110 protein-coding genes (1 of these 110 running past the window's edge) are annotated in these 115343 nt (G+C 40.4%); 34 read left to right on the top strand and 76 right to left on the bottom strand.

Annotation, left to right across the window (positions count from 1 at the left end; translation table 11 throughout):
- The 4 genes in view from IMPJCBKJ_RS15715 to IMPJCBKJ_RS15700 are tightly spaced (at most 39 nt apart) and all read left to right on the top strand, a layout consistent with a single transcriptional unit that may run on beyond the window.
- Nucleotides 1–61 carry the final stretch of a DUF4331 domain-containing protein gene (locus IMPJCBKJ_RS15715; protein ID WP_054552181.1) on the top strand. 1532 nt of this gene lie to the left of the window's left edge, so the window shows 61 of its 1593 coding nt (coding positions 1533–1593); its start codon lies off the left edge, out of view; its stop codon occupies nucleotides 59–61.
- 14 nt (nucleotides 62–75) lie between these two features.
- Nucleotides 76–588 (top strand): Ig-like domain-containing protein, encoded by a 513-nt coding sequence (locus tag IMPJCBKJ_RS15710; protein WP_138617319.1) that lies wholly within the window; start codon nucleotides 76–78, stop codon nucleotides 586–588.
- A 39-nt stretch (nucleotides 589–627) separates the two neighbouring features.
- On the top strand, nucleotides 628–1620 hold the full coding sequence (locus tag IMPJCBKJ_RS15705; protein ID WP_166340961.1) for a tetratricopeptide repeat protein: 993 nt from the start codon (nucleotides 628–630) through the stop codon (nucleotides 1618–1620).
- A 9-nt stretch (nucleotides 1621–1629) separates the two neighbouring features.
- Nucleotides 1630–2139 carry a hypothetical protein gene (locus IMPJCBKJ_RS15700; protein ID WP_166340959.1) on the top strand — a complete coding sequence of 170 codons (510 nt, stop codon included), beginning with the start codon at nucleotides 1630–1632 and terminating at the stop codon, nucleotides 2137–2139.
- Between the two features lie 126 nt (nucleotides 2140–2265).
- Here the strand turns inward: IMPJCBKJ_RS15700 and IMPJCBKJ_RS15695 are convergent, their stop codons facing one another.
- From IMPJCBKJ_RS15695 to IMPJCBKJ_RS15665, 7 genes are all read right to left on the bottom strand, one after another.
- A complete protein-coding gene (locus IMPJCBKJ_RS15695; protein ID WP_166340957.1) occupies nucleotides 2266–2883 on the bottom strand; it encodes a TetR/AcrR family transcriptional regulator in 618 nt (205 codons plus the stop codon).
- Nucleotides 2884–3011: 128 nt separating this feature from the next.
- Nucleotides 3012–4415 (bottom strand): efflux transporter outer membrane subunit, encoded by a 1404-nt coding sequence (locus tag IMPJCBKJ_RS15690; RefSeq protein ID WP_166340955.1) that lies wholly within the window; start codon nucleotides 4413–4415, stop codon nucleotides 3012–3014.
- Entirely contained in the window at nucleotides 4415–7546 is a 3132-nt protein-coding gene (locus tag IMPJCBKJ_RS15685; protein ID WP_166340953.1) for an efflux RND transporter permease subunit, read from the bottom strand. Before IMPJCBKJ_RS15685 ends, IMPJCBKJ_RS15690 begins: the two co-directional genes overlap by 1 nt.
- Nucleotides 7547–7558: 12 nt before the next feature.
- Nucleotides 7559–8722, bottom strand: a complete 1164-nt coding sequence (locus IMPJCBKJ_RS15680; protein ID WP_062565506.1) for an efflux RND transporter periplasmic adaptor subunit — start codon at nucleotides 8720–8722, stop codon at nucleotides 7559–7561.
- A gap of 213 nt (nucleotides 8723–8935) precedes the next feature.
- On the bottom strand, nucleotides 8936–10024 hold the full coding sequence (locus IMPJCBKJ_RS15675; protein WP_166340951.1) for an ATP-dependent 6-phosphofructokinase: 1089 nt from the start codon (nucleotides 10022–10024) through the stop codon (nucleotides 8936–8938).
- Between the two features lie 71 nt (nucleotides 10025–10095).
- Nucleotides 10096–10509 carry a hypothetical protein gene (locus IMPJCBKJ_RS15670; RefSeq protein ID WP_166340949.1) on the bottom strand — a complete coding sequence of 138 codons (414 nt, stop codon included), beginning with the start codon at nucleotides 10507–10509 and terminating at the stop codon, nucleotides 10096–10098.
- Nucleotides 10510–10596: 87 nt separating this feature from the next.
- A complete protein-coding gene (locus IMPJCBKJ_RS15665) occupies nucleotides 10597–12291 on the bottom strand; it encodes a cyanophycinase (protein ID WP_166340947.1) in 1695 nt (564 codons plus the stop codon).
- 343 nt (nucleotides 12292–12634) lie between these two features.
- Here IMPJCBKJ_RS15665 and IMPJCBKJ_RS15660 point away from each other — a divergent pair, with 343 nt between their 5' ends.
- The 3 genes from IMPJCBKJ_RS15660 (at nucleotide 12635) to iadA (ending at nucleotide 18292) form a co-directional block, all read left to right on the top strand.
- Entirely contained in the window at nucleotides 12635–15562 is a 2928-nt protein-coding gene (locus IMPJCBKJ_RS15660) for a TonB-dependent receptor (protein ID WP_166340945.1), read from the top strand.
- 142 nt (nucleotides 15563–15704) lie between these two features.
- Nucleotides 15705–17114 carry a putative basic amino acid antiporter YfcC gene (gene yfcC, locus IMPJCBKJ_RS15655; RefSeq protein ID WP_166340943.1) on the top strand — a complete coding sequence of 470 codons (1410 nt, stop codon included), beginning with the start codon at nucleotides 15705–15707 and terminating at the stop codon, nucleotides 17112–17114.
- A gap of 11 nt (nucleotides 17115–17125) precedes the next feature.
- Nucleotides 17126–18292, top strand: coding sequence for a beta-aspartyl-peptidase (gene iadA / locus IMPJCBKJ_RS15650; protein WP_166340941.1), 1167 nt, complete (start codon nucleotides 17126–17128; stop codon nucleotides 18290–18292).
- A 15-nt stretch (nucleotides 18293–18307) separates the two neighbouring features.
- Here iadA and IMPJCBKJ_RS15645 read toward each other — a convergent pair whose 3' ends face one another.
- The 4 genes from IMPJCBKJ_RS15645 to IMPJCBKJ_RS15630 all read right to left on the bottom strand — a co-directional run bounded on the left by IMPJCBKJ_RS15645 (nucleotide 18308) and on the right by IMPJCBKJ_RS15630 (nucleotide 22729).
- A complete protein-coding gene (locus IMPJCBKJ_RS15645) occupies nucleotides 18308–19594 on the bottom strand; it encodes a hemolysin family protein (protein ID WP_054552168.1) in 1287 nt (428 codons plus the stop codon).
- A 138-nt stretch (nucleotides 19595–19732) separates the two neighbouring features.
- On the bottom strand, nucleotides 19733–20425 hold the full coding sequence (locus IMPJCBKJ_RS15640; RefSeq protein WP_166340939.1) for a transporter substrate-binding domain-containing protein: 693 nt from the start codon (nucleotides 20423–20425) through the stop codon (nucleotides 19733–19735).
- A 125-nt stretch (nucleotides 20426–20550) separates the two neighbouring features.
- Nucleotides 20551–21660: an arginase family protein gene (locus tag IMPJCBKJ_RS15635; RefSeq protein WP_138617340.1), complete on the bottom strand. Its 1110-nt coding sequence runs from the start codon at nucleotides 21658–21660 to the stop codon at nucleotides 20551–20553.
- Between the two features lie 289 nt (nucleotides 21661–21949).
- On the bottom strand, nucleotides 21950–22729 hold the full coding sequence (locus IMPJCBKJ_RS15630; protein WP_054552165.1) for a DUF2189 domain-containing protein: 780 nt from the start codon (nucleotides 22727–22729) through the stop codon (nucleotides 21950–21952).
- Nucleotides 22730–22874: 145 nt separating this feature from the next.
- Between IMPJCBKJ_RS15630 and udp the strand changes: the two genes are divergently transcribed.
- Nucleotides 22875–23630 (top strand): uridine phosphorylase, encoded by a 756-nt coding sequence (udp, locus tag IMPJCBKJ_RS15625; protein ID WP_054552164.1) that lies wholly within the window; start codon nucleotides 22875–22877, stop codon nucleotides 23628–23630.
- Here udp and cdd read toward each other — a convergent pair.
- Together cdd and IMPJCBKJ_RS15615 are read right to left on the bottom strand one after the other, a co-directional pair.
- The gene (gene cdd, locus IMPJCBKJ_RS15620; RefSeq protein WP_166340938.1) at nucleotides 23627–24559 is read right to left on the bottom strand and encodes a cytidine deaminase; all 933 of its coding nucleotides are present in this window, start codon (nucleotides 24557–24559) and stop codon (nucleotides 23627–23629) included. The two genes, udp and cdd, sit on opposite strands and share 4 nt — an antisense overlap.
- A gap of 165 nt (nucleotides 24560–24724) precedes the next feature.
- Nucleotides 24725–25093 (bottom strand): hypothetical protein, encoded by a 369-nt coding sequence (locus tag IMPJCBKJ_RS15615; RefSeq protein ID WP_054552162.1) that lies wholly within the window; start codon nucleotides 25091–25093, stop codon nucleotides 24725–24727.
- A 343-nt stretch (nucleotides 25094–25436) separates the two neighbouring features.
- On the opposite strand from IMPJCBKJ_RS15615, the gene IMPJCBKJ_RS15610 reads away from it, so the two are divergent.
- Nucleotides 25437–27467, top strand: coding sequence for an ATP-binding protein (locus IMPJCBKJ_RS15610; RefSeq protein WP_166340937.1), 2031 nt, complete (start codon nucleotides 25437–25439; stop codon nucleotides 27465–27467).
- Here IMPJCBKJ_RS15610 and ppc read toward each other — a convergent pair.
- Nucleotides 27464–30109: a phosphoenolpyruvate carboxylase gene (gene ppc / locus IMPJCBKJ_RS15605; RefSeq protein WP_166340936.1), complete on the bottom strand. Its 2646-nt coding sequence runs from the start codon at nucleotides 30107–30109 to the stop codon at nucleotides 27464–27466. The genes IMPJCBKJ_RS15610 and ppc overlap by 4 nt on opposite strands.
- 424 nt (nucleotides 30110–30533) lie before the next feature.
- On the opposite strand from ppc, the gene IMPJCBKJ_RS15600 reads away from it, so the two are divergent.
- Together IMPJCBKJ_RS15600 and IMPJCBKJ_RS15595 are read left to right on the top strand one after the other, a co-directional pair.
- Nucleotides 30534–31280: an SDR family NAD(P)-dependent oxidoreductase gene (locus IMPJCBKJ_RS15600; protein ID WP_166340935.1), complete on the top strand. Its 747-nt coding sequence runs from the start codon at nucleotides 30534–30536 to the stop codon at nucleotides 31278–31280.
- Nucleotides 31281–31290: 10 nt separating this feature from the next.
- Complete coding sequence (locus tag IMPJCBKJ_RS15595) at nucleotides 31291–31899, top strand: flavin reductase (RefSeq protein ID WP_166340934.1); 609 nt, start codon at nucleotides 31291–31293, stop codon at nucleotides 31897–31899.
- A gap of 14 nt (nucleotides 31900–31913) precedes the next feature.
- Here IMPJCBKJ_RS15595 and IMPJCBKJ_RS15590 read toward each other — a convergent pair whose 3' ends face one another.
- Nucleotides 31914–32993, bottom strand: a complete 1080-nt coding sequence (locus IMPJCBKJ_RS15590) for a Xaa-Pro peptidase family protein (RefSeq protein ID WP_166340933.1) — start codon at nucleotides 32991–32993, stop codon at nucleotides 31914–31916.
- Between the two features lie 129 nt (nucleotides 32994–33122).
- Here IMPJCBKJ_RS15590 and IMPJCBKJ_RS15585 point away from each other — a divergent pair, with 129 nt between their 5' ends.
- Both IMPJCBKJ_RS15585 and IMPJCBKJ_RS15580 read left to right on the top strand, forming a co-directional pair.
- Nucleotides 33123–34343 (top strand): Xaa-Pro peptidase family protein, encoded by a 1221-nt coding sequence (locus IMPJCBKJ_RS15585; RefSeq protein ID WP_166340932.1) that lies wholly within the window; start codon nucleotides 33123–33125, stop codon nucleotides 34341–34343.
- A gap of 152 nt (nucleotides 34344–34495) precedes the next feature.
- Complete coding sequence (locus IMPJCBKJ_RS15580; RefSeq protein WP_166340931.1) at nucleotides 34496–35902, top strand: TIGR00366 family protein; 1407 nt, start codon at nucleotides 34496–34498, stop codon at nucleotides 35900–35902.
- A gap of 222 nt (nucleotides 35903–36124) precedes the next feature.
- Here IMPJCBKJ_RS15580 and IMPJCBKJ_RS15575 read toward each other — a convergent pair whose 3' ends face one another.
- Complete coding sequence (locus IMPJCBKJ_RS15575) at nucleotides 36125–36454, bottom strand: HigA family addiction module antitoxin (RefSeq protein WP_166340930.1); 330 nt, start codon at nucleotides 36452–36454, stop codon at nucleotides 36125–36127.
- Nucleotides 36455–36464: 10 nt separating this feature from the next.
- The gene (locus IMPJCBKJ_RS20730) at nucleotides 36465–36644 is read right to left on the bottom strand and encodes a type II toxin-antitoxin system RelE/ParE family toxin (protein WP_346774167.1); all 180 of its coding nucleotides are present in this window, start codon (nucleotides 36642–36644) and stop codon (nucleotides 36465–36467) included.
- 638 nt (nucleotides 36645–37282) lie between these two features.
- On the opposite strand from IMPJCBKJ_RS20730, the gene IMPJCBKJ_RS15565 reads away from it, so the two are divergent.
- The 3 genes from IMPJCBKJ_RS15565 (at nucleotide 37283) to IMPJCBKJ_RS15555 (ending at nucleotide 39616) form a co-directional block, all read left to right on the top strand.
- Nucleotides 37283–37696, top strand: coding sequence for a hypothetical protein (locus IMPJCBKJ_RS15565; RefSeq protein ID WP_166340929.1), 414 nt, complete (start codon nucleotides 37283–37285; stop codon nucleotides 37694–37696).
- 111 nt (nucleotides 37697–37807) lie between these two features.
- Nucleotides 37808–38362 carry a hypothetical protein gene (locus IMPJCBKJ_RS15560; protein ID WP_166340928.1) on the top strand — a complete coding sequence of 185 codons (555 nt, stop codon included), beginning with the start codon at nucleotides 37808–37810 and terminating at the stop codon, nucleotides 38360–38362.
- 90 nt (nucleotides 38363–38452) lie between these two features.
- The gene (locus IMPJCBKJ_RS15555; protein ID WP_166340927.1) at nucleotides 38453–39616 is read left to right on the top strand and encodes a Shedu immune nuclease family protein; all 1164 of its coding nucleotides are present in this window, start codon (nucleotides 38453–38455) and stop codon (nucleotides 39614–39616) included.
- Between the two features lie 209 nt (nucleotides 39617–39825).
- Here the strand turns inward: IMPJCBKJ_RS15555 and ppiC are convergent, their stop codons facing one another.
- From ppiC to IMPJCBKJ_RS15520, 7 genes are all read right to left on the bottom strand, one after another.
- On the bottom strand, nucleotides 39826–40104 hold the full coding sequence (gene ppiC, locus IMPJCBKJ_RS15550; protein ID WP_054552145.1) for a peptidylprolyl isomerase PpiC: 279 nt from the start codon (nucleotides 40102–40104) through the stop codon (nucleotides 39826–39828).
- Nucleotides 40105–40170: 66 nt separating this feature from the next.
- Nucleotides 40171–40800, bottom strand: coding sequence for a lysoplasmalogenase (locus IMPJCBKJ_RS15545; protein ID WP_166340926.1), 630 nt, complete (start codon nucleotides 40798–40800; stop codon nucleotides 40171–40173).
- Nucleotides 40801–40858: 58 nt separating this feature from the next.
- Nucleotides 40859–41257, bottom strand: coding sequence for a DCC1-like thiol-disulfide oxidoreductase family protein (locus IMPJCBKJ_RS15540; RefSeq protein WP_240921038.1), 399 nt, complete (start codon nucleotides 41255–41257; stop codon nucleotides 40859–40861).
- 2 nt (nucleotides 41258–41259) lie between these two features.
- Nucleotides 41260–42282: a zinc-binding dehydrogenase gene (locus IMPJCBKJ_RS15535; protein WP_166340924.1), complete on the bottom strand. Its 1023-nt coding sequence runs from the start codon at nucleotides 42280–42282 to the stop codon at nucleotides 41260–41262.
- Nucleotides 42283–42295: 13 nt separating this feature from the next.
- Nucleotides 42296–43702 carry a TolC family protein gene (locus IMPJCBKJ_RS15530; protein WP_166341046.1) on the bottom strand — a complete coding sequence of 469 codons (1407 nt, stop codon included), beginning with the start codon at nucleotides 43700–43702 and terminating at the stop codon, nucleotides 42296–42298.
- Nucleotides 43695–46841, bottom strand: a complete 3147-nt coding sequence (locus IMPJCBKJ_RS15525; protein WP_054552138.1) for a multidrug efflux RND transporter permease subunit — start codon at nucleotides 46839–46841, stop codon at nucleotides 43695–43697. The genes IMPJCBKJ_RS15530 and IMPJCBKJ_RS15525 overlap by 8 nt, the downstream gene beginning before the upstream one ends.
- A gap of 6 nt (nucleotides 46842–46847) precedes the next feature.
- On the bottom strand, nucleotides 46848–48014 hold the full coding sequence (locus IMPJCBKJ_RS15520; RefSeq protein ID WP_054552137.1) for an efflux RND transporter periplasmic adaptor subunit: 1167 nt from the start codon (nucleotides 48012–48014) through the stop codon (nucleotides 46848–46850).
- A gap of 118 nt (nucleotides 48015–48132) precedes the next feature.
- On the opposite strand from IMPJCBKJ_RS15520, the gene IMPJCBKJ_RS15515 reads away from it, so the two are divergent.
- On the top strand, nucleotides 48133–49077 hold the full coding sequence (locus tag IMPJCBKJ_RS15515; protein WP_054552136.1) for a LysR family transcriptional regulator: 945 nt from the start codon (nucleotides 48133–48135) through the stop codon (nucleotides 49075–49077).
- An 11-nt stretch (nucleotides 49078–49088) separates the two neighbouring features.
- Here IMPJCBKJ_RS15515 and IMPJCBKJ_RS15510 read toward each other — a convergent pair whose 3' ends face one another.
- Complete coding sequence (locus IMPJCBKJ_RS15510) at nucleotides 49089–50132, bottom strand: GGDEF domain-containing protein (protein WP_166340923.1); 1044 nt, start codon at nucleotides 50130–50132, stop codon at nucleotides 49089–49091.
- Nucleotides 50133–50331: 199 nt separating this feature from the next.
- Nucleotides 50332–51180, bottom strand: a complete 849-nt coding sequence (locus IMPJCBKJ_RS15505; RefSeq protein WP_166340922.1) for a DUF6279 family lipoprotein — start codon at nucleotides 51178–51180, stop codon at nucleotides 50332–50334.
- Between the two features lie 545 nt (nucleotides 51181–51725).
- Between IMPJCBKJ_RS15505 and IMPJCBKJ_RS15500 the strand changes: the two genes are divergently transcribed.
- Complete coding sequence (locus IMPJCBKJ_RS15500; RefSeq protein ID WP_054552133.1) at nucleotides 51726–52448, top strand: tetratricopeptide repeat protein; 723 nt, start codon at nucleotides 51726–51728, stop codon at nucleotides 52446–52448.
- A gap of 19 nt (nucleotides 52449–52467) precedes the next feature.
- On the opposite strand, the gene IMPJCBKJ_RS15495 is transcribed toward IMPJCBKJ_RS15500, so the two are convergent.
- From IMPJCBKJ_RS15495 to IMPJCBKJ_RS15435, 13 genes are all read right to left on the bottom strand, one after another.
- The gene (locus IMPJCBKJ_RS15495; protein WP_166340921.1) at nucleotides 52468–53880 is read right to left on the bottom strand and encodes a coniferyl aldehyde dehydrogenase; all 1413 of its coding nucleotides are present in this window, start codon (nucleotides 53878–53880) and stop codon (nucleotides 52468–52470) included.
- Between the two features lie 139 nt (nucleotides 53881–54019).
- Nucleotides 54020–55450 carry an SLC13 family permease gene (locus IMPJCBKJ_RS15490; protein WP_054552237.1) on the bottom strand — a complete coding sequence of 477 codons (1431 nt, stop codon included), beginning with the start codon at nucleotides 55448–55450 and terminating at the stop codon, nucleotides 54020–54022.
- Between the two features lie 57 nt (nucleotides 55451–55507).
- Nucleotides 55508–56467: a porin gene (locus IMPJCBKJ_RS15485; RefSeq protein ID WP_166340920.1), complete on the bottom strand. Its 960-nt coding sequence runs from the start codon at nucleotides 56465–56467 to the stop codon at nucleotides 55508–55510.
- Between the two features lie 213 nt (nucleotides 56468–56680).
- Complete coding sequence (locus IMPJCBKJ_RS15480; RefSeq protein ID WP_054552130.1) at nucleotides 56681–58051, bottom strand: sigma-54 dependent transcriptional regulator; 1371 nt, start codon at nucleotides 58049–58051, stop codon at nucleotides 56681–56683.
- Nucleotides 58048–59787, bottom strand: coding sequence for an ATP-binding protein (locus IMPJCBKJ_RS15475; protein ID WP_138617388.1), 1740 nt, complete (start codon nucleotides 59785–59787; stop codon nucleotides 58048–58050). Before IMPJCBKJ_RS15475 ends, IMPJCBKJ_RS15480 begins: the two co-directional genes overlap by 4 nt.
- 22 nt (nucleotides 59788–59809) lie before the next feature.
- Nucleotides 59810–61792, bottom strand: coding sequence for a TonB-dependent receptor (locus tag IMPJCBKJ_RS15470; RefSeq protein WP_166340919.1), 1983 nt, complete (start codon nucleotides 61790–61792; stop codon nucleotides 59810–59812).
- A gap of 194 nt (nucleotides 61793–61986) precedes the next feature.
- Nucleotides 61987–62256, bottom strand: coding sequence for a hypothetical protein (locus tag IMPJCBKJ_RS15465; protein WP_054552127.1), 270 nt, complete (start codon nucleotides 62254–62256; stop codon nucleotides 61987–61989).
- A 147-nt stretch (nucleotides 62257–62403) separates the two neighbouring features.
- The gene (locus IMPJCBKJ_RS15460; protein ID WP_166340918.1) at nucleotides 62404–62655 is read right to left on the bottom strand and encodes a hypothetical protein; all 252 of its coding nucleotides are present in this window, start codon (nucleotides 62653–62655) and stop codon (nucleotides 62404–62406) included.
- A gap of 38 nt (nucleotides 62656–62693) precedes the next feature.
- The gene (locus tag IMPJCBKJ_RS15455; protein ID WP_054552125.1) at nucleotides 62694–63098 is read right to left on the bottom strand and encodes a DUF1761 domain-containing protein; all 405 of its coding nucleotides are present in this window, start codon (nucleotides 63096–63098) and stop codon (nucleotides 62694–62696) included.
- Between the two features lie 152 nt (nucleotides 63099–63250).
- Complete coding sequence (locus IMPJCBKJ_RS15450; RefSeq protein WP_054552124.1) at nucleotides 63251–63784, bottom strand: response regulator transcription factor; 534 nt, start codon at nucleotides 63782–63784, stop codon at nucleotides 63251–63253.
- On the bottom strand, nucleotides 63781–64992 hold the full coding sequence (locus IMPJCBKJ_RS15445) for an ATP-binding protein (RefSeq protein WP_166340917.1): 1212 nt from the start codon (nucleotides 64990–64992) through the stop codon (nucleotides 63781–63783). Before IMPJCBKJ_RS15445 ends, IMPJCBKJ_RS15450 begins: the two co-directional genes overlap by 4 nt.
- Before the next feature lie 17 nt (nucleotides 64993–65009).
- Entirely contained in the window at nucleotides 65010–65414 is a 405-nt protein-coding gene (locus IMPJCBKJ_RS15440; RefSeq protein WP_054552122.1) for a DUF4440 domain-containing protein, read from the bottom strand.
- A gap of 8 nt (nucleotides 65415–65422) precedes the next feature.
- Nucleotides 65423–66724 (bottom strand): amidohydrolase family protein, encoded by a 1302-nt coding sequence (locus IMPJCBKJ_RS15435; protein WP_346774166.1) that lies wholly within the window; start codon nucleotides 66722–66724, stop codon nucleotides 65423–65425.
- Between the two features lie 160 nt (nucleotides 66725–66884).
- On the opposite strand from IMPJCBKJ_RS15435, the gene IMPJCBKJ_RS15430 reads away from it, so the two are divergent.
- Nucleotides 66885–67958 carry a ketoacyl-ACP synthase III gene (locus tag IMPJCBKJ_RS15430; protein WP_166340915.1) on the top strand — a complete coding sequence of 358 codons (1074 nt, stop codon included), beginning with the start codon at nucleotides 66885–66887 and terminating at the stop codon, nucleotides 67956–67958.
- 68 nt (nucleotides 67959–68026) lie between these two features.
- On the top strand, nucleotides 68027–68413 hold the full coding sequence (locus tag IMPJCBKJ_RS15425) for a VOC family protein (protein ID WP_138617396.1): 387 nt from the start codon (nucleotides 68027–68029) through the stop codon (nucleotides 68411–68413).
- Between the two features lies 1 nt (nucleotide 68414).
- On the opposite strand, the gene IMPJCBKJ_RS15420 is transcribed toward IMPJCBKJ_RS15425, so the two are convergent.
- Together IMPJCBKJ_RS15420 and IMPJCBKJ_RS15415 are read right to left on the bottom strand one after the other, a co-directional pair.
- The gene (locus IMPJCBKJ_RS15420) at nucleotides 68415–69776 is read right to left on the bottom strand and encodes a leucyl aminopeptidase family protein (RefSeq protein ID WP_138617398.1); all 1362 of its coding nucleotides are present in this window, start codon (nucleotides 69774–69776) and stop codon (nucleotides 68415–68417) included.
- An 86-nt stretch (nucleotides 69777–69862) separates the two neighbouring features.
- Nucleotides 69863–70273, bottom strand: a complete 411-nt coding sequence (locus tag IMPJCBKJ_RS15415) for a hypothetical protein (RefSeq protein WP_054552118.1) — start codon at nucleotides 70271–70273, stop codon at nucleotides 69863–69865.
- A gap of 106 nt (nucleotides 70274–70379) precedes the next feature.
- Here IMPJCBKJ_RS15415 and IMPJCBKJ_RS15410 point away from each other — a divergent pair, with 106 nt between their 5' ends.
- The 3 genes from IMPJCBKJ_RS15410 (at nucleotide 70380) to IMPJCBKJ_RS15400 (ending at nucleotide 75045) form a co-directional block, all read left to right on the top strand.
- Nucleotides 70380–70532, top strand: a complete 153-nt coding sequence (locus IMPJCBKJ_RS15410; protein ID WP_138599851.1) for an oxidoreductase-like domain-containing protein — start codon at nucleotides 70380–70382, stop codon at nucleotides 70530–70532.
- A 297-nt stretch (nucleotides 70533–70829) separates the two neighbouring features.
- Nucleotides 70830–73415, top strand: coding sequence for a TonB-dependent receptor (locus IMPJCBKJ_RS15405; RefSeq protein WP_166340914.1), 2586 nt, complete (start codon nucleotides 70830–70832; stop codon nucleotides 73413–73415).
- Nucleotides 73416–73560: 145 nt separating this feature from the next.
- Entirely contained in the window at nucleotides 73561–75045 is a 1485-nt protein-coding gene (locus IMPJCBKJ_RS15400) for a sulfotransferase (RefSeq protein WP_166340913.1), read from the top strand.
- Here the strand turns inward: IMPJCBKJ_RS15400 and IMPJCBKJ_RS15395 are convergent.
- From IMPJCBKJ_RS15395 to IMPJCBKJ_RS15350, 10 genes are all read right to left on the bottom strand, one after another.
- A complete protein-coding gene (locus IMPJCBKJ_RS15395; RefSeq protein WP_166340912.1) occupies nucleotides 74978–75880 on the bottom strand; it encodes an alpha/beta fold hydrolase in 903 nt (300 codons plus the stop codon). The two genes, IMPJCBKJ_RS15400 and IMPJCBKJ_RS15395, sit on opposite strands and share 68 nt — an antisense overlap.
- A 501-nt stretch (nucleotides 75881–76381) precedes the next feature.
- On the bottom strand, nucleotides 76382–76975 hold the full coding sequence (locus tag IMPJCBKJ_RS15390) for a hypothetical protein (protein ID WP_166340911.1): 594 nt from the start codon (nucleotides 76973–76975) through the stop codon (nucleotides 76382–76384).
- 113 nt (nucleotides 76976–77088) lie between these two features.
- Nucleotides 77089–77703: a hypothetical protein gene (locus IMPJCBKJ_RS15385; RefSeq protein WP_166340910.1), complete on the bottom strand. Its 615-nt coding sequence runs from the start codon at nucleotides 77701–77703 to the stop codon at nucleotides 77089–77091.
- 577 nt (nucleotides 77704–78280) lie between these two features.
- Entirely contained in the window at nucleotides 78281–78463 is a 183-nt protein-coding gene (locus tag IMPJCBKJ_RS15380; RefSeq protein ID WP_166340909.1) for a hypothetical protein, read from the bottom strand.
- A 118-nt stretch (nucleotides 78464–78581) separates the two neighbouring features.
- The gene (locus tag IMPJCBKJ_RS15375; RefSeq protein ID WP_166340908.1) at nucleotides 78582–79025 is read right to left on the bottom strand and encodes a hypothetical protein; all 444 of its coding nucleotides are present in this window, start codon (nucleotides 79023–79025) and stop codon (nucleotides 78582–78584) included.
- A 592-nt stretch (nucleotides 79026–79617) separates the two neighbouring features.
- Nucleotides 79618–80073, bottom strand: coding sequence for a hypothetical protein (locus IMPJCBKJ_RS15370; RefSeq protein WP_166340907.1), 456 nt, complete (start codon nucleotides 80071–80073; stop codon nucleotides 79618–79620).
- 257 nt (nucleotides 80074–80330) lie between these two features.
- Nucleotides 80331–80795: a hypothetical protein gene (locus tag IMPJCBKJ_RS15365; protein ID WP_166340906.1), complete on the bottom strand. Its 465-nt coding sequence runs from the start codon at nucleotides 80793–80795 to the stop codon at nucleotides 80331–80333.
- Between the two features lie 116 nt (nucleotides 80796–80911).
- Nucleotides 80912–81079, bottom strand: coding sequence for a hypothetical protein (locus tag IMPJCBKJ_RS15360; protein ID WP_166340905.1), 168 nt, complete (start codon nucleotides 81077–81079; stop codon nucleotides 80912–80914).
- Between the two features lie 64 nt (nucleotides 81080–81143).
- A complete protein-coding gene (locus IMPJCBKJ_RS15355; protein WP_166340904.1) occupies nucleotides 81144–81602 on the bottom strand; it encodes a hypothetical protein in 459 nt (152 codons plus the stop codon).
- Between the two features lie 276 nt (nucleotides 81603–81878).
- Nucleotides 81879–83078, bottom strand: coding sequence for a DUF642 domain-containing protein (locus tag IMPJCBKJ_RS15350; protein WP_054552110.1), 1200 nt, complete (start codon nucleotides 83076–83078; stop codon nucleotides 81879–81881).
- 230 nt (nucleotides 83079–83308) lie between these two features.
- On the opposite strand from IMPJCBKJ_RS15350, the gene rlmF reads away from it, so the two are divergent.
- Both rlmF and ltaE read left to right on the top strand, forming a co-directional pair.
- Nucleotides 83309–84214 (top strand): 23S rRNA (adenine(1618)-N(6))-methyltransferase RlmF, encoded by a 906-nt coding sequence (gene rlmF / locus IMPJCBKJ_RS15345; protein WP_166340903.1) that lies wholly within the window; start codon nucleotides 83309–83311, stop codon nucleotides 84212–84214.
- A gap of 10 nt (nucleotides 84215–84224) precedes the next feature.
- Nucleotides 84225–85232 carry a low-specificity L-threonine aldolase gene (gene ltaE / locus IMPJCBKJ_RS15340; protein WP_166340902.1) on the top strand — a complete coding sequence of 336 codons (1008 nt, stop codon included), beginning with the start codon at nucleotides 84225–84227 and terminating at the stop codon, nucleotides 85230–85232.
- On the opposite strand, the gene IMPJCBKJ_RS15335 is transcribed toward ltaE, so the two are convergent.
- The 10 genes from IMPJCBKJ_RS15335 to IMPJCBKJ_RS15290 all read right to left on the bottom strand — a co-directional run bounded on the left by IMPJCBKJ_RS15335 (nucleotide 85215) and on the right by IMPJCBKJ_RS15290 (nucleotide 95217).
- Nucleotides 85215–85799: a thymidine kinase gene (locus IMPJCBKJ_RS15335; RefSeq protein ID WP_054552107.1), complete on the bottom strand. Its 585-nt coding sequence runs from the start codon at nucleotides 85797–85799 to the stop codon at nucleotides 85215–85217. The genes ltaE and IMPJCBKJ_RS15335 overlap by 18 nt on opposite strands.
- A 65-nt stretch (nucleotides 85800–85864) precedes the next feature.
- Entirely contained in the window at nucleotides 85865–86602 is a 738-nt protein-coding gene (locus IMPJCBKJ_RS15330; protein ID WP_166340901.1) for a hypothetical protein, read from the bottom strand.
- 159 nt (nucleotides 86603–86761) lie between these two features.
- Nucleotides 86762–87229 carry a methylated-DNA--[protein]-cysteine S-methyltransferase gene (locus IMPJCBKJ_RS15325; protein WP_166341044.1) on the bottom strand — a complete coding sequence of 156 codons (468 nt, stop codon included), beginning with the start codon at nucleotides 87227–87229 and terminating at the stop codon, nucleotides 86762–86764.
- Between the two features lie 2 nt (nucleotides 87230–87231).
- Nucleotides 87232–88581 carry an AlkA N-terminal domain-containing protein gene (locus IMPJCBKJ_RS15320; RefSeq protein ID WP_166340900.1) on the bottom strand — a complete coding sequence of 450 codons (1350 nt, stop codon included), beginning with the start codon at nucleotides 88579–88581 and terminating at the stop codon, nucleotides 87232–87234.
- A gap of 87 nt (nucleotides 88582–88668) precedes the next feature.
- Entirely contained in the window at nucleotides 88669–89280 is a 612-nt protein-coding gene (locus tag IMPJCBKJ_RS15315) for a superoxide dismutase (RefSeq protein ID WP_166340899.1), read from the bottom strand.
- A gap of 15 nt (nucleotides 89281–89295) precedes the next feature.
- Nucleotides 89296–89802: a hypothetical protein gene (locus IMPJCBKJ_RS15310; protein ID WP_166340898.1), complete on the bottom strand. Its 507-nt coding sequence runs from the start codon at nucleotides 89800–89802 to the stop codon at nucleotides 89296–89298.
- A gap of 122 nt (nucleotides 89803–89924) precedes the next feature.
- Nucleotides 89925–90410, bottom strand: a complete 486-nt coding sequence (locus IMPJCBKJ_RS15305; RefSeq protein WP_054552102.1) for a GNAT family N-acetyltransferase — start codon at nucleotides 90408–90410, stop codon at nucleotides 89925–89927.
- Nucleotides 90411–90535: 125 nt separating this feature from the next.
- Nucleotides 90536–93646, bottom strand: coding sequence for a CusA/CzcA family heavy metal efflux RND transporter (locus IMPJCBKJ_RS15300; protein WP_166340897.1), 3111 nt, complete (start codon nucleotides 93644–93646; stop codon nucleotides 90536–90538).
- A gap of 9 nt (nucleotides 93647–93655) precedes the next feature.
- Nucleotides 93656–94783: an efflux RND transporter periplasmic adaptor subunit gene (locus IMPJCBKJ_RS15295; protein ID WP_166340896.1), complete on the bottom strand. Its 1128-nt coding sequence runs from the start codon at nucleotides 94781–94783 to the stop codon at nucleotides 93656–93658.
- 56 nt (nucleotides 94784–94839) lie between these two features.
- On the bottom strand, nucleotides 94840–95217 hold the full coding sequence (locus IMPJCBKJ_RS15290; RefSeq protein WP_166340895.1) for a hypothetical protein: 378 nt from the start codon (nucleotides 95215–95217) through the stop codon (nucleotides 94840–94842).
- Between the two features lie 170 nt (nucleotides 95218–95387).
- Here IMPJCBKJ_RS15290 and IMPJCBKJ_RS15285 point away from each other — a divergent pair, with 170 nt between their 5' ends.
- The 6 genes from IMPJCBKJ_RS15285 to bfr (IMPJCBKJ_RS15260) all read left to right on the top strand — a co-directional run bounded on the left by IMPJCBKJ_RS15285 (nucleotide 95388) and on the right by bfr (IMPJCBKJ_RS15260) (nucleotide 101400).
- On the top strand, nucleotides 95388–96251 hold the full coding sequence (locus tag IMPJCBKJ_RS15285) for a cation diffusion facilitator family transporter (RefSeq protein WP_138599960.1): 864 nt from the start codon (nucleotides 95388–95390) through the stop codon (nucleotides 96249–96251).
- Between the two features lie 64 nt (nucleotides 96252–96315).
- Nucleotides 96316–97386, top strand: a complete 1071-nt coding sequence (locus tag IMPJCBKJ_RS15280) for a PepSY-associated TM helix domain-containing protein (RefSeq protein ID WP_166341042.1) — start codon at nucleotides 96316–96318, stop codon at nucleotides 97384–97386.
- Between the two features lie 28 nt (nucleotides 97387–97414).
- Nucleotides 97415–97750, top strand: coding sequence for a DUF3703 domain-containing protein (locus IMPJCBKJ_RS15275; protein WP_166340894.1), 336 nt, complete (start codon nucleotides 97415–97417; stop codon nucleotides 97748–97750).
- Nucleotides 97751–98104: 354 nt separating this feature from the next.
- Nucleotides 98105–100240, top strand: a complete 2136-nt coding sequence (locus IMPJCBKJ_RS15270; protein ID WP_166340893.1) for a TonB-dependent receptor — start codon at nucleotides 98105–98107, stop codon at nucleotides 100238–100240.
- A gap of 210 nt (nucleotides 100241–100450) precedes the next feature.
- Complete coding sequence (gene bfr / locus IMPJCBKJ_RS15265; protein WP_054552096.1) at nucleotides 100451–100924, top strand: bacterioferritin; 474 nt, start codon at nucleotides 100451–100453, stop codon at nucleotides 100922–100924.
- Nucleotides 100925–100935: 11 nt separating this feature from the next.
- Complete coding sequence (bfr, locus tag IMPJCBKJ_RS15260; RefSeq protein WP_054552095.1) at nucleotides 100936–101400, top strand: bacterioferritin; 465 nt, start codon at nucleotides 100936–100938, stop codon at nucleotides 101398–101400.
- Nucleotides 101401–101457: 57 nt separating this feature from the next.
- On the opposite strand, the gene IMPJCBKJ_RS15255 is transcribed toward bfr (IMPJCBKJ_RS15260), so the two are convergent.
- Nucleotides 101458–101931 (bottom strand): mechanosensitive ion channel domain-containing protein, encoded by a 474-nt coding sequence (locus tag IMPJCBKJ_RS15255; protein WP_166340892.1) that lies wholly within the window; start codon nucleotides 101929–101931, stop codon nucleotides 101458–101460.
- 58 nt (nucleotides 101932–101989) lie between these two features.
- Nucleotides 101990–102445, bottom strand: a complete 456-nt coding sequence (locus IMPJCBKJ_RS15250) for a hypothetical protein (protein WP_166340891.1) — start codon at nucleotides 102443–102445, stop codon at nucleotides 101990–101992.
- A 181-nt stretch (nucleotides 102446–102626) separates the two neighbouring features.
- Here IMPJCBKJ_RS15250 and IMPJCBKJ_RS15245 point away from each other — a divergent pair, with 181 nt between their 5' ends.
- Entirely contained in the window at nucleotides 102627–103058 is a 432-nt protein-coding gene (locus tag IMPJCBKJ_RS15245) for a hypothetical protein (RefSeq protein WP_138599963.1), read from the top strand.
- Between the two features lie 223 nt (nucleotides 103059–103281).
- On the opposite strand, the gene IMPJCBKJ_RS15240 is transcribed toward IMPJCBKJ_RS15245, so the two are convergent.
- From IMPJCBKJ_RS15240 to hutH, 3 genes are all read right to left on the bottom strand, one after another.
- A complete protein-coding gene (locus tag IMPJCBKJ_RS15240; protein ID WP_166340890.1) occupies nucleotides 103282–103668 on the bottom strand; it encodes a hypothetical protein in 387 nt (128 codons plus the stop codon).
- A gap of 333 nt (nucleotides 103669–104001) precedes the next feature.
- On the bottom strand, nucleotides 104002–106002 hold the full coding sequence (locus tag IMPJCBKJ_RS15235; protein ID WP_166340889.1) for a urocanate hydratase: 2001 nt from the start codon (nucleotides 106000–106002) through the stop codon (nucleotides 104002–104004).
- A gap of 11 nt (nucleotides 106003–106013) precedes the next feature.
- The gene (gene hutH, locus IMPJCBKJ_RS15230; RefSeq protein WP_166340888.1) at nucleotides 106014–107507 is read right to left on the bottom strand and encodes a histidine ammonia-lyase; all 1494 of its coding nucleotides are present in this window, start codon (nucleotides 107505–107507) and stop codon (nucleotides 106014–106016) included.
- A 120-nt stretch (nucleotides 107508–107627) separates the two neighbouring features.
- Here hutH and IMPJCBKJ_RS15225 point away from each other — a divergent pair, with 120 nt between their 5' ends.
- Nucleotides 107628–108524 (top strand): LysR family transcriptional regulator, encoded by an 897-nt coding sequence (locus tag IMPJCBKJ_RS15225; protein ID WP_166340887.1) that lies wholly within the window; start codon nucleotides 107628–107630, stop codon nucleotides 108522–108524.
- Here the strand turns inward: IMPJCBKJ_RS15225 and IMPJCBKJ_RS15220 are convergent.
- The 7 genes from IMPJCBKJ_RS15220 to IMPJCBKJ_RS15190 all read right to left on the bottom strand — a co-directional run bounded on the left by IMPJCBKJ_RS15220 (nucleotide 108502) and on the right by IMPJCBKJ_RS15190 (nucleotide 111260).
- Nucleotides 108502–108909: a DoxX-like family protein gene (locus tag IMPJCBKJ_RS15220; RefSeq protein WP_166340886.1), complete on the bottom strand. Its 408-nt coding sequence runs from the start codon at nucleotides 108907–108909 to the stop codon at nucleotides 108502–108504. The two genes, IMPJCBKJ_RS15225 and IMPJCBKJ_RS15220, sit on opposite strands and share 23 nt — an antisense overlap.
- Nucleotides 108910–108958: 49 nt before the next feature.
- The gene (locus IMPJCBKJ_RS15215; RefSeq protein WP_138599969.1) at nucleotides 108959–109375 is read right to left on the bottom strand and encodes a DUF805 domain-containing protein; all 417 of its coding nucleotides are present in this window, start codon (nucleotides 109373–109375) and stop codon (nucleotides 108959–108961) included.
- 186 nt (nucleotides 109376–109561) lie between these two features.
- On the bottom strand, nucleotides 109562–110089 hold the full coding sequence (locus IMPJCBKJ_RS15210) for a DUF4240 domain-containing protein (RefSeq protein WP_054552086.1): 528 nt from the start codon (nucleotides 110087–110089) through the stop codon (nucleotides 109562–109564).
- Nucleotides 110086–110280, bottom strand: coding sequence for a YwbE family protein (locus IMPJCBKJ_RS15205; protein ID WP_036971837.1), 195 nt, complete (start codon nucleotides 110278–110280; stop codon nucleotides 110086–110088). Before IMPJCBKJ_RS15205 ends, IMPJCBKJ_RS15210 begins: the two co-directional genes overlap by 4 nt.
- Before the next feature lie 59 nt (nucleotides 110281–110339).
- Nucleotides 110340–110786 carry a hypothetical protein gene (locus IMPJCBKJ_RS15200; RefSeq protein WP_166340885.1) on the bottom strand — a complete coding sequence of 149 codons (447 nt, stop codon included), beginning with the start codon at nucleotides 110784–110786 and terminating at the stop codon, nucleotides 110340–110342.
- A 2-nt stretch (nucleotides 110787–110788) separates the two neighbouring features.
- Complete coding sequence (locus tag IMPJCBKJ_RS15195; protein ID WP_138599972.1) at nucleotides 110789–111061, bottom strand: hypothetical protein; 273 nt, start codon at nucleotides 111059–111061, stop codon at nucleotides 110789–110791.
- Entirely contained in the window at nucleotides 111054–111260 is a 207-nt protein-coding gene (locus IMPJCBKJ_RS15190; RefSeq protein WP_138599973.1) for a hypothetical protein, read from the bottom strand. Before IMPJCBKJ_RS15190 ends, IMPJCBKJ_RS15195 begins: the two co-directional genes overlap by 8 nt.
- 88 nt (nucleotides 111261–111348) lie before the next feature.
- On the opposite strand from IMPJCBKJ_RS15190, the gene IMPJCBKJ_RS15185 reads away from it, so the two are divergent.
- On the top strand, nucleotides 111349–112155 hold the full coding sequence (locus IMPJCBKJ_RS15185) for an ion transporter (RefSeq protein ID WP_171041553.1): 807 nt from the start codon (nucleotides 111349–111351) through the stop codon (nucleotides 112153–112155).
- A gap of 40 nt (nucleotides 112156–112195) precedes the next feature.
- Here IMPJCBKJ_RS15185 and IMPJCBKJ_RS15180 read toward each other — a convergent pair whose 3' ends face one another.
- From IMPJCBKJ_RS15180 to IMPJCBKJ_RS15170, 3 genes are all read right to left on the bottom strand, one after another.
- Nucleotides 112196–112588, bottom strand: a complete 393-nt coding sequence (locus tag IMPJCBKJ_RS15180; RefSeq protein WP_138599974.1) for a VOC family protein — start codon at nucleotides 112586–112588, stop codon at nucleotides 112196–112198.
- Between the two features lie 148 nt (nucleotides 112589–112736).
- Complete coding sequence (locus IMPJCBKJ_RS15175; protein ID WP_166340884.1) at nucleotides 112737–113171, bottom strand: GNAT family N-acetyltransferase; 435 nt, start codon at nucleotides 113169–113171, stop codon at nucleotides 112737–112739.
- Nucleotides 113172–113293: 122 nt separating this feature from the next.
- Nucleotides 113294–115252 carry a methyl-accepting chemotaxis protein gene (locus IMPJCBKJ_RS15170; RefSeq protein WP_166340883.1) on the bottom strand — a complete coding sequence of 653 codons (1959 nt, stop codon included), beginning with the start codon at nucleotides 115250–115252 and terminating at the stop codon, nucleotides 113294–113296.
- Between the last annotated feature and the right edge of the window lie 91 nt (nucleotides 115253–115343).

Here is a 115343-nt window from a genome sequence, read left to right as displayed (position 1 = left end):
TGCAAGCATGATGGATAGCAGTTTCCCATACCTTGCTACCCCAATTGCTGGTTCTAAATAAACAGGAGAGTCATTATGTGTAAATTACAACTCTCAAGTATCACACTCATTGTATTGTCTAGCTTACTAGTCGCTTGTAACGATAGTGATAGTAAGAAAAATATGGATACTGAAGTCGTTAATTCAGCACCTAGCGCAGAAGATGCAATGGTAACCACTCAGACTGAAACCGTTATTAACGACATGCTCGAAGGCTCAGACCCTGATGGCGATACGTTAACGTTTAGTTTAGTGAGTGAGCCAAGTTTAGGTACTGTAAATGTAAATACGGATGGTAGCTATATTTATACGCCAAACCTAGAGACTGTCGGTTCTGATAGTTTTCAATTTGCAGTCAGTGATGGTGTGAATAGTCAGGTAACAGCAACAGTAAGTATCACGATAGAGACCTTACAAGTTGACTTTGCAACGCTTGGTCGGGCCGCATTTATTCAAGATGTAAATGATGAACCTCTTCGATTGAATGGTCGAGAATTTATTAATACAGGTTCTGAGGCAAATTTTGATGATCTATTAAACGGGAATTAGTTTTTAGCTTGGCCACGGATGGCTATTTCTGGAGCAATCATGAAATATCTTTTATACATAGCTTTCGTTTTTAGCACTTACACTCATGCGGATCCTTATATACCAAATGATAAAGATGTTATAGCCTTATCAAGCAAACCGAAAGAAACTGAATTCACTAAAGAACAACTAACCGCCTTATTTAATAAAAGCCAATTTGTTGGTCAAACAGAAACAAATCAAGGTATGTTAAAAAGCTATTTAGAAAAACAAATTACTCTAACCGAAGATCCCGATATACATTATTTTTATGCTCGCTTACTACAAAGAGAACATGAGTTTGAAGCAGCAATTAATATTCTTTCAGAAGTTATCTCACGCAAACCTGATCATACGAATGCTATTTTATTAAAAGCAAATTTACTGATGGTTAAAGGTCGATTTGAACAAGCACTTGCACAGTGTTTATCATTATTTGGTTTAGTTGGACTGGAAACTATTTCTACCTGCTCTCTCGATGTTAAGAGTCAAACAGGTGAACTTGAGCAAAGTTATCAAGCTTTACAAACCATTGTAAAAGAATCGTCAATGACTAGAAACACGCGTCATGTGCTCGCCGAGATGGCCTATAGGTTAGGCTATCCAGAACAAACGATAACTTACCTCAGTAACCTTGACCTAAAAACAGCCCCTGTCAGTTTAGTTGTTCTATGGGCTGACGCTCAGATGGCAAAGAAAAACCACCAGCTAGTATTATCAACGTTAGCACGTTTAACTGCTGAAAATACTAATTTGGAAGACGCTATATTATTACGCCTAGCGCAAGCTGAAAAAATTGAGAACCAATCAGATAAATGGCAAGAAAAAATGAGAAAGCGAGTGATACTAAGAGAGCGGCGTCAAGACACCTATCATGCCAGTGATTTAGCTTTGTATTACTTAACATTAGATAAAAATAATGTAAAAGCTAAATACTGGGCAGAAATGAACTGGCAACAAGCTAAATTAGACAGTGATAAAAAACTATTAGCACTCACTAACACTAGCAATTAAGGAATTATCATGAAAATCTTAGCAGCGGCTCTTTTATTTTTAATAGCATGTAGCTTTAAAACAAACGCCCATCAATTAAGTACAGCGTATCTTAACTTAACAAAAACCGAAAACGAGCAGTTAGTGTTAAAAGGGCAATGGCAAGTTGCTGTTATTGACTTAGAACATGTTATACCTTTTGACATTAACACAAATGATGTAATTACATGGCAAGAGATCAAGAGCCAAAAAGAGAGTATTTTAAAATACTTAGCTAAACATTTGGTTGTGAATCAGAATGACATAGGCTGTAAGCTGCATAATGAGGGGGATTTAAAAATCGACTCACATTTTAATGAATCATATATTGTCGTGCCTGTTCAAATAACATGCCCTACAACACAAGCATTCACCATAAACTACAGTGCGTTGTTTGAAGTTGATGCTAATCACAAGGCAATTGCTGACATTGCAAACTTTAGTAGAGTGTTCACGTTAAGTGAAAATAATCAATCATTTGATACCAATTTACCTAATTAGTACGTCGATTGATAGGTATGAAAACCCTATGCTACTAAGGCAAAATTTCGTTTTGTAAATCGATTTATTGCCATGAAATTTAGTTCGTAACTATCTAAAGCTTTAGTAAGCGCTAGTAGATGCGCTTTATTCAAAAGGTAGTAACAAGGTTTTCATTGTTGGGCGAAGTGCTTTAAGTAATTCATTAATATCTAGATCTGGGTTCAGCATTTTGCGTAGTAAAAGCCCCCCCATCACAGAAAACATCACTTCAATACGAGCATTCACTTCTTCAAGTGCCGTTCCTTGTAACGGCCCTCTTTCACCCACTAATAATTCGCGCATTGAATCACGGGCGTGGCTATCTGACTCACGCAGTAAGTTAGCGACTTTTTCATTACGTGCTGCCTCGGCAAGCATTTCTAAATCAAGCGCACCTTGATTTAAATCGGTATGGCGTTCAACGCCTCGGTCAAGACCATCTAGCAGAACAGTGACACGATCGCCGGGTTTATCAGCAAACTCCTTAAAGATTGAGAACATTTCTTCCATATCACGTTCAACAATCGATTCTATAATTGCTTCTTTACTGGCGAAGTAATTATAGATATGGCCAGCACTCATACCCGCAGTCTTCGAGATTTCCGCCATTCCCGCGCCATGATAGCCTTTACGTCGAAAACAATCTGCCGCGGCACAAAGCACTTGATTACGTCTTGCCTCGGCAAGCGCAGGGTCATTGTGTCTTTTTGTTTTTTGCGTCATGGTTTCTCCAAGCTTTACTGACTATGGTTAACTTTAATTTAAATAAGGTTTACAGGATCTTAATCTTAGAGGAGAGTCAAAACAACTAAGATCCTGCAAAACCTTAAATAAATTATGCTTTTGCTGATTTATTGCACAGTATTTTGTGCATTCCAGCCGCCGCCCAGTGCTTTATACAAATTAATTTGGCTCGCCAAATACGCTTGCTTACCCAAAATTAACTGTTGTCCTGCACTGTACCAATTTCGTTGTGCATCCAATACTTGCAAGTAGCTGTCTGCGCCTTTTTGAAAACGCGCATCCGATAAAGTAAAAGATAGCTCATTACTTTGGTACAAATCATTCAGGGCATCTAGCTGGTGCATATAACCTTCACGGTCAGCAAGGGCATCAGAGACTTCTTTAAATGCCTGTTGAATGGTTTGCTCGTAACTGGTTATTGCCATTTCTTGCTGTGCTTTTGCAACATCGAGATTAGCTTGATTGCGACCCATATTAAAAATAGGCAAGTTTACTGAAGGTACAAAACTCCAAGTACCTGAACCTGAATCAAAAAGATTACTCAAGTCAGCAGAAGCTGTACCCGCATTCGCGGTTAAACTGATGCTTGGATAGAATGCCGCTTTTGCCACACCAATATTTGCATTGGCTGCCAATAAATCATGCTCTGCAGCTTTGATATCAGGTCGCTGAGTAAGAAGCTCTGACGGTAACCCTACTGGCACATCCGGTAAACTCAGTACATCATCAATATTTTGTGATGGTAATAAATCCGCAGTCACGGTTTTACCCACTAAAAAGTCGAGGGCATTTTTATCGCGCTTTAATAAACGCTGATAGTTTGCGATATCAACTTTCGCGGTTGCTACTGTGCTTTCAAGTTGCGATAGCGTTAACTGAGAGGCAGCACCTAGAGCAAATGTTTTACGGGTTAGCTCTAAAGACTCCTGCTGAGACTTTAAAGTCTCGTTTGCTAAAGCCAATAGCTCTTTGTCAGTCGCATAGTTAAGCCATGCATTCACTAATTCAGAAATCAAACTAATGCGTACACTGGTTAAACTGTATTCTGCAGAATACAGGTTTTGCAAAGCTTGCTCTGATTGGTTGCGGACTTTGCCCCAAAGATCAATCTCATAAGCGGTTAGGCCTACAGTTGCTGAATAGTTTTCAGAGATAGTAGCTTGACCAGTACCAGATAAATCTGCTGGAAGACGCTGACGAGTACCCGATGCATTGAGATCAATGCTTGGGTAAAGTGCAGAATCTTCAATCTGATACATTGCTCTAACCTGCTGCACATTCAGTGCAGCAGTTTTAATATCTTTGTTGTTTTCAAGCGTTAGCGCAATCAACTGTTGAAGTTGCGCATTACTGAAAAATGACTGCCAATTGAGCGCATTTATATCGCCCGCTGTACCTTGGATATCATAGTTTTGAGCAACAGGTAATTCACGTTGCTCCATATCTGGCGCCATATTACAGGCAGATAACATAAGTGCAGCAACAGACACTGAGATAAGTTTAGCTTTCATTATGCCTGCTCCTCATTAGTTGATTTTGTTTTGCCTGGGAATACTCGGCGCACCAGTACAAAGAACAGCGGCACAAAGATTACCACAATGGTCGATGACGCAAGCGTACCGCCAATAACAGCAATACCGAGTGCGTTTTGTGCACCTGAGCCTGCACTTGATGCAATTGCCAGTGGTAGTACACCACACACAAATGCCATTGATGTCATAAAGATTGGACGTAAACGAAGGCGAATAGCTGCTACCGCGGCATCGACAAGTTTCATACCTTCATCCATTTTATGAATAGCAAACTCTACAATTAAGATGGCATTTTTTGATGCCAAACCTATGGTGGTTAATAGACCCACTTGTAGATAAATATCGTTTGATAAATTAAATACAAATGACGCAATCGACGCACCAAATACACCAAGCGGTACAATGAGCATAACCGCTGCAGGAACTGACCAGCTCTCATATAACGCCGCTAAACATAGGAATACAACCAATAATGAAAGTGCATAAAGTAATGGCGCTTGTCCACCACTTAAACGTTCTTCATATGAAATACCTGTCCATTCGAACGATACACCCGGTGGTAACTTCTTAACCATTTTCTCAACTTCAGCCATCGCTTGACCCGTACTGTAACCCGGTGCAGCAGCACCTTGGATTTCCATCGCTGAGAAGCCGTTATAACGCTCAAGACGCGGTGAGCCATAAGTCCAATAAGAATGAGCAAAGGCAGTAAATGGCACCATGTCACCATTATTGTTACGTACATACCACTCATCTAGGTCTTCTGGCACCATGCGTGATTCTGGCGTACCTTGTAAGTACACTTTTTTCACACGACCACGGTCAATAAAGTCATTTACATAGCTACTACCCCAAGCCGTTGATAACGTATTATTGATATCTGCTTGCGTTAGGCCTAATGCTTCGGCTTTTGCTAAATCAATATCAAGCTCAAGCTCTGGCTTATCTTCTTGGCCATTCGGGCGCACACCTGATAACACCGGGTTTTGTGCAGCCATACCTAAAAACATGTTGCGTGCTTCAAGTAGTTTTTCGTGACCTAGACCAACCCTATCTTGTAAGAACAAGGTGAAACCGTTTGCAGTACCAAGCTCAACAACCGCTGGAGGTGGGAAAGCAAATACGAACGCTTCTTTAATCGTTGAGAAGTACCCCATGGCTTTACCTGCAACCGCACCGACGGTTAGATCAGGACGCTGACGCTCATCCCAGTGTTTTAAACCCACAAAGCCGATTGCCGCGTTTTGACCAGAACCTGCAAAGCTAAAGCCTGTTACCGTAAAGATAGATTTAACCGCTTCTGATTGTTCTTCTAAGAAGTGATGTTCCATCTTTTCAACAACTTTTAACGTTTGCTCTGTTGTCGCACCGGCAGGTAAGCTGACTTGGTTAAACAAAATACCTTGGTCTTCATCTGGTAAGAATGCCGATGGTAATTGTGAGAAAATAAACACCATGCCACCCACGATTAAACCATAAATAAGTAAGTAGCGTTTACTGTGCTTGATCATGCGAGACACAAAACCTTGTGTACCCGAGTTCGTTCTGTCAAAACCACGATTAAAGCCAAGGAAGAAACGACCAAATAAAGATTTATCGTTATGTACATGACTTGGTTTTAGCATTGTCGCACACAAAGCGGGCGTTAAAATCAATGCAACCAACACTGATAAACTCATCGCAGTTACCAAAGTAATTGAGAACTGGCGATAAATAACCCCTGTTGAGCCTGGGAAGAACGCCATAGGCACGAATACTGCCGAGAGCACCATCGCAATACCAACAAGGGCACCTTTGATTTCATCCATTGATTTACGTGTAGCCTCAAGAGGAGATAAGTTCTCTTCTGTCATTACACGTTCAACGTTTTCAACGACGACGATTGCATCATCTACCAGTAGACCGATTGCAAGTACCATCGCAAACATGGTTAGGGTATTAATTGAGAAGCCAAACACTTGCAAGATAGCAAACGTACCAAGCAATACAACAGGTACTGCAATAGTCGGAATAAGTGTTGCTCTGAAGTTCTGTAAGAATAAGTACATGACCAAGAACACCAGCACAACAGCTTCGATTAGAGTGCTTACTACTTTCTCAATTGAAAGTGATACGAATGGCGTCGTATCGTAAGGAACAACCGTTGTTAAACTTTCAGGGAAGAAAGGCTCAAGTTCAGCAAGAGCGGCTTTTACGCCATCTGCTGTATCAAGTGCATTAGCACCACTGGCAAGCTTAACACCTAAACCTGATGCCGGTTTGCCGTTAAAACGCGCAACAACACCGTAGTTTTCACCACCTAATTCAACATCAGCAACGTCACTTAAACGAACAACTGAACCATCAGCATTGGTTTTTACAAAAATATTTCTAAATTGCTCAGGCGTTTGTAAGCGGCTTTGTGCAGTCACCGTTGCATTTAATTGCTGGCCACTCACCGCTGGCAATGCACCTAGTTGACCTGCTGAAACCTGCGCATTTTGAGCACTGATTGCAGCACTAATATCAGCAGGAGTTAATGAGTACTTCAGTAATTTAGCTGGGTCTAACCAAATACGCATTGCATATTGAGAACCAAACAGCTGTACTTCACCGACACCGTTTACACGCGAAATAATATCAAGCACGTTTGATGAAACATAATCACCGATATCGATGTTGTTCATACTACCGTCTTCAGATACAAAGCCTACAACCATTAAGAAGTTACGAGCCGATTTTGCAACCGATACACCTTGACGCTGTACTTCTTCTGGTAATAACGGTGTTGCAAGCGACAATTTGTTTTGTACTTGAACCTGTGCGATATCAGGGTCTGTATCTGCACTAAAGGTTAAGGTTAACGTCGCTGAGCCGTTAGACTCAGAGGTTGAAGACATGTAGAGCAAGCCATCTAGCCCTTTCATTTTTTGTTCAATAACCTGTGTAACCGTATCTTCTAGAGTACGGGCCGACGCACCAGGGTATGTGGCTTGAATACTAATTGCAGGTGGTGCAATTGATGGATACTGCGCAACCGGCAAACTTCTAATTGCTAAGATACCTGCCAGCATCACAACGATAGCAAGCACCCATGCAAATATGGGCCGATCAATAAAAAATCGTGACATTAAGTTTCTCCGTTACTGGCTGTTAGCTGCTGATTCTGCAGGCATTGCATTGACTGGTGCACCTGGGCGGATTTTCTGTAAACCTTCAACAATTAACTTATCGCCACTGTTTAGGCCGTCTGTCACTAACCAATTTGAGCCAACAGTACGATCAGTTTTAAGCACACGTGCTTCTACGGTATTGTCTTTACTTACAACCATGGCAGTAGGTTCACCTTTGGTGTTTCTGCTTACGCCACGCTGTGGTGCTAAAATCGCATCACTTTTAACACCTTCAACAATCACTGCACGAACATACATACCAGGCAGCAGTAATTTTTCAGGGTTAGGAAATTCAGCACGTAAGGTTACTGAGCCTGTGCTTGGATCAACAGTCACTTCAGAGAATTGCAATGTACCTTTATGTTGATAAGTACTACCGTCTTCCATCTTTAATTCAACTTTTGAATGTAAAGCGGCATCTTTATCAAGCTCACCCGCAGCAATGGCTTTTTTCAAACGTGTTAGTTCACTGCTTGATTGGGTTAAATCAACATAAATTGGGTCTAATTGAGTAATGGTTGCTAATGCTGTTGCTTGATTAGCACTCACAAGGGCACCGGCAGTAACATCTGATTTACCAATTTGGCCACTAATTGGCGCTAACACTTTGCTGTAGTTTAAATTGATTTCAGCGGTTTTAAGCTGCGCTTGAGCCGTTAGTAAATCAGCTTTTGCACCTTTGTATGCTGCATCAGCTTCGTCGTAATCTTGTTGGCTTACAGCTTTGATACTTAATAGCTCTTTATAGCGTTCTGCTTTTGCCTTGGCATTAGCAATACTGGCTTGAGCTTTAGTAATAGCGGCTTTACTAGTTGCTACTTCAGCTTCAAATGTGGATGGGTCAATCTGATATAAAGCTTGGCCTTTTTCAACCTCAGCACCTTCAACGAACATACGTGATTGAATAATACCGTTAACCTGCGGACGAATTTGCGCAATACGTGAAGCAGCCACACGACCTGGCAATTCTTTAGTTAGCGTAAGTGGTTTGCTTTGCATCTCAATAACGCCAACAGGAACAGCTTGCGCTGCCTGCGTTTGCCCTTGAGCCGATTCTGATTGGCCGCAGCCTGATAATAAAACAGCACCAGCCAAAGCTGACACTGCAAAAAATGGAATGCGAGAGCGCTGCATGTGTAGTTCCTTAGTTTAGAGTGAACGATCATTCTAAACCAAAAAAGGCACAGATCAACCATCTTTAAAGAACTTTACATTAAATAAAATGCTTGCTTTAACGCATGAATTTTGTGCAATACATAAATTGCGCATTGAATTATTACGAACGTAACTGAGAAAGTTGTTTTAAAACTATTAGTTATGCGAATTGAAGTTATATCAATTCGCAGATTATTCGCCTAAACACATGCCCATTGCGCGGGCACTTGTTATTAAAGGATGTTCTAGAGGGATGACACGATATTCAGAAGTTGCTTCTTTTAAACTAATTGGTTTAATTTCACCGTCTTTACTGACAGGAATAAAACCAAACTGGCCTCTCTTAACAAGTTCGAATGCTTGCACCCCAAACTCTGCTGCAAGCACCCTATCAAACGCATTAGGTGTGCCACCACGTTGAATATGCCCTAATACGGTTACTCTTACATCAAGGTCAAGCGCTACACGTATTTGTGAAGCAAGCTGCTCAGCAATACCACCTAGTACAGGGTTTTCGTAACCGAGTTCATTTGATTGTTTACTAACAACACCACCAGCAACAGGTTTAGCTCCTTCTGAAATGACAATATTGGCAAATCCGTGGCCTTTATCAAAACGTGATGTTAGTTTGGCTTTAATCGCTTCAATATCGTAAGGAATTTCTGGAATAAGTGCGACTTCTGCGCCAGCTGCAATGGCTGAATGCAAACAAATCCAGCCTGCATCGCGCCCCATTACTTCTGTTACAATCACCCGATTATGACTTTGCGCTGTTGGTATTAATCGATCAATGGCTGCGGTAGCTGTGTCGACAGCAGTCTGAAAACCAATTGTGTAATCAGTGCCATATAAATCATTATCAATGGTTTTTGGTACGCCTACGATATTTAAGCCATGCTCAAATAAATGCTGAGATACCCTATGCGAACCATCACCACCAATATTTATAACGGCATCAAACCCAAGTTGCTTAATAATACTGATTAACTCATCAGAGCGGTCAATAAACACTTGTTCGCCTGCTATTTCAGCAGGAAAAGCGGTTGGATTCCCTTTATTAACAGTTTCGAGAATTGTTCCACCACGAACATGAATACCCGCCACCACTTCACTAGTTAAGTGTATAATATCATTTGGCTTTTCAAGCACACCACAGTAAGCTCTTCGGCTACCATACACCTGCCAATTGCCATCATGTTCGGCTGCTTTAACCACCGCTCTGATCACCCCATTAAGCCCAGGGCAATCACCCCCACTTGTTAATAGCAGTAATTTTTTCATTGTGTTATCAACTTCGTTCACTGATTAATTACAGATTAGCTTATATGTTGAACTTTCGCGTATGACTTACATCAACTAAAGTTCGGTTTCTTATGAGTAGAAAAAAGCGCAACAAAAAGCACTAGTAATACATACTTAGGCAGACTAGTCAGTAAAGTGGTTTTATCAATATTTGCAGAAAAGCTGTTAACAGCAAAATATAAATGCAGCGCTAAAAATGGTGTCAGCAATATAAAGTATGAATACGCTTTATCTCTAAGGTACAGGGACTTACTAATGAGTAAAAATACTAAAAGTAACGCTAACAAAGGAAGGCCTAAAGTAACGATATCAACCATTGATAAAGCAAAGTTAGGTGACAAGTCATAAAGGGCTGAAAGTACTTCGGTTGGAATCGCAATCGCCGAGCCATAACCTATGACTGGTATAGATAAATAGGCAAATAAACAGCCAAAAATAAATAAAAGTAGTACGTTATATTTCATAACCCCATTCCATGGTTTGTTCATTATTAGTCTTACGCTAACTAATAATGAACAAATAATCCACTACTTTTTCAGTACCTTACACCCTTAAAATGTCTTAACTTTAAAGGCTAGGTTTTCTACCGCACAGCCTGTACTACTGGTGTTTACACGGTAATAATGAGTATTGTCAGTGGCATTTAAATCCAATAAAAACTCATCATGCTGAGCGACTGCTTGTTGCTCTTGTGTTAAGCACATAGCTTGTACAAGCGAACGTAATTTAGCATCTGAAAATATAGTGCCAAAACGCTGCATCGGCAGTGGCGGAATTTTAATACTAGGGAGTGCATTATCAACAGTTCGTTTAGCTAGAGTAAAACCATCCTTTGTTACATCAATAACTGCACCAGCAGGCCAATAACTGATTGCTCCGTTATTTTTAGCGTTAGATTTAACATGCACGACACCGCTTTTACCAATCACCGTCATTAGTGCAGTTTCACCAGCTCGAATTGATACAAGGGCGGTGGTCTCATCAATGCCAAAACCATGCTGTTGCCCGGTATCTGCCAGTAATCTTGCCAAACGCATTGTTCTGTTGCGCTCGCTAAAGTGTGTATCAAGAACACCATAAGTAAAGCTGCCAAGCCCACCTTGTTTTTCATAGGTAAGACTATCAGCCGAAAGCTTATCACCGCATTCATTTTCACAGCGCTCACTTGGCGGTGATACCGCAAACGAGCCTTCTCTCATTGCCGCTAAACTTGTACCATTTGAAATCATCGGCACTGTGCCATAGGCATTTTTACCACCACTTTGCACCGCTGTACCTGCGCTTGTGCCAACAAGTAATGGTCTTTGTAAAATTGCCTGAGTCCAAGGATATTGCTTACCGTTATCATCAAACAGTACTTTTCTGGTTAAACTCTGATCGCCACCGTTAAACATAATACCCGTCGCGTTTTTAATCAGCTTAACTAAATGATCGACCCCTTTATCACAAAGCGCTTTTTCGGCCTTAGTTCTATCAGGGTAAATAGTCTCACGATTAAAAACGCCCATAGACTCTATACGTAAAGATTCCAAACTCTCACATTGCTTACTAGTAATCGCAATTGCTAAGGCGGGTGTTAGAGGTAACCAGCTTGATTCAACACCAGTAAAGTTTAATAACCCTTCATAAAAGTCAGCTGATTCATATGGATCTCTGCTTGATGCAGTAACCGCTAAAATTGTTGGTGATTCGGTGGTTGTTTTTAATGAAGCAGCAACAAAGTCTAAAATATCATTGGCTGCACGTTCGTTATTATCGCTTGTACTTACCAACTCTTTTTGGCGGGTCGAATCTGTATTTGATACAGCCACTTCAAGTGAGTCTATGACAAAGTTGTATTCTGAATCAGTAAGCTCGTTTAGTAACTTGTTATCTAAATCGCGCCAAGCCCATAAAATATCACTTTTGGTGATCACACCTGACTTTTGACGTGCAATCTGTGCTAATACCTTAAGCGTTTGCTGACGATTTTTTTTGTTCTTGGTTGGCCAATTTGTCTTTATTGCAGATAAAGCATCATTATTTAATCGATATTGATTATTCTGTTTACCACTAATCTGTTTATTCGAAAGACAATTTTTAGGGCTCATACTTGAGCAGGTGGTCAAAGATCCGCCAATTAAAACCAACGTTTGCTGTTGATCATTTGCATAGACTTTGCTGCCAAATGATGCGAAAAACAAACTAAATACCAAAGAAAAAGCTGAAGTTTGATATTTAGTCTTTTGCTCCTTAAGGATGTTCATATTGTTACACTCTTGTAAAAAAATATTAGAAAATTGCTTGCGCAGCTTTTTGTTGCTTGCTATAAAAAAAAGGAACATTTAAAAACGCGAGTAAGCTAGCACTGTATCGCTAGCTTTGTCAAAAGACCTTACGGATTGGAATTATGTTGAAAAACGCATTATCGCTGTGCACATATTTCTACTCTCCACACTACCTTTCGGAGTGGTTTGACGAGTAGCCACACCTCACTTCCTGTGAGGGGCTAGTTGTGTCTATAACCCACTGCCCTGTCTAAAAAATTATAACAATTATTCAAAACGTCACGGTTTTGCCGTGTGTTTTTTAAGACAAAGGTAAATCAATATGTTTCGTCAGTTATCAATTGCTGTAGCAATCAGTGCTGTGCTGTGCCCAGTACAAACTGTGTATGCTCAAAACGACCAACAATCAGAAAAAATTGAACGAGTAGAAGTAACAGGATCACGAATTAAAGGGGTTGATTTAGAAGGAACCATCCCGCTTACAGTGCTTGACCAAGATGCAATCAAGCGCTCAGGAGCGAACACTATTCATGAATTATTAAAAGATTTATCGGTTTTTAAAGGCGGTTCCGGTACCTTTTCAACATCTGAAAGTGGTGGTACATCAACCTCAACGCCAGCGGGTCAATCCGCTGCAAGCTTAAGAGGTATGGGTCCCTCAGCCACATTAACACTCATTAATGGCCGCCGTGTTGCACCAAGCTCGTTCGCAGCAGGCACTGAAAACTTTGTTGATGTAAATTCAATTCCGCTTGCTGCAATCGAGCGCATTGATATTTTAGCCACTGGCGCATCAGCAATTTATGGAGCTGATGCAGTAGCCGGTGTTATTAACTATATTCTCAAAGATGACTATCAAGGAGCTGAAGTAAACACTTCTTACACCAATAGCTTTGACAGTCATGACGAAGCTAAGAAGCAACTTAACTTAGTCTACGGAACCAATATCGGTGAAAGTAACTTAACGGTATTTGCTGATATTTACGACCGCAATGCCTTTAAAGCGACCGACAGAAGTTATACCGCAACGCCTAATCTAGTAAATGGTTACTCATATTTACAGAAACTTGAGAACTCACCAAACATTTATTACTTCAGCAGCCGAGATGGCAATGAACTACCAGCTCCAAACTGTAAAACAGAGCTTGTCACGACTGAGCATGGTGAGCAAATTTGTGCTTACTATGCAAACCAAGATGATTACCTAGAAACCCCATTTGAAAGCCTATCAACTGGCTTCATGTTCAACAGCACCTTAGGTGATTTAGATTGGCATACCGATTTCTTCTATAGCCAAACTAAATCAAAAGCCTATTCATCACCTGCACCAATCAATCAAATAAACGACGATGATGGTCCGTTTATCATAGAAGATGCGCTATTCATTTATGATAACGCTGATGGCAGTAACGACTTAATGGACCAGCTTTATATTGATCCATTTACCACTCAAGCGGGTCGAGATGTGTATGGCTTTGCATTTGATGCACGTTTTAATTCACCACGAACTGTTGAAGTTGAAACTAAAAACTTTCGCTTAGTCAGTAGCCTAGCCGGTTACATTGGTGACTGGAGTTGGGAGTCAGGTGTAACATTTTCTCGTTCTAAGTCAGAGCAAGAAGCGATTGATGGTATTTACAACCGCTACCAATTTCATGCTGCAATCACTGGTGAATTATGCTCCGACGGTTCATTAGCTACATTTGATGGAACTCAGCTCAATTGTGCGCAAGGTCAGTTGATGCCATTCTACAACCCTTTTTTACAAGGTGATGCTAATAATGATGCGGTGCTTGAGCTTGCAAAAGCAAACCCTAGTAGAAGTGGTGAAAGTACAGTCTACGGATGGGATTTAAACTTTAATGGCGACTTATTTACATTTAATGAGTTACCCATTTATGCTGCATTTGGTATTGAGGCTCGCCGAGAAGAGTTAAAAGATATTCCGTCTTTAGACTCTCAAGCGCGTGCTGAAAATGGTTATTTAGTTGATGTTTTTGGTTTTGGCTCGAGCTTATCAGAAGCAGACCGTACGCAGTACGCTGCATTTGTAGAGTTGAATATGCCAGTTACTGAGCAGCTAGAACTGCAAGTTGCTGGTCGTTACGATCATTACGATGACTTTGGTGGAACGTTTAACCCTAAAGTGGGTTTAAGCTACCGCCCTTCAGATTCTCTAATTATTAGGAGCTCTTGGTCAACGTCGTTTAGAGCACCTTCATTAACTCAAGCTGGCGTAAAATTACGTACCACACAATCAAGCTTTGATTGCGGCGCAAATCAGGCTGTTGCAGATTTATACTGTATGGGTGATGGTACTGAAGTCAGTGTTAACAGCCTAGAACTTGGTAATCAAGCACTCAAAGCCGAGGAGTCTGAAGCGCTCAGCATTGGCTTTGCATGGAGTCCATCTGTAAATACCAATCTAACCGTCGATTATTGGCATTTTGATCATGAACAAGTCATCGATACCAATATGACTGCCGTGCTTGATAGAGCAATTACGGACGCGTCTCTTCGTCACTGTGGCTTAGTACCACAAGGACAACAAGGTATTTCGTACGAGCAGCAGCTGTGTGAAGTAACCGATAATGCAGGCCTTAATATCGAAAGTGATGGCGCTAATCTTTCAGAGATCCTAACAAACTATATTAGTGAATTTAATCCGCGAGAAGATGAGTTATTCCTGCCGCTATTTAGAGACCATGTTATTCCTCTTGAAAATACCGGCACGCAAACCTTAGCGGGTATCGACTTTAAATTTGATCATCGTTTTCGCTTAGCTGAAGGTGATTTAACGTTTGCCCTTGATGGTACACACTATTTAGAGTTTGAGAGAAATAAACCCGGTTCAGATGCAATCGAAAAGCTAATCGGCACTTATCGCTACCCTGAAAATGTTGGCAGATTCTCTATCGATTGGGATGCCGAGAGTTATTACATAAATCTAGGTGCCAATTATACCAGTAGCTATGAGGATGATATTGAAGGGCTTCGTGGCCGTGAAATAGACGAGCTAGAAGAACTTGGCGAGCTTAATGATGAGTTAAAGCGTGATGTTGATGACTGGCTAGTATGGGATTTATCAGCCGGGTATTTTATCAATGATGCATTATCAATCCGTGCTCGTATCGATAATATCTTTAATAAAGAACCACCTAAACTATATGGTTCAAGTCGAGGTTTTGATTCTATAAACCATAATGCTTATGGCAGTCGCTATACGTTAAGTTTGAGCTATCGCTTTTAGCAAGGTATGGGCGGCTTAATCGTCGCCCACACTTTTGAGCTTACGTTATCTTAAACTGACGACTCTCAGTATTAATCTTTCTTAGCAAGGGCTACAATACCTTGCTTATCTTATAAACGTCGAATGACATTTAAGTGACTTTATGAAAAACAAACAGTTTGCGATGCCAGATGCGAGCATCATTTTGTTGTGCGTCGCAGTTATCGCCTATTTTGCCAGCCTATTTATAACCCCCGGTGTATTTAATGCCGAAAAAGATAGCCATAGTGTTGAATTATCACAATATCAAACAGCCTCAGATCATACCCCGCCAGCATTATTTGCAGAAGGTGGTGAAATTGGCCTAGCTAATGTCTTATTTGAAGGATTAGTGTCAGGTGATAAGTATGGCGCAGCGATTGGTGTGATGGCGTTTATTTTAATCACTGGCGGTGCGTTTGGGATTATCTTAAAAACCGGTGCGGTAAATAACGGCATCATGGCACTGATCAATAAAACACAACATATTGAGTGGGTATTCATTCCTCTCTTGTTCGTGCTTTTCTCTTTAGGTGGTGCGGTTTTCGGCATGGGTGAGGAAGCCATTGCCTTTTGTATTGTGTTATTCCCGATTATGAAACAACTTGGCTATGACGCAAAAGTAACGGTATTAACAACCTATGTTGCTACACAAATTGGCTTTGCCACCTCATGGATGAACCCGTTTAGCATTGCCATAGCTCAGTCTATAGCTGAAATTCCCGTTTTTTCTGGCGCAGGGTTCAGAATGGTTGCTTGGCTTGTTTTTACTTCATTTGGCCTTGTATTCACTATTCGCTATGCCAACTCTATCAGAGCCACTAAGCAACAATCTAACCAACACCAAGACAGTGCAATAAATTTAGATAACGCAGATAAACTAATCTTACTTACTTTTATTGCTGGCATTGTTTGGGTTATTTGGGGCGTGATGGCTAGGCAGTATTATATTCCTGAATTAGCAGCGCAATTCTTTTGCCTAGGGATTGCTTGTGCTGTAATCGCCAGCCTATTTAAAAAACAAACTGCCAATGAAAGCGCAAACGCATTTAAAGAAGGTGCTCAAGAACTGCTACCTGCAGCGCTTTTAGTGGCACTTGCAAAAGGCGTTATTATAATACTTGGCGGTAGTGACTTAACCTCGCCTTCAACTCTAAATACCTTGCTGTACTACAGTGCCACCAGCATTTCAGTTGTACCCGACTATATTGCGGCTTGGGGCATGCTATTATTTCAAAGTGTATTTAACTTCTTTGTTTCGTCAGGCTCTGGACAAGCAGCCATAACGATGCCGCTAATGTCACCGCTCGGTGATTTATTAAATATATCACGTCAAATTGTGGTGTTAGCATTTCAGTTGGGTGATGGTTTAACCAATATTTTTATTCCGACTTCTGCTAGTCTCATTGGCTGTTTAGGTATTGTTAAATTAGATTGGAGTGAATGGGCACGTTTTATTTGGCGCTTCACTTTAGCTTTGTTTGGCCTTGCTAGCTGCTTTATTTTTCTCGCACACTTTATTAACTATCAGTAAAAGATTTAATTATGTTAACACTTATAAAAGGCGCAGACGTTTTCGCCCCCTCACCTTTAGGCACTCAAGATGTTCTTATTGCTGGCGGAAAAATAGTTGATATACAGCCTGAAATCACCATCGATACTTATCAGAGGATTACCACAGTCGATGGCACTCATTGTATTTTAGTCCCAGGGTTTGTAGATTCACTCGTTCATATAACTGGCGGAGGCGGCGAAGCTGGCTTTGCAAGCAGAACTCCAGAAATGAACCTGACTGATGCAACATTGCATGGCACAACAACCGTTATTGCAGCCCTTGGCACTGACTCAAGTAGCCGAACTCATAGTAACCTGATTGCTAAAGCAAAAGAGCTGAAAGAGCTTGGGCTCAACGTGTTTTGTCATTCGGGCTCATATCATTTACCTGCGAAAACACTGACTGGCTCAGTCACCAGCGATTTAATGTACATTGATGAGTTTATTGGTGTGGGTGAAGTTGCTATATCTGATCATCGTAGTAGCCAACCCACGGTGCAACAGCTGGCAGAGCTTGCCGCTGAGGCAAAAGTGGCAGGCATGTTAAGTGGTAAAAAAGGCACAGTCAGCATTCATGTTGGCCCTGTTGATACACATTTATCGTTATTACATGAGGTTGATAAGCTAACCGATATTTCACTGGCACAATTTTACCCAACTCACATGAATCGAAATATCGACTTACTTAATGCTGGGGTAGAGTTTTGTAAAGCTGGTGGCACTATCGATTTTACAACAAGTACAACCGAGTATGACCTTGCTCATGGTGAATACTCTGCCGCACACGCACTCGCTTATTGCCTAGAGAATAAGGTCGACCCTACAAAGCTCACTATGAGCTCTGATGGCCATGCAAGTCTCCCTATTTTTGACAAAAGCTATAATCTGCTTGGCCTTGAAGTAGGTAAAGAGTCTACATTGCATGGTTCGTTTGTAGAAGCAGTGCAAAAATATAATGTTTCGATTGAACACGCTTTAATGGCGATTACATCAAACCCTGCACAGATACTGGGTATCAATAAAGGTGTCATTAAACAAAATGCAGATGCCGATCTTGTACTACTTAATAAAACAACGCTTGCGCCAACAGAATGCTGGTCAAAGGGTGTTCATATGGTAAGCAAAGGTAACGCCCTTGTGAAAGGCGCCTTTGAGTAAGGCCGCATCGGCGGCCTAAACAGTATCCGAAATGCGAGTAACGAGTAGTTGCTCGACTTTCACTCCTTCAACATCGACAACTTCAAACTTATAGCCACCAAAATTGATAAACTCAGCGCGTTTAGGCAGGCGTTTCATGGTGTAGATCAAAAACCCTGCGACTGTTTCGTAATGAGATTGCTCAGGGAACTCTTCAATTTCAAGTACCTTAGCAAGCTCAACCACAGGTGTTAAACCATCGACCAGCCAAGATGAATTATCACGTTGAATAATTAACTCTTCGCCTTGATGGCTAATTAAATCCCCCATAAAGCCTTTCATTAAATCTTTGACAGTGACAATACCTACCATGAGTGCATACTCGTTAACCACAACGGCAAATGGTTCAGCCGCTTTTTTGAATGTGTTTAAAGCTTCAGACAAACTCAATGTTTCTGGAAGATAAAAAATATCTTGGCTTATCAATTCATTATCAATTTCGGCGCTTTGCCCTTTAAGCACTTTGCGCAAAATATCTTTTGATTCAACTGAACCTATTAATTTATCTAAATTACCATCACAGACTAAAAAGTGGTTATGTGGATGTTCGATAATTTTGGTCGCCACTTCTTGAGCATCAGCTTTAACATCAAAATAGACAATTTGATCACGAGGAGTCATTACACTCGATAAAAAACGCGCTTCTAAATCGAATACATTGCCAATTAACTCATATTCTTGTTGCTGTAAGCTACCGTACTCTGCCCCTGCATCCATCATCGCCACAATGTCTTCTGTCGTAACAATGTCTTCTCGTTCAGCGGGTACTTTAAACGCGCGCAAAATCAGGTTGGTAATTCCATTAAAGAAAACGACAAAGGGTGTTAGCGCAAAAGTTACCCAGCGCATTATTGAAACCACATTAACTGCAACGGCTTCCGGCATAATCATCGCTAACCGTTTAGGTAATAAGTCAGCAAATAGAATAAACAAAGAGGTAATACTCAAAAACGAAATCAAAAAGCTGATTTGGCTTAGTAAAGGTCCTTGGTAAATCATACCTAAGATTTGTTCGATATAAGGCGATAATGCTTGCTCACCAACAATACCACCCAAAATGGCAATTGCATTTAGGGCAATTTGTATCATGGCAAAGAAAGCACCAGGTTGCTCTTGCAACGCCAGCACCGCTTGGGCTTTAGAACTCCCCTCGTCCACCATTACTCGTAATTTAATCTTGCGTGATGCTGCTATTGCAATTTCGCTCATAGCAAACAACGCACTGATCAGAATTAAAATAATAATAATGAGTAAGTCACTCATTGTAACTCCTAACATTTAAACGCATTCAGGGTGTTGAATGCAAACAACTTTTTGCTCGTTTTGCTAGCTAGAGTTTGGCGAGAATGGACAAAAAGCAGCTGATTATAGCCGCTTTATTACAATCAACAAGTGCTATTTTTAATCGTAATCAGCAAAGGCTTTACTTAACTTCTCAAGCCATGCAGTGTTCATATTTTTATTACAAGCAAAATATAAGTCAGGATTAACAACAGGAATACTAAACACTGGTTTTAGTGAGTTGAGTGTAGAGTCTTTTTGTAATTCAAAATTAAATTGTTGATCACTTAAAACGACTAAATCTATGCTCGTTCGACGACTTTTTAACACATCATAAATATTGTCAAAACTATCAAGTAATATCAGCTGATTTGTTTCATCAAAGCCATGTTCTTTTAAGAAAATATGAGAGTAATTATCTTTTAGCACCGCAATACGGTATTGCTTAGCTTGTTGTAAATGACTAATTGAAATTTGCTGAAAATTAAACGAATAAAATGAAGCAGAGAAACGTCCAAGTTTTGACAACCAGATAAAATCACGCTCCCTAGCAGGTAATCTAGCTATTGAGAATATACATGTATTTTCATCTCTAAGAGCCGCATTGTAAGAAACAGACCAAGGGTTCACAGAAATTTCATAGTTGATGTTACTTTGCTTGAGCGATGTTAGTACTTTATCAACTACAGTCCCCACTAACTCACCATTCTCATCTTGATACTGTAACTGCGGTAAATTTTCAGTGACCACTGTAATTGCAGAGAATACAGGTAGAGACACTAGTAAACAAAGTAAGATAAAGAGCTTATGCATAATCGCTATACCGGAAATTATAATTATTTTTTATACAAATATAGCGCGAGGTGATGAAATTTGAAATGTAAAATAGAAATAAACAATTAGCGGAAACTAAGTTTCCGCTAATATTGCAAAATGAATTACTTATTCATTGCACCAATCAAAAATGCAGAGATTTTAGCACCTTCTCTGAGTGTCGTTTCAGAACTTGTTTGGCCGATTAGTGAGCTGTCGGTGAATGGCGCGATTTCCATCATATCAGCACCTGTAATTGGGAACTCGTCAGCCAATGCAACAAGAATGTCTAATGCATGCTGAGGTGTTAAGCCACCGGCTTCTGGTGTTCCTGTCGCTGAAGCAAAGCTTTCATCAAGCGCATCAATATCAAAGCTCACATAAAGCTCATCAACATTATCTGCTTTGAGCTGTGCAATCACTTCATCAGCAACTGCTTTAGAGCCACGTTCGATAATTTCGTGGGCCCAATGTTGTTTAACACCAAACGTGTCTTCCCAATGTTGCTTAGGCTTACCACTAGAGCGGATACCAAATTGAATTAGGTTACGTGGCGCTGGTAAGTACTCAAGAATATGTGTACACCAAGAACCAAAGCATAAATCAATACCAAGACGCTCTACTAATAAATCTGTATGAGCATCAAAGTGAATGATTGCAGTGCGTTTGCCAGCATCACGTTTTGCTTTTAAGTAAGCTTTAGTTAGCGGGTAGCTAATTGAGTGGTCGCCACCGATACCAAAAATACCCTTATCAGGGTAGTTCGCATAAAAGCCGTCACAGACATCTTCAGTGATAGACAAAGGTGATACATGGTATTCACTGTTTTCATCAGCATATAACGCTTTTTGGCAGTTTGTGATGGTCGCATCGTTAAGGTATTTATCATGCAGTAAATGTGGGATCACACGCACATCACCTAAATCAAAAGCGCGTGCTTGCGGTTGTTGATCAATCAAGGTAGAGCGTAAAAAAAGAGGTCCCCAGTTAGCACCACGTAATATACCACCGCCGCAGTCAGAGCTAATACCTAAAATAACGGCTTTGTGCTCAGACTCTGCCAATGTTTCAAGTGACTCTTTCCAAAGCACATCAACATTGTCTGTTTGACCGTATAATTTAGTACGCAACGCATCTTTACGCTCTTTTGCTGTATTTACTGTAAATACACCATCGCCAGGAGGACAAAGACACTGACTTAGTTTTTCGTGGAATGCTTTTTGTGTGTTACTCATCTCTACTCCGCTGATTATTATCTGCATATTCATGCGTAATTAAAAAACTTGCGCAATCAGGTTTGTGTATAGTTAAGATTTTTAAGACTCAACAATGAATTGCTCAACCAAACCTATAACTTACTGATATTAAATGATTATATTTTCAATGCAGATGAATTTAAACTGCTCTAGTCAAATTAGAGCGCTGTATTTTGGCAGGTATAACATGCGCGAAAAGAAAGTCAAATTTTGCGGCAACCGAGTCGATTGCCGCTATAGATTTATATTCAAACGAAGTGAATACTCATTATTCGTAGCCTCTTGGCTTCTTGGTTTTGATAACAGCAATGTATGCATGCCAACTGGCGTAGCTTAATAAAGGCATAATCACAATAAACCCAGCAGTGCCTGTAATAAAACCAACAAACACTAAACAGAGTATTATCCCAGCCCAAACAACCATGGCAGCAAAATTGGTTTTAACCGCGTTCATCGAAGAAATTACCGCAGTCATGATATCAACTCGGCGCTCCATCATAATTTGCGGGGTAAACGCAGAGATAGCAAATACAGTGACAAGTAAAATACCACCGACAATACTACCGAGCGTTAAAAACGCCGATAATTGCTCAAAACTCGGGTTAACAACATTCGGATATAGGGCGTGGATGAGCGCAGCTAAACGCATCCAAACAATCATAATCACCATTAGTAACACCGCAAAGCCCCATTCACCTGCTGGGTTTCTAAACATAGATTTAAGGCTATGCATTAGAGTAGGTTTATGGCCTTTTTCAAGCTCCCACGCCACATCATAAAGGCCAGCAGCAAAGGCAGGGCCTATTAATGCAAAGCCAACCACAGCAGGCAAAATAACTAAGTGCGTATCAAACTGATATACAAAATACATAATTGTCGCTGGTATCAAGGTAAATACTAATCCGTAGACAAGACTCAGTATTGGCGCATTAGCGATGTCCTTAAATGCAAGTGCTAACCAATGAAACGGTGCAGATGCAGATATTTGAGAGCTCTCTAAACAACGAGCAAATTCGTGATTTTTGTTCATAGAAGATGATGCTGGCATAATGTATCCTCATTAAAGGTGACATCTTTAGGTTTAGGTTAACTGTGCAATTCTTGCAACATTGTTAAGTTAATCGGACATCTGTCCTGTACTTTAAACACATATGATTAAAGTATTACGCTTTAGACAAAAATAAGGTTTAATAATGGAAAAGGTATTTCACTTAGGGATCACACGTGACGACTTAAAAGGGGCAACTCTTGCTATCGTACCTGGCGATCCTGACCGCTCAGCACGCATTTCTACGCTTCTTGATAACCCTGAATGCTTAGCGAAGACTCGTGAATTTCATGTTTACCGTGGTGAGCTAAACGGCCACAGTGTTGTCGTTTGTTCAACCGGTATTGGCGGCCCATCTACTTCAATTGCTGTTGAAGAGCTTGCCCAACTTGGTATTGATACCTTTTTGCGAATTGGCACGACCGGTGCTATTCAGCCGCACATCAATGAAGGCGACATTTTAATTAGCCAAGCATCTGTTCGATTAGATGGCGCAAGCCAGCATTTTGCACCACTAAGCTACCCTGCTGTGTCTGACTTTTTTGCTACACAAGCAATGGTCAATGCATGTGATAAATTAGGAATTAATTTCCACATTGGTATTACTGCATCAAGTGACACATTCTACCCAGGTCAAGAGCGTTACGATACTTATTCAGGTTATGTTCCGCGCTCATTCCAAGGCAGCTGTGAAGAGTGGCAAAAACTAGGTGTGATGAACTACGAGATGGAATCAGCAACACTATTTACTATGTGTGCTGCCCTTGGCTTACGCGCAGCATGTGTTGCAGGTGTTTTAGTAAATCGTACTAAACAAGAGATTCCGAATGTTGACCACGGCGAGATTGAGAAAAAATCAGTCGCCGTCGTCATTGAAGCTGCAAAACTATTGCTTAATTAAGCGTTACTTAATTTCGCAATATAGTGCTCAAATGCTGGTGGGTTTGCAAAGCTTGCCAGCACAGATTTAGCCACCTCATATTGATTTTCTGCCCCTTGTGTTTCTAACAAGGTTATCGACTTAACTGTTTTATCATCAAAGCTTAAACCCGCAAGATAAAACTGACTCAATGCACTTTGTAATGGCGAAAGGCTTGGACTATAGGCAGCATTTTCGGCATAGCTTCCGTAAAAATCCCCTTCGGTAAATGTACTTAATTTAACAGCACTAAAATTACCTGTGTATGGCACATATGCATTGAGTGCTAATTGAATAAGTTTTGCGTCATCAATGGTAAGGTCGGCAAATTGTTTATCACTTTGCTTATGCGAAAATAAACACGCATCATTACCTAAATCTTTCGGGCCAAATGAATAAGGTAATAACTCATGAAGGTTAAAGTCACGCTCTGGCAATAAAATCTCAAGTGAGTCTGCAGTACTCAATTCATTCATAAATTGACGGCAATAGCCACAAGGAGCGTCACTGATTGCAATTCTTTGTACTGCTTGCGCGCCATTAAGCCATGCATTATTAATCGCTGATTGCTCAGCATGAACGACTAAACTCAAGGCTTGATGAGAAAACTCAACATTAGCGCCAAAATAGAAATTTGTTTCGCCTTGCTCATTTAACCCAACTGCAATAGCGCCCACGTAGAATTTAGAAATAGGCGCCACAGAAAATAAACTTGCAACGGGTACACAGGCTTTTAGTAACTCAATTTGGCTAACTTGAAACTGCTGACAAAGAGAAGAAATATCAGATTGAGATAAGATGCCACGTTGCTGTTTAAGCTGGGCAAAAAGAGAATTTTTTTGTTGTTCATTGAAGCTAAACGGCTCTGAATTTTGAGCTAGTTTGCTTGCATCTATCCTAGTTGCTGTCATAACAAATTATAATTATTAATTGGCTAAACAGTTTAAAAGGTTACGTAATGAATTGCTAGGTTTTGGCGGTAAACATCAAGGTAAATCGCACAATAAAAGCTAAAAATTAGCGGTATTTGTAAGCCCAGATATACACAACAAAATAGCGATGACTAGCTCGACCAATTATTGACGAACCAGCCAATTTTTTGCTTTGTTAAAACATTCAAAGTTTTCAGCTTGTAAGTTATAGCGCTTTGCTTTTTGCATAAATAAGTCGTGCATAAAACCATCAAAACTTACGACAATTGCTACAACAGCTTCTTTCAAAGAGTTTGCCACTGCCGGCATAATTGTGAATAAATCAGCAGGTGCGAAATTGTGCGTCAACTCAGACACGTCAACGAGTATTTTATCTGACCCATATAATACTGAGTATTGTTGGGCGATTTGGTAAAAGTTAATCACATCCTGTGCGCTTGCCGTCCCTCTTAACGTCATCATAACTAACGACGTAGATGCATCATAGGTAATGCAAGTAGACACGTTTGACATAAAAATACTCTTAAACTGCGTGAGTGGTTAGGGGTTAACTCTAGCTCTCAGAGTTGAAAGCCAGCATATTTTATTTATAACCCTAACCTAGTCAATAGCTAGCAATTAAATAGGTATGACCAGCATTAAATATAAGAATTTATAACTAGAAAAATACATTTTTGGCGTTACCTTAAATTAACCTTTAATGCTTTTTTTAAACATGCACGAGAATTCTGCCTTTAATTTAAGCCTTTTCAGATGCCCTTAAAATGAGTGAAAACTTACAATGAACATCATCTTAAAGCAGTAGAGTAAACACGTATTGTCAGATGATACATGTTTGCTTGGATAGGAATAAATCATGAGATTCATGGTTCCAATTATCGCAGGCATGTTTTTGTCAGTTCCTTTGCAAGCAACCGCAATTACAGCAACAGAATTTGAAAAACTACGCAACCAAGTCAGAAACACTTACGCAAACTCAAGACAGCTAGGTTTAGAAGAAGTAAATAAAATACTAGCCAATTCTGAGTTGAATCTTGAACAGAAGATCATTATGACTAACTATAAAGCGTGGGTTTTATCTGGTAATAATAAACTAGATGAAGCGATGATTACGCTTGTAGAGTTCGAGAGTATGGTTGCCAAATCGAAAGATAAGAGTCTGATGTATGGCTACTATAATATTTCGGGAAATATCTATTCCCATTTAGGGTTATATCAAGAAGCACTTAATCATTACAAACAAGCGCTCCCTTTTGCAAAGATGAGGAATAATAACCTTGTAATGCAAACTGAAAACAACATCGCTGTTATCTACTTAAAATTACACCTATATAACAATGCAGCAGAAATATTTAAAAAATTTAGAGAGTACAGCAAAACAAATAACCATACCTTTAATGAGTCGTTTACGAGTAATCTTCTTGCTAAGGCTTTGCTTGGTTTAAAAAAATATGACCAAGCATTAGAACTACTTAGTAACATATATAACTTTCAGAAAAGCAACGACTTTCTTTCACACCAAATAGTTAATCTAACCACTCAGGGAAAAATTTATAACTCTCAAGCACAATATAAAAAAGCAGAAATAATATTGAAAAAAGCACTCAATTTACTAAATGAGAATAATCTTCAAAGCGATAAGCTTGCTGTAATATTAGAACTTGCTAAAACATACAAAGCCCAAAATAAACCTGCATTGGCTCTAGCACAAATTCAGTCAATTGATTTAAAAAATAAAAAAATCTCTGACTATCAATTATTGCTAGCTACACTAGAGCTATCAGCCTCTTTGCATTTACAACAAAAAAACTACCATGCAGCAATTGATGCATACAAACAGCTCTATGAAACTCAAGAAAAAATTCTAAGAAGACAAACCAGTACTAATCTTGCCAAAGCGTTAGCAGAATTAGATATAACGACTAAAGAAGCAGAAATAGAACTTTTAACTAAATCAAATCAAGTTCAGGCTTCAAAAAATAAAGCAAATAAAGTGATCTTTATGGCGATTGCTATTGCCTTATGCTCAATTTTAATCGTATTAACGTTGATGACAGTGAGGACGAAGCAACAAAAGAATGCCCTGTCTAAAACATTAACAAAACTTCATAACACACAAGCACAACTTATTGAAATCGAAAAAATAGCATCGTTAACCGCATTAGTATCTGGTATGGCGCATCAATTAAATACGCCCATTGGCACCATTGTAACCGCTAGCTCTTTAATTGATGATCAACTTACACTTATTTGCCAAAAGTTTAAATCTCAAGAGCTATCTAGCAAGCACCTTCATAGCTTTTTAAACGATACAAACGATGCAAAAGATTTAATACAGGCTAGCATCGCTCGACTTGCCAGTATTGTCGAAGAATTTAAGGCACTCAATGTGTCTATTGATTTAGATAAACCGCTAGTCCAGTTTAACCTAAAAGAAGAAATATCACGCAGAGTTCTGCCTTTCTCAAGTTATTTAGGAAAGTGTATTAAATTCGATATTCAGGGCGATAATGTTGTAATAACTTCTTACCCTGCAATTATTGGTGACATATTAAAAACCTTAATCATTAATTCCTGCGAACATGGTTTTGCAATAAAGCTACACGGCTTAATTGAGATCGAGATTAAAGGTTTTCCTAAGCATGTCGAAATTATTTATCAAGACAACGGGGTCGGTATTAAGGAAGCTATCTTGCATGATATCTTTACTCCTTTTTATACCACTAATATGGGCGATAAACACCTAGGACTTGGGTTAAATGTTGTTTTTAATGCAGTTAAATTTAATTTGAAAGGAGAAATATGCGCCGAGCCTTATGAACACGGCGCACGATTTGTTATTAGCCTGCCAATCGATGCTCGATTGGTTGATGATACTAGCTATTAACCGGTATTACGCATACCTGCGGCAATACCTGTCATAGTGATCATCAAGGCATTATCAATATCGCCTTCAGAGCCCACGTCAGCTTCGCGTGAACGACGCAGTAACTCAACTTGTAATAAGTTAAGTGGATCTGTGTACGGGTTACGCAGCGCGATTGACTCTTTGATCCAAGGTTGGTCTGCAAGTAAGCTCTTTTGTGGGCTCAGCGATTGCACAAGCTCAATAGCCTCACTCAATTCTTGACGAAGCTTCACGCCTAATGGCTTATATTGCTCAGTTACTAATGCATCATCGTAGTGCGCACTTAACCATGAATCGGCTTTACTAAATACCATTTCTAGCATCTCTAAACGAGCACGGAAGAATGGCCATTTTAAGCTCATTTCGTGAAGTGTCTCGATGCCATACTTATCTAAAGCAGCTTTAAGGCCAGTTAATGCACCTAACCAAGCTGGCAGCATTAAACGGTTTTGGCTCCATGCAAAGATCCATGGAATAGCACGAAGACTTTCTACCCCACCGTTCGGGTTGCGCTTCGCAGGGCGAGAACCAAGTGGTAATTTAGATAGCTCTTGCTCTGGCGTTGCCATTCTAAAGTAAGGTACAAAGTTTTCATCATGGCGCACAACTTGGCGGTAATGCTCACACGAATCAGCACTAATAAGTTCCATAACATCACGCCATTCGCTCTTCGGCTCTGGCGGTGGTAGCAAGTTACTCTCGAGAACTGCACCAGCATAAATATTTAAGCTTTGCAGGGCAACAGCAGGCAAACCAAACTTAAAGCGGATCATTTCACCTTGCTCTGTTACACGTAGGCCACCTTTTAATGAACCTGGAGGCTGTGAGCGAAGTGCTTGTGCAGCTGGCGCGCCACCACGACCAACAGTACCACCACGGCCGTGGAATAAAATAAGCTCAATACCGCGATTTTCGGCTAATTGAACAAGTTTATCCATAGCTTCATATTGTGCCCAACCAGCAGCCATCATGCCTGCATCTTTTGCTGAGTCTGAGTAGCCGATCATGACATTTTGTTGGTTTTGAATATGACCACGGTACCAAGTGTTATCAAGTAAACATTCGATAACCTCTTTACCATTATTTAAGTCGTCTAACGTTTCAAATAATGGCGCAACCGGTAAGTTAAACTTACAACCACTTTCTTTGAGCAATAACTGTACTGCCAGTACATCAGATGCAGTTCGTGCCATCGAAATAATATACAAGCCAAATGTTTGAGCATCTTGCGCTGCAATTACATCAAATGTATCTAGCACCTCTTGTACTTCTGGGCTTGGTTGCCAATGCTTTGGAATTAGCGGGCGGCGAGAGTTTAGCTCAGCAAGTAAGAACGCTTGTTTGTCTTCTTCTTGCCATTGATGGTAATCACCTAACCCTAAATAACGTGTTAGTTCAGAGAAAACATCACCATGACGCGATGAATCCTGACGGACATCGAGTTTAGCAAGACGCAGACCAAAGCTGTTAATACGGCGCAGAACATCAAGCAGCAAGCCATCGGCAACCACTTTCATGTTGGTCTTAATAAGCGAGCGATAGCACACTTCGATTGGGTGTTTAATTTGCGCGATATCGGTAATTAAATCTTCAGAATCAGTGCGCTTATTCTTAATTTTAGCGCCCAAATGGGTCACCGTTTCGGCAATTTGATTCTTTAATTTTTTAAGTACCGCACGATAAGGTTCAAAGTCTTGACCTGCAAGCTCAATAAGCTCATCGCTTGCATCCGACATTGATAGCTCATTGCTTAGCGTTTCGATATCACGCGAATACAAATCGAGTGCCATCCAGCGGCCATGATCAAGTACTTGCTGTGTGACTTCAGCGGTGACGAACGGGTTACCATCACGGTCACCGCCCATCCAAGAAGTAAATTCTATTGGGCTGAAATCAATAGGCAGCTCAAGATCAAGCTCTGATTTTACGTCCTCGCCAAACTCCCGTAAGAAACGCGGAACAGCGTGCCATAAGCTATTTTCAATAACCGCAAAACCCCATTTAGCTTCGTCAATTGGCGTTGGGCGTGAGCGACGAATGTCGTCGGTATGCCACGCTTGGCTAATAAGTTGGGCAATGCGGTTTAATAAATCTGCACGTTCACTTGGTAAGTTGTCTTTACGCTCTAAAGAGGCAAGGCAATCACTTAATTCAACGTGTTTATTGATCATTGTACGGCGTGTCACCTCAGTTGGGTGAGCCGTCAGTACTAAATTGATGTGGAGTTTTGAGAGTGTTTGTGCCAAGTGATTCGGATCAACTTGACCTTGCTTTGAAGCTGTTGCTAACGCTTTTAATGTTTGAGTGAGAGGGTTTAGTTGGCAAAAGCCAACATCATTAAAGCGCGATACGGTATGAAATTGTTCAGCAACATTAGCAAGATTCAAAAAATGATTAAATGAGCGTGCAACCGGTAATAGTTCTTCATCTGTGAGAGCGTGTAGTACTTCGATAAGCGCCTGTCTGTCGGCTTCGTTACCACTACGTGACGATTTAGATAAAGCGCGAATCTCTTCTACCTTATCTAAAATGGCTTGTCCTTGTGCATCTTTAATGGTTTGACCCAGCATTTGTCCAAGCATACTAACATTACCGCGAAGTGCAGCGTATTGTTCACTCATTCTCATACTCCTTTCTTTAACTAAGTTGAAAGTACTTACTGCACAGTATTTAGCCAAGCACGAGCGCAGCTAAATACTGATCCCTTTTATTAATATCATTGTCAGCGTTAATTTAATAGATCGAATTTTCTAACATACTCGTAAAAAAGAATAACCAATCTATAAACATAAAAGTGTAATAAATACGCAGCTAAGTCAGCTGCAAAGCGTTAAAGCTAGCTCAATTGGTAAAATGGACTTACCAATTTAAAAGGTAAAATCCCCGTAAATTAAGGCATCCTTAATGTTTGCATGGTCAAATCTTTACCCGCCTTTTTTTATATGTTTGTAGGGTTAGCTCAAGACAAACAGAGCTACTATCATTTTATTAGTTGGTGATAGTTTGAGCGAAATTTTTTTCAAATATTTTTATAACAGGTCAAAAATGCAACTCTATATTTTGTGTGGTGCACGCAGTGAAATTGCAAATGCCTATTTCACTACTCTTCATAAACAAATCAACACGGGTCATATCGTCACCATCAGTCGAGATGAATTTAAGGCAAGTTTCAATGAGTCATCAAGCAATGAGATAAGTCACCAGCATTTTATTACTGATTATTCAGAGCAAAGCTTAAGTGGCATTGCTAAAGAACTTGCCGGTGGCCACTATGATTTAGCCCAGTTGATGATATTTAACGGCCTATTGCATGATCCAAATAATGCGCCTGAACGTAAACTTGAGCAAATATCTGAGCAGCACTTTATAAATAGCATGACAACTAATGCTCTACTGCCAATTCGCTGTGTGACTTTATTCTCAATACTTTTAAAGCCACAAGCTTCAACTGTGGTGTGTGCTCTTAGTGCACGTGTTGGTAGCATTAGTGATAACAAGTTAGGCGGTTGGTATAGCTATCGGGCATCGAAGGCGGCATTAAATATGTTATTTAAATCTGCAGCGATTGAACTTAGCAGACGCTATAAAAAGTGCCACTGCGTGTTATTTCACCCAGGTACCACTGATACGCCTTTATCAAAACCCTTTCAGGCAAATGTACCCAAAGGAAAGTTATTTACCCCTGAGTTTGTAGCCGAGCAGCTGTATTCATTGATAAGTGATGCTGACTATTTACAACAATCAGAAAACCCTGCCTACTTTGACTGGCAAGGAAAACCCATAGACTGGTAACAGGAAATTTATGCATTTTACAAAACAAGCCATTGCTGATTTAGAAAACCGCTACCGCGCTCATTTAATTAATAGTTTGTCGGGATTTAAAAGTGCCAACTTAGTTGGCACACAAGATAGTAACGGCCAAACTAACTTAGCGATTGTAAGTTCAGTATTTCATCTTGGCGCACATCCCCCTTTGGTCGGCATGATCATTAGGCCTCATTCAGTGCCTCGCCATACCCTAGAGAACTTACTAGCCACTAAACAGTACACGATTAACCATGTGAACAAAGACATTTATAACAAAGCACATCAAACATCGGCACGCTACGATAAAGACGAGTCTGAATTTGATGCAACAGGGCTTACTACTGAATACCTAAATGACTTTACAGCGCCTTTTGTTAAAGAAAGTAAGCTTAAATATGCGCTTGAGCTGAAAGAACACCACCACCTTGCCATCAATGGCACTGAGCTGATCATAGGTGAAATAACCGATATCTACTTAGATGAGGCTTGCTTGCAAGAAGATGGCTTTGTTGATATTGAAGCCATTGATACAGTCGCAGTAAGCGGGCTTGATAGTTACCATGTAACTGAACGTTTAGCCCGCTTAGCGTATGCTAAAAAGTAACCTTTAATTTAGCACTAGATTATAAATGGCTTAGGCGCATGGGTTAACACCTCAAAACCAGATTCGGTGACAACTATGTCATCTTCAAGGCGTACACCACCATAGCCTGGTATATAAATGCCAGGCTCAATGGTGATCACATTACCAACTTCAAGGTTGTAGTCTGTCAATGTGTTGATGAATGGCACTTCATGTAAAAACAGCCCTAAACCATGGCCAAGCCCTTTACCGGCGTATTCGCCAAAGCCCGCCTCAGTAATCACCTTGTTTGATATAGCATTTAAATCTAAACAGTTAATACCCGGTTTAACCATTTCAAATGCCGCATTTTGTGCATCAAGAACAGTATTATAAATACGGGTTTGTTTTTCTGACGCTTCGCCAATGATGTAACTGCGGGTCATATCAGAGCGATAGCCATTTACAACCGCACCAAAATCAAGGGTTACAAAGTCACCTTGCTTTAAAACCTGATCTGACGGGTTACCATGCGGCAAGGCTGAGCGCTCTGCAAACAGCATGATAGTGGCAAACGACATTCCTTCTGAACCAAGCTTTTGCATTCTAAATTCAAGCTCTAGGGCAAGGTCACGCTCGGTTACACCCGGTTTAAAATAAGGCAGCGTTTGTGCTAATGCTTCATCAGCGATGGCCGCAGCAGCTTTAATTTGTGCAACTTCCCAGCTATCTTTAACGCGCCTTAGTTTTTCAATTAAGCCGTTTACCGCTGTTAATGTGTGGCCGCTTAGCTCATCTGCCACACCTTGCCAAATGGCTACCGTGACATAACTTGCATCAAATGCGACATGGCTGTTTGGGTTAAGGTGCCTGTTAATACAATGACCAAGGGTTTCGTTGTCTCTGTCTCGACAAATAACTTCAAATCCTGTTGTTTCAGCAATTGCACGTTGGTGGTATCGGTAATCAGTGATCAACACACACGCATCTTGAGTAATTAATGCATAAGCAGCATTACCGCTAAAACCACTTAAGTAACGAATATTTTCATGACCAAGTACTAACATGGCGCTGTAACCTTGTTGCTCTAGCAAGGCTTTAAATTCAGCTTGTCTTTTTAAGTAATTAACTTGCATTGTCGCTCCTTATTTTTTGCGCATGCTAACAGTTATGTCCATAAATACGAATATTATGCGATTAGTCGCAGTGAGTTTGCATCAACTGTTTACTCAAGCCACAATGCAGAAAAAACCAAGGAGTACACAATGACAACATATGGTATTGGCACACAAACGCCAGAGCAGGCGCTTGACTCTTTGTCAGATATGACAACAGATTTAACCCCTATTCAAAATGACGAATTTCATGCGCGTATCGCAAAAGCACAAGCGTATATGCAAGCAAACAATATTGATGCAATTTATTTAAATGCAGGCACTAACCTAGCCTATTTTACAGGGATGCGTTGGTACGCAAGTGAGCGTTTAGTTGGCGCTATTTTACCTGCAAAAGGTGATGTGCAATACATAGCGCCGTTTTTTGAAATCGGCAGCTTAAACGATTTTATGGTGATTGATGGCCCAATTCGTGGTTGGCAAGAACACGAAAACCCTTATCAACTATGTGTAGATGTTCTTACAGAAATGGGCATTAGCAAAACAGGCACCCTTGGTATTGATGAAAGCGCACAGTTTTTCATCTACGACGGCATTAATAAAGCTAACGGCAATTACAACATTGTTAACGCACAGTGCGTGACAGCTCACTGCCGCATGCATAAATCAGCAAGCGAACTTGCCTTAATGCAACGTGCTATGGACATGACTTTAGAAGTACATAAAGCAACGGCAAGTATGCTTTATGAAGGTATCACCACAACTGAGGTTGAAGCCTTTATTAAAAAAGCGCACCAAAAAGTCGGTGCGCCGGGTAACTATTTTTGTATTGTGTTATTTGGTGTTGCGTCGTCTTTCCCGCATGGCGTTAAAAACCCGCAAACCCTTAAAAAAGGTGATGTGGTACTGATTGATACTGGCTGTAAAGTACATGATTACCTCTCTGACATTACCCGTACTTATGTATTTGGTGAAGCAACCGATCGCCAACGTACGTTTTGGCAACACGAGAAAAATGCCCAACTTGCTGCTTTTGCTGCCGCAAAAAATGGTGAGCCATGTGGCAAAGTAGACGATGCTGCAAGGAAGTATCTTGCCGAAAATGGCATGGGGCCAGAATATCAAACACCAGGCTGCCCACACAGAACCGGCCATGGTATTGGTTTAGACATTCATGAATGGCCATACCTCGTGGGTGGTAACCCTACCCCACTCGCAACAGGTATGTGTTTTAGTAATGAACCTATGATTGTCGTACCTGATGAGTTTGGTATTCGCTTAGAAGATCACTTTTATATGACAGACGAAGGTCCGCGTTGGTTTACCGAGCCTGCTCATAGCATCGATGACCCATTTGGGTTAGCTAAATAAAATTCAAATAAACTTTATAAGGCCAGTTTTCTGGCCTTTTTTGTATCTGAATTATTACAATCATTAACAGTGTGGACATTTTAGAGACAACCTATCCGCTTTTATCATGTTATGATTTCAAGAATTTAACCTAACATAATTACGGAGAATAAATGGGTTTACGTTTTAAAGTTCCACATACCCTGATACTGCTGCTGGGCATGATGGTTGTTGCGCTTATTGCTACTTGGTTAGTACCACAAGGTTTTTTCACTACTACATTAAGTGAATCAGGCCGAGAAATGGTTGTTGCGGGCACCTATCAAACGGTTGCTGAGCGCCATTACTTAACTCCATGGGATTTATTACAAGCCATACCTCGCGCTTTTGCTGCTGCTCAAGATGTTATTTTCTTTGTGTTAATTGTGGGCGGTGTATTAGCTGTTGCACGTGCCACAGGCACTGTTGATGCGCTCATTGGTAGGCTTTTAGAGCGACACGGTAAAAAACCGCAACGATTAATCTTTATGGTGGTGTTTTGCTTTGCCTTAGCATCAAGCAGTATTGGTACCGCCGGCGAATATATTCCTTTTGTTATTATTCTCGTCGCGCTTTGTAAAGCAATGCGCCTAGATGCAATGACCGCCGTAGGGATGATAGTTGCAGGTTATGGTATTGGTTATGGTGTTTCGGCATTTAACCCATTTACGGTATTAATCGCACAGCAAATTGCTGGTATTCCTGTTTACTCTGGCCTGTGGTTACGTTTAGCTATATTTATTCCATTTGTGCTCATTGGTTTTCATCATGTTTGGCAATACACCAAAAAGGTAGCGCACGATCCGTCTAAATCAATGATGATTGGCGTGCCTTGCCCACTCGAAAATCAAACAGCAACAAGTTACCCAGCACTTGCCCTGCGCCATAAACTAGTTTTAGGTAGCTTTATTATTACCCTAGCAATTGCAGTATGGGGCATCGCAACGAAGGGCTGGTACTTATACGAGCTAGGTGGTGTTTTTATTGCTTGGGGTGTGGTTGTAGCCATTTTAGGCAAACTATCTGCTGATGAAGCAGCAAACAAATTTATAGAAGGCGTATCTGATCTTGTTACCACCGCAGTGTTAATTGGTGTTGCACGTGGTATTGCGCTTATTTTAGAAGACGGCCAAATCCTGCATAGCCTTGTCCATGGCATGTCGTTACCGCTTTCTTATGTATCTGCTGAAATATCTGCAATTGGCATGCTGGTTATTCAAACCCTACTCAATACCTTTATTCCTTCTGGTTCAGGGCAAGCTTATGTCACCATGCCACTCATGGCCCCACTCGGTGATTTAGTCGGTGTACCAAGACAAGTTGCCGTACTTGCTTATCAATTTGGTGATGGCTTTTCAAATATGATCATTCCGACCAATGCTGTACTTATGGGCATTTTAGGCATGGCTGGTGTGCCTTACGGCCATTGGTTTAGATTCTGTTTACCACTACTAATTAAACTAATGGTCGCAGCATCGGTTGTATTAGTATTAGCTGTAATGTTTGGCTATGGCTTAGATGTGCAGCCCATACTAAATTAAGTTAGTTGAGTGAGCTAATTGGCTCCTAAATTAATGATGCACGCTAACACCTATGTGTTAGCGTGGCTCTTAGCATTACTTGCCACAAATAATTGTCAGATGAAAAGCTAATTATAAAAACTTCTGTACGAAAGCTTTTAACTCGTCTTTCTCAGCTTCACTAGCAAATGAATTTGCCGTAATGATCAAGATTGTGGATTAAGAATATACGTTATGAGTTCTTTAAATAGTTTGTGATGTACGTAGTGAAGTTTTTTGAGCAGAAAGTAAGGGTTTTACAGATTTAGCCTCTTCTTGATAACGGTTTCTCGTATCCCATAAATCTTCGGAGTGCTGGATATTAAGCCAAAACTCTGGGGTATTCCCTAACGCAGCAGCTAGCTTAATTGCAAGTGGCGCCGTTAAGCTACCGCCATTAATAAAGTTACTAACTGTATTTCTATGCACACCCATTGCTTCAGCTAAAATTTTTGATGTAATGTCCATAGGCTCTAAAAACTCTAGCTTCAGCATTTCACCTACACTCACTGGACGACGCTTTGTAATACGCATAACTCTTACCTCAATACTTATGAGGGTCTAAATAGGTGTTTTCTGCTACACCATCAACCCACTTAAAAATCAATCGATACTGTTTGTTCACTCGTATTGAACACCAATCTTTCAAGTTACCTTTAAGATGTTCAAACCGGTTACCCGGTGGGACTCTTAAGTCAGATTCAGCCTTTGCTGCATCTAATATTTCTAGCTTACGATATAAAGCATTCTCGATAACCTTAGGGATTAATCGATGCGCTTATCCTCTTCATAGAATGCTTCGAGCCACTCATCCTTAAAATCTAAAGCCATATCCTTGCACTGTCCTATTGTGCATCAGTACAGAAATTGCAGCGCACAGTCATAATGTGCACAACATATACGTTTAAAAATCACTCTGGACACTTTTGTCGTGTATAAACTTATTCGTAGAAAACCATTTTTGGATATAAATGGGTTGGTGCTGAAGGACAGTTTTGTGTCAAAATCAGAAAATAAGCCATACCTTGATTATGCCCCAAAACGTGTTAAGGCGAATTACTCAAAAGAGCGAACTTCGGCCGTTCACAATTGTATTTCTATTTCGTTAAAGTTTATTATTGCATAGTCAGAAAACGATCCTACCGTTCATTATTATCCTAGGACAAAAGCTAGAACCACTGCATTTTAGTAGTATTGGCAATTAGTTAAGAAGTTTGTTAAAAATAGTCTAATAAGAAAAACGAGCTACGCTGTGGTAGAAAAACGCGCGATTAGCTCGCTATAAACATGTTAAATGCATGTGCTAAACCTCTGTGTCCTGTCGCAGGTAATGGTATTTATGGCTACAAAAAGGATTAGGCTTTGCTCTTATTGACGATTGAGTTGCTGTTGGTGGTAATGACTTACATAGTTTCTAGCAGTTGGTTAACTGCTGGAATTGCACTAATAATAACTCTTCTCGGCCATGTGGGTTTCAATGATCAAAATCCATTTAGTAAGGCCTTAAATACGTTTTACGTGGCTTGTACAGCTAGCTTGATTTATCTATTTGGAATATATGCAAATATTTTGGCGAAAACTATTCCTGACGGTCATTTTGCGGGAATGAAAGATTCGTTATTGGAAATTGGTCTAATTTTCACTGCTGGGGCAACTCCGCCATTTAGTATTACTGGCGATGGGTCAAATGATCTAGCAATATTTATTTTTGGCTTTGCGATTATTGAAACTTTGTTGCAACTTATTAATTTGTATTTAAAACACAGGCATCATTAGTAGGAATTGAGAAATTCACATTTAACAAGCGCATGTTGTCGGAGTGGTTTTCCGCTGCGCTCCAAACCATCCGCAAATGCGGGCGTTATATTTTTAGGAGAGTTTCGCTTCATGGATGAGTTCAACAGATATTTATCAGAAGCTATAAGAGTACGACGAATAATTCAGGTATATAGCGAAATATTCGACTGTAGAGAATCTATTGATATTCTATCTTCTAAATCAATTGAGTTTGGTGCTATTTTAAAACGCTCAGTGCATGATGAGATCTTAATTTCACTAGCTAGGCTATTTGACACAGATGCTTATGAAAGTAAGAAGGATCGACATGAATATCTTTCCCAGCGTAACTTGATATTGAAATACGAAGATTCGCTAGACGAAATGCTTCAAAACCTCCGAAACAAAACATCACAACTATGGAATGAAGTTAGCGTCAAAAAATACAGAGATTTTAAACTTACTCACAATGATAAAGTTCTTCTCTGTGGTCAAAGAGAAACCATTAATCATAATGTTACCTTTGACTCTGCTAAAGAATTAGTAGAAACATCTATTAACTTAGTTTTAGGTTTAATGGCTAAAAATGGTATCACCAGTGTAAGTAGCAATTTAAACTATAAATATGAAAATGTAGGCTCAAAATTTATAGAGTCGATTAAATAAAAATATAACAAGGCGCTCAAGCAAGGAATTTTAAAGTTTGGCTCGGCTCGTACCTCGCCAATTTTAGCCAAACTCTAAAATCCGCTTAGCTTGGCGTTAGTTGCCTTCCCGATATCCATTATTTATGAGGTAGTAAATGGAACAAGTTTAACATCAACGTCTTGGAAAACAGCAGTTGCAGATCCAATAGAGATTCGCCTAAAAGACACTGTTAGGCTAGTGTTCATTCCAACTGTTGTTGATAATCAAAAAGATAAAGATGCTTGTGTTAAGGGGCACTTTGTATATCAAAAGAAAAAGAAACAGGATGGTTGGGAAGATGTTCGAGAAATTAATCTTTCTCAATTAAAACCTGCTGAGGGTGTAAAACTTGAGCTTAAATCCGCGGAGTTGTTACTTCTTCTTAGGAAACTAGCTGATCTATATCGAATTCACCGTAAAGACGGTATTCAACGAGGCTCCAATCAATATATTAAATTGAGTGGCGCACTGGAGGGGCTCAGCAATGCAACCGATGAAGATTTAAGGCAGTTCATTGAGTTAAGCTCTGATAATGCGATTGGTACATTTAAACGTATTGCAAAGTGGTTATCCTCAATAGAGCATTCAGATAAAGTAGTCGAAAGTTTAGAGTCATTGTCCGCTGATAACGTAAAGCAACTGAATGTTGTAGCTGGGCTTACGGTTTTAAAGAAAGCTTTAGAAATTTGGAACAGTAATCAGTTTTCAACTGATGAAGAGTTTTGGCAAAGAGAGCTAACTAGTAATTCTTTTGTGTTGTCTCAGATATTTTCGTTCCCAGTGGTAGTAGTTAAAGAAAAGGCATATATCGGTGGTAAAACCTTTACTAATCAGGGAGGGAATATCGTTGATTTTCTCTATAAAAATCAAATGACGAGCAACCCAGCATTGATTGAAATTAAGACACCTTCAACTCAACTGATATCCAGCCTTTACCGCCAAACGTACAATATGTCTAAAGAGTTAACGGGCTCTACTAGTCAGGTTCTAAACTATGCTAACTCTATTATTCAGGACTACTACTCAGTTGTAGGGCATGAAACTAGTATATTTGGAGCATATAAACCGACTTGTGTGGTCATTATCGGGAATACTAGTGAATTAGACTCTCCTGAAAAGCGTAAAGCTTTCGAGTTGTACCGAAACAACTTGAAAGACGTCCAAATTGTTACGTTTGACGAACTTTATGGCAAAGTAAGTAGCTTCGTCAGGCTACTTGAAAACGGCAACTAACAAAGCATTTAAGAGTGATTCGCAACGCTTGGCAGTTTTGCTGCGCTCAAGTATAGCCAAGCGCTGCTCACACCTTAATGTGGCGTTACTGATTAAATACTCTAACGTGTTTTTGTCCAATAGTGAGTTAAAGCCAAAGACTTCAACTCACTATTGGTAAATATTTAAGACTAACAACATGTCTTACACTATTTAGGCAGGTTTTGGCTTTACGTTCTGTATAGCACTTTGATTACATGCCAACCAAAGCGCGTTTTCACTAAATGTGGCTCTAAGATTTCGCCGCTGAATGCTACTTTGTCAAACTGTGGCACCATTTGCCCACGTCTAAATTCCCCCAAGTCGCCGCCCTTTTTACCCGACGGACAGGTTGAATATTTTTTAGCTAACGTCTGAAACTTCGCACCTTTTTTAAGTTGCTTGATGATGTCTTCAGCTTGTTCTTTATGTTTAACAAGAATGTGCAGTGCGTGCGCTGTATTTGCCATGGAAAATCTCGAAAATTAAAACGCGCGTATTTTATCACGGCAATCAACACTGAGCCACTGCGGCTATTAATGTTTACTTGTTGCCTGCACAAACCCTGTCACCAAACAAAATTGTGCAATGTAATACGTTATCATTATTGCGATATCTGCATGCGCTATTTCTGAATAAAAACGGTTAAGGCTAAGTATAGAGTCTGATATAACAAACACGGCCCCACCTAACACTAAAAAGCCGTTCGATTTATCCGTCATCCAAGTAAGGCTTGCCATTATGGTGAGTACCAACATGTAGAAAAGCACAGGGATGAGCAGGTCATTTAAGTTTGGATAAAATAAGCAAAAAACGATGATGGCCAAAAATAGATAAAGAAATACAACGTCTAGTCGCCAGTTTTTAATTGGCAACATGGTAATGATATAAAAAGCGTGGCTAACAAAAAATGCCGCTAAACCGCCTATAAACAGTTGCCCCGTATCAAGGGCTAGCAACACATCACCTAGTGCTGAAAAACTAAGAGCGAATAATAAAGTAATAAAAGTGCGATTTTGTAACTGACTACGCCCTTTTAACACCATCACAATCAACAGGCCGATTGGTAATGTTTTAAATAGCGCCATAATAGGCTGAGTTAATGATGGTATAAAGAGCAGTAAAGCAATGTAAACCGAGCTTAGGGTTAGAAAGAGAATGTTCATATTCTTATTATTGTTATTTGTTCCCAATAACGAGAATAGCAAGCTTTGCTTTAAATGTTTATAAAAAATGCTGCTTTTGTTCTTCGGTCAGTAACTTACACTGTGTTTGCTTACCAAAAAACCGATAACGATTACGACCAAGCCAATCATATATACGATCGCGAAAACCTTTTGGCAGCAGCTTGAACACGTTAGCTAAAGAGAATGGAAAACCTAATTGTGTTGCGATAAATAACACAGCGTCACTTTGTTTATATAGCTGGTTTTTATCAATCACTAACATTGAGGAAAGTGGATCTTTAACTTTGTGAGCCATTAATAAACGCTCACCTTTATCGCTTTGCATGGGGCATAACTTAAAGGTGATTTGCTTATCGTAGCGAAGTATGAACCGCACACAAAAATGGCACAGATTGCACTGACCATCAAACAGTATGACTGGGCAGTGAGTTTGCAAGATTAACCGCTTACCTGCACAACTTGTTTTCCGGTAAAACCACCAGCAAGTTGTTTATTTAAAGCTGCTGAAACAGCCTCTGCGGTAAAATCAACGGCATGAATTTGTGGCAGTTTGATCTCGCCACGGGCTGCATTATCGAGTAATAAGTTACCCATAAAGCTCAGCTTTTGCTGCGCACATAAGCTATTTGCAAGCCACGCTCCTCCTAACGATACAATGCCGATATTTGGTGCGCGCCTAAACATAAGTTCTTGTTCAAACTTAGGTAATTCATTTAAACAGGTAATATGGCCACAAAAGCGCATTAGCTCAACGTTACGAATGGTGGTATCGCCACCAATACAATCAAGCACCGCGTCAAAGCCTTGCGGGCCTAATTCACGGCGAATTTTATCTTCAAGTTTAGGGTCATTGTAATCAAACACCACATCAGCACCTAATTGCTTAAGTAACTTATGATTGTGTTTGCTGGCAGTGGTAAATACAGTTGCACCACGTTGCTTAGCAAATTGAATAGCAAATTGACCAACGCCGCCTGCCCCTGCGTCAATAAACAGTGAATCCCCTTCGCTTAGTTGCAACTTATCAAGGGCAATTAATGCCGTCATACCTGAACAAGGTAAGGTTGCAGCATCTGCCGGTGATACGTTATCTGGCACAACCGAAACCGCATAGTTTGGTACCGTTGTGTATTCAGATAACACACCTTGGTCGCCAAGGCTGGCGTGCCATACAACACGTGCGCCAACACCTGGGAATACACCTTTACTTGCCTGAACAACCACGCCAACAGCATCATGACCTAGTACATGAGGGTAATGCCATTTACAAAAACCTTGTTTTGCAAAGTTGGCATCACCATGATTTAAGCCCACATATTCAACTTTAACCAAAAGCTCATTGCCTTCAGGGCTCGGTACTGGCACAGAAAGCTCAGATAACGCTATGGCGTCATTCGGCTCAATCAGTGCAAGCGCGCGCATTGTTGACGGAAGTTCTGTAGTTTGTTGAATATGTGACATTGAATACTCTGGGTTAAAGGTTGTTTAGTTCAAAGCTCCAACGACCATTAAATGCTTGATAAGCACTTACTTTGGCCTGTAATGAAGCAATTGTTGAATCAACAGCGTTCTCTTGCGCTATTAAAACATCCTGTCTCGCATCTAACAACTCTAAGTAAGGAATTTGTCCTTCTTGATACATTGCTTGTGCTTGACCAAATGCTTTATTGGCATAATTAAAACGTTGATCAGCATAACTTAACTGTTGTTGCTGTTTGACTAGTCTTTGTAAAGTAAGTTCACTATCGCTAATGGCTTTTAATACTTTACTTTGATAGTCACTGTAAGCGGCTTCACTTAAAAACTGCTGTGCATCACGCTGAGCTAATAATGCAGGATAGCTGAGTAATGACCATTCAACTTTTGGTGTGACTTGCCATTGTTGCACAGTATCTTCTAAGCCATTGCTGGTTAAGCTCACCACACCTGCAAACCCGGCCAAACTAATATCTGGCAGTAATGCTTTTGAGGCGGCAACACTTAGCGAATAAGCCTGACTAAACTGATATAAAGCACTGGTGATATCTGGTCTCAGTGCCATTGCTTCACTGGCTTTATTAAACGACACACTAAATTCGTGACTGAGTAACTCAGGCTCTTCTATCAAAGTTATGTCACTGGCAAGTCGCCCTGTTAGCACCGCAAGGGTTGCGAGGTCGCGATATTGCAAGTAACTAAGCTCAGGAATAAGCGCTTGTTGCTGCTTTAACTGGGCAAGAGTACGGTTAAGATCAAGTTCATTCGCAACCCCCTCCTCTACTCGCGCTTTGAGCACATCAATACTTTGCTCGAGCGCCTCGATTTGCATTTCAATGATAGCTTGCTTTTGCACATTACCTTGATAGCTGACATAGCCTTGCACCACGGCTGAAACCACTTCAACCTGTAATGCTCTTAACTGCTCGGCTTGGTTTAGTGCACCTGCATTAGCAGCATCGACTAACGCTGTAATACGACCAAACAAATCAAGCTGCCAATTAACATTAACCCCAGCGTTTGATTGGCGCGTAATTGCGCCATCTAAGCTGCTGCGCTCTGCGCCTACGCTTAGGCTGCCCTGCGGATAATAATCCGCGCGGGCTGCACCTAAACGGGCAATGGCTGCATCAAGTTGAAGTTGACTGGTTTTTAGGTCGTGATTCATTGCTAATGCATCAGTCACTAAATTGTTTAACTGAGGCGAATCTAAACGACGCCACCAGTTATTTTCGCTCGCACCTTCGTTTTGTTCACCAATTTGTGTATCGCTAACAAATTGTGTCAGGCTCACTTGCTGCTCTTGCATATCGACGCTTTGTGCGCAGCCTGCCAGTGCTCCAGCTAACAGCATCGCACTGACTAGTTTGCTGTGTTTAAAGATTACATGAAGAGGCTTATGCATCATGTTGCTCCTTCTGCGATTTTTTAGTGACTAACATATAAAACACCGGGGTGAACAATAAGCCAAACACAGTTACACCAATCATGCCTGAGAACACTGCGTTACCCATGGCATGACGCATCTCTGCACCTGCACCTGTGGCTAAAACAAGAGGTACAACGCCTGCCGTAAAGGCAATTGATGTCATTAAAATTGGGCGAAGTCGTAAGCGACACGCTTTAATAATGGCTTCAAGGTGAGACAACCCCGTTTTATGCTGATCTCGTGCAAACTCTACCATCAAGATGGCATTTTTACTTGCCAGTGCAACCAGTACGATTAATGCGATTTGCGTGAAAATGTTGTTGTCATCACCAACAAACCACACACCTAACAGTGCCGAGAAAATCGTCATAGGCACAATCAGAATAATAGCCAGTGGTAATCTTAAGCTCTCGTATTGCGCTGCAAGTACCATAAAAACAAGCAATACAACAAGTGGGAAAACATACACCATGGTATTACCCGCTAATATTTGCTGATAAGTTACTTCTGTCCACTCAAACTCAATACCATTTGGTAATGTATCGGCAAGGATTGCTTCAATCGCATGTTGCGCTTGATCAGAGCTATAACCTGGTGCTGGGCTACCATTTAATTCAGCTGTAGGGTAACCATTGTAGTGCATTACACGATCTGGGCCTGTTGTTGGTGTGACAGTTAATACAGAGCCTAATGGCACCATTTCACCCATGCGGTTACGTACTTTAAGATTCAAGATTTGCTCAGGATCTTGGCGGTAATCAGCATCAGCTTGCGCATTAACCTGATAAGTACGACCAAACAAGTTAAAGTCATTCACGTACACGGAACCTAAGTACACTTGTAGGGCATTGAATACTTCATCAAGTGGAATACCTTGGATCAGCGCTTGCTCACGGTCAATGTCGATATCCATTTGCGGTACTTGAATTCTAAAGCTTGAATAAAGCCCCATTAACGCTGGGTCTTGCTGCGCTTTCGCAATGGTTGCTTGTAAGCTGTTAAAGAGTGCTTCAAAGCCTTTGTTTGCACGGTCTTCAATTTGCAGTTTAAAGCCGCCCGTTGTACCTAAACCTTGAATTGGCGGTGGCGGGAATACCGCAACAAACGCTTCATCAATACTAGCAAACTTTTGATTTAACTGAGCCGCAATCGCCATTGCCGACATGCTCGGATCTTGACGCTCCTCAAAAGGGGCAAGCGGTGTAAATACAATGCCGCTATTAGGGCTATTAGTGAAACCATTCACCGATAAACCAGGAAACGATACTGTGTTTGCAACACCCGGTACTTGTAATGCAATTTTTTCCATTTCTTGCACGACTTCTTGAGTTCTGTCTAAACTTGCCGCATCGGGTAACTGTGCAACAGCCACTAAATATTGCTTATCTTGCTGTGGGATAAAACCACCTGGTACTGCGTCAAACAATTTTACTGTGCCACCAACAAGTGCAACATAAGCAACTAATACAATCACACTCATACGAATTAGCTTTTGTACCAGCTTTTCGTAGCCATTGGCGCCTTTATCAAATAAGCGGTTAAAAGGTTTAAATAACCAGTTACCAAATACACGGTTTAATAGTTTAGTTAAACGATCTGGTTTTGCATCATGACCTTTTAATAGTAACGCCGATAACGCAGGCGATAGTGTTAACGAGTTAAACGCAGAGATAACCGTCGAAATAGTAATGGTTAAAGCAAATTGCTTATAAAATTGACCAGATAAACCCGTAATAAATGCCGTTGGAATAAATACCGCACACAATACAAGTGCAATGGCGATAATTGGCCCTGTTACTTCTGTCATTGCAACACGGGTTGCTTCAAGTGGTGATAAACCCTGCTCGATATTACGCTCTACGTTCTCAACCACAACAATGGCATCATCAACAACAATACCAATGGCAAGAACCAAACCAAATAGCGATAAGGTATTAATCGAAACCCCCAACCATTGCATAACCGCAAACGTACCAATCAAAGATACCGGTACTGCAATCAGTGGGATTACTGATGCACGCCAAGTTTGTAAGAACACCACAACAACGATTACAACTAATGCAATTGCTTCTAGTAGCGTTTTAATAACAGCATCAATTGAACCGCGTACGAATACAGTTGGGTCATAAACAATGTCGTATTCAACACCTGCCGGAAAGTCTTTTGATAATACTTTCATGGTTTCACGCACTTGATCAGAAAGCTCAATCGCATTTGAACCTGGGCGCTGGAAAATCGGCATTGCAAGTGCAGGTTGACCATCTAACATCGCTCTTAATGCATAGGTGTTTTGGCCTAATTCAAGGCGTGCTACATCACTTAGGCGTGTAAGCTGACCTTGCTCACCTACTTTGATGATCACATTTTCAAATTCTTCTTGTGAGCTTAAGCGCCCTTTTACATTCATCAGAATTTGAAATTGATTACTTTTCGAGGTAGGTTGCGCACCTAAACTACCCGCAGCAACCTGTTGGTTCTGAGCGCGTAATGCATTTACTACGTCCATTGCTGTTAAATCGCGAGCAGAGAGTGCATCAGGGTTAAGCCAAACACGCATTGAATATTGACCCCCACCAAACATTTGCACATCACCCACACCGCCTAAGCGCGCAATTTGGTCTTTGATATACAAATCAGCATAGTTCGCTAAGTAAGTCGTATCATGCGTTTTTTCAGGCGAATACAAATGCACCACCATGGTTAAATCAGGTGATGATTTTTCGGCTACAACACCTAAACGCTGAACTTCTTGCGGTAATCGTGGTAGTGCACTATTGACACGATTTTGCACTTGAACTTGTGCACGGTCTAAATCAGTACCTAATGCAAAAGTAACTGTTAAAGTCATGCGGCCATCACTGGTTGCTTGTGAAAACATATACAACATGTTTTCTGTACCATTGATTTCTTGCTCAAGTGGCGTTGCCACTGTTTCGGCAATCACCGTTGGGTTAGCACCCGGGTAATTTGCTGTAACTACAACCGTTGGCGGTACAACTTCAGGGTACTCACTCACTGGCAATTGAAATAACGAAATTGCCCCTGCAATGAGAAATATAAGCGACAGCATCGCTGCGAAGATGGGTCGCTGGATAAAAAAGTGTGAAAATTTCATTTTGACCTACTGTTTAGCAACCAAATCTGAGTGATTATTTGAAAGAGTAAATGCAATTCCGTCGCTATTGATTGTGACTGTGTTTGGTGAAATTGGCATACCAGGGCCAACACGCGCCGGGCCATTCACAGCAATCACATCGTTTTCGTTTAGTCCTGATGTAATCGCACGTAAACTGCCGTAACGCTCACCCACCGTTACTAGTTTGTATTCAAGAACATTGCCTTCACCCACAGTGAGTACAAAGCGATTCTTTAAATCAGTCCCAATTGCACGCTCAGGCACAATGACTTTTTCACTTACTTTATTGGCAGCAAGCTTAATACGTGCAAATGAGCCCGCACGTAATTGTTGTTCATCGTTTTCGAACACCGCACGTACACGAAGAGTGCCGGTAGTTTCATTAATTTGGTTATCAATGAAGTTGATTTTGCCATTGTAGTTAAAGCTGGTTTGACCCACTTTTTGCATCACAACCGCTTGTTCACTTTGCGCTGTCACATCAGTAAAAGACTGATTCCATGTACGCTCATCAATATCAAAATAAGCATACATTTGCTGGTTTGAAACAATGCTTGTTAACACGCTTTGACCAGCAAGCACGTTATTACCTTTGGTAATATTCGCACGCGATACAACGCCATCAATGGGTGAACGCACTTGAGTAAATTCTAAATCAAGCTCTGCGGCCGTAAGTTCAGCCTGTAGCGCTAGCAATTGCGCTTCGCGTTGTCTTAGCGTTGATTTACGAGACTCCGCTTGCTCCGTTGAAATTGCTTTACGCTCAGTTAAGCGCTCTGCACGTTTTGCTTCACTTTTAGCCTGCTCTAATGCGGCCTTGGCGCTCTCTATCTGCGCTTTTAAGCTATCTACTACTGCTGCAAAAGGGCGTGCATCAAGGGTGAAAAGCAAGTCACCTTCTTTAACACTGTCACCTTCTTTAAAGTTAATTTTATCGATCACACCTGAAACACGCGGCATAAGTGCAACCTCTTGCGGTGCCTCTAAACGCGTTGTGTAGGTGTGCCAATTTTGTACTGGCTTTACAAGTACTTGCGCTACATCGATAGGTTGTAATTGTTGCTGTTGCGCTGATTGGCTAGCTTCGCTACCACATCCTGCCAACGTTAAGCTCGCAATGGTCACAGCCACTGCAAGAATAGATTTGTTCATAACGACTCTCCTGTATTTAGATAGGAGACAATGTTACGCAACTAATTAGTGGATAAAAATGATAGATTTTTAAATTCATTAATGCCAGAATTGCACCAATAGAATTTAAGGAACTGCTATGGATACCACCAGCCGCTTATTAATGTTGCTTGAAGTAATTGAACGAGGCTCATTTGCCAAAGCCGCCGAATCTAGAAATATAGATCGCTCAGTTATTTCAAAACAAATTAGCCGCCTCGAAGATGAATTAGGTGTTCGTTTACTAAATCGTACTACACGTTCTTTTTCGTTGACTGCCGCTGGTGCTGAAATGGTAAAAAAAGCAGCTGAACTGAGAGATTTGTTATCAGATACCGTAAGACTTGCAGAGAATTACCACCAAGAACCCCGTGGTACGTTAAAAATTACCTCATCAAGTATTATCGGTAAGCGCTATATTCAACCAGTCATTAACGACTTTCAAAAACGCTTTCCGCAAGTTGAGGTGGAACTTCGTTTAGACGACAGGCTGATTGATTTAGTATCAGAAGGCTATGATTTAGCTTTTCGTGTTGGCGAACCAAAAGACTCGTCATTTATTGCCCGTAAAATTGCCCGCAACCGTATGTTGCTGTTGGCTTCACCGGAATTTATTGAAACTTACGGTATGCCAAAACAGGTTGAAGATTTAAAAGAGCTACCTGCCGCTAGCTATTCAAGCCCAAGTAAACGCATCAGCGGAATTCGTTATCGTAATGCCGATGGCGATATTATTGAGCAAAATATTAAAAGCGTCTTTCGTGCGAACGATGCAGAAGTACTTTTAATGAAAGCTATTTCAGGCAATGCGTATGTTTTGGCGCCGGCATTTATTCTTGACGATGAAGTTAAGCGAGGCGATCTCGTACCCATTTTAACCGATATGGAATTACTCGATTACAGCGCGGTGTATGCTGTTTACCCACACAGAGACTTACCAGTAAGAACGCGTTTATTCTTTGATGCTATGCGTGAATACATAGGCAAAGATATTCCTATTTGGGAGGCAAACATCCCTGATTTCGACACCATGTACAAAAGCTAAATTTATAAACGCTAACTCGCTTTATTATGCTCAATTGACTCTTGGCTCAACTCATAAGCTGTTACAACTTTATTTCGTCCTTGCTGCTTTGCTTGGTATAGCGCATCGTCAGCACGTTTAATAAAGTTTTTCAGGGTTTGATTTGGCATGTAGCAAGCAACACCAATACTAATGGTCAGATTAATTACTTGCTCATCAATATTGTGGATAGTGGTTGATAAGTGCTCGCGCAGCATATCTGCGAATTCATAAGCACTTCTTGGGTCACTACTGGGTAAGAAGATAGCAAACTCCTCACCGCCAATACGAAATACATAGCCTTTACTAATGCGTTGCCTAAAGAAACTGGTTACTTCAATCAAAATGCGATCGCCAACATCATGGCCATACTGATCATTAATATTCTTAAAATAATCAAGGTCGAGCATTAAGATAAACAAGCCATTTTTGTTTTTTAATTCAACTTCAAAATAATGAGTCATCGCTAAGCGGTTACCCGCGCCTGTCAAAGGGTCGAGCAAGGCTAAGTTTTCAAGTCGCTGTCCATATTCAGCACGACTATTTTCAAAGGTGTGAGATACTGCCCAAATACAGATATATGCAAATGAAAAATTGAGTAAAAAATTAATGCTGTTCAGAGGCTCTAGACTTGTTTTACTAAATAAAATCAGTGCTTGTAATAGTGCAACCATCAAAGACAACACTTGGCCATATTGCTTACCAAGTAGTAGATAGAACAATACAGGCAATGAACATGTCCAGATAAAAAGTAAACTCTTAATACTGCTTAAGTAAGTACCTAATGTAATGAGTAAACTTAAAAACAAACACAGAGTAAGTGATTGCCAAAGCTGAGCATTACGTTTTCGGGTATAGAAAAAGATATAAAAACAAAACGAAGCAAAAACGACTTCTAACGCACCTAGAACAACAAAGTCATTTATAAATAGATTAAAAACCGCGAACACGCCCGCTAAAACACCTAGACAAAAGCCCATCCATTTAAGAACGTTATTACGTAAAGCTTGAGTGCCTCTTAGCGCACCAATATCCATTCAGTTTCTCGTTATTATTATAGTGATTAGATTTTAACTCCAAATTAAAAAATTAGGAACAAATTATTAAGCGAACCCTCATTAAACTACGTTTATTAACATAAAACCCTGAAAAACTGATACTTTCTAACTTTTATTTTAAAAACATAAGCTGCTAGCTGCCATCGATTTCATATCACGTCCAAACACATCTAGCCAATTAATCATCAATCAAGTCACTTACCTCTTCGATTAACTCATCAAACTCATCGCGAACGTTACGACGCTGTTTATCGGTTAATGTAGGTTTTAGTTCCACTAATAAATTAACGTAGTTATCGAGATTTTTATCATCGGCTGAAATTAACTCATCGCTCATAAAAGCTAAGCGATTATTAATGATGACTGCCAACTGGCTATCAAAGTCTGTTGGTTTTTGCTTTTGCATAAATAACGTTTTTAATGCATCTAAACGCCTTTGTTTGTACTGCATCCACATTAAAAATGTACTGACTCGAGAATTTGATGAACTCTCTATGAGTGTTTTTTGCTGCGCTGTGAGTTTGGTACCGAACCACTCTTTATAATTTTCAAGGTTTTCTTCTAAATGTTCTTTTTTATGTTGCTCAGGTGATTTTTCTTCGTGCTCTTTGTACTCGTCGTTAATGTTTTCTTGCAGTGCAGCAACAAACTCTACGCGCTGCTTATAAGAAAGTGAATTCGCTAAAGCGATAAGTTCAGGCTCAATTTTATTAATCAATGTTTGCCAGTGCTGCTTCGCTTGTACAAAGTGTGCTTTAAGCTCGTTATGGTCAACTTGCTTATCTAACATGGTCTTTAAATTTTCAAGGTCGCGTTTATATAAGGGGAGTTGTGTTTCTCGATGCCAATCTCGGCTGGTTTTAACAATATGCTCAAATTTATCAGCTTGGTCACTGTTCAGGTCAACATAATCATCAATCCAAAACCCTGATAACCAACCTAAATTATTGTAAGTGAAGCTCGGAGAACACCCTGTTGCTGTAAACAATAAACTAAATACTATTAGATACTTTGATAGCTTTTTCATTGTAGTTTTTTCAAATCCTATTTCAAAACAAAGTAAACTTACCACTAAGAACAAAAATTCAGCAACCAAATTAAATGAAATTAATTATCATTTAATTATTGACGAGCAGGTAAACCTAAGTAATAATCGTTATCAACAACTTGGTTCGCTAGACTATTCTCACAGCAACATCATACTGTTAAAGGTTTTGATGCTGTTTTACCAAGTTAGTTCAAGATGTAACTCTTGATTGTCATCTGTTTCCTCGACCCAAACATAGACATAAAACGTTACACTTTACTTGCTACATTGCTCATATCGGTGACGGTAGATATGACACGAAAAAGCCCGCTAAGGGCTTTTTTTATTTCTTTAATTTTTCTGGAAAATCTGTATCTTAAGCCTACTTGTTAATTGCAAAGCTTGCCGCTGTCTATAAATTGGGCATTTGCAGCTGTTGGGGCTAAACTAAAAGTGATGTTTTGCTCTGAGGCTGTTTGGCAAGGCATTTTATCAATAGCTGAATGCTTTGTTATTGATACCTAACACACATTTGGAGGCAGACTATGATCAAGCCTAATTTTAAATCACTATTGCTCGCTAGCACGTTAATCTTGTCACCTTTAGCAAATGCCAGTCTTGAAGATGCCCAATTAGCGGCAAATGAAGGACGTTTTGAAGAAGCGCTTCATGAATTTAATTACCTTGCAGACAGAGGTTATGCCCCTGCAATGTATGAGCTTGCTAAAATGTACGAAGGTGGCTTTGGTGTGCAACGAGACTATCGTAAAGCAGCAGAGTTGTACGAAAAAGCAGTAAAGAAAGTGCATGCTGATTCAATGTTCGCATTGGGTGTACTTTATCAAGAAGGTAAAGGTGTCAAACTTGATAAAGAAAAAGCCATTTCATTGTATGAAATGGCGTCACAAAAAAACCATCCAGCGGCACAGTTTAATTTAGGGGTTATGTATGCCAATGGCGAAGGGGTAATTCAAGATTACCGTACCGCGCTTAGTTGGTACCAAAAGGCGGCTGCAAATAACTTTACTCTTGCGCAATTCAACATGGCTTTAATGTATTACGAAGGGTTAGGAGTTCCTAAGAATCTCGAAAAATCATACATTTGGAATACCATTGCTGAATACAACGGCAACATGGATGCAAGTCATAGCCGTAAGCTTGATGAGCGAAGTATGATGCCTGCAGAAATTGAAGCTGCTAAAGAAAAAGCAGATGCCATTTATGCAAAAATACAGGCTGGTTTATACGCACCTGACGGGCGTCTATAAATAAACTTCGTACTTGCGCTTAAGGGCGCAAGTACAGCCATTTTAATAGTTTGATCAGCAACTTATTTTGTTTTAGCAATAAACTAGTGCGAGGGTTAAACTTACCGGATACCAAGGTATTTCTTGCATGGCTAAAGGTTTTAAAACCTTCAATGCCATGATAGTGCCCCATCCCTGACTCACCAATACCACCAAACGGTAGCTGATCTGCTGTTACCTGCATCAATACATCATTAATTGCTAATGTACCGCTTCTGATTGATGTGCTTAATTTACTGATTTTCTCTTTATCTTGCCCCAAAATATACAAAGCAAGAGGTATTGAGTCACCATTGATCGTATCAATCACCTGCTGCAATGACTCATAACCGATAATGGGCAGTAAGGGGCCAAAGATCTCGTCTTGCATGACGCGCATATCATCATTCACTTGCGTTAAAATGTGCAAGCCCATACGGTGTTTTAGTTCATCAACTTGATGACCTTCTATCGGCTCAAATACTTGCGCGCCTTTGTCTTTTGCGTCAACTAAATAAGCAGCTAATCGCTGGTATTGACTCTCGGAGATAATTGAAGTCAGATTTTTACCTTCAACACCTTGTTTGAAATGTTTTCGGTAAATATCACAAAGCTGCATTACCAACTGATGTTCAAGGCGCTTTGGAACAAATACGTAATCAGGAGCAACACAAATTTGCCCTGCATTGTTCAATTTACCAAATAAAATTGTTTTCGCTGCTTCTTTGATATTTGCATCATCAAGAACAATTACTGGCGACTTACCACCTAGCTCTAACGTCACTGGGGTAAGGTTTTTACTAGCACTTTGCATTACTTTACGGCCGACAGCGGTTGAACCAGTAAACAGCATATGAGCAAAAGGAAGTTGGCAAAATTTTGCAGCAAGTTCTGCTTCGCCTTCAATCACGATACAATGCTCTTTCAATTCATCAGCCAAAATCGTTTTTATAACTGCGTTAGTGTGAGGTGTATATTCGCTTAACTTTAGCATTACGCGATTGCCTGCGGCTAATGCGGTTATGGCAGGAACTAACGCAAGTTGAATTGGATAATTCCATGGGGCAATGATGCCTACAACCCCTTTCGGCTGATAACTGATATGTGCAGACGAAGGCCATAAACTAAGTCCAACACCACGAGATTCATTTTTTGCCCACTTTGGTAAACGCTTAATCACATCACTGATTGTTTTAACTGTTGGGAAAATATCGCCTAGTACAGTATCGAAGGCTGTACGGTATCCAAAATCTTTACTTGAAGCATTCACTAAAGCCTGCTCGTTCTCAATAAGCGCAACTTTGACGCGTTTTAGAAGCTTTATTCTAATATCTATTGGTAAGTAAGGTTCAGCTAAAAATGCATCGTTCAGCTGATAATATTGTTCTTGTAATTGTGAATCTAGATCGACCAAAACGAGTACTCATCAAAAAGGTTTAAACAACTATAACGATGAATAAAATCGAGAGCAAATAAAAACAGCGCCCATAAAGAGCGCTGTGAGTGGTTGGTAAGAGTTGAAACTATTGTTCTGTATTCATTAATTTTTACATTTAAAAAGCAAATACACTCGCTGCTACAGTCATTGTTACTAAGGTGATCATGGCAATAGCTATTAAGTTAAGTGCGAACCCAGAACGGATCATATCGCGCATTTGAATTTGCCCTGATCCAAACACAATCGCGTTTGGTGGTGTCGCGACTGGCATCATAAACGCACAGCTACATGCAATTGCAGCAGGAATGACCCACACAAGCGGTGTACCAAATACTGACTCAGCAACTGGGCCTAATAGTGGTAAGAAACCTGCAGCTGTGGCTGTGTTACTGGTTATTTCTGTTAAGAATGTAATAAGAGCCGTTACCGCTAAAACACTTAAAACTAACGGAATAGCGCTTGCGCCCTCGATCATATGGGCAATATATTCAGCAAGGCCAGACGACTTGATTTGTGCAGCTAGTGTTAAACCGCCACCGAATAGTAGCAATACGCCCCATGGCACTTTAGCTGCACTTTCCCAATCAAGGATTCGCTCACCATCGCCTTTATTTGCTGGTAACACAAATAACATCAATGCTGCAGCAATCGCTATGCCGGTATCAGAAATTTTAAGGCCAGAGAAATCAGCAATCATAGGTCTAAAAATCCAGCATACTGCAGCTAAAGCAAATACAACAGCTACGCCTTTTTCAGCGCGCTGCATAGCTCCTAACTCTTGTAACTGTGACAAGAATAAAGATTTAGTGTCTTTGCTTGCACTTTTTGCACATTGTGTATCTACTTTATAGGCAAACTTAGTTAACCACACCCAGCATAAAATAAGCATAACTGTCGCAAGCGGTACACCTACTTTCATCCACTCAGCAAAGCCAATATCAATCTTGTAGCTATCTGATAGGTATGCAGCCATTAATGCGTTTGGTGGCGTACCGATTAAGGTTGCGATACCACCGATGCTAGCACCATAGGCAATTGATAATAACAATGCTTTACCAAATTGGTCATTATCTGGGTTAGACTGTTTAACCAACATAGTAATCGACATTGCAATCGGTAACATCATCACAGCAGTCGCTGTATTTGACATCCACATTGATAGAAATGCCGTTACTAACATCATGGCTAAAATTTGTAGGCTTGGCTTAGTACCAGCACGAAGCATGGTATTAAGTGCAATACGCTTGTGTAAACCCCAACGCTCCATCGCGATTGAGATCAAAAAGCCGCCTAAGAATAAAAAGATCAAAGGGTGTGCATAAGGTGACGCGACCCCTTTGATTGCTGCAATGCCAGCAAGAGGTGATATAACCAGTGGCAATAAAGACGTAGCAGGAATTGGCACAACTTCGCTTACCCACCAAGAAGCCATCCAAAATGCAAGGCCTGCAGTACGTAATGCAGATACACTCATACCCGCTGGTGGATCAATTAAGCAAGTTAATAACATCACTAATGGGCCTAGCAGTAACATCACTGTGCTCATTAATGGGCGTGGCTGTGAGCCATCTTTTGTTTGATTTACTAATGACATACCGACTCCTTAGAACTTGTATTTAAGGCCAAGTGCAACGCTGTTATCTGATTCAAGTTCTAAATCTAAATCAGTATAGAATAAGTAAGCAGTGGTTTGTTTATCGAACACATAGTCAACACCTGCTGTCCATTGTTTACCTTCTTCAGCATGGCGAATCTTTGAGTCGTCTTTAACGTATTGCAGTTTAGGTACCCATTTATCGATTGCATAGCTTGCGCTAAGTGCATAGCCATTGCCTTCTTTCGTACCGTCGGTAGATTCACTGCGCTGGAATAAACCCGCTAACTGTAGGTTTTCAAGTTTCCATGCGGCAACAACACGACTTGCTGTTAACTTGTTCAGCGCATCAACATGGCTGATAGCGACATAGTAGTCTTTAGATTTTAATGCACGGTCACCATAAATAACCGTTGCCGCAAAACCATCTTCATCGTTGCTGCTGTCATCTTTTGGAGCATAAGTTAGTGCAAGTGATGCGCCACCGTATGTTTTTGAGCTGTAGGTAATGGTATCGCCGATACGGTCTTGACCAGGGATCAGCTGTGCAATATCTGCTTGGGTTTCGTTAAAACCGTCTACTTTACCTTCTGAGTATTTAAAACGCGTGTCGTTACGACCGACAACCACTTCACCAAAATCGCCTGCAAGGCCTAAGTAAGTATTACGAGCTGAAAATGGCTCACTGGTATCATCATGTTCAAAGCCTTTTACTTGTACTTCGTATTTGAATACTGCTTTAAGTGACTCTGTTAATTTGTGACTACCTTTAATACCAATGCGCGAAAAAGGTGCTTCGATTTGCGTACCTTCATCAACATAGCGCATAACGCCTGTATCTGTGTTTGCTATTTGAACTTCTGCTTTACCGTATACCGCGTAATCTGCTGCCATTGCTGAGCCAGCTGTGCTCGCTAAAATCACAGCCGCTGCTACGCGTGTTTTTGTATGAGTGAATATTGTTGTCATTATGCGCCCCTTATTAGGTTCAAATTGTTGTTCCTAACTAGTAAGGCAAGTTGGTTGCCAACTTAGTTAATTTTAAAAAAGCTTTTAAATAACAGTCGATTAACTTTTTTGGCGTAAAAGAGGCTGGCTTTTATGGGTGGGTTTCCACACATTTTTAAAAATGTGCTGTCACTTGTTCCACCCATTGTGAAGAGTTTAATGTGAGAGGTTTGTTTAGTCTTTGAACATTTCGCGATTAATACCGTATTTGGTCATCTTGTCGTAAAGGGTTTTACGGGCAATTTGTAATGTGACCATGGTGTCTTTTATGCTGCCGTTGTTTCGCTCTAGCGCTTCTTCGATGAGTGACTGCTCATAAAAGCTAATCTTCTCAGCAAGACTTAGATCTTGAGCAAGTTCATTTTGATTATTTGTGTCGCTGTAAGAAGCAAACGCAAGATCAGAACCTAGCAATACCGCACGTTCAGCCTGATTTCTAAGCTCTCGCACATTTCCCGGCCAATCATACGCAAGGAGTCGTTGTTTAGCTTCACTACTCAATGGCGCAGGCGGCTTATGAAAACGTGTCGCCGCTATCGAGCTGAAGTGTTTAAAAAGCAGTGGAATATCAGCTTTTCTGTCACGTAATGCCGGAATACTCACTTTTACTAAATTTAGGCGGTAATATAAATCGGCTCTAAACTCCCCTGCTTCGACTAGTGTCATTAAGTCAACTTTGGTAGCAGCAACTATACGTACATCTAAATCAATGGCGTGGTTGTCACCTACAGGGGTTACTTTGCGCTCTTCAAGCACCCTCAACAACTTTACTTGTAAACTCGCAGGCGTAGACTCTATTTCATCTAAAAAGACAGTGCCGCCTTTGGCAAATTCAAACTTACCTTGGCGAGATTGTGTCGCCCCTGTGTATGCACCACTGGCTGCACCAAAAAGCTCACTTTCAATAAGTTGCTCAGGTATTGCGCCGCAGTTTATAGCAACAAAATTAGCCGCTGAACGATTACTTTGATCGTGTAAATAGCGAGCAACTAACTCTTTCCCCGTGCCTGTTTCACCTTCTATTAGCACATCTGCTGGCGTATCGATTACCGCATTAAGTAAATGCATCATTTGTTGCATTTGTTCGGTTTCACCCAAAATACGCACACCGGGCGCAGACGTTTTTTCAACAGCAATTTTTAAGGCGCGGTTTTCCATTACTAACGCACGTTTTTCTGAAGCACGAGCAATACAATCTAATAACTGCTCAGTTAGCGGCTTTTCAAATAGATCATAAGCACCAAGCTGCATGGCTTTAACGGCCACAGATACATCAGCAAAGCCGGTAAGAAAAATAACCGGTAGCTCGCTATCAAAGGCTTTAACTTGCTCTAAAAATGCCAAGCCATCCATTTTTGGCATGTTTATGTCGCTTAGTACAATACCTTCGAAGCGACGACTTAATTTTGAAAGTGCCGCTGTAGGCTCACTAAAACACTGAACTTGATAACCTTCAATCTCAAGGAGCTGCTTCAATGAATCACGGATCACCGCTTCGTCATCGATAACGATTACCTGATCACAGGTCGCTGCAACTTCACTCATGATGTTTCCTTGTTAGTTTGTAAAGTTATAATAAATTGTGCTCCGCCCTTAGGGCGGTTATGGGCCGTTAGGCGGCCATTAAATGAGTCGATTATTTGCCTTGAAATAGACAAGCCCAGGCCTAAACCATTGCTGGTTTTAGTGCTATAAAATGGCTCAAAGATATTACCTAATGCATGTTGATCAATACCCGGGCCAGTATCGAGAATTGATAGCTTTACTCGGTCGTCAAACAGTTCAAGCTCAAAGCTCAGTTCGCGTTTGTCAGATTCACTCATTGCTTGGCTGGCATTAGTGATCACGTTAACCAAGACTTGCTCAAACTTAACGCTGTCGACCCATACTGTTATGTTTGCATCAATATCTGCGGCTTTAACTTCGATATCATCTTGCTTTAACTGTGCGCTTGCAATCATTAAGGCATTTTTTAACATACTCGCTAAGCTTTGCTGTCTCAGTTGAGTTTGTGCCGGTTTACTAAAATGCTTTAGCTGTGCAACAATTTTGTGTACACGCTCTATTAACGACTGCACCAAAACTAAATTTTCGCTGGCTTGCTCAATATTTCCTTTGATAAGTAACCTTTTTGCACTCACTAAGTAGGTATTCATGGCACTTAATGGCTGATTGATTTCATGGTTAATGCCTGCACTTAACTGACCAATAGTCGCAAGTTTAGCTGTTTGGATCAGCGCTTTTTGAGCCTTTTCGAGAGCCTGTGTGCGCTCTATAACCTCTTGCTCAAGACTGTGCCTAGAAAACAAAAGCTTTTTATAACCAGCAAAACGTACCATTGCCGTATGAATAAGTACTACAGCAATAGCATAAAACACACTAAACCAAAGAAGCCTAGGGATTTGTGCAAGCTCGACATTCGTCACATCCACCAACACACTCGCTTTGGCGTTAATGATATCAATGCTTTCAACAGCACTAATAAAGCGCGATTGCTTACCGTTTAATAAAACTTTTTGCAGTATGGTTTGTTCATTTAGAGGCTTATGGGTATAGGGCAGTAAAGTGGGTTTATGTGACAGATATCGGCGCGATTTAACTAATGCAGCCATTTGTTCATTATCAAGGGGCTTAAGTGACTTTAAACGCCAATCAGCTACATCAGACATAACAATAACGTTGTCTTCAAGAGCAATGTAGAAATGTGAAGTGTCTGATGCATTAAGTAGCTGGCGGTCTTGTTCAAATTTTTTGGCATTAACTTTTAGTGCCACTACCGCAACCACCTCGCCTTGATAAAATAACGGCTCAGAAAAATAAAAGCCTCGCTCACTAGAGCGCATACCCAAAGCAAAATAAGCAACTTTTTCGCCTTGTTTGGCTAAATAAAAATACGGCCGAAAAGCAAAATTACTTCCTAAGAAAGTATAGTCAACTTGCCAGTTACTACTTGCTAAAACAGTGCCTGACAAATCCATTACGTAAACATCTGAAGCCCCACTCGCTCGTTGAATATCTTCAAGATAATCATTGACCGCATCTCCACCAGCACCTTTTTCGACAATAAATGATTTTACCAAATCATTGGCACTTACTAAGCTAGGAATGGTTTTAAATCGTGCTAATTCACTGGCGATATAATGGCTTAGCTGAGTAGCTTGTGTTTGACTTTGATGCTGAGCTTGTTCGTAATCATGGCTTCTACCGAGATAAAAAACTAATATTAACAGCATTATTAGCAATACACCTGCTGCAATAAATTTTTTACTTAATGACGACATTCAAACCTTACGAACAGGACTACTAGAAATTGAATTGGTAGTGTAACGATAATTCCTCAGTTGTACCAGCGACTGCGCCATTGTCAATGCGAGGATCAAATGCGTTGTATTTTTTTCCTAACAAATTTTCTGCTTTTAGCATTAGTTGACTGTTGTTGTTTAACTGCCATTTTAAACTGCCACCCAATAAGCTGTAAGCAGATTGTTTAAAGTGAGCACCTGTATCTGAGCTTACTTCAACTGTATCGCGCCACAATAAGTTTAAGCTCACCTGCCATGAATCAGATAAGTTATAACTACTGATTATGCTTGCAAAGCGCTTAAAGCTCGCATTGATTGGATCTTCAAAGTATTGCGTATAAGTGCCTGTAATCGAAAAATCTTTACTTGATTGCCAAGTGCTATCAAGCTCGATACCACTGTTTTGGGTGTTGAATGAGTTTGTAAAGGTAAACAATGCATCATCTGATAATGTTGGCTCAATATTTATAAAGTCATTAAGTTCATTATAAAAAAGCACTGTATTAGCTTGTAACTCTGAGGTTTTATAATGCCAAACAAGTTCCGTGGTTTTTATCGACTCAGAGCGAAGCGATGGGTTACCTATTGTCACATCATCATTTGAAAAAAGCTCATTGGTAACCGGTGTTCTAAACGATTCACCATATTGCAGCTTAACAGTATGCTCTGAATTTATTTTATAGACACCCGCAAGACGTGGAGAAAGTTTACTGTCGATGTCCTTCACATCGTCATAGCGTGCGCCAATAAATAAAGTAAGTGTATCTGAGTATGGTATTTTTAACTGTCCATAAGCACTCAAGGTTTCGAATGTAAACTTAAGTGAGGAAAACTCAGGAAATTCCATCACTGATACGATCCCTTGCTGTTCAAAGGCAGGGTCGATAATTATTTGCTCTGAATCGAAATCATAATAAGACGTGCGAACTCCTGCTTCAGTTTGCTTAGCTTCTGAGTATTCAATTCCCGCAGCAAGCTGCCATTGGTTATCGAATTGATAACTTAGCTCAGTTTCGAATTTACTGTCAGTTGTTTGCCACGCAGGGCCAACGAGAAAGTCTGGAATATCGTCAAATGTAGCGATTAACCCTGCACTTGAAATATTATGCTTTGTGAATGAGTAACTAGAATCTAGCTTTAACTTATCGTTATTGATCCAGTTGTATTTAATTCCCACAAAGGTGTTATCACTGTTATGTTGGTTTTGCTTAGAATATCCAGCGAGGTTTAAAAATTCATCAAGAGAGGTTTCGTTGTAACGAGCACGTAATTGCAGCTTTTTGTAATCAACACCTGCTTCTAGGTAAAGCGCCTCAAGAGGATCTTTTACTCCTTGCGGGTAGCTTTCGCCGTCTTTTTGATCATACGAAAAACTCGCAAAGAGTGATGTATCATCACTTAAAGAGGTATTGAACTGCCCTGTTGCCCCGTAGCGACCATTATTGCCAAGCACAAGTTGCAGTGTATTTCGCTCTTTAGAGGTAACAATATTCATCACCCCTAAAAACGCATTACTGCCATACAGAGCCGAGCCTGGACCGCGAATAAACTCTATTTTTTCAATAACTTCCACAGGTATGTAAGGCAAATAAACAGAAGCCTTACCAAATGATGATTCATTAACTCGCTCACCATTTATCATCACCAAAACATTACCGCTATCTAGATAAACGCCCCGAGCATGATCTTTAGGCACCGCCCCTACCCAATCACCTCGAGTTGATTGCATACCAGGCACAAAATTCATCACTTCGTAGGCGTTATCAACCCCTAATGCTTGAATTTGCTTACGACTAAAAACACTTATTGTAGAAGGGACTGATGACAAAGTTTCGTTGGTTTTACTTGCTATATCGACTTGAACATTAAGTAAGTCTTCAAAACTTAAAGAGAATAAGTCTTGCTCTTCAGCCGCGTTTGCAACCACTGGCGAGGTTGAGGCAACTGCAATAGTAAAAAGTGCTGAACATCTGAAAAGATCCACGGTAAGCGATACCTGTACTTATAGCCCGTGTTGCAAAAGCAACACCATATTTACACTATTAATACAAAAGATTGGTAAGCTTGCAATGTTTTTATAATTTTAGTTTATAAAGTTTTCTTAAATAGCGACAAAAAAACCCATTTTCAACTGTAAATGGGTTTCTAAAAACGTCTGTTTTAATGAGCCAAGCTTAATTAAGCTGTTTCAACATTTCCAGTACGCTTTGCTTTGATGTACTTATATAATCCAATAAGTGACGCCGCTATCCAGAAAATCTCAATAACAAAACTAGCAAGGTTAAAGTTATAACAAAGACTGATCAGTAACAGAATTGCGCCCGTTAAGTTCATCATGTTATACACAAGGCCGGTTGGCGATGCTTTATTCAGTTGTAGTAAAAAGAAAGCACCAACCACTAAGAATGTGCCTGTCATGCCAATTATATCAAATAAAAGTGCTATCACGTGCGTGAGTCCATTTTGTTCATATGTTTATACCCATACAACTGGCCCAATCCATGGGGAGGGTTGTTTTCATTCATTGAAACAGCAAACCGGTCAATAGTATCAGAGCATGAGTAAGAAACGAGGATAAATGTCCGTATTTTAATTCTATTTATGTGTCACCTTACCACCGATTATTTTTAAAGCTGGAGTACCACGGATCATGCTCTGGCGGGCAAATGGGCGTTGGCAGTCAGGGCAAATACCGGTGTCATTGGTAAAATCTTGGCTAATCCGTTCAACAAAACATTTAACCAACGCGCCTTTTCCACCTTTACGGTATTTAAATAACTGCGTTTTACATTGTGAACAAAAAATATCGACCGTTTTAGTTGGCCCTTTTTTATTTGGTTTTGCCATTAATCCATTTATTATTTCAAAAAGTGCATGCTATCACGCTATGACCAGAGACCCAAAACCAAGCCAATTAATGAAAATTGTAAAATAGCATAACCTGAATTTACCAAAAACAGTTTTAACGGCCGCTGCTCGAATATGTAGCCTATGCCTATAGCAAGGCTTACCCAACATAAACCAATTATAAAACCTGTACCAACAGCCACCCCAACAGCAACATTGGGCCCAACAAATAATGAAAAGCTAAATGAGATCAAACAGCATAATATTAAACTGCTACCAAAAACTTTAAATGGATTAATTTGTTGCAAATCTAACTCAGTTAGACCACAGCTCTCCATCCAAATACGCTTAAATAACCAAGGTGAATACCAGACAATTCCCAATAAGAATGAAGCAAGACCTGCAAAAAAAATTGCGAAAAAGTTAAGTTGATAAAAATGCATACACCAGACTCATACAACGATTAGGTTTAACATGACTTTAGTTAAGGATCAGCGATGCAGCAAATTTAAAACACGTAATTTTGTACCTATTTAGAATTCAATCCTGTACTGATTTACGCCTTCTAATTATTTTACTTACGTTAATAATCACTTTACTGCTTAACTGGTTTTTTCTGTAATTTACGCTGTAATGTTCTTCTGTGCATATTCAGTTGGCGCGCAGTTTCGGAAATATTACCATCGTTACTGTGCAAAACATGTTGGATATGCTCCCACTCAAGGCGCTCTGGCGACATAATTTTGTTTGGCTTTGATTCTTCAAGTGATAGGTTTACCTCGGCGTCTCCCAAGATTGTTTTTAAAAGTGAATTAAAATCGACAGGTTTTGGTAAATAGTCGTCAGCACCTAATCGTATGGCTTCGACTGCACTGGCAATACTGGCAAACCCAGTGAGTAACACAATACGAGCTGAAGGAAATTGTTCTCTTAAGGGTTTAATTAGCGCAAGGCCGTTATCATCCCCGAGTTTTAAATCCACCAGAAAATGGCTCGCCTCAAAAGTGGTTATATGCTGTAAAGCTTGCTCAGCGTTATGAGCAAGTGAACATGTGAAGCCTTGTTTTGTAAAACGCCTTGCCAGTGTGCTGGCAAGATTTTCATCGTCTTCAATAATTAAAAGTTTCATACAATTTTTAAACTAACCATCGCAATTGCACCTTGCTGTGGGTGATTGCTTAGTGTTAATGAGCCATTTAAGCGCTCTAAAGTCACATTCGAAAGCATAACTGCCATCCCCATACCATTGTTACTTGGCATGAGTTGGCCACCTAATGATGCCATTTGTTGTTCGCTAAAACCTTGACCGAAATCACGTAACGACAATGAAACTGTTTGCTGATCTATGTGCCACTTAGCTTCTACGCAGTATTGCTGATTATGGTTATTCGCCGATACGGCGTTTTGCAGCAAGTTTAAAATAGCCGGTAACAGCATGGCATCACTTAAAATCGAACAATCAGGGGCGTTATTTAGCCACTGTAAGTTTTGCTCTGGAAAATGCAGTGTCATCGCATCTTGAATGGTGCTTTGTAGTGTTTCAGCGCTGATCACTTGCCGTGTTTGACCGGTCCTTAAGGCATTTGAAAGCGACCTAAAATGAGCAAGCTGTTCTTTACATTGGGCTAATGGCTTAGCCATTTCTTGTACAATGGGGTCATCAGCTTGTTGTTCTTTCAGTTCTTCAAATAACAGCTGTAAGTTTGCGATAGGCGTTGCAAGTTGGTGCGTTACTTGTGCAGCAGCGCCATCAAGCGTTAATAATTGCTCATGCCTTAATTGTTGCTCACGAGTTCGTGCAATGGTGGCTTCTCTTGCTCTCAATGTACTGTTTAATGTACCAATAACAAAAGCAATAACAATGGCGCTAATAACAAAGTTAATCCACATACCAATAAAATGATGCGTCATCTGCATTTGGTGCATGGTGTGCTCAGGCATATTTATCAGTAAAAAGCTATAAGCGGCGATTGCCAGCACTGCGGTATAAGCAAGCCCTTTCGCATTAACAGAGACCGCAGCGATCATTATCGGTAACAGTAATAACGACACAAATGCATTGGTAGCCCCGCCACTTAATGACAGCAAAATCGTTAAAAACAGTAAATCGGCTGTCAGCTGCATCAGTACAGCGGCTGGTCTGGCTTTGGTTACTTTTCTATAAGCGAATATACTTAGCAGCTGAAAGATTGCTTCAACACAAATAACAGCAAGTAAAGGCAGTAAGGGGATTTGGTATTCAAATAGAAAGTACACCGCAATAACAGCAACAAATTGTACGGCGATTGCGGCGCTTCTTAAAATTAGTAGGCGACTAATCGCCGGATCGGTTTGCATAACGGACTCTTTAAAACTTAATCATCGTCCATTGAAATTGTAAAAACAGCACAAGGCGTTCCTTGATGAAACACCATTTGCCATTGTTTACCATTAAAACGCCACAGTGACATACGAATGGAGTAATTAAACTCTGACCGCGCAGAACGTCTAAAGGCTGCTTGATAGCTCAGCTGTGCAATATCATCACTGAGCATTCGACCTTTAAAGTGTTGATTATAAAACTGCGGTACTACCTCAGTTGGCAGACGGGTTAACACTTGGAACTTATTAAAAGACGTACCATCAGCAGCTATTTCAATAAAATCATCATCAAGTAATGCATCAAGCGCTTCAGCAGATTGCCGAACTTCTGGCTCAAGTAGCTGCCGCTCAGCATCAATTAAATGATTAAATAACGTCTCTTTAATTTTACCGCCCATAGTAACCCTTACTGTTTGAGCACTTTACCGCCCTTCATAACAAACTGAACCTGACTAAGTTCACTAATGTTATCAAGTACATTCATATTCACGCTGATAATATCTGCTTGTTTACCAACACTCAAGTCACCGAGGTTATCACTTTGACCTAATAGTTTAGCAGCTTCAACTGTGGCTGATTTAATTGCTTGCTTAGGCGTCATGCCATAATTAACTAATAACTCAAACTCCTTGGCATTATCACCATGTTTAGATACGCCTGAGTCGGTGCCGAAGGCTATTTTCACGTTATTTTTTAATGCTAATTTAAACGACTCTTCCATTTTTGGCGCCACAAATTCAACCTTCTCAGCAATAGCTTTTGGCATATTAGGGTTATTTAGCACTTCTTCTTTTACTGTCGCGCCCGCGAGTAAGGTTGGAACTAAATACGCGTCTTGCTTTTTAAATAATTTAACTGTGTCTTTATCTAAAAAAGAGCCATGTTCGATTGAATCAACACCCGCTCTGAGAGCTGCTTTTATACCTTCTGTGCCATGAGCATGAGCGGTGACTTTTCGGCCTAAATGATGAGCAGTGTTAACAATGGCACTGAGTTCTTCATCAGTAAATTGCTGATTAACCCCGGCCGCTGTATTACTTAAAACACCCCCTGTTGCAGTAATTTTGATCACATCGGCACCACTTTTAATTACATCGCGTACCGCACGAGTACAATCGTCAGCACCATCACACACACCTAATCCCCCACCCTCTGTCGCTTTGGTAATATCACGACGATAGCCATGCATGTCAGCGTGGCCGCCGGTCGGTGTGATCATATCACCTGCTGCAAAAATGCGCGGGCCAACAATGTCGCCACGCTCAACCGCTCGCTTTAATGGGAAGATAACTTGATAACTGCTACCTAGGTCGCGCACAGAGGTAAAACCCGCATTAACCGTGTGTTTTAAGAACTTTAAAGAACGTAGTGCATAATCTGCTTCGTATTCAGTGACCCATTGATGTGGGTTACGCTTTGCATCTCGCTCAAAGGTAACATGAACGTGCATATCAATCAGACCCGGCAAGACCATCTGATTTTTTAAATCAAAAACATCTGCATCACTGAGGCCTAACTGCTGTGTTGTTAAGTAGCCTGCTTTTATTGCAGCAATTTTATTACCTTCAATAACCAGCGTTTGCTGCTCTTTAACACTCTGTTCAGTGCCAACAAGTACCTTTCCTGCATGAATAAGGGTGGTTTGTGCATTAACCACAAACGTAGATAACAAAGATAGTACCGATAATGTGCTTATTTTTAGATTTATTTTTTTCATAATCGCCTCTTTTTTATACTAGGTTTAACTTAAATACTGAGTAAATGCCATTATTTACGACATAGCGCGGCAATGAACTAGTGTTAACAAGTGAATTTTGATATAACTTCGGGAAAATTTAACAAGTCTGACCACATAAAGAGAACACATTATGTCTTATGCCCAAATTACTGGCTGGGGTAAATGTATACCACCAGCAAGCATCAGCAATGATGAAATTAGCAATATTGTTGATACCAATGACGAATGGATCACAACACGTACAGGCATCAAATCTCGCCGTGTCAGCCATGTTTCTACTGCCGATTTAGCGACCGTTGCCGCAAAGCAAGCGCTTGCTTGTGCTGGTGTTGATGGTAAAGACATTGATCTTGTACTTCTTGCGACTTGTACACCATCAACTATGGTGGCAAATACGGCCTCTTTAGTGCAAAAAAACATTGGCGCGGTTGGCGCTGCAGCAATGGACACAAACGCTGCATGTTCAGGCTTTTTATATGCATTACAAGCAGCAACGGCACAAATTCGTGCAGGTATGATCAAAAAAGCAGTCGTTATTGCCGCTGAACGTATGACGTGGTACATCAACTGGGCACGTCGCGACAGTGCTGTATTATTCGGTGATGGTGCTGGTGCCGTGGTATTAGAAGCCTCAGACACACCATCAGGTTTACTTGCCACTAAAACAGGTTGCGACAGTGAAGATCGCGACATTCTGCATATCGAAAACTTCGGTAGCGATTTAAATAAGTACGAGCCAATTGGCCCTTCTAACTTATTATTCGAAGGTCGCGAAATCTTCAAACGTGCTGTTAAAGGGATGAGCGAAGCTTGTGACGACGTTCTGAACCAAGCGCAGTTAGAGCTTGATGACATTGACGTATTAGTTCCTCACCAAGCCAATTTACGTATTATCCAAGCTATTCAGCAACGTTTGAAAGTAGCTGACGAAAAAGTCATGGTGAACATTGCCGATTACGGTAATACGTCTGCTGCAACAATTGCGATTGCCATTTGTGAAGCGGTTGAGCAAGGCCTTATCAAACCTAACTCAAACATTATGTCAGCAGCCTTTGGTGCTGGTTTAACTTGGGCGGCGAGTTACATTAAATGGGGCGAGCGTGTAACACCTATCGCGGTTTCTGATGCAGCTCTACCTGAGTGTGATAAAACAGGTCTTGAACTGGTTGCACCGGCTGTTGCAGCATGTAAAGCGGCACAGTAATACCCCTATCATTTATAGAGAAGCGCGGCTTAGTCCGCGTTTTTTTATGGGCATAAAAGGATTAATTTATGGATCTATTAGGCATACATCATGCTGCAATCATCTGTAGCAACTATGAAAAATCAAAGCATTTTTATAATGAAATATTAAAGCTACCAATCATTCACGAACAATACCGCGCTGAACGTGACTCGTATAAATTAGATTTAGCACTTCCTGATGGCAGCCAAATAGAGCTTTTTTCGTTTCCTGGAGCGCCACCGAGACCAAGCTATCCAGAAGCACAAGGGCTACGCCATTTGGCGTTTAAAGTCGCCGATATTGCAAAATCTAAGCATTATTTAGAACAACAAGGAATTTCGGTTGAAGAAATAAGAGTGGATGAAATCACCGGGAAGCAATTTACGTTTTTTGCCGATCCCGATGATTTACCGTTAGAGCTTTACCAGCTTTAACTTATTGGAAGCGATCTTGTAGGTAGTTGAACACAGCACGAATACCCAGTGCCTCACCGCCTGCAGGACGACCCGGTAATGCACGTAAGTTCCAGGCCATCACATCAAAGTGCACCCATGGCGTACTTGGCTCGACGAACTCTTTTAAGTAAAGTGCCGCGGTGATCGCACCACCAAATGGAGTGGAAGCACAATTAGCAATATCTGCTACGTCACTTTTTAATAATGCTTTGTATTGATCAAATAACGGCAGTTGCCATACAGGATCATGACAGCTTTCGCCTGCATCCATCAGTTTATTAGCCACTTCACGGTTATTTGCGAAAAAGCCAGGTAATTCTGTACCTAGGGCTACACGACAAGCACCAGTTAAGGTTGCAAAATCAACGATAAGATCGGGGTTATCATTTTGCGCTTCAGCAAGTGCATCACACAACACTAAACGGCCCTCAGCGTCCGTGTTATCAATTTCTACTGTGATCCCTTTGCGAGTTTTTATCACATCACCCGGTCTAAATGCATTTCGAGAAACCGCATTTTCAACCGCAGGTACCAGAACACGTAAGCGAATTGGTAAGTTGGCAGCCATAATTAACTGCGCAAGGCCAATAACATGTGCCGCACCGCCCATGTCTTTTTTCATGTTGCGCATACCTGAGCTTGGTTTCAAATCTAAACCGCCAGAATCAAAACACACGCCTTTACCGACTAAGGTAATTTGCGGTGCATCTTTTGCGCCCCAACGTAGATCAAGTAAGCGAGGTTTATTCTCAGACGCACGACCAACCATATGAATCGTTGGGTAGTTTTGCTCTAATAATTCATCACCCACCCACTCGCTAAACTCACCATCAAAGGTATCAGCTAAATCAGCCATTACTTGTGATAAATGCTGCGGCATCATATCCGCAGCAGGCGTATTCACTAAATCACGCACTAAATTAATAGCACTTGCATACTGAGATAAACGCTTTACTAACGATTCGTCTTTAATGGCAAGGGTAGCGCGTGGCGAAGGTTTTTCTTTATATTCACTAAACTCGTAACCACCTAACACAAAGCCCAGTGTTACTTGCTCTACAAACTTTTCATCACCTTGTATTTGGTAACAACCTGCAGGCAATTTTGTTGATAAGTCACCTGCTAACCAAAAGTCTTGTAAATCATTTACCAGACAATAAACATGCTCAAGTGAGCCGGTTTCATTATTAGCAACTAAGGCCATGCCTTTGTTTTTAAAATCACAATTTGTTAGCCAATTTTGTAAGGCTTGCGGCTGCTCGGTTAACCACGTTGATAGGTCAGCTTTAGCAATAAATGACAGGGGAATTCCCGAAGAAGAATGGCGAATTAATGAACTCATTAAACGACTCGATATAAAGAAAAGGTATTTAAGCATACCAATATCTTGATACAAAAGGTATAGGCAAAATCAGATAAAAAACCTAATCAGTCTTTGTTTTGTTTCTCTTTTTCTTCTTTTGCTACTTGTTGATCCAGCTCTTTAATTGACTTATTAATATTGAATGAACTAGGTAGCACATCGACACCAACCCATTGCCCCAGCTTTACAACCAAAGGAATAGTAATAGGCGCAAAGGGTAAAACTGCAAACACACCTAAACCAAGCCCTTTTAAGATATCTAAAAACTGCTCATTAGCAGTATGTAACTCTTCTTTAGTAGCTTGGCCTTGGGTGTATCGTCTATAGATATGAAGCATTTCTTTTGTTTCTTGCTTTTCTTGGGCAAGTGCGATTTTGAGTGCTACCATAGCGCGCTTAAAACGTAATGTTTGACGCTTTTTGGTAATTTTAGCCACTCGAAATGGGGCTCGATGAATAACTTTATATAATCGCATATAGTTATTTTCACACAGCATGCGACGTTCACAAAGCATAATTTACTTATATTAGATTTTACTTTATCCTTAATACTCTATTCGTAACTATTTTTCAGTATTAAAAATGAACCAACCTAAACAACAAGCTGAGCCAAAACCCAAAAAACCAGCTTCAGATGAGTGTTGTGGAGGTGGTAGCTGTTGCCCATGTGTATGGGATGAATACCGAGAGAAACTGCAACAATGGCGGTTAAGCAATAATTCACAACAAGCTTAATAGACCGTTCCAAATCAAAAACCGTTCAAAAACCATCCAAAAAAGCCTTCTATCTAATTATTTTTGCATAATTTATATATTTTCTTACGCTAAAACCCAATATCGAGAATAAATTATCCTCTTTACTTTCAATAAGATAATCCACAAAAGAACGACAAAGAACAAAGAAACACCCGCAAAACAACATAAAATTAACAATTTGCAAAAATTATTTACAGGATGTATAAGAGATTTACACCAAGTTCTAATACTTTATTTGGTGACATAATCATAACTATTCTAACTGGGGAAGTCGGAATGAAATTCAAAAATAATGCGCTACAACAAGCAATTAAATTTGCTTTAGCGACAACAACAGCAGGCCTGTTTGTGTCGGGTTCGGTTGTTGCTGCAGAGCAAGCAGCTGAAGAGACGAAAGTTAACAAAAATGTAGAGAAAATTGCCGTGGTGGGTACTCGTTCAGCACCACGTTCAATCGGTGATTCACCAGTACCCATTGATATCATTGGTGGTGAAGAGCTAGATAAAGGTGGTAACACCGATATGCTTGAGCTTTTAAAAGGCTCCGTTCCTTCTTTTAACGTTCACCAAAACCCAATTAGTGATGCTGCGTCACTTGTTCGCCCAGCTAACTTACGTGGCCTTCCTTCTGACAGTACTTTAGTACTTGTTAATGGTAAACGCCGTCACCGTGCATCTGTTATCGCTTTCTTAGGCGGTGGTATTAATGATGGTGCTCAAGGTGCCGATATCTCTGTTATTCCAAGTATTGCCTTAAAGCAAGTAGAAGTACTTCGTGATGGTGCTGCTGCACAGTATGGTTCTGATGCAATCGCGGGTGTAATGAACTTTGTATTAAAAGATGCCTCTGAAGGCGGCTCATTCGAAATACGTCAAGGTGAATACTACGAAGGCGATGGAGATACAACGCAAATTTCTGGTAACGTGGGTCTACCGTTTACCGATAGTGGTTTTGCTAACTTAAGCTTCCAATATAAAACAGCTGATGCGACTAGCCGCTCAGTACAACGCCCTGATGCAGCCGCACTAGATGCCGCAGGTGTGCCTGAAGTATCTTCGTTAGCACAAGTTTGGGGTGCACCAGAAGTTGATGATGATATTACTATCTTTGGTAACATCGGTCTTGAGTTAAGTAATTCATCTGAATTCTACATGTTTGGTAACTACTCTGAGCGTGATGTACGTGGTGGTTTCTACTATCGTAACCCACACACTCGCCCAGGTGTTTACTCAAATGACGGCGGTGAAACACTGCTTGTTGGTGATTTAACTGGCGATATGAGCGGTAACTGTCCTACCGATATCATGATTGATGACAACGTTTTAGATAACCAAAGATACATCGATGAAGTTGCTAACAACCCAGACTGTTTTGCGTTTAACGAAATGCTTCCGGGCGGTTTTACACCTAACTTCGGTGGTAACATCACAGATACTGCATTAACAATTGGTACTAAAGGTGAAATCACATCTGGTTTCCTTGAAGGTGCATACTATGACTTAAGCGGTACAGTTGGTTACAACGAATCACGCTACTTCATCTATGACACAATCAATGCGTCATTAGGTCCAGAAAGCCCGCGCGATTTCAGCCCAGGTAAATACTCACAGTTAGAGAAAAACTTTAATGCTGATTTATCAAAAGGTTTTGACTTTGGTTTAGCTTACGATGTAAACGTTGCCGGTGGTCTAGAATGGCACGAAGAAACATTCACAGTTGTTTCTGGTGACGAAGCGTCTTTCACAGCTGGCCCACTAACAGAACAAGGTTTTGGTATCGGCTCGAACGGTTTCCCTGGTTTCAAACCATCTGATGCTGGCGAATATACACGTCGTAACTATGCTGCATACGTTGATGTTGAAGCACCATTCACAGAAGACTTCTTAATGGGCTTAGCACTACGTTATGAAGATTATGATTCATTTGGTTCAACAACTAACTACAAGTTAACGGGTCAATACCACGTAACTGAAGACTTGAACATTCGTGGTTCAATCAGTACTGGTTTCCGTGCACCAACAGTTGGTCAAGCAAACGTAAGTAACGTTCAAACTAACCTAAGCAGCGGTGTACTTGTTGACTCGGCACTTTTACCACCAACAAACCCAATTGCAGTGCAATTAGGTGGTACAGAGCTACAACCTGAAGAGTCTCAAAGCTACACGTTTGGTGCAGTATGGACACTTGGCGACTTATTCTTCACTATTGACTACTACAACATCCAAGTTGATGATCGTATCAGTCAATCAGATAAAATTGAGTTAAGTCAAGCAGATAAAGACACACTTGAAGCAGCAGGCGTACCAAACGTACAAAACTTAGCGCAAGTAAGCTTCTTCACCAATGACTTTGATACAACAACGCAAGGTATTGATGCAGTAGCTAACTACTCAACTGATTTGTTAGGCGGTAGCTCAACATTCAGCTTAGCTTACAACTGGAACGACACAGAAGTAACTAAGTCGAGCCCTATTACTGGTGAATTTAAAGTAAGCCGTTTAGAAAATGACTTACCAAACCACCGTGCAACACTTAGCTGGGCACAACAATGGGAGAGCTTCTCTGCATTTACACGTGTTAACTACTATGGCGAATACCAAGGTGTTCACGTAGATTACGATGCAACAGCGAAAACAGCTGATGCTGCAGTAACGATTGATGCAGAAGTGACTTACTTCCTAACTGAAGAGCTTAGCTTCTCTGTTGGTGCGACAAACTTATTCGACCAAGAAGCAGAGAAACTTGATTTCTTCGATAGTACTGGCATCCCTAACAATAACTGGGGTGGTAAATACTACGAAACGTCGCCATATGGTATCAACGGCGGCTTCTATTACGTGAAAGCTACCTATACTTTCTAAATAGAACAGCTTTCTAGGTTGAGCAATCAACCTAGAAAGTCGATACCCCGGATTTTTTCTGGATATTTATAGTTAACCAAGGCGAAAGACATTTCGCCTTTTTCGTTTTATAGTAAATAAAAATAACAAATAACCCGCCATTCCTATGCTGTTAGAAAAAGCGAATCAACTACTGAATGAAAACAAGCTTAAAGAGGCCGAATTTCATTTTAAAACCCTTCTCGATTCAGATCCTGAAAATGGCGAAGCGTTATTTGGATTGGGCCGCATTGCACTGCGTTTAGAACGTTATGATGCAGCGGTTTACCTTCTACAAAGAGCCTGTGAACGACTACCGCACATGCTTGAACCACTCCATGCCCTTGCCGATGCTTTTAATGGCGTGCATTCACCGCAAGATGCCTTAACTGTACTCGAATATGCTAAATCAATTGCCAGCCATAACCCTGAGCCACATTACTACCTTGCCCAGCATTATTTAACTTATGGTGAGTTAGACAGAGCGTACAGTATTTTAAAGCATGCACTCGGTATGGGAAATTACCCAGTGACGGCGTACATTTTATTTGAACTAGTGCAGTTTGGGCGCTTTAACAACGAACAAAATTACATAAATGAGCTACACCAGTTTTTAACTTTGACCAATAACCTGCGCTTAAAAATGGTGTGTTATTATGCCCTTGGTAAAAGCTATGATCAGTTAAATGATACAGAACAAGCTTTTAACTACTTCAGCCTTGCTAATAAGCTACAAACAAAACTCACGCAGTTTAAAACCCGTGACTTAGTGCCTTTTTATCAGCGCATCATAGAGCAAAATACAGCTGAGCTAATTGATGCCAGAGACAAAACATTTACAGGCACAATTACCCCCATTTTTATAATTGGCATGCCAAGAAGTGGCTCAACGCTGGTAGAGCAAATGCTGGCAAGCCACAATGACTTTGCCAGCCTTGGCGAAGATGCCAGTATCAGTAATCAGGTTGTTGCATACCTTGAACAACAAACGCAACTCCCCTACCCAGATTGCCTAGCAGAGCTAAACCAAGGGCTAATTAACAATGCCCGCAATATTTATATTGAACGAATAAAACAAGCGCCAGTTGTGCGCCCTTTTATGATCAACAAGCTACCTGCTAACTATCAGTCACTTGGATTGATTTACTTACTCTTTCCTAACGCCAAGTTTATTAATATGCAGCGCGAGTATGATGCAATTGCGTGGTCGGTGTTTAGCAACTATTTTGCTGAAAACGAACCTTATTTTTGTTCACTCCCAGAGTTTAAACAGTACTTTGATTTGTATCAGCAGTTAATGGAGCATTGGCAAAACGTGATGCCAGAAGCGGTTTTTGATTTAAGCTATGAAGCACTTATCAGTGACAGCGAACAAACACTAACAGCCCTGTGTAAGTTCTTAGACATTGAGTACAGCACACAATTTTTAGATTTTTATAAGTCAAAAAAACCGGTGGCAACACTCAGCAAAACGGCTGTAAGACAGCCGTTAACTGATAAAGCATTAGAAAAATACAAACGCTACGAGAGCGCAATGCACACGCTTATGCGTGAGTCTCAAACCAGTTCAACAAGTCAACAAACTGATCAAAACGCGCCTGTGGGTGAGTAAGCATATTAATGTGATCATAATCGACCTTATGGCCAAGCTTACGGCCATAAATGGTCATCCTTTGCTTACCGATGCCCGACTCTTCCATAAATTTTTCAATATCAATCGGCTGGCATAGAGCTTTATCTTTAACACCCGCCACATGCATAATGGGCGGCAGTGCCTTATCAGCTAATGCGTTGGCGTAATCAAAGCCATCGTCAGTATCGACCCAAGGTTTACGCTTAGCCCACTGCATACTTTGATAATGTGACTTACGGGTTTCATCATCACTGCCCCATTTCAGCTTTTTAGCCGGCACAAAGCCATGCTTACGGGCAACTAAGGGCGCCAACCCATACCAAATTAAATTACCTTGAATATACTTGCTTGGGTGATGGTTATACAAAGACCGTTTAGAACCAAAATAGCCACAGGCTTTCACATCATCAATCAACTCAGGAAAACGGGCAAACACACTGTTCATTAACACCCCACCCCATGAGTGCGCCACCCAATAACGAGCGGGCTCGCCTTCAAGCTGTTTAATTTTATCTAGAAATGCGGGGATATCTTCTAAAATAGCCTCGGTTTGACCATACTTTGCATACTTTGAAATCGCAGGTTTACTCTCACCACGACCACGTAAATCTGCCACATAGCAAACATAGCCATGCTCAGCTAAAAATGGCGCCAAGCCTTTATTGCTGTGGGTGTAAAAGATTTTGCCATTTTCAACGGCGCCATGCATAAAAAACACCGCAGGGCCTTTCGCATCAGTCTTACTGATACGGCGTAAATGTAAAGTTTGGCTTTCGGCAAGTTTAATAAACACCGATTCTTGTTTAATCGTCACGTTCGACCTTTTTATTTTTATAGACTCATCGTACCAGTATTAAGGTACGCCAGTCTATTTAGCAAAGCAAGTTTTGGCTTGGCGGTTGCCACTCAAAATGAGAATCTCAGGCACGATGAGATTTTGATTAAATAGTAACACCAATGCAGAGCCATTATTCATTGAAGTTAGAAGTCGACTCTCAGGAGCCTCTAGCTAAATGATTGATGATTCATATGTTACGTAATTAAAATATTCGAGAGAGATGGCCTTTGCTATGAGCGTTCTAAAGGCCATCATTGAGTGCGAGCATACGTTGAGGATAACGCATATTTGGACATAAATATGTTTGGCCGCCAGCTGCATTAGGCGAGTTTCGCATAAAAGTTTCTATGGGCAAACGCCCCAGCTAATCAGCCGGAGAGTTTTAAATATAATAAGCACAGCTAAACCACAAAAAGTTCATATGCTAGAGTGTCTGCGTAAAGCCGTTTGTTATATCACAACCCCATTTTCTGCACTCTATTTTCGCCAGAGCATCATAGGGGCTGAATCCGGTGATAGTTTCGTTAACACCACCCAATCGGTTCCTTTACCAAACGCATCTTTCACATACCAATCCATACGAACAAAAATATCTTGAACGCCGTCTCTATTAAAATCTGCGCGGGCCAACTGAACGTAATAAACATCCATATCGTCTACATCAACATGAATCTGATTGTCATTCTTTTTTTCTATAAACTTAAGATTAGCATCATAGGCTGAAAGTGTGCCGGTTCGACCTTCGAGCGTTTGGCCGCCTACATAGGGGAGCGTAGTTGCCGGAAATTGTTTAATTAGCTCATAGTCAAATGACTCAGGCCAATAGCTTACAGCGTTTTCGGAGCTAAGATAATATCTTTCTACTACTTCACAGTCGATTTTTATTGATTGCCAGTAAATATATTCTGGCGGGCTAACTCGGTCCTCACCAAACAAAGCTAATTCTAGGCAGTTTGTAACGGTTACATTTTCGCCATTCACTGCACTGAATGTCATGTCAAATTCAAAACTGTATAAGCTACCTCGGGTATGTTTTGATGCATCAAACACATCAGGGTTTATCCAGCGCATTTGCTTTACCTGCTCATTTACCGTAGGCGCATGCTGACAAGCTAACAAACAGAGCGCGCACAAAGCTAATATTGAGGATGTTGTAAAATGTTTAAAGTTCATCAATATAATCCTTATGGTTTTTTTGCGCTAGCTTGCGCTTTTAGAAAGAGGTTTTTTACGTAGAGATTTCGCTGAGTCTGAATGCCAATGCGATTGCTTTGCAATGCTGCATCAGCCCATTTCTCTTTCTTTATGTGAGCATTCATATTGATATATTGGCTTTTTAAGCGCGTGATACCAAGATTAAAAGACATATCCAATAGCGCTTGCTGTACCTCAAGCGGCATCGCATCAAAATGTGTTGAAAAACCATTTTTGGTATTGTAATAGCCGACTAACTCTCGATAAAAGGCTGCGATATGTTTCTCTTTTTGGATGACTATATCGTGATCCTTCATCACTAATGTGGTGTAAGGCTTATAGTAACTCGCTAAGTACCTTCCATAATGTTGCTTTTTTATTGTGTCATATTCTGCATCTTTCTCCGCTAAGGAGGCCAATACAAGCACATTATTTGCTCCTTTCTTGTATAAAGGAATAGATGCCATGGCCGATTTATTAGGAATTAGATGTCCTATACCTACAGTTACTAAGCCCCTAGTATCAAGATATAAGTGAGGAACACGACCTTCATATTTCTCGGTGTTTTTAATAACTTCCGTTTTTACTTTTGCGTTTAATGGCATAAGCTATTTCCCTTTTAATATTTTAACTTTCTTTGAATTTATAAAGATTTATCAAACAGTTTTCTGATCTCACATTTTAGTATTTATTCAACACGTAATTTGTGTTGCATTAAAGCTTGTTGGACTAAACCACTACCTGCTCAGTGCGTCAGAGTTGGTGTTGTTTATGCTGTGGCTTACTTATATAAAATAGGCTTTTTGGAGGCTCTCACTTTGCTAACGAATTTAATCAGCTTAGCTAGTGTTATGTACGCTTTCCTTGCTATGTAAGTTTTCCTTGCATTACTCAGCTCTTATTTTGTTCATTACAACTAAATTTGGCTTAATAAGCAATTTTATTTATTACGTGTAAAAAGATCGCTAGCCTGAGCAATTAAGCAGGTTAACTAATTGATTTGAAAAATTCACCTAACTTCTCAATCGACCTGTTTTGGGTAACTTCCGTAGTTCGTTCAAATTAAACTCTAGGAAATTTTGAGTTAGACTCAGCGAGCGATTCGTGCCAATTTTGGAAATTCAGCTTTAAATATAGAGGATGGAAGCTGACACTCGGTAATGCCCGTAATTAATGGCAATGTCATAACTCATTAAAAGTTAATTGCATAATTGCTGATGCCTTAACGACTAATTCGAAGGCTACGTTGTTTTGAAACTGAAATTTCAATTCAATAGCAGCAATATCATTTGCTAACTCAGGAAAACAATATGCCTTAGCTTCTTGAAGTTTCCCTGCTTCTTCAACTAATTTAGAAATTTCCATGAAGGTTTCCTGTAAGTTATAACGCCTCGCTTAACCAGCGCAAAGTAGCAGGCTAAAATTACGATGATTGAGCGCCAGCCAAGCGTTAGACAATCATTATTAATTCGTTTGTTATGTATCATTTTTGGCGATTGAAAAATAATGAGCCTACCATCACAAAGGCAACTAAAAATAGCGTATAAGCTGTTTCTTTGTCAGAAGAGATTACATCCTCCAATGAGTAGATCTTATTTCCATCAAGGATAAACTCATAAGCCATCGCAAAATCATTATTATTTGGCAGAATAGAAACTATGACCGAACGACCAATTAAAGTTTGTTTTTGGTCGTCGCAATCGGTTCTCAATGAAAACTCTTCTAAGACTTTATAAGAAGAACTAATGCCATCACTTTGCAATACAACCGTCGGCGATCCGTCTTTACTGCCTGAGTTACAACTTACTGATTTAATCGTGCCGTTCTTTTGAATTAAGTCAATCCGGGATACTTCATCCTGTTCTAGCTTCAGGATACCTAATCCTGTAATTAATATTGCAAGTAATACCCAAGCACCGTATTTCAATATTTCACCTTAGATATAAACGTTCGATTAACGGGTTAAAATAGTTGGCTAAAATTAGGATTGAAGTGACGCAACCCATTTTTTAGCGTCCCAGCGAGAGTCTTTTGTGGTTTGTCATAATCCGAATTAAAACCCACGTTGCCACCGCTTTGGATAGATACCTTTAAATACGATGTTACTAAGTTCTTGCCTATCGATATACCCTTTCTTGCACTTAATTCCATAGTAAATAAAGGCAGTTAAAGCACAAAATGCGTATAGTGATAAGCAAAGAATTAAGAAGCATACTGTGAACATTACAGATACTGTAACAACATCGTAACTACGTATTGGTATATCTGACTCAATACCAAAGCTCGAGGCAATTATAAAGAATAACGGGTACGCTGCTGAAAGCCCAAGCAAGCAACCAACTTTTGCAGACTGCGAGTAATAATATGGTTTTAGTCTTCCTGACTATTAATCGCTTGAATTAGCACAATGCTTTCCTATGGCGTATAACGCCGCAATATGGGACGTATTAAGCTTGGCTAAAATTTGAGAGGAACGAGCACAAGCCAAGCATTTTGCGTCCTGTTGAGTAACTTGTTAGCTATATTTTTACACAAGTACCTGCCTCTTCAAGTTCTTTGTCTTTCGTTATGAATTTCGACTCTGATAACTCGATAATATCTGATAGGAATACTTCACCTTCATAAGAAACAGCATCAAACATCTCAGGCGAATTTTTTAATTCTGGTATTGAGGCATCAAGAATTACTGTTTTTGTTGTTTCCTCAGTAATTATATTTTCGTTTATTTTCCAAGGGCCTGAATGCGCTACTTTAAGCCATACATCTTCCTCCATGCCCCTTAGTCGGTATATATGAATGTCTGTTGACGTACCGTCCTTTCTGTATTCGACGGTATGAGCAACATCAAAGATTCCATCTGCTTCTTTGCCTATTGTAAATGAATCGCACACCCAGCTTCCAATAGCGAGAGATTGATCTGATGCTCCAAAAGTAGAAAAAGAAAACAAGATTAAAAATAATGAAGAAATTCTCATAACTATCCTTGTATAGTTAACAATTTTATCGTGCGCGACACGCACCTTTCTCCCGATGTCACGCTCATGTATTAATAATTCTATTATTAACAAATAACGAAAAGCATTGCCAAATCGTATTTTTAATTAATCCTAAAGGTATTCAGAAAATGAAAATGCGCTCGTCGCTAATTATCTTGAATATAAGAACGAAATAACTATGCTGTGTATTTTTACAGCAACCGATATTGGTATCACACAAAACATCTCATCTGAGTTTAATTAATCTTGTCATGTGGTGACTTACACAGTTCATGATGCCTGAGGCGGTTACCAAACAACGAAGTGAGTCTATCTGTACCACCTGTTTTTTCATAAAACTCTTGTACTGTTATTTCTTTTTGTTCGTAGCTCATTAGCTGCCAAAAACCGTAAAAGCCTCTAAACCAAAAATAATAGAACACAGCTCCTACGCCTAATAAAAGATATACTGCTTTACCTGCTTTTTGTTTGTATTTTATGGCGCAATAAAAAAACCAGATACAACTTAGTACAGCGACAATGGAAAACCCTAAAAAAGGTGTCACTACAGAGTTGGCATTATCCCAAAGTGAGCTTAGACAGGTTGAGTGCCAATTTAACTGCATAGAAAAAATTAACGTAATTTTAAAAAGGAAGTACAATAAAACGGTTGTAAATACAGCATATAAGATACCACTTTCCTTGCTTTGTTCTTTTTTCAATTATTTTCCTTTATGTTATTAAAAGCCCTGCATGATTATTTTACTGTTGAGTGGTTAGGTTGCTGTTTAAACCAAGTATGATAATTTCAGGTGAAGTATATGTTTACTAATCTCTATTAGTCTTTACACTCAAAACCTTTAGAGTCGACTTTAGCGATGTTGTCTTTATTGCCACACTCTTTAATTGCCATCTCTGTGTGATTGTGCTCATTGTATTGTTTAGCAATTGCGCCAAGGCTTAGCAAAATTACTACAGCTATCACTATTTTTTTAATTTTAGACATAAACATTCCTTTGAAAATAAACTATTTAAATACAACCAGTTGCGCTTGCTATTTTTGATAAAACTTAATCAATAAGCGCCATCGAATTTAAATTGAAGTTATAAATAGAGAATGACTCACCTTCTTCTTTTAACGTGACGGTTATTTGTGCGTCTCCATTCGTGTATGAAGCTGGAATTAAATAAGTAACATAAGTACCAGAACCACCTCCAGTAACAGCTTTAGAGCTAACATTTATAAATTCAAATTCACCTAGTTCTTTTAATTCGCCCAACTTTGAGAATGCACGCATGATTTTAGAAATATCTTCATCTGTGGCATTTTCAATTGATGATGGGGTCATATAGTTTTTGAGAATTTGAGGGTCCCATTTAGAGATATCTGTAATTGCTGAATTTAGGTAAGGAATAGCAGTTTCTTTGTAAGCAGAGGATTTATTCGCAGTCCAAATTGCTAAAAGTACAAATAAGCTAATTAACACTAAAAATGTTATACCAATTCCTTTAAGTATCTTTTTAACCATGATTTTTATTATTTTTCCTTGATTGAATCACTTACGAATTTATCAGCTTTAGGTGTTTTATGGTAGTACCCAATGTGACCCAATTTGAGTAGAAATTTTTAAACACTAATTTTAGTTGCTTGTATCATGGCCAATATACCCGTTCTTTCGCTCTTAACCTCAAGTAGCCCATACTTTAAGCAAAGCAACCTATCAGTTATCAAATAATTTTGCTTACCATGTTTAATAGACTAAATAAAAATAGCCAGAACCACTGGCTATTTTTATAAACACCGCCTATTCGCAGTAGTTATCTACGAAAGTTAAATCATTAATGTGCTCTGGTGCATCCATAACGTAACTAGAGTCAGCCGTTTGAGGATTAACACTGTAAATCTTAGCATTTTCGCCTGCTTTTCTTCCTGAAACATACAATGTTCCATCATCAGCAATCGCTAATCCTGAAGCCCAATTAATGCCGTGTTCACCAATTAAGGTTAACTCCATCGAACCATCATCAATGGTATAGAGTGATTGACCTGTTAATACGTAAAGTACATTATTATCAGCAGAATATGCTACATCACCATGTGAGAAAGAATCTCCTGAATAGCGCATCTTGCCTAGTACTGTTTTTTCTCCAGTTTGCAAGTTGTAGTCATACATATAGGTTTTACTTGTCGCACGTAAAGATTGTCCGTCTGCCGTGACTGCTGAACGATAAATTGGCCAAGATGTAGCATCAGCCTCAGCAACTTGAGCGCCCGTTTCTAAATCTAACGACCAAAGTTTTGACGCTTTCGTGCCCGAATCAAGTTGTTCCATGAAATAAAGTTTGCCATCATAACTTGCAATGTTTGAGGCCGTATTTTGCGCTCCTGCGACAACACTGTAAGTATTTGTCTCTAGGTCAAATTTATAAACATAACCCGTTTCAGAAGAACCAAAATTGTTAATACCAAATATACCAGAATGACAAGCCTGCTTTTGAGTGACAACAACGTTATCAATAAAACCGCCTAGACTATCACTCGCACCTGCGCCGCTAAAACGAATTTCTGAAGAGTTTGAATCTGCTTCTACAGATAATGTAAATGATTGCCAGCCTCTTTGCGTCGCATTTACGTTTAGTACTGTTGTTCCATTCCACTTCACATCGACTTTATTTGTATCATTGTTACCGTTAATACGAGGCGAGTAGTAAAATGAAACTTCATAAGTTTTTCCAGCCTCAGTTGCGACTGTTTGAAAGATACTGTAATTAGAAGTAGAGTCTAGCTCGACATATTGATTACCTTGCTGAGCAGTAATAAGACCTAGACGCGATGTTTGAATTTCAAATCTTGCACCTTCACTTTGCCATCCGTTAACTTCATCTAACAATGTCCATGTTGAGTTTACGACATCCAGTTCAAATGAGCCGTTTGCAATTAAATTGTCAGCAATTGCAATTTGCGAAGCAAAAAGCGAAGACATTGCTAAAATAGATAACTTCATATAATAATTCCCCAAGATTAGTTGTATTCACTGCATTGTGAAAAAACAAACCACCTCAATCATTAAACAACTTATGAGTAGAAAAAGTTAATTGATAAAAAACTAACTTTTCTCTTCAATTGAGCGCTTTGAAATGGACTGTACATAAGAGAGAGCACAAATGATGCCAAAATTTAAAATTTATTTGGTACAATCAGCCTTTGATATGGCTAACAGATAGGTTTTCCTTAATGCATCCGCGAAATCGCCACTTAAATGGCTACGACTTTACTTTGCTATGCAAAGATACTCCTGCCCTAACACCTTATATAACGCAAACGCCAGCGGGCACTGATAGCATTGATTTCACCAATCCGTTAGCGGTTAAAACCCTCAACCAAGCGTTATTAAAAAGCCATTATAAAATCGATTTTTGGGATTTACCCGACAACTACCTTTGCCCGCCAGTTCCTGGCAGAGTGGATTACATTCATCACTTGGCCGATTTATTAGCAAGCGATAACCAAGGTCATATTCCTACGGGTAAGCAAGTAAAAGTGCTTGATGTAGGCACGGGTGCAAATGTGATTTACCCGCTTACGGGTAACCACGAATATGGCTGGCACTTCACAGGCTCAGATATTGATGTATTGTCTGTTAAAATTGCTAAGCAAATTGTGCAATTTAACCGCCTCAAAATAAATGTTAAGCAGCAAAGTAACGCTAATAAAATGTATACGGGCGTAATATCGAATAAAGATGTCTTTCACCTAACTTTATGCAACCCACCGTTTCATGCCAGCGAGCAACAGGCAAATGCAGGTACTGAACGTAAATGGAAAAACTTAAACAAAGCGCCACAAAAAGCGCTTAATTTTGGTGGCCGTCAAAACGAGCTTTGGTGTGAAGGCGGTGAACGAGAATTTATCAGTAAAATGTGTATTGAGAGCCAAGAGTTTGCAGAGCAATGTATTTGGTTTACATCACTTGTTTCAAAGTTTGACACTTTACCGCATATAAAAAAGTTACTCAGCACACTTGATGTGAAAGAAGTAAAAGTTATAAAAATGGCACAAGGCCAAAAAAATAGTCGTTTTATTGCTTGGAGCTATTTTGACCAAGCCGACCGCGAAGCCATTCTTAACGAACTAGTATAAGGATAATAAGATGATCGACTTTCGTTCAGACACAGTTACAAAACCAACAGCAGCCATGCGCGCGGTCATGAATGACGCCCCAGTAGGCGACGACGTTTATGGTGACGACCCAAGCGTTAATCAGCTTGAACAATTTGCTGTTGAGCGTCATGGCTTCGAAAGCGCCCTTTATTGTAGCTCAGGCACGCAAGCAAACTTACTAGCATTGATGGCACATTGTGAACGTGGCGACGAATACATTTGTGGTCAACAAGCGCATAACTACAAATTTGAGGGTGGCGGTGCCGCTGTATTAGGTTCTATTCAGCCGCAACCAATTGAAAATAATGCCGATGGCAGCATAGATTTAAACAAAGTTGTGGCTGCAATTAAAGCTGATGACTTTCACTTTGCTAAAACCAAACTACTTAGCTTAGAAAACACCATTGGTGGCAAAGTTCTCCCGCTAAGTTATCTTAAACAAGCCAGAGAGTGTGTTGATAAACATAACCTTGCTCTGCACTTAGACGGTGCCCGCGTGTATAACGCGGCGGTTAAGTTAGGTGTTGATATTACTGAGATCACCCAGTATTTTGATTCTGTATCTATTTGCTTATCAAAAGGACTCGGTGCGCCGGTTGGCTCCCTATTACTAGGTAGCAAAGTACTGATCGATAAAGCGCGCCGCTGGCGTAAAGTACTTGGTGGTGGTATGCGCCAAGCGGGTATGCTGGCAGCCGCTGGTCAGTATGCACTTGAGCATCACGTAACAAGACTTGCTGAAGATCACGATAACGCGGCGTATTTAGCAGAGCAATTAAACACGTTAGCTGCTTTTGATACATCACCTTTTCAAATCGATACCAACATTGTTTACGCAAACGTTGCCGAACATATCGACTTAAAAGCAGTGGCACATGCGCTAAAAGAACAAAATATGTTATTTTCGCCAGGAAAACCACTGCGATTAGTGACCCATTTAGGCGTCACTAAGCAAGATATTGATAGCTTTATCTCAGCATTAGCGGCCGAGATTTAACGCTTCTTTATAATGTTTTCGGCACACTGATACATACCGGTCGTTGCCGCCAATTTCTACCTGATTACCGTCTGCAATCGCATTGCCATGCTCATCGGTACGCAGTACATGATTAGCTTTACGACCACAATGACATACTGTTTTCAACTCAATTAGTTTGTCAGCCCATGCAAGTAAGTATTGTGAGCCACTAAATAACTCACCTCTAAAATCGTTACGTAAGCCATAACACAGCACTGGAATACCAAGCTCATCAACCACATCCGTTAATTGCATTACTTGGTCTTTTGATAAGAACTGGCATTCATCAACTAAAATACAATGGCGCTTTTGCTCTGCATTTAAAGATTTGATCAGTTCAAATACATCTTTCTCTGCATCAAAAATATGCGCATCAGCCTGTAAACCAATACGTGAAGACACCTTGCCAACACCTGCTCTATCATCAATAGCCGCTGTTAAAATAACCGGTTCCATACCACGTTCGCGGTAGTTAAATGCAGATTGTAAAAGTGTGGTAGATTTGCCTGCATTCATTGCAGAATAATAAAAGTACAGCTGTGCCATGATGTTGCCCAAATTTTAAAGTCGTAATATGCTACCCTAATCGAACGACAACATCATCCTTTACCTTATTCTTTTGTCCCATAATGAGTGTTTTGTTCTGAGCTCATATTTTGCAACATTCTTGCATAAACCCCTGCCAATTTTTTACTAGCGAGCTGCTCCCAAACTAGGTTTGCATCTAGTTTATGCTTATAGAAAAACTCATTTGAAAAAGCCAAATATGCTATTGAGGTATTGATCGGTGGGAACAGTGGAGCAAGTTTAAATTGGTAGTACTGACTAAGATCGACTTTATTCTTAGAAATCTCACAAATCACAAGTGCTGCATCAGCATTTCCCTGAGCAACTCGTTCAATCGCAGTTTGTAGCGTAAATGTGTGCTCAATAAAAAACGCATCTTCACTTGCAGCATCACCAACAAAATGGCCATTAGCAACAGCTAACGAGAATGCTTTTGATTGAAATACCTCACGTGAATTCCACTTTGAATGAAAACGTCGTTTACCGATTAAACATTGGCTCAAAGATGCGAATGAATATTTATCGAGAGGTTTGCCCTGTTTATTAACAGGGAAAACAGCATAGTCACTTTTAAGCGCGTTAAAACCAGAAATAAATGCATCAACAGTGCCGTGCTTTATTGATGATATACATTCTTGCCAAGGCATTTGTTGGTATTGAAATTGAACTTCATCTATTGCGAGATCTAATTCATTTAGAGTATTAATTTGTGCTTGGCTATTAATAATGGGGATTTCGTTTTTAGCATCGATAAACATCGGCGCTTTATTATGATCCGCCACACAAATTTTAATTAGTAAGGGAGACGCCTCTTTCGCATAACAAGTAAAAGTAAAAAACAACCCTGTACACAAAAATACTCTAGTAAAAAACAACATCACTGTCATAATAAGTTACTAATTTAGTTAAGCTTTAAATAGTGTAGAAGGCAATTTAACTTTTTACAAAATTCCTTCGTGTTTCAGTAACCACTCTTTTCTTTCAAGGCCACCCGCATAGCCTGTGAGTTTACCGTTTGCGCCAATAATCCGATGGCACGGTACAATAATGCTAATCGGGTTTTTACCATTTGCAGCGCCCACTGCACGCACCGCTTTTGGGTTATTAATGGCAAGTGCTATCTCTTGGTAACTTTTAGTTTGTCCAAATTCAACATCCATCAGTGCATGCCATACTTGCCTTTGAAAGTGGGTACCTTGGGTATCGAGTGGAACAGCAAAACGCCTACGCTCACCATTAAAGTACTCATTAAGCTCACTTATACATATTAAAATAGGTGTAAGGGTGTGCTCATCAACAGCCTCTGTTTGCATCGTAACCACTGGGTAGAAGCCAACGTAACTGACACCTTTTGCTGTACTTTGAATGGTAATATCGCCAATGGGGCTTGGCATTATAACTTGTTGCATACTCATAATTGTTGCCATAGTTGAAAAGTTAAATATGAACGAAATGGTGCACAGTGCTCACTGTTAAATTCGCTTATTCCAGCGAGGGCTTTTTTAACCCCTAAGTCGCCCGCTAGTAAAATGTCGGGGTGGCTTTGACCGCGTAGCTTGGCGTAATTAACTGTCCACGGACCAATGCCTTTGAGCTCAAGCCAATTATCAAGCTCTTGATTCTCTGGGTTTTGCTGACAATAAGCACTTAAACGCCGTAGTGCATCTTTGCGTGATTGTGGCATTTTAAAAAAGTCGAGTTCAGAATTGGCAACCCAATCAGGGCTTGGAAAATAGTGGTTAGTACTTTGCTGATTAAATTCATTCACAAGCTGAGTTACGAGATTGTGAGCCGCAGTAACACTCACTTGCTGACCAAGAACCGCACGTATGCCCGCTTCATAGTCTGACCAAATTCCCGGCAAACGCAACCCAACACAAAGCGGCATTGCGCCTTTAAGCTCTGCATCTAAATGCTGTTCAATAGTGTGCGTGTCGGCGTCTAAATCAAGCACACGACGAATGTTATGGATCACTTGCTGTAAATAACGGGTGTTATCTATATCAATCGCCACTTTAAAATGGTTTTTATGCTCAACAAAATGCGCAGTGAATTGCCCTTGGCAATATTTGTCTTTAAAAGTACGACCATAGCTCGTTGCACTCAGCCATTCTAGGCCACTAATTAAACGGCGCTGCAAAAAGTCATGCAGTGCTTGCCAGTTATAAGGCGGCCTAAATGCCAGTGTTAAGGTTAGCGTGGCGCTTGGTTTTTTATCTGACTTGCGTAACTTTGAAGGAGCGATATTTAACTGCTTCAAAAAAGCATCATTAAAACGACGAATACTATTAAAGCCAGAAGCAAATGCGATATCTGCCACCGATAAATCTGTTTCTTGTAATAACTGCTTGGCAAAATTGCATTGGTTAAATAATCGATATTGGGTGATCGAGAGTCCAAAGTGTTGGTTAAACAAACGGCGTAAATAACGGCTCGACACCCCTAGCCTGTCTGCTAAAACCTCACAATCGTAGGCCTCACCTTTATCAATCAGTTGTTTTGCGCGTAATGCGGTGGTTTTAGTACCTAGCCAAGCTGGGCTATTCGGTGCACTATCTGGGCGACAGCGAATACAGGGTCGAAAACCATCCTGCGCAGCCAAGTGCGCGTATTGGTAATATTCAACGTTCTTTTCTTGTGCTGTTGGTGCGGGGCAAATGGGTCTGCAATAAATGCCAGTACTTTTTACCGCCACAAAAAACACCCCATCAAAGCGTGGGTCGCGGCTTTGCCTTGCTGTTTGCCATTGTTGGCTAGTCATAATTATTCTCGTTACACGCTAATACCGTTAGCTTAACTGAATATTATTTTTTGACTAGCCAGTTTCGGACCTTAACTAATTAAACAGCTATTTAATTGCGGCTAAATATCGGCGCTCAACTTCCGGCCAATTGATCACTTCGTAAAATGCCGCAATATATTCAGGACGACGATTTTGATACTTCAAGTAATATGCATGCTCCCACACATCAAGCCCTAAAATAGGCGTTTGATTATTCATTAGTGGGCTATCTTGATTGAGGCTACTTTCAACGACCAACTGGTTATTTTCATCAACACATAACCACGCCCAGCCACTGCCAAAGCGGCTTACCGCTGCATTAGTAAATTGCTCTTTAAATGCGTCAAAGCTACCAAACGTATCAACAATTGCTGTATTTAATTCACCACTTGGCGTACCACCGCCATTAGGTGACATAACTTGCCAAAATAATGAGTGATTATGATGGCCACCCACATGCTCTTGTACTGCTTTTTGTAAAGACTCAGGCATTGATGAAATAGTGCGTAGTAATGTTTCAGCATCTTGCTCAGAGTAATGGCTGCCCTCTAGTGCAGCATTCGCTTTATTGATATAGGTTTGATGATGCAAAGTGTGATGTATTTCCATGGTTTTCGCATCAATGTGCGGTTCAAGTGCATCATAGTCATAAGCTAAATCGGGTAATGTAAAAGGCATACTGATTCCTTATCGTTAATGTAATAACTGCGTTTTATGGGGATGGTCAGCTAATAGCTGGTTGATTCGGTTAATGAGTGTCGGAAATGCCGATGCCATGCTCGCAAACTTAACCAGCTCATAATAGGTTTTGTGATGATGGTGCAGCACCAAGATGCGAACCTGCTGCTCTGGGTGATTTAACAGCGCGCTTAATCGTTGATGAGCATGGCATAGCCAGGTGCAGGCTTTATCTGGTTTTTGCATTACCTTAAAGGTGTCGGCAAGATTCAAAGTGGCAACAACAAATGCTGCAATACAATGCTCTAACGAGCGTGTTACCGACTGGTTGATTGGGATACTAGAAAACTGTGCGAGTAGTGTTTCAGCGCAGCTGCTGGCAACCGTGTAATGATCACGCGCAGTAATGAGCTCACCAGATTCAAATGCTAAGTTGCCTTGATAAATTGCACTTTGCCAAGGGGCCAGCGCATCATCAATGGCGTTCGAAGTTAACGGTGTGTGGCCTGTTGTTTGAGTCATAAAAATCACCTGCACTTATACCAATCATTCTATGTGTATTTAAACTACACACAGAAAAGATCAAATGCAAATGATTTTTATTTATATTGTTATTTGTTAATTTTAAGCTATAACAACATTACTTATTGATGCGCAAAGTCGATAAGCTCTTGGCCTGTTAGGCGGTAAATAATCCATTCGTTTTGCGGTTTAGCACCAATGCTGTCGTAAAAATCAATGGCTGGTTTATTCCAATCAAGTACCACCCACTCAAAACGACCACAGTCTTTTTCGAGTGCTTGCTTAGCTAGATATTGCATAATTTGCTTACCAGCACCTTTACCACGGCTATCTGCACTGACGTAAAGATCTTCTAAATACAAACCATTTTTACCAAGCCAGGTTGAGTAATTATAAAAATACACAGCAAAACCAATTGGTGTGTCGCCCTCTAAACAAATAACACTGTGAGCTGTAGCACCTTCACTGAATAACGTTTTTAAAATAGCTTGCTCGTCTGTTTTAACTGCGTCAGGTTCTTTTTCGTAGATAGCAAGTTCGGTAATAAAATGTAGGATTGTTGCAGCATCACTTGCGACTGCCGGACGAATTGTAATTGCGTTACTCACTCTGTATTCCTTTTTTACATCATTATTGTAACGCCCAGTTTATAAGGGCTTTAGCATGGTGTAAACGCCCTTTACAGAAATACACGGCATTAAAAAGGGGCTACTAAAAGTTAGCCCCATATGCTTTATTTACTCATCGACTTATAAAGAACCGGAAGTACAAATAAAGTTAAGAAGGTAGCACTAACCAAGCCGCCAACAATAACCGTGGCAAGGGGCTTTTGTATTTCAGCCCCTATGCCTGTGCTAAGGAGCATTGGAATTAGCCCAAGCATTGAAGTAAGCGCAGTCATGAGTACGGGTCTTAGCCGTGAAACTGCGCCTTCAAATACTGCTTTGTCTTTGCTATCTCCCGCACTAATCCTTTGATTAATGCTTTCGACCATCACCACACCATTCAATACCGCAACACCAAATAGTGTAATAAACCCTACTGAGCTGGGTACAGATAAGTATTGCCCAGAGACATACAATGCAATCACTCCCCCAATCACAGCCAAAGGAACATTGACAAGAATAAGCACCACTTGCGATAGGTTACTAAAAGCAAAATACAGCAATAACGCAATGAGTAATAAGGCTACTGGCACTACTATCATCAGCCGCTGCTGTGCCCGTTGCTGGTTTTCGAACTGCCCACCAATGGCTACACTGTAACCACTTGGTAGCTGTATTTTATCGGCTATGGCAGCGCGTATATCGGCAACTACAGAGCCCATATCTCGCCCCTGCACATTCGTTTGAATAACCACCCGCCTTTGAACATCATCGCGACGAACTTGTGGAGCGCCAGACTCTATTTGTACATCGGCTACATCACCCACCCTTACAATGGCACCCGTGGGGGTTTGCAGTCGAAGATCAGCAATCACATTCGGGTTTTGCCGAAAGCTTTTTGCTATACGCACATAAATATCATAGCGCTCATTGGCATTGATGATTTGCCCTGCAGATTGCCCGCCAATACCGTGCTGAACCACACCCATCAAATCAGCCACCGATAAACCAAAGCGCGATAATGCTAAACGGTTAGGTTTAACTATCAGCTGTGCTTCACCGCCTATTTGCTCCATAGCAACATCTTTAGCACCAGGTATTTGCTGAACTAGCTGCTCAATTTGTTGCCCTTTTTCAGTTAAAACGCCTAGGTCACTGCCGAATAATTTAATGGCCAATTGCGCTTTAACACCGGATAAAAGCTCATCGACTCGGGTTGCTATGGGCTGCGAAAAGTTAAACAAAAGCCCTGGGAACTGCTCAAGCTTGGCTTCCATTAGTTGCTGTAATTCGACCCGCGTTTTCGCGTTTACCCATTGCTCATGAGGTTTTAAGCCTAAATAGATTTCAATGTTATTAACCGGTTCAGGATCTCCCCCCACTTCAGCCCGACCGATCCGGCTCAGCGCATATTCCACCTCACTAAATTCAAGCAGCATGGCTTCAAGCTTTGGTGCAACTAAGATTGCCGTATCGAGACTTGCAGATGGAGCAAGTGTCACACGAAGGTTAATAGTGCCTTCTTCAAGCTCTGGCACAAATTCAGTACCCAACCTTGGAAGCATAATGGCCGCTACAATCAGTAATAACCCTGCTATCGCTAAAACGCTACGTTTAGCCTGCAATGCTTTTTGTAAAGCCCGTTGATAAAGCATATCGATAGGTTTTAACAGAATACTTTGCTTTACTGTCACGCCCTTGGCAAATAAGTACACGCACAGAGCTGGTACCACAACCAAGGCAACGATCACAGCGCTAATAATCGCAAGCATAATACTTACAGCCATTGGCTGAAATAACTTCGCCTCAACGCCTTCAAAGCTAAACAGCGGTAAAAATACCGTTAGTATGATCAAAGAGGCAAAAAAGATAGGCCGTGCGACTTCTTTTGCAGCAATAGCCACCAGCTGCGAAGAAGGCTTATGTTGATTATGTTTAAGCCCTAAGTGCCTAAATACATTCTCAACCATCACAACAGAGCCATCTACCAGCATACCGATTGCAACAGCAATCCCACCTAACGACATTAAGTTTGCCGACAAGCCAAGCCATGCCATTACACTCAGTGCTAAGCCTATCGAGATAGGGATCGACAACAACACCAAAAATGTTGCCCTTAAATCCAACAAAAATAGCGCTAATACAATGATAATAAATACAAAAGCTAAAAGCAGTGCGTCAATAACCGTTTGTACCGCTTGGCTTATAAGCTCTGCTTGGTCGTAAATGGCTTTAAATTCAACCCCTTTTGGCAGTGCTTGATTTATCATCTCGACACGCGCGTTAATGCCATCAATCGTTTGCTTGGTATTAGCGCCCATTCGCTTGAGCACGATACCAGTCACCACTTCACCACGATTGACTATTTCGCCTTGTTCATTGCGTTTAGATAAGGTGACAGCGCCTTGGCGAATTTCACTACCAAGCTCAACATTCGCAACATCAGCCACTTGAACAACCGTCCCATCAATGGTTTTGATAGGTGTTTGTGCAATCTCAGCAAGCCCTTTTTCGCCTGGGGTAAACCAACCTGTACCACGAATAACAAGCTGCTCTTGACCACGGTTCATATACCAGCCACCCACATTACTGTTGTTAGCATCTAGTGCGTTACTAACATCTTGCTGTGTTAAGTCATAAGCAAGGAGCTTATTGGGGTTTATGTTCACTTGATACTGCTTTACCTCACCGCCAAATGACAGAATATCGGTCACACCATCAATAGGTAATATAAGTAATTTAACCACCCAATCATTTAAACTACGCAGTGCCATGCTATCTATTTTGGCACCTGGCTTTGCTTCAAGTAAATACTGATAGACTTGTCCAAGTCCTGATGTATTAGGGCCCATGGTTGGCATACCCACCCCAGCTGGGATCAACTCTTTAGCAGACTGCAAACGTTCAAAAACTAGTTGCCTAGCAAAGTAAATATCGACGCCTTCTTTAAACACCACAGTGACGCCCGATAACCCTGTTTTAGAAATAGAACGCACCTGCTCTACATCGGGCAGCGCATACATAACCGCTTCTATCGGGTATGTGATCAGCTGCTCAACTTCTTCAGCCGCAAGCCCTGGCGCTTCGGTATTCACTGCAACTTGCACATTCGTCACATCAGGAAAGGCGTCTAAATTAAGTTTTGGGATCATAAATGCACTCACTGCAATCGCTGCAAGCAAGGCCAATACAACCAGTAAACGGTTCTTTATCACCGCCTCTATTAATAAATTAAACATGTATCACCTCTAGTGGTTATGCGGATCAAATCCGCCTTTAGCTAGCTGTGATGCAATAAAAAAAGCACCTTGGGTGACAACTTCAAGCCCGGCTTTGATACCTAACACTTCGCGATAATCACCAAAACGTCTGCCAAGGGTTACTTCTTGGGCAGCAAAGCCACCATCGTCATCAACGACAAACAATTGCCAGTCACCATCTGCACTGCGTGTTAATGCGTTTTCAGGTACGGCAAGTACCTCTTGGTCTGTTTCAAAATGAAAATACACATCCGCAAACATGCCTGGGTGCAAACTATGCTGGGTGTTTTTTACCTCGAGCCTAACGGTTCGTGAACGTGTTTGTTCATCAATGGTATGTGCTTCTTGAATAACCCTTGCTTGATAGCGATTGCCGTTAACTTCTAACAGCGCCGTAGAGCCATTACTGATAGTACGGTCTTGATTAGCTGAAAGCTGAGCAGCAACCCAAAGCGCAGATTCATCGGCTATTAGCATTAGCTCAATCCCCGAATCAACTCGCTGACCTTGGGCAAAGTTATCGGTTAAAACAGCTCCCGATGTTTGTGCAAACAAGGTGTATTCACCGAGTTTTTCTGGGCTTATGGTGAGTGTTTGTGCAATAGCTTGTTTTGATAAACCAAAGGCAACTAACCGGCTATAAGCCACTTCATACTCGGCTTTGGCAGTTAAGATTTGTTTTTCGCTGACTGTGCCTGCGGTCATTTTAGTAACGCGTTGCCACTCGGCTTCTGCTAATCTAAATTCTGTTTGCTGGCTAGCCACTTCGCCACTAAATAAAGTGACTAAAGAGTCTCCTTTATTTACATGCTGCCCTAATAAGGCATGGCGTTTTACAACGATAGAATCAACACGCGGTGACACCACATAACTGGCATAGCCATTGGCTTTAATTTCGCCCGGTGCATACAAGGTTTGCTTGTGTTTTTTCAGTACAAGGCGTTCTACTTTGATATTAGCGAGTTGCTGTTGCTGCTCAGTTAAACTGACTTCATTAGCATGCTCAGCTTGCTCATTTTCTTGGTGGTTATGCGCTTGCTCTGTCGCATAAATATTTGTCACTGTCATATAGCATACGCACAGCAATGCGTAACGCATAAAATTTCTTAAATACATAGAGTGTCTCTTACTTAAAATGGGCTAAGCCCAAAAAATCTAAAAAAGGTTTTGGATTAAGTAAGAGCTAAAATAGGTGGGCGATGTAGCGGTGCTAAGTCAGCCGATTTGAAGTTGAAATCACGTGATTCAATTTTAGCGAAATAAACATCAGTAGGTTCAGACAATTGCAGCGAATCAACAAACGCAGGGCTGTGACAAACATGACAATGGCCTTTCTCGGCTGAGTCAGACAACTGTTTGCTAAGCTCGGCATGCTCTGATTGATGTAACTGGTGATCGCCATTGGCTGCGCAATGGGCTTCAAGGTCAATTTCTTCTGATAACAGTACCGAGGTGTGATTAAACGCAGCATTATGATCGGCCACATCAAAGCTATCCAGCAGTGGCTGGAGCAATAATACGCTAATCAAAATAATAAATGCAGCTTTCACATTGAGCCTAAAAATTAGAACTAAAAATTGGTACAACGGCGCTAAATTAACAAATCCACCGGCATTTGAACAGTAAATTATAATCTGTACACGAACAATGCATTACAAACATTTCAATACCACGGCACGCATGGTATAAAAATAAAGCAAATCAATAACTCGGTATTTTTATGGGACACGGACACCACCACCATCATCACGATACAAATAACCAAAGCACCCGCCAACTCATGCTGGCAGTTGCAATCAATGTGTTATTAACTGTCGCTCAGGTGATTGGCGGCCTTGTTTCTGGCAGTTTATCGTTAATTGCTGATGCACTGCATAATTTAAGTGATGCCTCGTCGTTATTCATTGCCCTAATTGCCCGAAAAATTGGTGCCAAACCTGCCAATGATCGTTATCAATACGGTTATAAACGCGCTGAAATTTTAGCAACCTTATTTAATAGTTTAAGTTTAATTGTGATTGGTGGTTACCTAATTATTGAAGCTATCTCCAACTATTTAAACCCTGAGCCCATTGATGGTTGGATCATCATTTGGGTTGCGGGTTTTGCGCTAGTTGTTGATCTTGTCACCGCTCTTTTAACTTACAAAGCAGGTGCTAAAGACAGCATGAATATTCGTGCTGCGTTTATACATAATGTGTCTGATGCATTAGCTTCAGTGGTGGTGATCATAGCGGGTACCTTAATCATTCTTTATCAATGGTATATTGTTGATTTAATTGCCACTATGCTGATTTCTTTGTATGTCATTTACCATGGTGTTTTGCTGTTAATAGCGAGCAGTAAAATATTGATGCAGGCAGCCCCTGATAATTTTGCTTTAGCAGCAGCTATTACTGAGCTCAAAACCCAATTTGCAATTACTGATATTGATTATCTCAAAACGTGGCAAATAGACGATCATCACGTTCATTGCGAGCTAAAGTTTAGTGCCAAGCACAACATCAATAACGATGAAATACGTCACTTTTTGCATGATAACTTTGCAATTGAAAGCTGCACCATTGAACAAGTTTTAGTGTAAATGTTACGCGTTATCATTTACTATTCAGTTTTGTTTTAACAGCAAACTGAAGGAACAAACCTTGTTGAAGTTGTGGTTACGTCGTACGCATTTATTGCTTGCCTTAGTAAGCGGTTTATTTTTGATTTGTTTAAGTTTGACCGGTGCGTTGCTTATTTACGCAAAAGACATTCAATACCTTACTCAAAGCGATAAATGGACTGTAACACCAGCGGCTTCAGCACTTGATTTTGATAGCCTCATAAAACATGTTTCAGCTTCAACTAAACAACCGGTTACCCTGTTAATGCCTGAGCAACGCAGTGATCTTGCCTGGCAATTACAGTTAGCTAATAACCGCTATGTCAGTGTTAACCCATACAATGGTCAAGTTCTACATGAGTACGATTACTACAGCACGATTTATGGTTTTACCATGGCTTTGCACCGCTGGTTGCTTTATGAAGATGCCGATAAGAACCGCCCGCTAAGAAATTGGGTTTCGGTATGTGCTCTAATACTCATTTTTGAGATTCTGCTTGGCTTTTATATTTGGGTTAAGCCAAAAAATCGTATTAAACGTTTGGCTATTAAGCGTAAAGCAAAATTCAGAGTGTTAATGTATCAGCTACATACCGTTCTGGGTGTGTATTTTTTAATTCCACTCATTTTAATTGCTTACACAGGTATGGCGTTTAACTGGAAGCCACAAACCAAAGCCGTATTAGAATTTGTGATGCAAGGCACTGTTGAAGAGAGACCTAAACCGCCAGCCGTTATTCCCCCTTTAGCGGACACGCCTTTACAAGTGCAAAAAGCGTTTGAAAACGCACAAACTGTATTTCCTGAGGGTAAGTTATTTAGAATTTATTTACCGAAAAAACCAACTGATAACATAGGTTTTAGAATAGAGAACCCGGGTGAAAGCCATGCCTATAGTTGGGTATGGGCGAACCCATATTCAGCAGATATTGTTGCAAGCTATGATGCCAGCCAAAGCTCATGGACCACGCAAACATGGAACTTTAAATATAAGTTTCATATTGGTGATTTTGCAGGCTCTATCGTGCAATTACTGTGGTTACTATTTGCTTTATCACCGTTGTTTTTCACGATTTCAGGTGTTTACTTTTGGTACAAACGGCATTACAAATAAACAACCATTACTAAACATACCATTCGCCATGAATAATGAGCTCAAAAATGCCTTTAACACCGAAATGATATTGGCTAAAACGAGTTATAAGAAAGCAGATTACACAACCGCTTTTTATCACTTAGAGCGGGCTCATATTCTCGGTCAAAGCTATATTATTCCGCACACTTACTCACATTGGTGGATGTGTAAAATTGGTTTTAAAACCCATAATACCAAGGAAATAATTGGTCAGTTTGTTCGTATGGCTGCTTCAATTGTATTTTCGCGTATTTGGGTACCACTCGGTAACACTGGCGGCACTAATGTTAGCCCTTTCAAACCAATGCCTATACCTGACGACTTAAAACGCTTTTTAAGCTAGCGCCAGCTAATACCAACCCGCAATAATACTTAATCATTTTGAGGGATTAAACCTGTCGCTAACTGCGTTAAAAATTTCTCATTTAGAACAACTAAATAACGAAATTTTTGCCTTGTTATCAACGAGGTTTTATTGCCTCAAAATAGACTACTTAATTAAGCGGATTAGTATAAAAACACAGCTACAGTCCTGCTAAACCTAATAGCTATTTGCTAAATAGCTAATTTAAAAAAGTAGGTACAAAACAATACAGCTAATTATTGCAAACAATTATCATTAGCCTTGCCTTTACACTTCTTTACATTTAGACTGCCGCACAATCACATAATAAATACTGATTTAACAAGGACAAGCATGTTAAAAACCTCACTTACTCTGGTCGCTCTTGCAATTAGCGGCCAATCATTTGCTGATAATGCCATCAATAAAAAACTTACCGCAGAAGAAATGGAACACGTTGTTGTATCGGGCAGCCGTGTATTTGAAAGCATTGATGAAGTACCCGCTTCTGTCACGATTATTAGCCAAAAGCAAATTGAAGAGCATTTAAAAGTTAATCCAGAACTACAAAGCTTACTTGCGCAAATGGTACCTGGTCTTGCACCTGATACAGGTAGTTCGAGTAATACAGGTCAGAGTTTACGTGGCCGTGCACCACTTGTGATGATTGATGGTGTGCCACAATCTACACCACTCAGAAACGGTTCGTTAGGGGTCAAAACACTCGACCCAAGTGCCATTGCACGTATTGAAGTGATCAAAGGGGCTACCTCTGTTTATGGTAATGGTGCATCGGGCGGTATTATTAACTACATCACAAAGCAGGCTACAAGTGATGGTCAGCCTGAAGGTGAAATTAGCCTATCTTCACGCTTTAGTGCAGTAAAACTAGAAGAAAGCGCTGGTGCCCGTGTCTCCGCGGCAATTAATGGTCGTGCTGATAAAATTAGCTATTTATTCACCGCAAGTTACGAAGAAAATGGTGTTCAACGTGACGCAGAAGGCGATATTCTTGGCTTACAGTATGGTTTATCTGATGCAGTAACCGAAAACTACTTCACCAAACTAGGTTATGATTTTGACGATGAGAAGCAACTGCAATTTAGCTATAACTACTTTAGCTCTCAACAAAAAACCGATTTAGGTGACGTAGTTGGTAACCTAAACGATGGCGAAAAAACCTATGCCATTCATGTACCTAAAGAGCTGCAAAAGAAAGGTAAACCACAAGGCCCAGATGGTAACGAAAACATTACCTTAAAATACACAGACTATGCCCTGTTTACTAATACCCAAATGACGCTCGATCTTTACATGCAAGACATCGAGAACGTGTTTTTCTTTTCTACCAACCTAGCTAACCCAGACGAAGGCTACGAAGGCGGCCAATCAATTATTCGCTCTGAAAAGAAAGGGGCGCGCGCTACCTTTAATACCCTTGTAGATTTTGACAATGTTGAAGCTACCTTCATTTATGGCCTAGATGCACTGAATGATGTGACGTCTCAGCCACTTGTAGATGGCCGTGTTTGGGTACCAGAAATGGATATGGAAAGCCTTGCTGGCTTTTTACAAACAAAATGGGTTATCAATAATGATTTAGTTATTAAAGCGGGTGTGCGCCAAGAGAGCATTGATTTAACCGTTGATGACTATGAAACCTTAAAGCTTTGCCGCTCAGAAACACAGTGCTCAGTGCCGCTTAGTGTAAAGGGTGACACCATAGATTATGATGCAACCACTTATAATGTAGGTGTGAAATACAATTTACTTGAGGCCTTCAGCCCGTTTGCCAATTATTCACAAGGCTCTGATATCTCAGATATTGGCCGCCTATTACGTGCAGCAACAGTAAATGATATTGGCTTAATTCAAACAGAAGCATCAATCATCGATAACTATGAAATTGGTTTTACCTCACAGTTTGATGACTTACGTTTTGAATTTGCAGCCTATCGCAGTACATCAGAGTTTGGCACCACAAACAGCTTTAATGAAGTAACCGGTGTGTATGAGCCGGTACGTGCACCGCAAGAGATTTGGGGTTACGAAACATTAGTTGATTATAAAATTAATCCAACTCTAAAACTGGTTGCAACTTACAGCTATGTTGAAGGTAAAAACACCGAAGACGACATTTACTTAGGTTCGCGCCAAATAAGCCCACCAAAAGGCACTGCTAACTTAAACTGGCAGCCTAATGATGAATTATCACTGACGGTGAGTTATTTATATGTGGGTTCACGCAAACGCTTTGAACCAAATGCAGACGGCGACTATGTTGGCGACCAAGGGCCAATTAGCAGCTACAACCTATTTAACCTAAGCGGCCGTTATAACTTTAGCGATAACTGGCAAGCGTTTATGGGGGTAGAAAACCTATTTAACAATGATTACTACCCTGCCCGTGCCCAGTCATACACCTACGGTGGCTATAACATTAAAGGTTTAGGTACCACTGTGACACTTGGTGCAACCTATAGTTTCTAAATTAAACTTTGTTTAGAACAACAAGCCCTTCTTAGTAAGGGCTTTTTTCATTTAAAAATAGAAACGATAAACTGTTCATTTATCAACCATTAACGCAAACTTAAACGAGAATCACAATCAATAGTAAACAACTGATTTACAAAGGAAAAAGTTTGCAATCTTGTTTTTATATACTACAATTACCGCAACTTGGAATTTGAGGACAGCATTATGAAAGGTAACCAAAAAGTCATCGATAGTTTTAACAAACTACTCGCAAACGAATTAGCTGCTATAGATCAATACTTTATTCATTCTCGTATGTATGACGATTGGGGCCTAAATAAGCTGTATGAGCGCCTTAACCACGAAATGGAAGAAGAAAAAGATCACGCTGATTGGTTGATCAAACGTATTCTGTTCTTAGAAGGCGTACCAAACATGACTAAGCGTCGTGACCTATTAATTGGCTCAGACGTAAAGAGCATGATGCAAAATGATTTAACACTTGAACTAGAAGTGGTTGACTGTGTTAAAGAAGCCATTGCTATCTGTGAACAAGAAAAAGACTATCAATCACGCGAAGTCCTTGAAAAGCTATTGTTTGATACAGAAGAAGATCATGTTTACTGGTTAGAACAACAGCTTGGTCTAATCGACAAAATTGGTAGCCAAAACTACCATCAATCTCAAATGGGCGAATAGAGGCTAATTGTATGAAAGGTGATAAAAGCGTCATTGCTGCACTTAATAAAGTATTAGCGAATGAATTAGTAGGTATTAACCAATACTTTTTACACGCTCGTATGTTTAAAGATTTTGGTTTTTCAAAATTAGACAAAGCTGATTACAAAGTATCTATTCAAAAAATGAAAAACGCCGACCGTTTAATTGAGCGTATTTTGTTTTTAGAAGGTTTACCAAATTTACAAGATTTAGGCCGCCTACGTATAGGTGAAAACTCTGAAGAAATGATCGAAGCGAATATGAGCTTTGAACTTGATTCATTACCTGATCTGAAAGCGGCAATTAAACTTGCTGAAGAGAAAAAAGATTACATCAGCCGTGAAGCGCTAGATAACATCTTAAATGAGCAAGAAGAACAGATTGATTGGCTTGAAACACAGCAGCAGTTAATCAAAACCGCAGGGCTTGAGAATTACCTGCAATCTCAAATGTAATTTGCTAAAACTTAAAAAAGCAGCCTAGGCTGCTTTTTTTATGGCTAAAATTTGTGATTAACCGTCCTCGCGATCAATGATTGACACTTTATTACTTAAAATTAAAGAATTAGGAATTAAATGCACCGCTCCCTCGCCTTTAATTGTGATATAGCGCAAATTAAGGTCAATCACTGTGCCCTTTGAATTACTCACTTCAATGTAATTACCAAGCTTAATGGGTTTATAAAGCACAATCATGACACCTGCTACTAGGTTTGAAATAGCATCTTTCAACGCAAAACCCAAAGCAAAGCCTGTTAGGCCTAAACCGGCAACTAACGCGGCTACGTCAAAACCCAGTTTCGATAACGCCAGCACAATACCAATGAATAATAAAATAGCGCGCTGCGAGTTAGAAATAAGCCGAAAAGTTTCAAGAGCGGTTGAATCAAAGCGACGTTGAAACTGTTTAATAGCGCGGTCAATAATAAGGCTTGCTATATAAAAAGCAGCAAGCACTAAAAATGCTTGAATAAATTGGCTAGTCATAGAATTATCAGTTAAAAAATAAAGCCATCATAAGCTTAAAATTGTATGAGGCAAACTATTATTGCTTTTCAAACACACAAGACACGTCAGGTTTGCTTCGTGTGTAAGTAATATCGGCATTATCTTTAAAACGCAGATCTTCTGTTGTTGAACCGTTGTCGCCTTCATTATCACAGCGAAAATAGCGCTTAGTTCTAACAATGCCATTTACAAAGTATTTTAACTTCGAACTGACAACACAGTAGTTAGGGATCTTCTTCACCTGGGTTCCGTTATGTAAGTCACTAAAGTCGATTAACGTTCCTAACCTAAAGCCTTGCGTAGGTTCTTTTATCAATGCAAATGATGCGTTTTGGCAAACCGCATCGCTACCCTCTTTTACTTTATAATTGCCTTGTTTATCTTTTATCAAAGCCAAAAACTGCGTTTTATTGCTTGGCTTTACATCAAGCAAAGCACTTGCATAAGACGATGTTGAAAACAAAAAAAACACTAAACAAAAGTAATATCTCATTGAAAATCCATAAACTTATAGACACTTAACTAGCATAGCATGCTGATAATGGTTGGTGAATTAATTACCTACTACTTAATACGACTAAAACATGAAATTAGTTCTGTGATTTAACTTCTCATAGGAAACGAAGCTGTTTATATGCTATAAATTTTAAAGTGACATCTTTGGAGGGAATCTTATGAAATTAATCAAACTAATTACCTTAACGACATTTCTTGCTTTAACAAGCATGCAAAGCCTGGCGAGTGATGACGAATGGAAATCGATTGCCGAGAAAAAGGTAAGCTACAAAAGCGAAACCGATACTGTTAACCCAATCACTAGCAGTCGTTACAGCCATATTAAAATTAAATGTACTCATGGCACAGTGAATCTTAAGAAAATTAAAGTTATTATGAATACCGGTGAAGAAAAGGTGTTTGATAACCTTGGTGTTTTAACCAAAGGAATGTCATCACGTAGCTTAAGTTTACCTGACAAAAACGACGCCAAACTCGATAAAATCAAACTTGAATATGAATCAGTAGGCAGCACAGCCCTGAGTATGGCAGGTGTAACCGAAAAAGCCGAAGTCGAAATTCTCGCGAAAAAAGCTAAGAAAGATGATTAAAGTTGCGAGTCAATGATCTTTGAGACCATGCACCTTAAGTAGCAGCAGCTTTATACTGCTACTTTTTAAATACAAACGCGCGAAACAAGTTTCACGCCTAAGTTATAAAACATTAGGCACTAGGATTTAGGCTCTAGGACGCGATATAAATTCGCTGCTACTTGTTCGGCGTTAAAACGCCTCCTACAAACTTGTAACTCGCTAACTTTACTCTCGTATCTCGCTAACTTTGCACTGATTTGTCTAATTTAGTTACATGAGCTTTGAGCTCTGCAAGCTGAAGTTTTTCGCCTTGTTGAGCATTCATCGCTTTGGCAAAATAGTTGTTGGCTTGATGCTGATCACCTTCATGCTCATAAATGAGTCCAATGCGAAGATAAGTAAAAGCAAGATTATTAGGGCCTAACTCTGTTTGCAGCGTTTTAGCGCTATCAAGCTCAAGAATTCTTGCAAGTGCATTTAACGCATAGAGCGCACTATCGCTCGAACCTTTAATGTACTGAGAATGAGCAAGTTCTAGCTCTTTTTTAAGAAACTCGGCTGTAATTTCATTTGCGTTTGTAGGTACAGCTAACGAGACTAAAGCAGCCAAGGTTAAAACTTTAAACATATTAAACCTCCTTTTAAAATGTGTTTTACAGATTAATCAAACTTGATTAATTGGTCAAACTTTACTCTCTTACCTCGCTAAATTATCTTTTAACGCGCTAAAGCACGACTTACATAAGATCGCGCGAAACACGTTTCACGCCTACGAGTGCCCATGTAGGTCGTCATTTATGGCGACAAAAACCGTGGAAATTTTCACGTATAAACGGCTTCAGCCGTGAACCTTTAATGTTCGGCGTAAAAACGCCTCCCAAACGATGCGCTATTTAATATTTTTTGGCAATAAAAAAGGCCATGTTGCGCTTACAACATGGCCTTTTTGCATTGACACAACTTAGAAGTCTAAGTTTGATAAAACATCATCATCAACGTTATTAGACAAGGTCACTTTAAGTTTAGGGGTACGAGCCATTTCACGTTTAATCGCAAAATTAGCTTCTTCGTTACGCGCCCAACTACGACGAGCAATACCGTTGTTTACATCAAATAAGAGCATAGATTTCAAACGACGCTCGGCAGCTTCACTACCATCGAGTAGCATACCAAAACCGCCGTTGATCACTTCGCCCCAGCCAACACCGCCACCGTTGTGGATAGATACCCAAGTAGCACCGCGGAAACCATCACCAATTACATTGTGAATCGCCATATCTGCTGTGAAGCGGCTACCATCATAAATGTTTGATGTTTCACGGAAAGGTGAATCAGTACCACTTACATCATGGTGGTCACGCCCAAGAACAACCGGACCAATTTCGCCACGATTAATGGCATCATTAAACGCTTTAGCGATTTCAGCGCGGCCTTGTGCGTCTGCATATAAAATACGAGCTTGCGAACCAACAACAAGTTTGTTCTGCTTCGCATCTTTGATCCACGTGATGTTGTCTTGCATTTGCTGTTGGATCTCTTCTGGCGAGTCCGCCATGATTTTATTTAAAACGTCTGCTGCAATCGCATCTGTTTTATCAAGATCTTCAGGTTTACCTGACGTACATACCCATCGGAACGGGCCAAAGCCGTAGTCAAAACACATTGGGCCAAGAATATCTTGTACGTACGATGGGTATTTGAAATCAATCCCATTTTCAGCCATTACATCGCCACCAGCGCGTGATGCTTCTAGCAAGAACGCATTACCGTAATCAAAGAAGTAAGTTCCTTTTGCCGTGTGCTTGTTAACAGCATCGGCATGGCGCTTAAGCGTCGCTTGTACTTTTTCTTTAAATACTTCTGGCTCTTCACGAATTAAACGATTTGACTCTTCATAGCTGATATCAATCGGGTAGTAACCGCCTGACCAAGGGTTATGAAGTGAAGTTTGGTCTGAACCTAAGTGAATGAAAATATCTTCAGCTAAGAAGCTTTCCCATACATCAACCACGTTACCGATAAAGGCAATTGAAACCACTTCTTCATTTTGCTGAGCCGTACGTACACGCTCAACAAGCTCTGGCATGTTATCAATTAGGTCATCAACCCAGCCTTGTTGATGACGCTTAATAGCCGCCTTAGGGTTAACCTCGGCACACACGGTAATACAGTTAGCAATGTTACCCGCTTTAGGCTGCGCACCACTCATACCGCCTAAACCTGCAGTTAAGAAGATCTTACCTTTTGGTGATTCGCCTTTTTCGAGCACTTTACGGAACGCATTCATTACCGTAATGGTTGTACCGTGAACAATACCTTGTGGGCCAATGTACATAAATGAACCCGCAGTCATTTGACCGTATTGAGTTACACCCAGTGCATTGAATTTTTCCCAGTCATCCGGCTTCGAATAGTTCGGGATCATCATACCGTTCGTTACAACCACGCGCGGTGCTTCAACTGATGATGGAAATAACCCCATAGGGTGACCCGAGTACATGTGTAGCGTTTGGTCTTCTTCCATTTCGCTTAAGTACTTCATGGTTAATAAGTACTGCGCCCAGTTTTGGAATACCGCACCGTTACCACCGTAAGTGATTAGCTCTTCAGGATGCTGTGCTACTGCAGGATCAAGGTTATTGTCGATCATTAACATGATCGCGGCAGCTTGTTCGCATTTAGCCGGGTAATCGCTAATTGAGCGCGCTTTAAGCTCATAGTTAGGCTTAAAGCGATACATGTAAATACGGCCAAATTGCTTAAGCTCAGCGGCAAATTCAGCGGCTAATTCTTTGTGCCATTCTTTAGGGAAATAACGCAATGCGTTACGAATCGCTAATTGCTTTTCGTCAGCCGATAAAATGTCTTTACGTTTTGGAGCACGGTTTGCATCACTTGGATACGGTTTTGGCTCTGGTAATACGCTTGGGATACCTTGCTTAATTTGTTCTTGAAAAGTCATTATTTGCTCCCTTAGTTAACTTTAAACGCTTGCGATTTAACAAGTTCTACCATGGCATCAATGTCTGGCTTAAGTAAGCGATCTTCTTCTAGTTTGGCAACTTTGCTGCGAATTAGCGCAAAGTTTTCTTCAATGATGTCTGAACACTTGTTAGGACGTCTAAATTCGATTGCTTGCGCTGCATACATCAGCTCAATAGCAAAGATTTTATCAAGGTTACCTAAAATCTGGTTTAACTTACGACCAGAGATACTACCCATAGATACGTGATCTTCTTGCCCCATTGATGTTGGTACGCTGTCTGCTGATGGTGGGAAACACAATGATTTATTTTCTGTTACCAATGCCGCAGTCACATATTGCGGGATCATCATGCCAGAGTTTAAGCCACCCGATGTCGTTAACAAACGTGGTAAGCCGTGTAAGCCCTCAAGCAGTAAGTAACAACGACGATCAGCAATGTTACCAAGCTCTGCCGCTGCAATTGATGCGTAATCTAATACCATAGCAAGTGGTTGACCGTGGAAACCACCACCCGAAATGGCTTCTTCTTCGCTGATCACAATTGGGTTATCTGTTACAGAGTTCATTTCTGTTTCAGCAAGCTCTTTTAAATGGTAGTACGCGTTACGCGATGCACCATGAACTTGTGGAATACAACGTAATGAGTAAGGGTCTTGAACACGGTCACAATCAGTGTGTGAAGCCATGTTTTCAGAGCCTGCAAAAAAGCTACGCATACGTGCTGCAACTTCAACATTACCTTTAAAAGCACGAATTGCGTGTAACTCTTCACGGAACGGTGATTCGCTACCTTGCATACCTTCAATGCTCATAGCACCTGCGATATCTGCAAGGTCTAATAAGTAACGCATTTTAGTAAGCGCAGTAATGGCATGCGATAAAATAAACTGAGTACCGTTAATTAATGCTAGGCCTTCTTTAGCATGTAAATCTAAAGGCGCTAAACCATGCTCTTTTAATACGTCTGCTGCTGGCTTGATTGTGTCGTTTACCCAAAACTCACCTTCACCTAAAAGAGGTAAGAATAAGTGTGATAACGGTGCTAAATCGCCTGATGCGCCTACTGAGCCTTGCTCTGGTACAACAGGGATAATATCAAGTTCAATAAACTTAAGCATACGCTCAACAACGGTTAAACGAATACCTGAAAAACCTTGGCTTAATGCATGTACTTTAGTGATTAGCATCAGCTTTGAAATAGGTTTAGCGATTGGCTCACCCACACCAACAGCGTGTGTGATCAATAAGTTCTTTTGTAAAAGGTTAGTTTCTTCTGGAGAAATTTGTGTATCACATAATGGGCCAAAGCCCGTATTGATACCATAAATGGCTTTATCTGAGGCAGCCATTTTGTCTACGTTTTGGCGGCTTTTATTAATTTTATCAATTGCTTCTTGGCAAAGCTCTGCCTGTAACGTACCGGCTGCAATAGCATTAACGCTGTCTAACGTTAATTGGTCAACACCATACTTAAATGTCATTTATAACTCCTAAAGAACAGGATTAAGTTTTATTTAGATGGAGTCTAGCTTGCTCTAGTTGTTTTACAAATGCATAATTATCGTTATTCATTCCAGATTTATCGAACTAAAAGAAGAGCTATGCAAGTTCATGACGTAGACCTGCGCTTATTGCGCGTTTTTGTAGCAATTGTTGAGTGTGGCGGGCTTTCAGCCGCAGAGTCACGTTTGAATATTGGCCGCTCCACCATTAGTGCGCATTTATCAGATTTAGAAGTAAGGCTTGGTATTAAATTATGTAAACGTGGCCGCAGTGGTTTTGAAATAACAGACGCTGGCGCCATCACTTATCAGGCATCGATTGAACTGCTTCAGCAATGCGAAGCCTTTGCTAATACCGTAGCAAGCTCTAAAAACGAGTTATCGGGGCGTTTAAGTATTGCCATGATAGATACCATGGTCAGCGACCCACGTTGTGCCATTCCCCGCGTAATCGCAAAGTTAAAGGGCAAAGGTAAAAACATTCAGTTCGATATTAATGTGTGCGAGGCACTAGAGGTAGAAACCGCAGTAGCCAATGGCCGTTCATTAGTAGGAATTGGTGTTAGCCGCCATCATATTCGCGGGTTAGATTACACCGCCCTACACAATGAAACTAACTTTTTGTATTGCGCAGTCGGTCACCCATTATTTGAGTGTGAAGATAAACAAACAGATGAGCTCATTAAAGAAGCCGAAGTGATTACCAGTAACTACATGCGTGATAAAGAAAGCCGAAACGACGGTTTAAACTATCAAAATAGTGCTGTTGCTTATCATGATGAAGGTATTGCACATTTAATTTTATCGGGTGAGTTTATTGGTTATTTACCCGATCACTATGCACAGTTCTGGGTCGATAAAGGTATTTTTAGAGCTATTCAACCGAGTAAATATCACTACGATATTCCTGTGGTATTGATCACCTCAAAAACAAATGCCAGCTCGCCTTTAGCAAATGCCATGATTGACGAAATTAAGCGTTGTTACTCGGTCTAGTGTTTTTGTTTAAAGCTTTTTGCTCTTTAATGAGCACAAGACTAAAGGCGATTATGGCAAAGTTTGTAGTCACAGGATTAAACGCTTCGATTAAAAGTGCGGGTTGTAAAACGGCAACAAACAGCGCTAGCCCAACTAAAGCGGCGATATTGAGAATATTGATAAAGATTGAACGATAAAAAATAAAGAACAGCACGGCAAATATAATTTCACCTATGCCAGCTGCTCGGGTGATGAGCGTTGAGATTTCAGCATTGAAGCCAAAACTGGCCGTCATTTTTAATTCAAGAGGAGCAATATGAATTAGTTTTGGCATCAGCCCATGATAAAGCCAACTAAAGCTGATAATAAATCTAGCTATTTGAATCGTTGTTAAATGCTTCATTAGACACGTTTGTTTTGTGTGCTCTGATATTCAGAGCACACAGTAAAGCTTATAAGCTAGTAGGTTTACCGAAACGGTTCTCAGCTTCATCACCTGCTAAAAAGCCATTTTCGATTAACGCCCAAATACCACCAATCAGTGGAACTAAGCCAATCAGTACCCACCAACCTGATTTGTTACGGTCGTGCCAGCGTTTAACTTGAACCGCAAGCGAAACCCACATAAGCGGGATATAAAAGATGAGTGTGATTACAGAGATTGCTGTTTCATTACCACCTGTTAATAATGCAACTACGAACATAAAAACAAATGAAGCTACAATAATACCTAAGAAAGAATACCAATAAGTCTTACGAGGAATACGTCCTTTAAAAGAAAATAAGATTTCTTTCATGCTTAAGGTAGTTGTTTCTGTTGACGCTGTAGCAAGGTTTGCTTCTGGTGCTTGATATACGTTTTCTGACACTGTCATTTCCTTTGATATGTGTTAAGCAAACTAATTAAACTTAGCTTGCTGATTTATATTGTTAAATTAGCTGAATATAGCGTGAATAAGATACCACAAAATGATTAAATATAGGTACTAAAAATTTCTGAAAGCTATAGAAAAGTAAGTATTAGCGCATAAAAAAGCACCCTTAGGTGCTTTTAATTAGTTCGGTTGTTGCCAATATTTGGCGTATAAATTTGGATAGGTTTGCTTTAAAAACTTGGCCTTATCTTTAAAGCGTTTACCTTTTGGTTGCTCAAGGCCAGATGGTACAAAGGGTAATTCGTCATCATTACGCTCTTCGTAAAGCATACCGGCAATTAAATCGTACTCATCTAAATACGGGTAAGGCTGTTCGTTTAAATGATAAACAGGCGTACACTCAGCAATTGAGTCTGGGTTTTCAAGCGCTTTCAAAAAAGCCTGTTCACCACGTGAAATAAGCCAACATAAAAACTCAGAAAAACCATAATCGTCGTTACATCCGGCCATCACATATGCAGCGCCAAATAAATCCCAGGTATAAGCTTTGCGCATACGTAGGTTAAACTGCTTATCGAACTCCATCAGCTGTTGGTCAGATAAATCAGTAAGCTTTGCTTTTAATGCATTACAAACAGACTCAGGCTCGGCAGTTTTATCTTCGGCGGTTACGAGTTGCCAAAATTCACTTTCGCTTAAAACACTCATGATAAAATCTCTTTCACGCGCCCTACTTGACCATCATCAAGCTGTACTTTAATACCATGCGGGTGATTTGGTGATTTAGTTAAAATACGGGATACCACACCTTGAGTTAACTGGCCTGTTCGTTGATCTTGTTTTAATACAATGTTGACTTCGCAGCCAATTGAAATTTGTGAACGCGTAGGCACTGCCATTGCTATATCTCTTTCAATAATTTTTGCCGATTATAGCCATTTGCAGCTGGCTTACCAAATTAAACCTGTTCGATTGGGCTGTTTTTAAGCAGCGCCTTTGGCAATATCTCATTTAAACGTTCAGTGATGGCTTCAGCTTTACCTTTTATTTGAAAGTCATAACCTTGGCCGTTGCCATCTAAAATTACGGCTAAATAGTTATCAGCAACTTTCAGTTGCGTAATACGGCTTAATTCAACAGTCTTTACTTGCTCGCCATAATAAACCTGATTAACCGTTAAACTCGTGTCTGTTGCCGTGAGTGTTTTACTAAGGGCTGTTTTGGCTGCAAATTTTTCTGTTGAGCGATAGGCTTGCACCATAAAAGCAATTGCAAATATAAAACCGGTAAAACTTGAAATAGGTAATGAGTCTGATTGCAAGCTGTACACACCTACACAAATAAATAACACAGCAAGAGCCAGGTTTAATCTAACCATCTGTTTAGGGTCTAAATTTAAGTACATTATTATTCCTTTAAAAATGAAATTGCTTTTACATTGATAGCTAAATCTTTTGCACTCAATTCTTTGATAATTAGACTGCTAATTAACTGGGTTTGCTCAGCGGTTATCGGCAGCTCTTTACAATAACAACTGACTTTTAGTGATTGCGGTAGCTTTTTTAGATCAGCAGTATGCGTTAACCATGAAAATTCGTGTACTTGTTCTTTTGCTAGTTCGCACGCTTGCGTTAAAGCAACTCGAATAACCTTATCTAGACGCTTTTCTGTTTTAGTCATGTTCTGCTTGTTGTTTTTTAAATTCTTCGTAACTGTCTTGCTGGCGTTTAACACACTCATGGTATTCTTTATCTGCCAAATAATTGCATTCACTTAAACGTGCTGATTGAATTTCATGATAACGGGCATCAGAGCTACACGCTGATAAAACCACAGCAAGCGTTGCAATCACGGCTAATTTTAAAGCGTTAAAAAACATTAAATTTCCTTCATGTAGTTATACATTGGTGCTGCAATTTCCTGTATATTGCGTGGGTTTAAATATTACAACCAAAGGGTTCTATATGATGTTGTCGCAGTTACAACAGCTGTTTCAGCGTATCGATAAAAGTAAAATTTTTCAATCATTTGTTATTGCTGTCATTGTTATTTCAGCACTAACTGTGGGGGCACACACCTATTCGTTACATCCAACAGTTGAGCTTGCCTTACATTGGATGGACTTAGGTATCACGGTATTCTTTTTAGTTGAACTGGTGATCCGCTTTATCGCAAGCCGAGGCTTTAAAGACTTTTTCAGCAAAGGTTGGAACATTTTCGATTTTATAATCGTGGTGGGTAGCCTTTACCCTGCAGCAGGCTCAACAATTTTTATCGCTCGATTACTGCGTATTTTCCGCGTATTGCGACTAGTGTCGATGATCCCAGAACTTAGACTGCTGGTTAACTCGCTTCTAAAAGCTATTCCGCAAATGGGCTATATCGCCCTGCTCATGTTCGTGATCTTCTATATTTATGCCGCCATGGGTAGCATGCTGTTTGCTGACATCAACCCAGTACTGTGGGGCGATGTGTCTATTTCGATGCTCACCCTATTCAGGATTGCAACGTTTGAGGATTGGACCGATGTTATGTATGAAACGATGGCTGTGTATGAGCTCAGCTGGATTTTTTATCTAACCTTCATCTTTTTAACAGCCTTTGTATTTTTAAACATGATGGTTGGTGCTATTTTAGAAGTTATGTCTGAAGAGCATCGTAACGCCCGTGAAGAGCAAACATCTGATGCCGACATGCCTGCAACTAAAGGGCAAATTGCTCAGCTGCAAGCTGAAATGGCCGAACTAAAACAACTACTGAAAGAAAAGCAGTAAGGTTTTTAAATAATTGTTTTTAGCTATTAGGCGCTAGACCTTAGCGCCTTTTTTTACCCTCTTTTTCTACTTTCCATGGCGGGTTTAAGCGGTTTTCTCCGGCCCAATACAATTTAATTTTATTCCCTGATGGGTCTTTTAGAATTGCTTCCGTCCATAAATAACGCTGTGCAGTAGGCGGCTGCTCAAAGCGAATGCCTTTTTCAACAAGGCTTGCATAGAGCTCATCGAGCTGCTCATGTTCAAAATAAATTACCGCACTATTATTATAATTACCGGTTTCTAATGACAGCGAAAATGTGGCATCACCATCAGGGCATTGAAAGCGTGCGTAATGCGGAGTATCCACTATCTGAATCATTCCTAGTGTTAAGTAAAAAGCCACCGCTTCATTCATATCCTTTACAGGTAACGTCACCTGATTGAGATTCATTTGCTACTCCCATGTAATGATTTATTCGCTGCTTCAGCATATCGCGTTCATTGAATTAAGCAAAAGATAAGTGACGAAAGTAAATTTAGTAAGAGTTTGTAGGAGGCGTTTCAACGCCGAACATCTAAATTCACGGCTGAAGCCGTTCCTACACGATTTCCATGTGCAATATTGGGAATGGTTTGCCCATATCATCTAAGGGCGAGCGTGAGGCAATTTTAAAGCCCCTATGTTGATAAAATCCAACCGCAAGTGGGTTTTGCTCATTAACATCCACTTTGTTGGCAGCTAATTGCTCAACTGCATAGTTGAGTAGTGCTTTACCTATGCCCTTACCTCTTGCGGCATCTAAAATGAACAACATTTCTATTTTGCATTCATGTACGCCTATAAAGCCTAAAATTGCCTGATGCTCATCCTTAATGCACTTTAAAGTCACATTCGGAAACGCTTGCTCGATAATAATTGGCTTAAAAAAAGCGATGTCGTCTTCTGTTATAAAATCATGGGTTGCTCGAACTGAGTTTTCCCATACAGCAAGTAGCTCTGGGTAATCTTCAGCGTTCACACTATCTATTTTCATTATTTGCCATTTTATAGGAGTTTTGTGCCTTGTGTTCTCTAATCAAATAACAAAATGATTCGTTACACGCTTTAGTTATTTATTCCATTAAAGCATGCAAAGCATATGAAACAAATAGTATTTTACACTTTAAACTTACCCACTAAATCATTTAGAGTTTTCGATAACAGGTTTAGTTTGTCACCATTGCCTCTGGCACTATGGGCAATTTCGCTTACATCATCAGCCGCATTTTTTATTTCAACAACATTGCGGTTAATGTCTTCTGCTACATGCTGTTGCTCTTCGGCTGCAGTGGCAATCTGTGTATTTAAATCGCTGATATTGACGATAGACGCTGTTATTTCGCTAAATTGCTGTTGTGCTGAATGGGCTAACTCCACTGTTTTGTTTGTGCGATCTAAGCTGGTTGTCATCTCTTTTGACACTTGATCAGACATCCTGCGCAACATATCTAACTGACTTGCTATTTCTTCTGTCGATTCTGAGGTTCTTTGTGATAACGCACGCACCTCATCTGCGACAACTGCAAAACCTCGACCATGCTCACCCGCCCTCGCCGCTTCAATTGCTGCGTTTAAAGCTAACAAATTGGTTTGCTCTGCGATGCCTCTTATCACGCTTAAAATCGACATGATATTTTCACTTTCAGCATCGAGTTGGTTTATATCTTTAGTTGCTTTGGTGATCACCTTAGATAGAGATACAACGCTATCAACCGTTTTAGATATAACACTTTGTCCAAGCTCAGAGGCCTGTTGTGTTTGCGATGCAAGTTCGGCTGCATTGGCACAACTGGCAGAGACTTCATTGGCTGTCGCTGCCATTTCATTAATCGCTGTGGCCGCCATTTCGAGGGCTTGTTGTTGCTGAGATGTTGAGCCAGATAATTGCGCTGCTTGTGATGACGTTTGCGCCGAGGTATCACTCACATTTTGCGCACACTCATTAATTTGCGTGACTAAATCAGAAATCAAATTCAAAAATAAATTAAAGCTGTTAGCCAGTTTGGCCGTTTCATCGCGTGTTTTAATCACTAAACGTTTAGTTAAGTCACCACCACCTTGCGATATTTCAGTTAGACCATCACTCACTTCAACAATAGGTGCAGAAATTAATTTAGAAATATAGCTAGCTACAAGAATGAATACAGCAATCAAGATTGCACTGATGACTAAAATAGTAATCGTCATTGCATTTGCGCCACTCATTACTTCAGATTTTTCTACTAAGCCTATAAATTTCCAGCCTAGTTTTTGCGAGGTGTAAATATTCGCTAAGTAATCTTTGCCATTAATGTCAATTTCAAATTGACCCTGATTATTTTCAGCGAGCTGTTTGTATTTTCCGTTATTGACTTGTGCTAGCTGCTTAAACCTGTAATCAGCATTTTTAACGTCAACGAGTACATTGCCACTATCTTCAATCAACATTAAATAGCCAGTTTCACCAAGTTTAATGTTCGCAATAATATCGGTAAGGCCCTGCAAGGATACATCCATGCCCTGTACACCAATAAGCTCCCCCGCTTCCTTAATCGCTTTAACAGTAGAAACAATTACCATGTCATCTGCTGCCCAATAATAGGCATTGGTTCTTACCGTTTTACCATTTGCTGCTTTGCCAGTTTCGTACCAAGGCCTTACTCTTGGGTCATAATTCGCTGTAACTTCACCCTCTGGCCATTGAATATAACCACCTTGCTCATTCCCCATGTAGATATAAGCAAGTCCCGGGTGGGTGGCACCAAAGTGATCAAATAAACGAAAGGCGTTTTTTTCGATGTCACTACCACTTAGATGATCAAGCTTTTCTGCACTAGGTGATTGCATATGGGTTTTAACACCTTGCTTGGCGTCTAAGATAGCGGAATGGGATGCAAGATAATTGACGTTTTTCTCTATTTCAGCAAAAAACATACTGATACCGTTATCAACTTGTTTCGCTTCTCTTTGACTAAGCTCAGCGAAACTATCGAGGGCTTGTTGTCTTGTTTGTGTAATTACAAGCACAGCAATAATGATCAACGGCAGCGCAATTGCTGACGCAAAGGCGAGTTTTAATTTTTTTGAAATGTTCATAGCCAACTTCCAACTAAGCACTTAAGAAAATATAGTGAGGCCTTGGAAGTTCAGCAAATAATTAAGTGTTTATTTTTATGGGGCAAAGCAA

The sequence above is a fragment of the Pseudoalteromonas sp. MB47 genome, from assembly GCF_011319765.1.
In the GTDB taxonomy this organism is placed as follows: domain Bacteria; phylum Pseudomonadota; class Gammaproteobacteria; order Enterobacterales; family Alteromonadaceae; genus Pseudoalteromonas; species Pseudoalteromonas simplex.
The sequence above is the reverse complement of the archived record's forward strand: the minus strand, read 5'-3'. Positions and strand labels throughout refer to the sequence as shown.

Excerpts from the sequence above, each read along its gene's own strand:
- IMPJCBKJ_RS15710 (WP_138617319.1), top strand. The coding sequence starts at position 76 with ATGTGTAAATTACAACTCTCAAGTATCACACTCATTGTATTGTCTAGC.
- IMPJCBKJ_RS15705 (WP_166340961.1), top strand. The coding sequence starts at position 628 with ATGAAATATCTTTTATACATAGCTTTCGTTTTTAGCACTTACACTCAT.
- IMPJCBKJ_RS15700 (WP_166340959.1), top strand. The coding sequence starts at position 1,630 with ATGAAAATCTTAGCAGCGGCTCTTTTATTTTTAATAGCATGTAGCTTT.
- IMPJCBKJ_RS15695 (WP_166340957.1), bottom strand. The coding sequence starts at position 2,883 with ATGACGCAAAAAACAAAAAGACACAATGACCCTGCGCTTGCCGAGGCA.
- IMPJCBKJ_RS15690 (WP_166340955.1), bottom strand. The coding sequence starts at position 4,415 with ATGAAAGCTAAACTTATCTCAGTGTCTGTTGCTGCACTTATGTTATCT.
- IMPJCBKJ_RS15685 (WP_166340953.1), bottom strand. The coding sequence starts at position 7,546 with ATGTCACGATTTTTTATTGATCGGCCCATATTTGCATGGGTGCTTGCT.
- IMPJCBKJ_RS15680 (WP_062565506.1), bottom strand. The coding sequence starts at position 8,722 with ATGCAGCGCTCTCGCATTCCATTTTTTGCAGTGTCAGCTTTGGCTGGT.
- IMPJCBKJ_RS15675 (WP_166340951.1), bottom strand. The coding sequence starts at position 10,024 with ATGAAAAAATTACTGCTATTAACAAGTGGGGGTGATTGCCCTGGGCTT.
- IMPJCBKJ_RS15670 (WP_166340949.1), bottom strand. The coding sequence starts at position 10,509 with ATGAAATATAACGTACTACTTTTATTTATTTTTGGCTGTTTATTTGCC.
- IMPJCBKJ_RS15665 (WP_166340947.1), bottom strand. The coding sequence starts at position 12,291 with ATGAACATCCTTAAGGAGCAAAAGACTAAATATCAAACTTCAGCTTTT.
- IMPJCBKJ_RS15660 (WP_166340945.1), top strand. The coding sequence starts at position 12,635 with ATGTTTCGTCAGTTATCAATTGCTGTAGCAATCAGTGCTGTGCTGTGC.
- yfcC (WP_166340943.1), top strand. The coding sequence starts at position 15,705 with ATGAAAAACAAACAGTTTGCGATGCCAGATGCGAGCATCATTTTGTTG.
- iadA (WP_166340941.1), top strand. The coding sequence starts at position 17,126 with ATGTTAACACTTATAAAAGGCGCAGACGTTTTCGCCCCCTCACCTTTA.
- IMPJCBKJ_RS15645 (WP_054552168.1), bottom strand. The coding sequence starts at position 19,594 with ATGAGTGACTTACTCATTATTATTATTTTAATTCTGATCAGTGCGTTG.
- IMPJCBKJ_RS15640 (WP_166340939.1), bottom strand. The coding sequence starts at position 20,425 with ATGCATAAGCTCTTTATCTTACTTTGTTTACTAGTGTCTCTACCTGTA.
- IMPJCBKJ_RS15635 (WP_138617340.1), bottom strand. The coding sequence starts at position 21,660 with ATGAGTAACACACAAAAAGCATTCCACGAAAAACTAAGTCAGTGTCTT.
- IMPJCBKJ_RS15630 (WP_054552165.1), bottom strand. The coding sequence starts at position 22,729 with ATGCCAGCATCATCTTCTATGAACAAAAATCACGAATTTGCTCGTTGT.
- udp (WP_054552164.1), top strand. The coding sequence starts at position 22,875 with ATGGAAAAGGTATTTCACTTAGGGATCACACGTGACGACTTAAAAGGG.
- cdd (WP_166340938.1), bottom strand. The coding sequence starts at position 24,559 with ATGACAGCAACTAGGATAGATGCAAGCAAACTAGCTCAAAATTCAGAG.
- IMPJCBKJ_RS15615 (WP_054552162.1), bottom strand. The coding sequence starts at position 25,093 with ATGTCAAACGTGTCTACTTGCATTACCTATGATGCATCTACGTCGTTA.
- IMPJCBKJ_RS15610 (WP_166340937.1), top strand. The coding sequence starts at position 25,437 with ATGAGATTCATGGTTCCAATTATCGCAGGCATGTTTTTGTCAGTTCCT.
- ppc (WP_166340936.1), bottom strand. The coding sequence starts at position 30,109 with ATGAGTGAACAATACGCTGCACTTCGCGGTAATGTTAGTATGCTTGGA.
- IMPJCBKJ_RS15600 (WP_166340935.1), top strand. The coding sequence starts at position 30,534 with ATGCAACTCTATATTTTGTGTGGTGCACGCAGTGAAATTGCAAATGCC.
- IMPJCBKJ_RS15595 (WP_166340934.1), top strand. The coding sequence starts at position 31,291 with ATGCATTTTACAAAACAAGCCATTGCTGATTTAGAAAACCGCTACCGC.
- IMPJCBKJ_RS15590 (WP_166340933.1), bottom strand. The coding sequence starts at position 32,993 with ATGCAAGTTAATTACTTAAAAAGACAAGCTGAATTTAAAGCCTTGCTA.
- IMPJCBKJ_RS15585 (WP_166340932.1), top strand. The coding sequence starts at position 33,123 with ATGACAACATATGGTATTGGCACACAAACGCCAGAGCAGGCGCTTGAC.
- IMPJCBKJ_RS15580 (WP_166340931.1), top strand. The coding sequence starts at position 34,496 with ATGGGTTTACGTTTTAAAGTTCCACATACCCTGATACTGCTGCTGGGC.
- IMPJCBKJ_RS15575 (WP_166340930.1), bottom strand. The coding sequence starts at position 36,454 with ATGCGTATTACAAAGCGTCGTCCAGTGAGTGTAGGTGAAATGCTGAAG.
- IMPJCBKJ_RS15560 (WP_166340928.1), top strand. The coding sequence starts at position 37,808 with ATGGATGAGTTCAACAGATATTTATCAGAAGCTATAAGAGTACGACGA.
- ppiC (WP_054552145.1), bottom strand. The coding sequence starts at position 40,104 with ATGGCAAATACAGCGCACGCACTGCACATTCTTGTTAAACATAAAGAA.
- IMPJCBKJ_RS15545 (WP_166340926.1), bottom strand. The coding sequence starts at position 40,800 with ATGAACATTCTCTTTCTAACCCTAAGCTCGGTTTACATTGCTTTACTG.
- IMPJCBKJ_RS15535 (WP_166340924.1), bottom strand. The coding sequence starts at position 42,282 with ATGTCACATATTCAACAAACTACAGAACTTCCGTCAACAATGCGCGCG.
- IMPJCBKJ_RS15530 (WP_166341046.1), bottom strand. The coding sequence starts at position 43,702 with ATGCATAAGCCTCTTCATGTAATCTTTAAACACAGCAAACTAGTCAGT.
- IMPJCBKJ_RS15525 (WP_054552138.1), bottom strand. The coding sequence starts at position 46,841 with ATGAAATTTTCACACTTTTTTATCCAGCGACCCATCTTCGCAGCGATG.
- IMPJCBKJ_RS15520 (WP_054552137.1), bottom strand. The coding sequence starts at position 48,014 with ATGAACAAATCTATTCTTGCAGTGGCTGTGACCATTGCGAGCTTAACG.
- IMPJCBKJ_RS15515 (WP_054552136.1), top strand. The coding sequence starts at position 48,133 with ATGGATACCACCAGCCGCTTATTAATGTTGCTTGAAGTAATTGAACGA.
- IMPJCBKJ_RS15510 (WP_166340923.1), bottom strand. The coding sequence starts at position 50,132 with ATGGATATTGGTGCGCTAAGAGGCACTCAAGCTTTACGTAATAACGTT.
- IMPJCBKJ_RS15505 (WP_166340922.1), bottom strand. The coding sequence starts at position 51,180 with ATGAAAAAGCTATCAAAGTATCTAATAGTATTTAGTTTATTGTTTACA.
- IMPJCBKJ_RS15500 (WP_054552133.1), top strand. The coding sequence starts at position 51,726 with ATGATCAAGCCTAATTTTAAATCACTATTGCTCGCTAGCACGTTAATC.
- IMPJCBKJ_RS15490 (WP_054552237.1), bottom strand. The coding sequence starts at position 55,450 with ATGAGCACAGTGATGTTACTGCTAGGCCCATTAGTGATGTTATTAACT.
- IMPJCBKJ_RS15485 (WP_166340920.1), bottom strand. The coding sequence starts at position 56,467 with ATGACAACAATATTCACTCATACAAAAACACGCGTAGCAGCGGCTGTG.
- IMPJCBKJ_RS15480 (WP_054552130.1), bottom strand. The coding sequence starts at position 58,051 with ATGAGTGAAGTTGCAGCGACCTGTGATCAGGTAATCGTTATCGATGAC.
- IMPJCBKJ_RS15475 (WP_138617388.1), bottom strand. The coding sequence starts at position 59,787 with ATGTCGTCATTAAGTAAAAAATTTATTGCAGCAGGTGTATTGCTAATA.
- IMPJCBKJ_RS15460 (WP_166340918.1), bottom strand. The coding sequence starts at position 62,655 with ATGGCAAAACCAAATAAAAAAGGGCCAACTAAAACGGTCGATATTTTT.
- IMPJCBKJ_RS15455 (WP_054552125.1), bottom strand. The coding sequence starts at position 63,098 with ATGCATTTTTATCAACTTAACTTTTTCGCAATTTTTTTTGCAGGTCTT.
- IMPJCBKJ_RS15450 (WP_054552124.1), bottom strand. The coding sequence starts at position 63,784 with ATGAAACTTTTAATTATTGAAGACGATGAAAATCTTGCCAGCACACTG.
- IMPJCBKJ_RS15445 (WP_166340917.1), bottom strand. The coding sequence starts at position 64,992 with ATGCAAACCGATCCGGCGATTAGTCGCCTACTAATTTTAAGAAGCGCC.
- IMPJCBKJ_RS15440 (WP_054552122.1), bottom strand. The coding sequence starts at position 65,414 with ATGGGCGGTAAAATTAAAGAGACGTTATTTAATCATTTAATTGATGCT.
- IMPJCBKJ_RS15430 (WP_166340915.1), top strand. The coding sequence starts at position 66,885 with ATGTCTTATGCCCAAATTACTGGCTGGGGTAAATGTATACCACCAGCA.
- IMPJCBKJ_RS15425 (WP_138617396.1), top strand. The coding sequence starts at position 68,027 with ATGGATCTATTAGGCATACATCATGCTGCAATCATCTGTAGCAACTAT.
- IMPJCBKJ_RS15420 (WP_138617398.1), bottom strand. The coding sequence starts at position 69,776 with ATGAGTTCATTAATTCGCCATTCTTCTTCGGGAATTCCCCTGTCATTT.
- IMPJCBKJ_RS15415 (WP_054552118.1), bottom strand. The coding sequence starts at position 70,273 with ATGCGATTATATAAAGTTATTCATCGAGCCCCATTTCGAGTGGCTAAA.
- IMPJCBKJ_RS15410 (WP_138599851.1), top strand. The coding sequence starts at position 70,380 with ATGAACCAACCTAAACAACAAGCTGAGCCAAAACCCAAAAAACCAGCT.
- IMPJCBKJ_RS15405 (WP_166340914.1), top strand. The coding sequence starts at position 70,830 with ATGAAATTCAAAAATAATGCGCTACAACAAGCAATTAAATTTGCTTTA.
- IMPJCBKJ_RS15400 (WP_166340913.1), top strand. The coding sequence starts at position 73,561 with ATGCTGTTAGAAAAAGCGAATCAACTACTGAATGAAAACAAGCTTAAA.
- IMPJCBKJ_RS15390 (WP_166340911.1), bottom strand. The coding sequence starts at position 76,975 with ATGCGCTGGATAAACCCTGATGTGTTTGATGCATCAAAACATACCCGA.
- IMPJCBKJ_RS15385 (WP_166340910.1), bottom strand. The coding sequence starts at position 77,703 with ATGCCATTAAACGCAAAAGTAAAAACGGAAGTTATTAAAAACACCGAG.
- IMPJCBKJ_RS15380 (WP_166340909.1), bottom strand. The coding sequence starts at position 78,463 with ATGGAAATTTCTAAATTAGTTGAAGAAGCAGGGAAACTTCAAGAAGCT.
- IMPJCBKJ_RS15370 (WP_166340907.1), bottom strand. The coding sequence starts at position 80,073 with ATGAGAATTTCTTCATTATTTTTAATCTTGTTTTCTTTTTCTACTTTT.
- IMPJCBKJ_RS15360 (WP_166340905.1), bottom strand. The coding sequence starts at position 81,079 with ATGTCTAAAATTAAAAAAATAGTGATAGCTGTAGTAATTTTGCTAAGC.
- IMPJCBKJ_RS15355 (WP_166340904.1), bottom strand. The coding sequence starts at position 81,602 with ATGGTTAAAAAGATACTTAAAGGAATTGGTATAACATTTTTAGTGTTA.
- IMPJCBKJ_RS15350 (WP_054552110.1), bottom strand. The coding sequence starts at position 83,078 with ATGAAGTTATCTATTTTAGCAATGTCTTCGCTTTTTGCTTCGCAAATT.
- rlmF (WP_166340903.1), top strand. The coding sequence starts at position 83,309 with ATGCATCCGCGAAATCGCCACTTAAATGGCTACGACTTTACTTTGCTA.
- ltaE (WP_166340902.1), top strand. The coding sequence starts at position 84,225 with ATGATCGACTTTCGTTCAGACACAGTTACAAAACCAACAGCAGCCATG.
- IMPJCBKJ_RS15335 (WP_054552107.1), bottom strand. The coding sequence starts at position 85,799 with ATGGCACAGCTGTACTTTTATTATTCTGCAATGAATGCAGGCAAATCT.
- IMPJCBKJ_RS15325 (WP_166341044.1), bottom strand. The coding sequence starts at position 87,229 with ATGCAACAAGTTATAATGCCAAGCCCCATTGGCGATATTACCATTCAA.
- IMPJCBKJ_RS15320 (WP_166340900.1), bottom strand. The coding sequence starts at position 88,581 with ATGACTAGCCAACAATGGCAAACAGCAAGGCAAAGCCGCGACCCACGC.
- IMPJCBKJ_RS15315 (WP_166340899.1), bottom strand. The coding sequence starts at position 89,280 with ATGCCTTTTACATTACCCGATTTAGCTTATGACTATGATGCACTTGAA.
- IMPJCBKJ_RS15310 (WP_166340898.1), bottom strand. The coding sequence starts at position 89,802 with ATGACTCAAACAACAGGCCACACACCGTTAACTTCGAACGCCATTGAT.
- IMPJCBKJ_RS15300 (WP_166340897.1), bottom strand. The coding sequence starts at position 93,646 with ATGTTTAATTTATTAATAGAGGCGGTGATAAAGAACCGTTTACTGGTT.
- IMPJCBKJ_RS15295 (WP_166340896.1), bottom strand. The coding sequence starts at position 94,783 with ATGTATTTAAGAAATTTTATGCGTTACGCATTGCTGTGCGTATGCTAT.
- IMPJCBKJ_RS15285 (WP_138599960.1), top strand. The coding sequence starts at position 95,388 with ATGGGACACGGACACCACCACCATCATCACGATACAAATAACCAAAGC.
- IMPJCBKJ_RS15275 (WP_166340894.1), top strand. The coding sequence starts at position 97,415 with ATGAATAATGAGCTCAAAAATGCCTTTAACACCGAAATGATATTGGCT.
- IMPJCBKJ_RS15270 (WP_166340893.1), top strand. The coding sequence starts at position 98,105 with ATGTTAAAAACCTCACTTACTCTGGTCGCTCTTGCAATTAGCGGCCAA.
- bfr (WP_054552096.1), top strand. The coding sequence starts at position 100,451 with ATGAAAGGTAACCAAAAAGTCATCGATAGTTTTAACAAACTACTCGCA.
- bfr (WP_054552095.1), top strand. The coding sequence starts at position 100,936 with ATGAAAGGTGATAAAAGCGTCATTGCTGCACTTAATAAAGTATTAGCG.
- IMPJCBKJ_RS15255 (WP_166340892.1), bottom strand. The coding sequence starts at position 101,931 with ATGACTAGCCAATTTATTCAAGCATTTTTAGTGCTTGCTGCTTTTTAT.
- IMPJCBKJ_RS15250 (WP_166340891.1), bottom strand. The coding sequence starts at position 102,445 with ATGAGATATTACTTTTGTTTAGTGTTTTTTTTGTTTTCAACATCGTCT.
- IMPJCBKJ_RS15245 (WP_138599963.1), top strand. The coding sequence starts at position 102,627 with ATGAAATTAATCAAACTAATTACCTTAACGACATTTCTTGCTTTAACA.
- IMPJCBKJ_RS15240 (WP_166340890.1), bottom strand. The coding sequence starts at position 103,668 with ATGTTTAAAGTTTTAACCTTGGCTGCTTTAGTCTCGTTAGCTGTACCT.
- IMPJCBKJ_RS15235 (WP_166340889.1), bottom strand. The coding sequence starts at position 106,002 with ATGACTTTTCAAGAACAAATTAAGCAAGGTATCCCAAGCGTATTACCA.
- hutH (WP_166340888.1), bottom strand. The coding sequence starts at position 107,507 with ATGACATTTAAGTATGGTGTTGACCAATTAACGTTAGACAGCGTTAAT.
- IMPJCBKJ_RS15225 (WP_166340887.1), top strand. The coding sequence starts at position 107,628 with ATGCAAGTTCATGACGTAGACCTGCGCTTATTGCGCGTTTTTGTAGCA.
- IMPJCBKJ_RS15220 (WP_166340886.1), bottom strand. The coding sequence starts at position 108,909 with ATGAAGCATTTAACAACGATTCAAATAGCTAGATTTATTATCAGCTTT.
- IMPJCBKJ_RS15210 (WP_054552086.1), bottom strand. The coding sequence starts at position 110,089 with ATGAGTGTTTTAAGCGAAAGTGAATTTTGGCAACTCGTAACCGCCGAA.
- IMPJCBKJ_RS15205 (WP_036971837.1), bottom strand. The coding sequence starts at position 110,280 with ATGGCAGTGCCTACGCGTTCACAAATTTCAATTGGCTGCGAAGTCAAC.
- IMPJCBKJ_RS15200 (WP_166340885.1), bottom strand. The coding sequence starts at position 110,786 with ATGTACTTAAATTTAGACCCTAAACAGATGGTTAGATTAAACCTGGCT.
- IMPJCBKJ_RS15195 (WP_138599972.1), bottom strand. The coding sequence starts at position 111,061 with ATGACTAAAACAGAAAAGCGTCTAGATAAGGTTATTCGAGTTGCTTTA.
- IMPJCBKJ_RS15190 (WP_138599973.1), bottom strand. The coding sequence starts at position 111,260 with ATGTTTTTTAACGCTTTAAAATTAGCCGTGATTGCAACGCTTGCTGTG.
- IMPJCBKJ_RS15185 (WP_171041553.1), top strand. The coding sequence starts at position 111,349 with ATGTTGTCGCAGTTACAACAGCTGTTTCAGCGTATCGATAAAAGTAAA.
- IMPJCBKJ_RS15180 (WP_138599974.1), bottom strand. The coding sequence starts at position 112,588 with ATGAATCTCAATCAGGTGACGTTACCTGTAAAGGATATGAATGAAGCG.
- IMPJCBKJ_RS15175 (WP_166340884.1), bottom strand. The coding sequence starts at position 113,171 with ATGAAAATAGATAGTGTGAACGCTGAAGATTACCCAGAGCTACTTGCT.
- IMPJCBKJ_RS15170 (WP_166340883.1), bottom strand. The coding sequence starts at position 115,252 with ATGAACATTTCAAAAAAATTAAAACTCGCCTTTGCGTCAGCAATTGCG.